Origin of the sequence: Joostella sp., from assembly GCF_048266025.1 — a bacterium.
GTDB lineage: Bacteria > Bacteroidota > Bacteroidia > Flavobacteriales > Flavobacteriaceae > Galbibacter > Galbibacter atrarenae.
Map to the genome: position 1 here is coordinate 115,344 of NZ_JBLXAF010000007.1, position 98,912 is coordinate 214,255.

The following is a 98,912-nucleotide window of genomic DNA, read 5'->3' on the forward strand; positions in this document are numbered from 1 at the left end:
AGAACAGAATGTTACTAGCACTCCCATTAGTTACGCAAAGGGTTTTAGCATAACAAAGCAAGATAAAATTACAATTATCAAAGTAAATGCACCTTGGCCAAGTGCTAATAAAACCTTTACATATGCTTTAGTTCCTGAAAAGGATTTGAAAACTATTAGCCTTGATGATTCTCTTTACGATGCTATTATTAAAACACCCGTAAAACGAATGATTGCAACTTCAACTACGCATATTCCTTCTATTGAAGCATTGGGAATTGAAAATACTCTAATTGGTTTTCCTGGAACAGATTATATCTCTTCTAAGCCAATAAGAGAAAAAATTGAAGCTGGAAAAGTAAAAGAGCTCGGTTTAAATGAATCTATAAATACTGAGGTATTAATAAATTTAGAGCCAGATTTAGTAATGGGTTTTACTGTTGAAGGCGAAAATAAAACTTATCAAAATATCGTAAATTCTGGTACTCCTGTTGTTTACAATGGAGACTGGGTAGAAGCTACCCCCCTTGGAAAGGCAGAGTGGATTAAATTTTTTGGAGCTTTTTTTAATAAAGAAAAACTTGCCGATAGTATTTTTAATAACATCGCTAAATCTTATAATGAAGCAAAAGCATTGGCGGCAAATACTGATATCAAGCCTACTGTTTTTAGCGGCTCTATGTTTAAAGATATTTGGTACGCTCCTGCTGGAGAAAGTTGGGTTGCTCATTTTTTAAATGATGCAAATGCTAATTATATATGGAAAGATACCTTTGGAAATGGGAGCTTATCTTTAAATTTCGAAAGTGTGCTTGAAAAATCAAAATCAGCGGATTTCTGGATTGGTCCTGGGCAATTTACAAGCTATAGTCAGCTGCAAGATAATAATGTACATTATACTCAATTTGATGCTTATGCCAATAAAAAAATATATACTTATAGCCTAACTACAGGCGCAACAGGTGGTATTCTTTATTATGAATTGGCTCCAAACAGACCAGATATCGTTTTAAAAGATATAATTCATATTTTGCACCCTGAAGTATTAACAGATTACGAACCTGTATTTTTTAAGCCATTGCAACCTTGAATTCAATAAAAACATATCGATTTCAGTTTATTATACTCGCTGTCTTATTGATAATATTCTTTCTTATAAATATAAGTTTAGGATCTGTTAATATTCCAATCAAAGAGATTATAAATTCTCTTATTGGAAATGAAATCGAGAAACAATCATGGCAATATATAATTCTAAACTACCGACTCCCAAAAGCATTTACAGCAATTTTAGTAGGTAGCGGACTCTCCGTTAGCGGTTTACTAATGCAGACACTTTTTAGAAATCCTTTGGCAGGACCCTTTGTGCTAGGAATAAGCTCTGGAGCTAGTCTTGGGGTTGCAATTCTTATTATGGGCTCTTCCCTATTTGCTAGTATTTTTAGTTCGTTTTTTTTAAGCGGAATTTCTATTACAATTGCTGCAACCATGGGTAGTTTTTTAGTACTACTTTCCATTTTTGTAGTCGCAAATAAAGTAAAAGACACCATGGCATTACTTATCATTGGACTCATGTTCGGGAGTATCACTACAGCCGTTGTAAGTGTGCTTTCCTATTTTACAAGCAAAGAAAAACTACAACAATATATTTTTTGGTCGTTTGGAAGTCTAGGAAACCTTAGTTGGAGTCAACTGCTACTACTATTCACACTTTTTATTATAGGAATCTTAATTACAATAACCGTACTCAAACCACTTAATGCTTTTCTATTAGGAGAAAATTATGCGCAAAGTATGGGAGTTCAACTAAAAAAATCTAGATATCTTATCATTATAGCAACAAGTATTCTCGCAGGAAGTATAACAGCCTTTGCCGGACCAATTGCTTTTATTGGCCTAGCAGTTCCACATTTAACAAGACAATTATTCAATACACAAAATCATCATATCCTATTACCTGCAACTATTTTATTCGGAGCTATTTTAATGCTGATATGCGATACTATTGCACAATTGCCAACAAGTGAATATTCACTTCCAATTAATGCAATCACTTCTATTATTGGAGCTCCCGTAGTGATATGGCTATTGGTTAGGAAACGTAAAATGGTGTTTTAAAAAACCTAATAAAACCTAACCATACGTTGATATTAAATTCTAGATGTCAATCAATAAAATATTTATACTTTTACCTGATATATTAATAACCATAATAGTTTCAACATCAATTTACAACAGCAAAATATAATACTAAAAACAAAAAACTTAGAAGTAGGATATATTTCTAAAAAAGTTAGTAATTCCATCGCTAAAGAGATTAATTTTGAATTAGTAACTGGAGAACTTACTGCCGTTGTTGGCGCAAATGGTATTGGAAAGTCTACACTTTTAAGAACTCTAGCCAGCGTTCAACCTAAATTAAAAGGAGAAATAGCTATAAAAGACAAAGCACTAGAATCCTTTGAAAACAGCGATTTAGCTAAAGAAATAAGCATTGTTTTAACAGAACATATTCCAGCAAGAAACTTAAGTGTTTTAGAAGTCATCGCATTGGGAAGACAACCTTATACAAACTGGATAGGGACACTTTCCGAGACAGATATTGAAAAAGTAAGGGAAGTTATTAAACTTGTAGGATTAGAGGCTCTAAAAGATAAAAAGTGCTTTGAATTAAGTGATGGTCAGATGCAACGGGTAATGATTGCTAGAGCGCTCGCTCAAGACACTGCTATTATTATTTTAGACGAACCCACTACCCATCTCGATATTTACCACAAGGCTTATATTTTAAAACTGCTAAAAACAATCGCTCAAAAAACAAGAAAAGCCATCCTATTTTCAACGCATGAAATAGATCTGGCTATTCAGTTATGTGATAAAATATTAATCTTAGATACTGAAAAATCAGCATTTGGAGAACCTTGTTCGCTAATCGAAAAAGGAAGCTTTAAAAATCTCTTCCCCGAAGATTTAGTATCTTTTGATCCTGCAACAGGATCTTTTAAGATTAAAAAATAATTATTTAAAGTTAAGATATGCCATTACAGGAAAATGATCTGATGGATATTTTAAATTCTTAGAATCACTAAAAATCCCACTTTTTAATACTTCAAAATCATTATCTGAAATAAACACAAAGTCAATCTTATTGTCTACAGGTTTTTCAAAATGAAACCCATTAAAAGTTCCATCTGGACCAAAAGCATTTTTTCCAGCTTCTAAATGACTATCAAGCATTTCCTTTTTAATAGCCACCACACCTTCAGAATTACTATCCAAATTAAAGTCACCCGTTAAAACTATCGGTAAATTTTTAGGATTCAGTTCTTTCATTTTCTTTAAAATAAGCTTTGAACTTTCCAATCGAGCAACATGACCTACATGATCAAAATGAGTATTAAAAACCATAAATTCTTTGCCAGACTCCTTGTCCTTAAAAGTAGCATAACTACAAATACGATTTAAAGCAGCATCCCAACCTTTAGAAGGTGTATTTGGTGTTGGTGATAACCAAAAAGTGCTCCCATTTTCTACATCATACTTTTTAACATTGTAAAAAATAGCTGAATATTCGCCTTTTGTATCTCCTTCATCTCTTCCTACTCCAATATACTTATAGTCTTTCAAAGCATGCTGAATATCTTCTAATTGACCATGGAGTCCTTCTTGCGTACCAAATATATCTGGAGCATAAAAGTTTAATTGAGAGATAAGAAAATCCTTTCTGCTATCCCAATTATTTTTAGCGTCGGAAGGGTTATTGTATTTAATATTGTAGGTCATTACTTTTAAATCTTGAGCATTTAAAAAGCTGCATGCAAAAAATAATAACAGTAGTGAATATCTTTTCATTTTTATTAAGTTTAGATTGCAACTAAACTACCAAAAATAATCTGGTCGTATAGTTATAAAATCTTTAAATTATTTAATTGGAGTCCCTCGCATTCTATCAAAATTCTTGTAACTATTTTCAATTTTCCTCTTTGGAGCTTGTTCATACTCCTTTTCAGTAACTTTATATACTTTTTGAAGCGTATCTAACTTTGTATGCATTTCTGCAATAACATCTTCATATTCTTCGTCGTTAATAGCATTATGCAACTCTTGCGGATCCTTTTCTAAATCGTAAAACTCCCAAGCATCTATATCATCATAAAAATGCATCAACTTATATCGTTTCGTTTTTACACCATAGTGCTTTTTAACCATATGAAAAGCTGGAAAATCATAATAATGATAATAAATGGCATCTCTAAAATTATCATCTTCAACAGTACCATCTAAAAGCGGTTTTATAGATTGTCCTTGCATTCCATCTGTTAATTCGTTTCCGCCAGCATAATCTAAAAAAGTCTGAGCAAAATCTAAATTTTGAGTAAGCGCATCTACAACAGTTCCTGGTTTTATTGCCTTTGGATATTGAATTAAAAAAGGCATCCTAAACGATTCTTCATACATAAAACGTTTGTCAAAAAAACCTTTTTCTCCTAGATAAAATCCTTGATCAGAAGTATAAACAACAATTGTATTTTCTGATAAACCATTTTCTTCCAAATAATCTAAAACCTCGCCAACTCCATCATCTACAGCCTTTACTGTTGCTAAATAATCATGTAAATAACGTTGCCCTTTCCATTCTGCTAGTTCTTTTCCATGTAAATCAGCCTCCCAGAAAGCATTGTTTTTTGGTAAATAAGCTTCATCCCAAATTTTACGTTGCTCAGGGCTCATTCGATCGAAATCGTTTGTCCAAGGATTATTAGAAAGCTCTGTACTAGCAAACTTCTTGCTCAATTTAAGATCATGTCCCTCATACATATCATCATAAATAGTTTGTATTTGTTCTTGTGCGGCAACTTGATTTTCATGCTTATCAAAATAAGTATCAGGAAGAGGAAATTTAATAGTATCATACACCGTTAAATAACGTAAAGGAGGCATCCAGTTTCTATGCGGAGCTTTATGGTGAAGCATCATAAAAAAAGGTTTGTCATCAGATCTTTTTTTATCTAGCCAATTAATAGCATCTTCAGTAATAATATCTGTTGCATATCCATCAATCTGTATGGAGTCGCCCATCTTCACAAAATCAGGGTTATAATAGTGCCCTTGATCGTCTATTATATTCCAATAATCAAACCCTTGAGGATATCCGTAAAGATGCCATTTACCAACCAATGCAGTTTCATATCCCAGTTTTTTTAATTTTTTAGGTAATGTAGGCTGACTCGCATCAAAACGCTCTCCATTCTGTCTGAAACCATTTATATGACTGTGCTTCCCGGTTAAAATAACAGCCCTACTTGGTCCGCAAATAGAGTTTGTACAATATGTATGATTAAAGATAGCGCCATTTTCTGCTATCCTATCAATATTTGGAGTTGGAGCTAATTTCCCGATCGGATGATTATAAGCACTTATCGCTTGAAATGCATGATCATCTGCCATAATAAATAATATATTAGGCTTCTGAGTAATGGTAGCTACTTCTGGTTTCTGCTCTTTTTTTTCTTTACAACTTGTAAATAAAACTGCTAAGATTAAAAAGGGTATAAATTTAAATATCAATTTCATGAGTATAGGTTTATCATTTTTTTGATGATACTTGTATGTTCGACACTATATGCTTCTTATTAACTATCGTCTCTGATATAAAACCTGCAATTTCATCTGTATAATTGTATGCTAGGTTTGCCCAATCGTGATTCCCTTCAGGATCCGTTGCTAGTAAATAAGAGCCTCCTAATTTATTAAGCTTATCTGTAATAGCTTTAGCTCCAAATAAGGTTATAAAACCTGGACTAGTAGGTTTACAATAATGGTGAGGCGCAATATAATAAGGAACCAAATTATCTTTCTTTCCATGAAAGAATATCGAAGGAATAACATTTTTCTCAGTTATATAATCTGTACTCACAAGCGCTCCAGCAAATGAAACAACTCCAGCATATTTTACAGCTCCAAATGGAATATCCTTCGTTTTAGGGCTTCCTTGCATATAAACGGTATTTAAAACCGCTTCGGCGCCAGCGCTGCTTCCTACCAAAATGATTTTATTAGCGTTGAAATTAAGAGTTGATGCTTTATCAGTTAGGAAACTTGTAGCATTAAGGATATCCTTAGTTACAGAATTAAAAGTTTCCATTTTTCCTGCTGAAGAATAATCGCATCCAAATGACTTCCCTTTTCTTGTAAGGTTATAACTCATTGAAGCTACCGCATAACCTCGTCTTGCCATATCGATACAAAACTTTTTTTCTAAAGGATTATCTCGTTTCCCTGATGAAAAACCTCCTCCATGAACCAAAATAAGCAATGGTCTTTTTGAAGATATATTTTCCTCTGAAGAATAGAAATCTAGATTTAATGTGTCAGAATACGTGAATGTTTCAGATGTAACCTCATCAGAAACATAATCTTTATATTGTTGTGCTTCTATTTGAAGCGATAGAAGAAAAAGAGCTACTAATAAAACTAGTGTATTTGTTTTCATTTTTATTCTTATTATAAACTCGCTTTATACGTTTAATAGAATCTTTACTAAGATCGTTATAAAGTATAAAGCGAGCTAACCATTCTCTATTGCAAAATAAAGGATGCTTTTAAGCTAGCATTAGAGTCTCCTCCAACAAAAACCTCAAAAACTCCAGGTTCAGCAACAAACTCTATGTTTGAATTATAAAATTTCAAATCTTCTGGTTGTAAAGTAATCGTTACTGTTTTACTTTCTCCTTTCTTTAAAAACACTTTCTTAAATCCTTTTAACTGACGATTAGGTGGTGTTATACTTCTTACAACATCATGTAAATACAATTGTACTGTCTCTTCTCCATCATAATTTCCAGTATTTTTTAAAGTTACAGAAACCTCAACTGCATCTCCTTGTGAAATTTTTTCTTTGCTGATTTTTATGTTTGAATACTCAAAAGTTGTATAACTTAATCCATATCCAAAAGGAAGTAAAGGTGAGTTTTTCTCATCTAAATAATTAGACTTAAATTTCTGAAATTCTTCCGAAGTTGGTGCAGGTCTCCCTGTATTTTTCATGCTGTGATATACTGGAATCTGCCCAACAGAACGTGGCCAAGTAGCTGTTAATTTCCCAGATGGATTGTAGTCTCCATAAACGACATCTGCAATAGCATTTCCTGCTTCTACTCCTGGATGCCAAACCTGCAAAATACTAACAGGCATATCAAACTCTTCTGGGATTTCCAACGGACGACCACTCATTAATACCAATACTACAGGCTTCCCAGTAGCAACCAAAGCTCTTATTAATTTCTTCTGAGCTTCTGGTATTGTAATATCTGTTCTACTTGCTGCTTCTCCACTCATTTCTGTAGCTTCTCCAACCACTGCAACTACTACATCAGATTTATTAGCCATCGCTAAAGCCTCTTTTAACAATGCTTCTGGAGATTCTTTACTGATTTCTACACGTGGTCCAAAAACATTAATCTTCTTCGCAAGTTCTTCATCATTTAAAATATTACTTCCTTTTGCATAATTTATAGTTGCATTTGGAGCGACATTTTTAAATCCTTCTAAAATTGTGATTGCATTTTTCACATCCCCTGTTGGCGCCCAAGTTCCTAGCATATTATTTCTACTATCTGCTAAAGGTCCTACTAATGCAATGCTAGAGGCTTTTTTTAGAGGTAAAACATTGTTTTCATTTTTTAACAATACAAAAGAATGTTGTGCAGCCTTTCTTGCTACCTCTCTGTTTTCTTCAGTAAGAATATCTTTTTCAGGACGAGAATCATCAATATAGCGATAAGGATCATCAAATAACCCCAATTTATATTTAGCTTCTAATACTCTTCTACAAGCATTATTTATTTCGGTTTCTGTAACTTTTCCTTCTTCTAAAGATTTTTTAAGTGTAGAAAGAAAACCTTCTCCAACCATATCCATATCCAAACCAGCTTTTAAAGCCAATGCCGATACAGCTTGAAGATCTCCTAAACCATGCGCTATCATTTCATTTAAAGAAGTATAATCTGAAACTACAAAACCTTCAAAACCCCAACAGTCACGTAATAAATCTGTTAACAACCATTTATTTCCAGTTGCTGGAATTCCATCTACATCATTAAAAGATGTCATTACACTAGCTGCACCAGCATCTATAGCCGCTTTATAAGGAGGTAAATATTGATTAAACATTTTTACGCGACTCATATCAACAGAATTGTAATCACGACCACCTTCTACCGCTCCATATAAAGCAAAGTGCTTAACACAAGATAACATTGTATTTGTATCCATAAGATTATCTCCTTGATAACCTGTTACCATCGCTCTAGCAATAGCTGAGCCTAAATAAGTATCTTCTCCTGCTCCTTCAGAAATTCTTCCCCAACGAGGATCACGAGAAATATCTACCATTGGAGAGAAATTCCAATTGATACCATCTGCTGTAGCTTCCTTTGCAGCAATTTGTGCGGTACTTTTTATTAAGTCCATATCCCAACTTGCAGCTAGACCAAGTGGAATTGGAAACGTTGTTTTATATCCGTGGATAATATCGGAACCAAAAAGCAAAGGGATTTGCAATCTTGATTTTTTAACTGCTAAGTCCTGAGCTATTTTCATTTTCTTCGGACTAGCTACTCCAAAAAGTCCACCTACATTACCTGCTTTAATTTTAGCTTCTACATTTTCGCTAACTACTGAACCTGTTGCTACACCGCCACCAGGAGTTAATAAGTTTAATTGACCAATTTTTTCATCAATAGTCATTTTATCCAATAGAGATTCTACTTCTGGAATTCTATCTTTATTTTGTGCCATTACAGTTGTTGTAACACCAAGTATAAAAACTAATATTAAGGCTTTTACTATTTTCATTCTAACATTTTTTGATCCCAAACAAGGGACTATTTTTATTTTTGAGTTTATTTTTCAAACAAACATCTTACTCAAACTCTACATTATAAACTATTGATTGCGTTTATGAGAAAACAACCACGATAAAAAATCAGGCTCACTAAAAGCTGGATCCCAACTATTATGATTAGCATCATCATAAAGGGTGAATCTAGGATGGCCACCTTCATTTAAAAGCGCTTCTACCATTTTAATAGAGTTCATTGGGTTTACCACATTATCTTGCGCGCCATGAAATACCCAAAGCGGTGTGTTTACATATTTGCTAACGGCTTCTGTACTACCTCCTCCACAAATTGGAATTCCAGCAGCAAAAGTTGTTGGCATTCTAGAAAGCAATTCAAAAGTTCCCATTCCACCCATCGAAAGCCCTACAATATAGACTTGATCTTTCTTTACAAAAGATTTACTTAAAAATTGATTTAGTAAACTCATTGTTAGATCTAAAAATTTCGTTGGCTTTTTATCATCATGAAAAACCAATTTCACACCATCACTACCAGAGCGATCTACGTCAGCATTCGACCAATAATCATCTTTTGAACATTGCGGAAAAATTACAATGGCAGGGTAGTCTTCCATATTTTCCTTTTTTGTAAATAAAGAGCTCCCATGTGTAAGCTGACTTACATTATCATTTCCTCGTTCTCCTGCACCATGCAAGAAAAGTACCAATGGATATTCCTTTTGATTTGAAAAATTCTTTGGTAATAAGATTCTATACTTCAAGGTATCCTTACCTACAACAAAATTATCTTTTTGATAAAGTTCATTTTGTGCTATTATTAGCATTGGCAAGGAAAGCAATACTAATAAAACTAATTTGCTGTTATTTTTCATATGTAAATCCTAATTTATTTAGTCCGTTTTGAACATCTCCATTCTTCATAAACAATTTCCAAAACAATCCAGTTCTATAATTTTCAATCATAACAGGAATTGGCCCTTGATCGATTGCTAGATATCTTGGTACAAACCAATCCTCCTCAATACTAAAGGCATCATAGGGTCCATATTTTCCAATTAAAGAATCTTGCTCCTTATACATAAATCTTAAAAACTGCATACTCTCTTTTGGAGTGTAAGGCATAGAAGAAAGTGCAGCTGTAGGAGAAATTACTCCCAAATCACTTTTTCCAGGATGGTGTCCGGCATATCCGTTTACAGAATAACTAGCGGTTAATCCCCAACAATTTTCTCCGTAACCTTTATACCCTTGAGGGTTGTCCACACAGTATTTATAGTTTATAAGCGCATGGTTTTTATTTAGTTCCCAATAATCTCCATATTGATCTTTTAATCCTTTTGGATTCAATCCTAAATATGAATAATGAGCCCAAAATAAAGGACCTACCGTATCACTATTATGCTTTAATACTGTTTTTAAATCATAATATGTAGCATCTGTTGCAATAGCACCACTCTTTGCCCATCCTTTTTCGTAAACTTCTTTAGAAATAGGATGTGTTGGAGATGCAGCAGCCAGAATATACATAATAAGACATTCGTTATACCCCGAAACTGCAAAGTTCATTTTCCAACCGTTGTTTGGCGACCAATGCCAGTATAAAACATCTTCTCCCTTAGTATACCAATCCCATTCTACATCTTCATATAGTTCTTGAATATCTGCAACTAATTGTTTTGATTCTTCAGTAGAATCAGTCTTATAATATTCAGCAACAGTTAAAAGCCCTTGGATTAAAAATGCCGTTTCAACCAAATCTCCACCATCGTCATACTTACTAAATGGCTTTACTTTTCCTGTATTATCATCCATCCAATGCGGCCATGCCCCATGGAAACGGTCTGCCTTTTTAAGGAAATCGACAATCTTAATATAGCGCGTTAAGGCTTGTTGTTTTGTAATGTAACCCCTCTCTACACCAACTAAAATAGCCATTACTCCAAAACCACTTCCTCCAGTTGTAACAATATGTTTATCGTTTGAAGGATAAATATCATCTAGATGAATACGTTCTGCCGCTAACCCAGAGTTAGGCTGAGCTCCATCCCAAAAATATTCGAAGGTTTGCTTCTGAATTTTGTCCATCAACTCCTTATCTGAGGCTGACGGTGTAAAAGTTGAAGTTTCCGTATTAGTAACTTCTGAAGCTTCTTTTTTATCTGTTTTTTTTGAACTGTCACATCCTACCAAAGTGAATGTGACAGCTAAAAATGCTAATATTAATCGCATGAGGGTTTATTGTTTTTTATTAATATCCTGGATTTTGAGTCATCTCTGGAGTTTGAATTAATTGATCATTTGGAATAGGAAATAACTCATGTCTCCCTTCTACAAATGTTTTACCATCTGCTGCCATTGCTTCTTTTGCCTCTCCTATTCTTATTAAATCAAACCAACGATCATGTTCAAAAGCCAATTCCAGCCTTCTTTCATTCCATATTTTTTGACGTAATGAAGCTTGGTCTGTAACTGTTACGTTATCTAGCTCTACTCGAGCTCTAACCATATTCAATGAAGTTAATGCTTCTGAAGATTTCCCTAATTCGTTTGCTGCTTCTGCTTTTAACAAGTAAACTTCAGCAAAACGTAGGATCCTTACATTTTTATCCCCATCACTAGAGCCAGCATTGGCGCTAGAATATGCTTTTTCATTATATCTAGGATTCTGAGATGAAGCACTCACTTCTCTACCGTCCCATAATGTTTCACCAGCAAAAATTATTGTAGCATTCTTTCTTATCTCATCGTTTTCTGCATCATAAGCATCAACTAAATTTTGAGAAGGACTATTAAATCCCCAACCCCAACCATTGCTACCTCCATTGGCGCCTTGAGTTTGAGAGTATTGTTGAACTCCATGTGCTATCGATTCCCCTCTAGCTTGAACTTCAAATATAGATTCTACACCATTTTCGGTATACACACGCCATAAATCCTCATAATTTGGCTCTAAGCTATATTCCCCTGAATTTATTACTTCATTTGAATAATCATAAGCAAGCTGCCACTTTTCTTCGTATAAATATACTTTTGCCAATAATGCTTGTGCAGCTCCTTTTGTTGCTCTTCCAAGATCTTTGCTCGCATAACCACTTTTAACAGGTAAATGTTCGATAGCGTCAAGTAAGTCTTGTTCTATGTATGCATAAACATCATCCTTAGGCGCTCTACTGGTAGGATCTGTAATTCCTTGAATAGTAACATCTCCAAAAGAACGCACTAACCAAAAATAATTTAAAGCTCTTAAGAACTTTGCCTCACCTAACAATCTTGTATTTAATTCATTATCTGTAGCTTCAGAGTCTTCTATAAACTCTATTGCAGAAGTTGCTCTACCTATTGACTTATACCAGTGCTCCCACATAGCTCTAATAGAAGGAGATGAAGAATTGTGTTGTAACTCATCAAGTACGTCTTTATCTGCACCGCTATCCGTTGGTCTTCCCCCTTTATCTGCATTATCAGAAATTATTTCTGTAACCCCTAGATAAGAAAAGGCATAAGGCCACTCTGTTAACATACCATAAGTAGCAGTAACAAAATTCTCTGCTTTCAAAGTAACCCCAGAATCTTCTAAAGAAATATCCTCTCTAGAATCTACATCTAAATAATCTTCACTACAAGCTGCTAAAAAAGCAGTTGCTACAAGAAGATAAAGCCATTTATTTAATTTTATTTTCATAATAATTGCTTTTATATTTTTATAATTCAATATTAACACCTAATAAGAATGTTTTTACATTAGGATATGCTGAAAGCTCTATACCTGCAGTCCCATTTGGAGATCCTGAGGATAATAGTTCTGGAGTAAAGCCGCTGTAATCAGTAAAAAGAAATGGATTCTGAGCGGTCGCATAAATTCTTATTTTGGTAAAAGCTTTCAATACATCTTCTGGAATAGTGTATCCCACAGATATATTATTAATCCTTAAATAATCTCCATCTTCAAGATAATAACTAGAAGCTAAAGCATCTCTATCTGCACCTGGGTTTACATTTGTAGATCCTTCTCCTGTCCATCTCTCATTAAATACGTCTTGAGTAACATTCTCTCCTCCATCTATTCTTACCCCTTTTAACCCATTATACACTTTGTTTCCGCCTACTCCAAAAGCATCTAAATTAAAATCAAATCTCTTATAATTCAAACCTAAGTTAATTCCATAATTAAAAGACGGTAAATAAGATCCGAAGAATTTCTTATCTCTGTCATCAATTACACCATCTTCATTTTGATCTTTATATTTTAAGTATCCTGGCTTAGGAGTACTTGGATAAGCTGTGGTATTATCTATCTCTTCTTGAGTTTGCCACACACCTTCTGCTTCATACATCCACCAAGCATACAGTGGCTGGCCTTCCTCTAATCGCTTAGTTATCTGTCCATTTGACAAACTTCCTCCAGTATTACCATCATATGCTGGTTTTACATTCTCTAAAGTGTTATTATTATATCCATAATTTACACCGATACTATAAGAGAAATCTTCAGAAACATCATCTTTCCATGTTAGAGCAATTTCAAAACCTTCATTTTTCACTTTCCCTCCGTGGTCATAATAAGATTGTTGATAAGCTGAATTTAATAACGGTTTTACATTCATTATTGCATTCTCTGTAGTTCTATCGTAGTAATCAAAATTTGCAGTTAAACGACTATTAAATATACTGATATCCATCCCTGCAAAAATTTCATTCGTTTTCTCCCAAGTAAGCTCAGTCACTGGAGTTCCAAAACTAGAACCAAAAATTAAGTCTTGATTAGGTCCAAACACATAGTTGTTACTACTACTTCCTGTACTTGTAGAGATTGTACTCGTATTTAATTGTGGCACATTTGCATTTCCTAGCTTACCATAACCTCCACGTAACTTAAGAAAATCAATCCAAGAATCACTCATAAATTCTTCACGAGAAATTACCCAACCAGCACTTACTGATGGAAAATTCCCCCAATATTCTTTATTTTCTTTAAAGTAGCTATCACCATCTCTTCTAAAGTTTGCAGTAAGAAAATATTTATTATCATAATTATACTGAAGTCTTGCAAAATAAGAAAGCTTTGTTCTGATATTAGATAAATTCTGTTCTGCAATTTTCGCATATTGAGAAGAAGCTAAATCTACATTCCAATACTGCTCTTGGTCTGGCACATCATAGCCCTTAACATACATTCTAGAATTATCATTTCTTAAGTCTTTTGTTAACCCTAAAAGAACATTTACACTATGCTTATCAAAAGTTTTATCAAAAGTCAAAAAACTATCCCAATTGTAACGGAATTGCTCTATATCTTCATAAGAGATATCATTATTTGCATATTCCAAAGAAGTTGGATTATCTTCTTTTAACTGATCAAATTGTTCAGACGTTCTATTTGGGTTTGCTGCAAGCCATCTTCCTTTTGTATCATTAAAAACTCTCTTGGTATAATAGTATTTTGTAGCTCCAAAACGTGAACTTACTTTCAGCCAATCTGTAATATCAAACTCTGCATTGAATATCCCTTGAATATTAGTTGTTTGAATTTTTTGATTATCAAAATACTCATTCGCGACAGGGTTTCCAATAGAATTTAAACTCCCAATAGACTCTCCTGGAGCAGCTATATATGTAACCTCTCCTGTTGTTTGATTTACATAACTTTGTCCAAATTGTCCTGACTCATAATAAACTGGAACCAAAGGTGACTGTCTGTAAGCATCATTAAAAGGACTTGATCCTTTTGGATTTTCGTTAGTAAAGGATAAATTTAAATTAGGACTTAATCTTAACCTTCCATCAAATAACTTAAAAGTATTATTTGTTCTTACAGTTGTCCTATTGTATTTCTGATCTTTTAATAATCCGTCCTCATTGTAATTGTTTACACTAAAAAAGTAATCTGCTACATCAGATCCTCCAGAAATAGAAACACTATTATTATTTGAAAAAGCAGTTCCAATTAGCTCGTCATACCAATCTGTATCATATTTTTGATTAGTTAGTAATTGATACCCTCCACCTATTGAGCTCTGTTTCTCATTAAAATAAGTGGCATACTGCTCTCCATTAGCCATTTTAACAGGATTTAAAACTGATTTTGCTCCGTAAAATGATTCTACTTTAATTCTAGCTTTTCCAGACTTACCCTTTTTAGTAGTGATGATAATCACACCATTTGCAGCATCACTACCATAAATTGCCGCAGAAGAAGCATCCTTCATAATATCTACACTTTCGATATCACTAGGACTAATATTCTGAATATTACTTACGGTAATTCCATCCACTACATATAAAGGAGAACTACCAGCAGAAGCAGTACCTACTCCTCTAATTACTACTTTAGGATCAGTTCCAGGTGCATCACTATTAATAATATTAACCCCTGATACTTTTCCTTGTAAGGACTGCATTGCATTTAAAGCAGGCTGTTCTGCAATATCTTCAGACTTTGCTGAAACAATAGCACCTGTTAGATCTGACCTTTTTTGCGTACCATAACCCACAACAACTACCTCGTCGAGTTGATTTGTAGATACTACTAAAGTTGTATTAATGGTTGATGAACTTCCTACTACAACTTCTTTAGAATCCATACCCACGTATGAGAAAATGAGGATTTCCCCACTTGAAGCATTCATGGTATAATTACCATCAAAATCTGTTTGGGTTCCATTTGTTGTCCCTTTTACTAAAACTGATGCTCCTGGTAACGGCATATTTTGATCATCCGTTACAACACCAGTTATTGTTTGCTGTTGGGCGAACCCAGAAAAACAGCATAACAATATAAATGTCAATAAATAATTTTTCATTATTCTTAAATATTAAAGTTAGCTTCTTAAAATTATTATAAACTACAACGATGTAGTTGTAAATCACCTCACCTTAAATACATCATTAACTAGAATTGTTCGTATCCCCTATATTTAAAGAGATAAGTAGGTGTTAAAACATTCAATGAAGTATTAAAAACAGTGTTTTGATGTAGTAATGATGTAATTTATTGTTGTCTAATTCGCAATTTGAGACACTAAAAAATAATGAATTTTCGATTAAAACTTAAATTTTTGTGAGTTTAACATTACTATAATTGTTAAAATTTATTACCTAAAGCTCACATATCTCCTGTTTTTAACTGAATAAATTGCAATAAATCGCCCTTAAATACGTGTAAGAATTTAATTTAAAAATAGGTTACGTAATTAGAGCTAATTAAAACTCCTTTTCAAAACAAAATGTAGTACTTAATATTAACTATTAAAATTAGGAATTAGATATTCATTAGATATTCGTTAAGGTTTTGTTCTGAAGAAAGGTTGAGTTTCTTACGAAGTCGGTATCTATGAATTTCAACTCCCCTTACCGAAATACTCATTAATGGAGCTATCTCTTTACTTGATAGATTCATCTTGAGGTAGGCACATAATTTTAGATCTTTTGAAGTTAATTTCTCTGGATGCAGTTTTATTAGATTCTTAAAAAATGAATCGTGTATTTGATTAAAGTTAGACTCAAAAATCTCCCAGTCGTTTGCATTATTAATATTTCGATCTATTTTCTTTAAAAGTTTATTAAAGCGTAATTTATCAATTATTTCAGATTTAAAATAAACCAACTCCTCCCTTAAATCTGAAAGTATCTCATTCTTTTTTGTCATTTCTAGAGCTGTGTTTGCCAACTCTTTGGTTTTACCTTTAAGCTCTTTTTCATGCTGTAATTTTTGAAGCTCATTGAGTTTCTTCTCATGTATTAATGCTTCCTCTTTTCGGTTCAACTCCTTTTGGTGCTCAAATTGATCCTCTAAATACTTTTTATGTCGGATGAGCATATACTTATTAATTGTAAGCACCACTAGACCTATAATCAAGAATATCAAAATTGCTAATAGTATTCCCCAAACACCTAAATACCATGGTTTCTGCGTTTCAATTGATAGTTTTACGCCTGTATCTGAAACTTTAGATTTCACTTTTGTTCGTATATCTACAGTCGTTTCCCCATAAGGCAAATTAGTAATTACGATCTTTCCTTCTTTAGCTTCTCTATAATCAGAATCCATTACATTAGGAAGTGAATAAACAATTGTACTATTAGATAGAAAAGGTAGCGAGGTCTCTATAACAATAGTATCCCGTTGTTTAAAAGTAGGTAGACTATCTAAAATTAAGGGTGTGCCATTTTTTAAAATCCTATGAATAGAAGGAGCTTCAGGCTCTTTCTGACTACTAATTCTATTTGTATTAACAGCTAAAATATCATTATAGAGCGCTATTTGAATAATAGAATCGTTTACAACAATTGCGCGCTCGTCATTTTTTAATAATCGATTTTGATAGTATCGTGTTGGTAAGTAAAATTGAGTTTCTGCATTATTTAATTGCTCTCTAATAAATAAAGTTCCATCTGCCTTCTTAAAAAGAATAGGATTCACCCCTTCATCGGTAATTGGGTAAGCATCACTATCTTTTCCTAAAATAGTATTTAGCGATTCAAAATCTACAATTTTACTTTCTAAAGGATTAAACATAAACCATTTCCCTTCATTATAGAATGAAATCTGACCTTCTATATTAAACAACTTGATCAAATAACTGTTCTGGAAATATTTATTATACTGCTCCTCTACCCTTGTTACTTTAGAATAATCTTCTGAAAAATGAATTCTATACACTCCCTTATAGGTATGTGCAGCCCATGCGATATGGTCTTTTTCGAAAACTAAATTTTTAACTGGAAAATCTATTCCTTCTACATCCTTTACATCCCAACCGTTTCCATTTTTCTTATATAAGGTGAGTCCAGAATAATTCCCTTGCAAATACGTATCTGGAACTCCCTCCAGCTCTTTAAATACATAACCGCCATTCTGATTAGATATACTTGTCCATTTATCATTTTTTATCTCATAAGTTCCAAGATTATGCCCACAGATAATTACATCGTCAACCAAACTAAGGTTCCAAATATGCCCTTGAGAACCCTCTATAAATTTTATTCCATCTTGATTTCCTACATACACACCAGTATTTGTAGCTATATATGTATTATTATTATAGGAAACCATATCGTAGACTCCTCCAATATCTTGTTGAGAAGGATTTAAATAGTACCCATCAAAATCTATAGGAACCGCAGAAATACCATTATCTAAAGAAAGCCACAACGTTCCTCTCTCGTTAAATAAAATTCCTAAAACTGTATTATTCTGAAGTCCGTTCTGAACATTTAAGTTATAAAATTGATTGTTTTTACGGCTATATACGTAAACTCCATTTTTTATGGTTCCTAGAAAAATATACTCTTTTTCTATACTAATTTTGTTAAGCTGATTTTCTTTCATCAGCTCATTTAATGGGTGTTTCCATGGCGCTATCCTGTCATTTTCCCATATAAAACAACCATTTAAAGAAGTTCCTATCATTACTTTACCTTCCTCAAAAGGAACGATAGATTGTACTTTGAAGTCTTTTAAAAGTGCTGTTTCTGACTCCAGAAGTAGCTTATCATCTTTCAGTTTATAAATTCCTTTTTCCCTCCCGAAGACAAAAAACTCATCATTAACCACATTACCTCCTAAAATTGTAGTTCCCGCTTTGATCGTTTTTATCCTTCCATTTTCATATACAAAGATGCCGCTGAAAGACTTAAAAATAATAGCTTCTTTAAGCTTATAAATACTCCAAATAGACTCTGTTTCAATATTTTTCCCTGAAATACGCTCACTAAGACTCACATAGTTATAATCTCCAGTCTTTGTTTTCTCCCAATAACCAAACTCTTCATAAGAACCCGTGTATACTTTTCCATCAAAATAAGCTACAGAGCGAACAATTGTTTTATTAGGTAATTCATAAAACCTCCAGGTGTTTCCATCAAACTCAAGCAGTCCTTCGTTATTTGCAACAAATACATTTTTATCTCCATAGGCGATTCCCCAATTCTGAATTCCTGCTTGATAATCGTGAATGTTAAAGTTATGAATGGGAGGTCTCCGTTGTCCAAATATTTGGCAAACAGAAAAAAATATTATGAAGTACTTTAGTGTATATAACAAGCGCTGGAGCGGCATAGGTTTCTTTATTTTTATTTAAAATACTACTTTACAATGAATTGTCAATTATTAATATGGAAAGCATTTAATTAATGCTAATCTTTTATCTTTACGTCTTAATTAAAAACTTAAAGTTTCAACGAAAATACATATAATGACTGAAAATCTTCTTTTAATAATTGTCGCATTTATTTTTGCTGCTTTCGGAATCTTTATCGGGATCTATATTCAGAAATTAAAAAGTAATAACAATCAAGGTGCTTTTGAAGAACGAGAAAATCAACTGCTTCAACAAATCGCTCAACTTAACAATACTATAGAAAAAGAAATTTCAGCTAAAGAGTCCATCAGACAAGAAAAAGATTCTTTGGCAATTCAATTTTCTAGAAAGGAAGTAGATTTTGACAATCTATTAGAAAAAAACAAAGAACAAAAAGAAGAAGTAGAAAAACTTCAAGAACGTTTTACTAAAGACTTCCAGCTTCTTGCCAATAAAATTTTAGAAGAAAAATCAGAAAAATTTACGCTTCAGAACAAAGTAAATATTAAAAACATTCTAGACCCATTACAAGAAAAAATACAGCATTTTGAGAAGCGAGTTGAAGATAGTAATAAAGAAAGTATTACTCGTCATTCTGCCTTACAACAACAATTAGTAAACCTTAAAGAACTCAATCAGCAAATAACAAAAGAGGCTTCCAACTTAACAAAAGCATTAAAGGGAGACACTAAAATGCAAGGTAATTGGGGTGAATTAGTCTTAGAAAGGGTATTAGAAAAATCTGGATTAGAAAAAGGAAGTGAATATACTGTTCAAAATAGTTTTACTACGGATGAAGGAAAGCGAGTACTTCCAGATGTAATTATCCATTTGCCTGACAATAAGAAAATGATTGTCGATTCGAAGGTTTCTTTAATAGCTTATGAACGTTATGTAAATGAAGAGGATGATGAGCTAAAGCCTGCGTTATTAAAAGAGCATGTAAATTCTATTAAAAAACACGTGGATCAATTGAGTGCAAAGAATTATCATGATTTGTATAAAATTGAAAGTCCTGACTTCGTTTTACTTTTTATTCCAATGGAGCCTGCGTTTGCTATAGCATCACAACAGGAACCACAGCTTTATAATATTGCCTTTGAGAGAAATATTATTATTGTTACACCTTCTACACTTTTAGCTACATTACGTACTATTGATAGTATGTGGCAAAACGACAAGCAGCATAAGAATGCCATGGAAATTGCCATTCAAGCGGGACGTTTATACGATCAGTTTAAAAATCTTCTAGACGATCTTGAAAAGGTAGGTAAACAATTACAAACAGTTCAGAATACCTACAGCAGTTCTATGACCAAACTTACTGGTAAAGGAAACTTATTAGGACGTGTAGAAAAATTAAAAAAATTAGGCGCCAAAGCAAGCAAACAAATAGACCAAAAATGGCTTAATCGTGCTTCTGACGACGACGATATTGAAGAACTACCAGGGACCAACCAAAATAAATTATTATAATTTCACATCCATATCTTTAATTAAAACACCAATTTATACATGACTCCAAAATTTAAACCTGTAAGCGATTCTAGATTAGAAATTTCGGAATTAATGCTTCCCTCCCACTCAAACTTTAGTGGGAAAATACATGGAGGCTTTATATTATCTCTTTTAGATCAAATAGCATTTGCTTGCGCTTCTAAATACAGTGGTTCCTATTGTGTTACCGCCTCTGTAGATACCGTAGATTTCTTAAAACCGATAGAGATTGGAGAGCTCGTAACCATGAAAGCTTCTGTAAACTTTGTAGGAAATACTTCTATCGTAGTTGGAATTCGTGTGGAGGCAGAAAACATTCAAAATGGAACCGTTAAACATTGTAATTCTTCATATTTTACAATGGTCGCTAAAGATGATGAAGGAAATAGTGTCAAAGTTCCTGGTTTAATTTTAGAGTCTGAAAAGGATTTAAAACGTTTCTTTAAAAGTGTAAAAAGAAATCAACTCCGCAAAGAGCGTCATGATTATGCTAATGAACTTGATTATACTGTTAATGAGCTTATCCATGAATTGGAAGGCTATAATGTAAAGATTGATATCTAAAAACTCCTTCTCCTAAAAGAATATTTGTAATTATTGATTAAAAAACCGATATTTGGTATTATTGGGTTAAAAACCAATATTAATTATTATTGGCTAATTACCCGTTATTGTGAATTATTGACGTTTAAAACAATAATTTAAACTATGAACGATTTTTTACATCCTACTTTAACCAAAAGATTATGACAGGTGTTTTAACAGGAGATATTATAAATTCAAGAGGAAGCAAAGACCCTGAGAAATGGTTAACCCCTTTAAAAGAGGTTTTCAGTAAGATTACTACTTCTGATACTTCTTGGGAGGTATATAGAGGTGATAGTTTTCAAGTAGAAATAGAAGACATATATAGCACTTTTTTAATGGCTGTTTTAATAAAGTCTACTATGAGAAGTATAAAAGGGATTGATGTTCGGATTTCAATTGGGATTGGAGAGAAAACCTATGAAGGTAAATCAATTTCTGAATCGAATGGGAGTGCTTTTGTAAATTCGGGACTACAATTTGAGAAATTAAAGCAACAAAAAATAAATCTCGCTATTATGACTGCTAGTGAAACCATAAATAAAGAACTCAATCTTTACTTTAAGCTCGCATTAATAGCAATGGATAACTGGACAACAAACTCTGCGGAGATTATAAAAACCGCTATAGAAAATCCCGGCCTATCACAAGAAGAGTTAGGGGATTTAATAGGAATTAAACAAAGTGCTGTTAGTGAGCGTATAAAAAGAGCTTCTTTTGATGAAATTATGGAGCTCGATTTAATGTACCGACATAAAATAAGCATGTTATAAAAAAAATAGAGATATGGTGTTATTCTTAAAGCTATTCTTAGCACATTTATTGGGAGATTTTACTTTTCAATCTAAAAAATGGGTTGCTGAAAAGGAAAATCAAAAATTAAAATCACCCAAGCTATACCTTCATTCACTTATTCATGTTTTACTGTCATATCTATTTATATGGGATCTTCAACTATGGTATATCCCTCTTATTATAGGAATCACACATTTTTGTATCGATGCTGCTAAACTCATACTTCAGACAAAAGAAAACAGAAGATTATTGTTCTTTATAGACCAGCTTTTACACATTATTGTAATTGTTATTATTTGTATTATATGTAGTCCTTCAGAAATAATAATTACAGACATTATAAATCAGAAAACGCTATTAATAGGAACAGGAATCATCTTTTTAACACAGCCTGCATCCATTTTAATAAAAACAATCATATCTATTTATACCCCTAAAACAGAAATGGACAAGGGAGATTCTTTAGAAAATGCAGGGAAATATATTGGAATGCTGGAACGCCTATTAGTTTTCACGTTTATTCTTACCAACCATTGGGAAGGAGTTGGCTTTTTAATTGCAGCTAAATCAATTTTTAGATTTAGTGATCTTACAGAAGCAAAAGATAGAAAGTTAACAGAATACATCTTAATAGGAACACTTTTAAGCTTCGGAATTGCTATTATAACTTCACTCCTTATTACCTATTATTTATAATAAAATTACAACATAAAAAAGGCTGTTGAGATCTTTCAACAGCCTTTTTTGTATGATATAGTATCTGAATTATTTACTCAAATACATTTTTCTACGTTGATATAGATCGTAAAAAGCATCGTCTTTCAAGCTATCTATAAACAAGATACTCTCTCCAGTACTCTTCATTTCAGGTCCTAATTTCTTATCTACATTAGGGAACTTATTAAAAGAGAAAACAGGTTGCTTAATTGCATATCCTTCTAATTGCGGATTGAAGTTAAAGTCTTTTACCTTCTTCGCTCCTAACATCACTTTTGTAGCATAATTTACGTACGGCTCTTTGTAAGCTTTTGCAATGAAAGGCACTGTTCTAGAAGCTCTAGGATTGGCTTCAATTATATAAACTTTATCATCTTTTATAGCAAACTGTATGTTAATTAAACCTACTGTATTTAGTGCTAAGGCAATCTTTTTAGTATGATCTTTAATTTGCTCAAGTACTAAATCTCCTAAGTTAAACGGTGGTAAAGTAGCATTAGAATCTCCTGAGTGAATACCACAAGGTTCAATATGTTCCATTATACCTATTATATAGACATCTTCTCCGTCGCAAATTGCATCTGCCTCTGCTTCGATAGCTCCATCTAAATAATTATCTAAAAGAAGTTTATTATTAGGAATCTTTCTTAAAAGATCTACTACGTGCTCTTCTAGCTCTTTTTTATTGATAACAATCTTCATTCCTTGTCCTCCTAATACGTAAGAAGGTCTCACCAAGATTGGGAAGTTAAGCTTATCTGCTAAAGCAAGAGCTTCATCTGCTGTTTCTGCCACTCCAAATTCTGGGTAAGGAATATCGTTTTCTTTTAATAAAGTAGAGAAGCTACCACGATCTTCTGCGAGATCTAAAGAGTCGTAACTAGTTCCTATAATCTTGATTCCGTACTTATCAAGCTTTTCAGCTAATTTAAGCGCCGTTTGCCCTCCAAGCTGAACAATTACACCTTCTGGCTTCTCATGACGGATAATATCGTAGATATGCTCCCAGAAAACAGGCTCGAAGTATAATTTATCTGCTGTATCAAAATCTGTAGAAACAGTTTCCGGATTACAGTTAATCATGATCGTTTCATAACCACATTCTGCAGAAGCTAAAACTCCGTGCACACAGCAGTAATCGAACTCAATTCCTTGTCCAATTCTATTTGGTCCAGAACCAAGAACTATAATTTTCTTTTTATCAGTTACAACACTTTCATTCTCAGAATATACTTTTCCGTCTGCTGTTTCGATAACATCTTCGAAAGTTGAATAATAATATGGCGTTTGTGCTTTAAATTCCGCAGCACAAGTATCTACTAATTTGTAGATTCTATTAATATTCATTTCATCACGTTTCGTGTGAACTTCACTTTCCCAACATCCAAGCATATGTGCTATTTGTCTATCTGCAAAACCTTTTTGTTTTGCTTCTAGCAATAAGCTTTTAGAAATAGTTTCTATTTTGAATGTAGAAATCTCTTTTTCTAAGAATGATAACTCTTCATACTGTTTTAAGAACCACATGTCGATTTTAGTAATCTCATGAATGCGACTCAATGGAATTCCCATTTGGATGGCATCATAAATTACAAAAACACGATCCCAACTAGCATGCGTTAATTTATCTATTATTTGGTCGTAATCTTTATATCCTTTTCCATCTGCTCCAAGACCATTTCTTTTGATCTCTAAAGACTGTGTTGCTTTATGTAATGCCTCTTGGAAAGAACGTCCAATTCCCATTACCTCACCAACACTTTTCATTTGTAACCCTAATTCTCTGTCTGATCCTTCAAATTTATCGAAGTTCCAACGAGGTATTTTTACGATCACATAATCTAAACTAGGCTCGAATAAAGCAGAAGTAGATTTTGTAATATGGTTACTAAGTTCGTCTAAGTTATACCCAATAGCTAATTTACTAGCTATTTTTGCGATAGGATATCCTGTAGCTTTAGAAGCCAATGCAGAAGATCTAGATACACGTGGGTTAATTTCTATCGCTATAATATCTTCTTTATCGTCTGGACTTACTGCAAACTGTACATTACATCCTCCTGCAAAATCTCCAATACTACGCATCATATGGATAGCCATATCACGCATTCTTTGGAACGTTCTATCAGAAAGTGTCATTGCTGGTGCAACAGTTATAGAATCTCCTGTATGAATCCCCATTGGGTCCATATTCTCGATTGTACAGATAATAACAACATTATCATTATCATCTCGAAGTAATTCTAGCTCGTATTCTTTCCATCCCATCAGAGCCTTATCAATCATCACCTCATGTATAGGAGAGATTTCAAGACCGCGACTCAACATTTCGTCAAAATCTTCAGGTTTATGAACAATAGATGCTCCAGCTCCTCCTAAAGTATAAGATGCTCTAATTACCAATGGAAATCCAAACTCTTGCGCTATTTCTTTTCCTTTTAGGAAAGATGTAGCGGTAGCTTGTGGCGCCATTGGAATACCTATTTTAAGCATCAATTCACGAAACTGCTCTCTATCTTCCGTAATGTTAATAGCGTCAATATCAACTCCAATAATCTCTACTCCAAAATCTTCCCAAATTCCTTTTTCATCAGCTTCAATACAAAGATTAAGTGCAGTTTGTCCTCCCATTGTAGGTAAAACTGCATCAATATTTGGATGCTTTTTAAGGATTTCAATAATAGATTTTGTAGTTAATGGCTTTAAGTAGACATGGTCTGCCATTGATGGATCTGTCATGATTGTAGCTGGATTGCTATTAATCAGAATAGTTTCTATTCCATCTTCTCTTAGTGATCGTAATGCTTGCGAACCAGAATAATCGAATTCACATGCTTGCCCGATAATAATAGGACCTGAACCTATTAACAATATACTCTTTAAGTTTTCTCTTTTTGGCATTTTTTAATAACGTATTGTATAAATATAAGATGTTGTTGGGTATAAAAAAAGGCGTTACTCATAAAAGTAACACCTTATATTTTAATAATCAAAATAGACCATTATTTCTTGTGTCTAGGTTCTGAAGAAACTGATATCTTTTTTCTACCTTTTGCTCTTCTGCTAGCAAGCACCTTTCTACCGTTAACAGAGGCCATTCTTTCTCTGAAACCGTGCTTATTTCTTCTTTTTCTCTTCGAGGGTTGAAATGTTCTTTTACTCATTGTAATATCTTTATCTCTTTGGTAATTCTATCTCTTTCGGCTTGCAATATACTTCACAAAAGCGCGGCGCAAATATACAAAGACTTTTTACTTTTACAAATACCTTTTTAAAAATATTTTTATTTATTTTCTTACCTTTGCACTTCAATTGAAAATACCCAATATGTTCAACAAAAATATAAAATTAGTTATTGCAGCGTTAATCATTGCTTACGCGATTTATCAATTCATTGAAGGCCAAATAGGTAATGGGATTTTTTTAATTCTACTTTCACTTATTTTTATCTTCCTTTACTTTAGAAACGAGATGATTTTGCTTGCTTTTTTAAGAATGAGAAAGCAAGATATGGCAGGAACTGAAAAATGGCTTAACAAAATTAAGAACCCAGAAACTGCATTAATTACAAAACAACAAGGGTATTATAACTACCTAAAAGGGATTATATCTTCTCAAACTAATCTTACTGCTGCTGAAAAATACTTCAAAAAAGCTATAAAATTAGGATTGAGTATGGATTATGATTTGGCAATGGCAAAATTAAGTCTTGCTGGTATTGCAATGCAAAAACGTAGAAAAAGAGAGGCTACAATGCTTTTAAATGAAGCGAAAAAACTCGACAAACAAAATATGCTGAAAGATCAAATCAAAATGATGCAACAGCAAATGAAGAAAATCTAATTCTTTTCAATAGAAAGCACTACTTCTTCTATATTAACGACTTAAACAAAAAAACCTAGAAAAGAGCTTTTTTAAAAAAGCTCTTTTCTAGGTTTTTTTTTCGATCCATACCTTTTATAATAAAGGAGCCCATAATCTACAGAAAGATTCTTTTAATCGCTGTGAAAGTCCACGATCCATCCACCTCTCTGCATCTACTTGTTCGCTATACTGAAGGTCATCTATAAAAATCTCTAACAACTCTTTCGTTATCTTTTCATCATAAATCAGAGCATTTATTTCAAAATTTATATGAAAACTACGGTAATCCATATTAGAAGTTCCAACTGTAGTAAAAACATCATCTACAATCATAGTTTTAGCATGAATATTCCCTTTGTCATATAAATAAACCTTAACTCCTGCCTTCAATAAAGTCTCTAAATAAGAATAGGTAGCATATTTTGCAGCCCAAGAATCACAACTCTTAGGAATAATCAAACGGACATCTACACCACTTCTCGATGCAGTAGACATCGCTAAAGTCATTTCATCATTAGGAATAAAATATGGCGTTGTAATATAAACATATCTACTAGCAGAATTAATGGCCGTAAACATTGCTTCCATAATATTAGCCCATTCTGTATCTGGACCACTTGCAGCGATCTGCATTGGTGTTTTATGAGTAATCTCCGTATCTGGAAACCAAGTTTCGTCAATCTCGATATCGTTATCCGTAACAAAGTCCCAATCTAAAGAAAAATGAAACTGAAGAATTCCTACAGCCTGACCTTCTATCCTCAGATGTGTATCCCTCCAATAGCGTCTTCCCTCTTTATTTACATATTCATCGGCTATGTTAATGCCTCCAACATAACCAATCTTACCATCTATAACCGCTATTTTCCTATGATTCCTATAATTTACTTTACTAGCAAACTTTGGGAAATACACAGGCATAAAAGGATACATTTTCACTCCACTTTCTTTTAAACAGCGAATTGATTTCTGCGTAAAAGAACTCGCAACAGAATCGTAGTTAATTCTAACCAGAATTCCATCCTTTGCTCTTTTGCAAAGTAAATCAATCAACTCTCCACCAATTTCATCATCATTAATAATATAATATTCTAAATGAATACTAGACGTAGCTTTTTTTATATCTTCAAAGAGCCTTTTAAACTTCTCTTCTCCATTAATTATTATCTCTACTTTATTATTAACAGTTAGCGGTGAACGTTTTTCGCTATCTACAAGCTCTATTATTTTGGTATTTCCATGTAAAGCTTCCGCACTTATATCGTAAGCTTCTTTTTTATTTAAAATAAGCTGTTGTGCCCAATCTTTTATATTCTTCTGATTTAAAACATTCTTTTTCTTGAATATTTTAAACTTCCGATAATCTTGTCCGAAAAAATAATATACTATAAGACCTACAAAAGGAAAGGCTAAAAGCGCTATTAAATAAGAGAGGGTCTTTGTGGGATTAATATTTTTTAACAAAATTGTTACCGCAGCAATTAATGCCAAGATATAGTTCAGCAATAATAAAAACTCCCAAAGATGTTCCTTTATATAATACCACATTAGTTAACAGCTGGGTAATACCCATCCTTAGGGATTTCTATAAAGTATTTCTTTCTTGAAGCATTATTAAGGTGTGCATCTCTTAACCAAGGATTATGAACTTTTAAAATCTTATAATTGATTCCAAATTTCTTTGCAAACGCAGGGAAATCTGTAACCACAGTATCTACTTCCACCTTATTTACAGGAATATTTGTATATAAATCTTCTTCTTCAAAGTTAAAACCGTACTCTTTAGGGTGTGATAATATTTCTTTTATTGCTAAAATTCTAAATACATAACGCCCAGTCTCTTCCCCCAATAAAACATCATAATAATCTTCTACATCTTGTCTCTCCAACTGTTTTGCCATTCCAAACTGACCTGCATTGTATGCTGCGGCTGCCATTGTCCAGTTACCAAATCTAGCTTTCGCTTTTTTAAGATACTCACACGCAACTTCCGTAGCTTTCGCAATGTGATAACGCTCATCTACATTATCATTTACCTCTAAACCATATTCACGTGCAGTTCCTTTCATTAGCTGCCAGAATCCCGTTGCTCCAGCTGGAGAAACAGCCTGCGTAAGTCCACTTTCTATAACTGCTATATATTTTAAATCGTCTGGAACGCCATGCTTTTTTAAAATCGGCTCTATAATCGGAAAGTATTTATTGGCTCTCTTTATAAGCAACAAACCGTTAGACTGCCAATAAGTATTCACCATTAACTCACGATCCATTCTCTCTTTTACGTCTGGATCTTCAATAGGAGCGCGCTCACCAGCAAAATTTATTCCATCAGGAATTTTTAATGCATATACATTATAATCATTAACAAAACTCGTGCTATCCACAACTTTTGTTACCTCTTTATCATATGTCTGCCCAGTGTTTGTACTTTGGACTGCATTGATAAAAACTGCAGAAACAGCAACTACACCTCCTAAAATGATTATATTTTTTAAACGTTTCATTATTTTCTCTTTTTTTTATAAATATACAAAATTAGATTTTTTCTTTTCCTAAGATTAGCAAAGGTAAATTCTCATTAAACCACTTATATTTATTGATGATCATTATATGAGTTCCGCCTTTAATATTAATAGCATTTTTTATTCTTCCGATAGGAAAAACAGGGTCTTTATCTCCATGAATATGAATCACTTCTAATGGAGCATCACACTGCTGCCAATTTACAATATTATCAATAGACCAATCTATATAAAATTTGTCTCTAACGGAAAGATATTTCTCATACAAATGCAACCTCTTTTTAGAAACATCACCAAATGCATACTTAGCAAGCAATTCGATATTACTAACCAATCCTGTAGGCAATAATTTATGAAGCTTCGTATACTTTGCAAGAAGCATTCTCTTAGGAAGTTCCTTATTACTTTTAACGCTGGATATAATTATTATTTTTCTTGCTGAAATATATTTAGCCATTTCCTGAACAAGAATCCCTCCAAAGGAAACCCCTATTAACACAGGCGATTCATAAGGAATGGTCTTTGCCATTCTTTCAGCATACTCCTCCAAAGTTTCTTTTAGCTTAGGAACTTCCCACTCTAAATAGTGAATTTTAAAAACATCTTCAGGCAACTTAATATTTTCAAAGATTGAAGAACTCGCGGCCATGCCTGGCATCAAATAAACATGTATTAACTCTGCTTTCATCGATATTAATAATTGAAAAATAGAAGGTTAGCTATTTTTTTCGTACCTTTGCGCTGCTAAAGGTATATAATTCTCCTTCAATAAGACTACCGACCTTAAATTAATTATATCGAATCCGATGGAACTTACTTTGCGAAATATACGTTTCGTAATAGCAAATAGGATTCTGAGCACTAATTATTAATGATTTTTAAACCTCATAATAATGAATGAAGTAGTAATTAATGACAATGAGTTTTTGCGCCAATTTGAAACAAAAATTGATGATAAGCTAGCTAAAATAGAGTATGCTTCTCAAGAACGAAAAATCTTCTTAACAAAACTTGTTATCCCAGAAGAGGTAACAGATCCAGACTTCAAAGATGCATTCATTACAACTGTTTTGAAGCATATTGAAGAGAAAAATTTAAGTGTAGTTCCTACAAGTCCCCAAATCGCTGGTTTTCTTAGAAAACACAAAGAATTTAAAGATTTATTACCAGTAGGAATTAGAATTTAAAAATTGTCTAGAACGACAATTACTGTCTTTTCGAGCAGCATCGAAATATCTTATTTTATAATAAAAATATTTCGAAACTGCTCTAATTGGCAGCGATTAAACTACCCCCTTAAGAAAGACTTCCTTTATTAATTTACAGCTACTTGCTCTTCTGCAAATGCTATTCTCACCATACCATCTTCATCGATTTTAGTAAGAGTTACTTCTTGCAACGTATTTACCAAACCAGGATTCCAAGGTGCTTTTACTTTCACATAATTCTCTGTAAATCCGTGTATATATCCTTCTTTATTTTCACTTTCAAAAAGAACTGTTCTTGTTGTTCCTATTTGATTTTCATAAAAAGCTCTTCTTTTCTTAACAGATAACCCTCTCAGCATTTTACTACGCTTAGCACGAACTTTATTAGAAACAACACCATCCATTTCAGCAGCTACAGTATTATCTCTTTCTGAATAAGTAAATACATGTAAATATGAAATGTCTAATTCATTTAAGAAATTATAAGTCTCAAGAAAATGTTCTTCCGTCTCCCCAGGGAAACCTACAATAACATCCACTCCAATACACGCATGCGGCATCACCTCTTTAATTTGGCTTACACGGTCTACATATAATTCTTTTTTATAACGTCTTCTCATCAATCCGAGAATATGGTTACTTCCACTTTGCAATGGAATATGAAAATGAGGAACAAACGTTCTACTTTTAGAAACGAAATCTATCGTTTCATTTTTAAGAAGATTCGGTTCAATAGAAGAAATTCTGAGTCTCTCTATTCCTTCCACTTCATCTAAAGCAGTTACCAATTCATAAAAAGTATGCTCATGCCTTTTGTTCCCAAACTCACCTTTACCGTAGTCACCAATATTAACTCCAGTAAGTACAATTTCCTTTATTCCTTGCTCAGAGATTTCTTTAGCGTTCTTTAAAACACTCTCCAAAGTATCACTTCTAGAAATTCCTCTTGCAAGTGGAATCGTACAGTAAGTACATTTATAATCACACCCATCTTGAACTTTTAAAAATGCACGTGTCCTATCTCCAATAGAGTAACTTCCAACATAGAAATCTGCATCTTCAATCTCACAACTATGAACCTCTCCAAAATCATTTTTAGAAAGATCGTTTAAGTAATCTGTAATTTTAAACTTCTCGGTTGCTCCAAGCACCAAATCTACTCCATTAACATCTGCTAACTCTTCTGGCTTTAATTGAGCATAACATCCAATTGCAGCTACAAAAGCATTTTCGTTTACCTTTTGTGCTTGCTTTACTATTGTTTTAAAACGCTTATCTGCATTTTCCGTTACAGAACAAGTATTAATAACATAAATATCTGCCTTTTCAGAAAAATCAACCCTATCAAATCCCTCTTCAGTAAAATTACGAGCAATAGTAGATGTTTCTGAAAAATTCAGCTTACAACCTAAAGTATAAAATGCAACTTTCTTTCTTTCCATTTTGGACAAATTTTAAACCTTTCTGAAACACATATAGAGCCACAGAAAAAAGCGTACAAATATACCAACTTATTTGGAGGTATTAAAGTACTAGCCTTTTGGTTTTTAATATTTTAATTATTTGAAAGTAAATGATCTCGAATAAGATAAGCTCGAGAAACATTAATAAATTTTAAAAAAGTGACTGAAATTAGATTTACTCCTTACGCCACCTTTTACTAGTTTCAAAAACATGATCTAGCACAGCTTTATCAGTCTCTGTAAACGCAACCCCTCTTCTCTTCATCATTGCTTCAGCAGCTGCATAAGCTTTTTTAGGTTGGTATGTAGTTAAACCATTAGCACCACCCCAGCTAAAGCTAGGTATAAAATTACGCTGATAACCGCTTCCAAAAATGTTAGCGTTTACACCAATAACAGTCCCAGTATTAAACATTGTATTGATTCCGCACTTACTATGATCTCCCATCATCATTCCACAAAACTGTAATCCTGTTTTAGCAAAATTTTCAGTTTCATAATTCCATAAACGAACTGGAGAATAATCATTCTTTAAGTTTGAACTATTGGTATCTGCTCCGATATTACACCACTCTCCTAAGACTGAATTCCCTAAAAATCCTTCATGCCCCTTATTTGAGTTTTCAAAAAGAACAGAATTATTAACCTCTCCTCCTATTTTACAACCTGGCCCAATAGTAGTTGGACCATATATTTTAGCTCCCATTTTAACAATAGAGTTCTCCCCAAGAGAAAAACCCCCTCTAATAATACTCCCTTCCATAACTAAAGAGTCCTTCCCTAAATAAATAGGTCCGTTTGTAGCATTTAGCGTACAGAACTCTATCGTTACTCCTTCTTCTAAGAAAATATTATTTGGAGCAATCACATTATTACTACTCGGGATCGGCTCACTTCTCCTTCCTGAAGTCAACAGTTTAAAATCGGCCTCCATAGCCTCTCCATTCTTCGAAAAAATATCCCAAGTGTTTTGCAACTGAAAACATTCTCCTTCATACTCAAGAGCCTCATAGGTGCTCAGATCTACATCTTCTTGCCCCTCTTTTGTATAAAATGCAATTACCTCTTCTCCAAAAAATATAGCCTGATTCTCTTTTAGATCTTTCACCAACTCTACAATACCTCCATTTGGTAAAAAAGAAGAGTTTATAAGAACATTCTCCTCCATTTCTACCATCGGATAGCTCTCTTCTAGATATTCTTCAGTAACTGTAGTGGTCGTGTATCCTAAATATTTTTCCCATTTTTCTCTAATCGTCAGAATCCCAATACGGATATCTGCAACAGGACGCGTATATGTAAAAGGCAATAAAGCATTGCGAACAGGACCATCAAAAAGAATATAGTTCATAGCTATAAATTTTTAAGATAAAGATAGTTTAATGATCATTATAATAATGCTAAAAAAAGATCAAAAAACATCAGAATATGAAGGTTAGATTTTGGAAAACAAAAAAACCTCTGAAAATATCAGAGGTTAGTATTTCTATAAATAGAAATCTATTATTTTTTGAATTTTGCGTATTTGTTTTTGAACTTATCGATACGTCCAGCAGTATCTATAAGTTTTGACTTTCCAGTATAGAAAGGGTGAGATGATCTAGAAATCTCTAATTTGATCACAGGATATTCAACACCATCAACTTCAATTGTTTCCTTCGTATCTGCTGTAGATTTTGTAATAAAGACATCATCGTTAGACATATCTTTAAATGCTACTAATCTATAATTTTCTGGATGTATACCTTTTCTCATCGCTATATATTTTTTAAACTTCAGATTTTTTTCGAGGTGCAAATTTATCAATTTATTTTATATAAACCATATTTTTATATGGAAATTTGCAAGTATTTTTTTTTATTCTAATATTCTGTAACAAATATACAAGAATATCTACTAATTTTATATAAAACTATTCAACTATTAAAAATGGAAAACAAACAACCAACAACAGGGAAATTCGCGCTTAGATACGGGCTATTACTAGGTGCGGTGAGCGTTACCTTCGGAATAATGCTTTACTTAACAGATATGCATTACCAACAAGAAATTAGCACCTTAGTAATAAGTATTGCTATTATGCTTGCTGTAATTCTTATTGCTCTATTCCAATTTAAAAAAGCAAATGATGGATATATGACCTTTGGAGAGGCTTTAAAAATCGGAATTGGATTGTGTCTTATTGGAGGTGTAATAAGTATGCTTTTTCAATTACTATTATCTAACGTAATCGACCCAGGTATGGTAGATAAACAAATGGAAATTGCTAAAGCCAAAATGGTAGACTATGGAATGACACAAGAACAAATTGAGAGTCAGCTTGAAATTTCTAAAAAAATGTCAGGTCCTTTCATTCAAGCTGCATTTGGATTAATATTCAGTATATTTTTAGGGTTTGTTCTAACCCTTATTCCTGCTTTAGTAATGAAAAAAACTAAAAGTGAATTGTAATTTATATCTTTGAATTTATTTTAGATAAAAGGAATTCATGGATATATCAGTAGTAATACCACTACTCAACGAACAAGAGTCTTTAAAAGAATTACACGATTGGATTGTAAAGGTTATGCAATCCAATCGTTTTTCTTATGAAATCATCTTTATAGATGACGGAAGTACAGACGATTCTTGGAATACCATACAAACACTTTCTGCCAATAATAGCGCTGTAAAAGGAATCCGTTTCCTAAAAAACTTCGGAAAATCTCAAGCCCTGCATGCTGGATTTGAAATGGCACAAGGAGATGTTGTTATAACCATGGATGCAGACCTCCAAGATAACCCTGAGGAAATCCCAGAATTATTCCACCTTATAAAAGATAATAACATTGACTTAGTTTCTGGTTGGAAAAAAGTGCGTTACGACTCCGTAATTTCTAAAAACTTACCTTCTAAACTATTTAATTGGGCTGCTAGAAAAACTTCTGGTGTTAAGCTAAACGATTTTAACTGCGGATTAAAAGCATACCGTAAAGCGGTTATAAAAACTATAGATGTACACGGCGAAATGCATCGCTATATTCCTGTTCTTGCAAAAAATGCTGGTTTTACAAATATTCAAGAGAAAGTTGTAAAACATCAAGCGAGAAAATACGGTACTACAAAATTTGGAATGGAACGCTTTCTAAATGGCTTCCTAGACCTTATTACTATATGGTTTATCTCTAAATTTGGAAGACAACCCATGCATTTATTTGGAGCTTTAGGGGTTCTTATGTTTATAATTGGGTGCTGCTTTGCTATATATTTAGGAATCGATAAACTGTTTTTTAGTCCCTATGGCCGACTTATCACGCAAAGACCACAGTTCTATATTTCTTTAACAGCTATGATTATTGGTACACAATTATTTATTGCTGGTTTTTTAGGGGAACTCGTTTTAAGATCAAAAAATCAAGAGAAAAGATATAAAATACAACAAACCATTAATTTAGATAATTTTAAAGTAGAAATAACCTCATAATTTCTTACCTTAAAATCCTATTGAAAAATTAACCGAAAAAGATGATATCAGAAGAGAATTTAAAAAATGCAAAGACTTGGTTAACAGATTTTTTTGATGCCGACACAAAAAAAGAAGTCCAACAACTTATAGACTCCAATTCAGAAGAATTAAATGAAAGTTTCTATAAGAACTTAGAGTTTGGAACTGGAGGAATGCGTGGAACAATGGGCGTTGGAACCAATCGTATTAATAAATATACTTTAGGAAAGAACACACAGGGAATTAGCAATTACCTAAAGAAATCCTTCCCAAATGAAGAGCTTAAAGTAGTTATTGCATACGATTGTCGTCATAATAGCGATACCCTCGCTAAAGTAGTTGCAGATGTTTTCTCCGCTAACGGAATCAAAGTTTATTTGTTTTCTGAATTACGAACTACTCCTGAGTTATCTTTTGCAGTAAAACATTTAGATTGCCAATGCGGTATTGTTCTTACTGCTTCTCACAACCCACCTGAATATAACGGCTACAAAGTATATTGGAAAGATGGCGGACAAATAGTGCCTCCTCAAGACAACGAAATTATAAAGGAAATTGAAAGTCTTTCTTTTGATGCGATTAATTTTAACGCAGACAACAGTAAGATTAATTATATAGATAAAGAGGTTGATGAGGCGTTTATAAATGCTTCCGTAGAAAATGGAAGTTTTGGCGCAAAAGGAAAAAATGATTTCTCTATTGTTTTCACTTCTTTACATGGAACATCAATTACCGTTTTACCAGAAGTTTTAAAGCGCGCTGGTTACAATAATGTGCACGTTGTAGAAGAACAACGTAAGCCAGACGGAAACTTCCCTACTGTTAAATCTCCAAATCCAGAAGAACCTGAAGCACTTGCTATGGCTATAAAAAAGGCCGACGAGATTAATGCTGATATGGTTATTGGTACCGATCCTGATAGTGATAGATTAGGAATCGCAGTAAGAGATAACGAAGGTAAAATGGTGCTCCTTAACGGAAACCAAACCATGCTTTTAATGACGCGTTTCTTATTGGATAAATGGAAGAAATCTGATCGTATCAATGGAAATCAGTTTATAGCTTCTACTATTGTTTCTACTCCAATGATGAACGTTTTAGCTAAAAGTTATAAAGTTGAATATAAAGAAACACTCACTGGTTTTAAATGGATCGCTAAGCTGATAAAAGACTTCCCGATGCAAGAATTTATTGGTGGTGGTGAAGAAAGTTTCGGATTCATGGTCGGCGATTTTGTTAGAGATAAAGATGCTGTTACCTCTTCCCTACTTGCTTGCGAGATTGCTTCGGATGCTAAAGCTAAAGGAAGCTCTTTCTATAAAGACCTTTTGAAATGCTACGAAGAGTTTGGACTTTACCGAGAAAAACTTATCTCTATCACAAAAAAAGGTATCTCTGGAGCCGAAGAAATCAAACAAATGATGATCGATTTAAGAGAGAATCCTATTAAAGTTATAGACGGTTCTAAAGTTAGCTATGTAGAAGATTATTTAAGTTCTACTAGAATCAACTTATTAACTGGAGATAAAGAAGGTATTGATATCCCTTCTTCAAATGTATTAATCTATTATACGGAAGACGGAACTAAAATTGCCGCTAGACCGAGTGGTACAGAACCAAAAATAAAATTCTATTTCAGCGTTAAAGGAAACTTAGATGAAGTTGCTCATTATAATGAAGAAACAGAAAAACTAGATGAAAAAATAAGTCGTATTATCGAAGAATTAAAGCTGAATTAATAATATTTTTCATCTATAATTATAAAATTCCTTAAGCCTGCCTTTTAATATAGGCAGGCTTAATTTCATAATAAAACGTACATTTGCAACTGTTTTATTTTAGCATAAATAAATATTTTATTTAAAAATATTAAATGAATTACTTCAAGAAAATACTACGTTTTGCTGAGCCATATAAAAAGTATGGTTACCTAAACATCTTTTTTAATATTCTATACGCTCTATTTAGCACACTGTCTTTTGTAGCGCTAATTCCTGTGCTTCAAGTTATTTTTGGTGACAATAAGTTAATTACTAAAAAACCTGTATTCGAAGGAATAAATCACATAAAAGATTTCGCTCAAGATTACCTTAATTATTTCCTATCAGATTTAATTAGTGAAAAAGGAAGCTTTTATGCACTTATGGTCATGGTTTCCGTAATCATCACCTTATTTTTACTTAAAAACCTCTCCAATTATATGGCGATGTTTTACATTACCTTTTTAAGGAATGGGGTCTTAAAAGATATTCGATCTAGCATGTATAAAAAGATCGTTTCCCTTCCTCTTTCTTTCTATTCTGAAAAGAAAAAAGGAGACACTATTTCTCGTGTAAGTGGTGATGTTGAAGAAGTAAGAAACTCCATTCTTTCCGTATTAGAAATGATTGTGAGAGAACCTTTAACAATCCTATTTTCTTTAATATTCATGTTTTTCTTCAGCATGAAATTAACTCTTTTCGTTTTTGTTTTCATTCCTATTGCAGGTTTCGCTATTTCAAAAATCGGAAAGTCATTAAAGAAAAAATCTATAAAAGTTCAACAAGAACAAGGCTTCTTCCTTTCTATTTTAGAAGAAACAATGTCGGGACTCCGCGTTATAAAAGCTTTTACTGCGGAAGATTCTTTTAACAAACGTTTTTCAGAATCTAACGAACGTTTTTATAAGTATTCCAATTCGGTATTAAACAGACAGAATTTAGCTTCTCCAATGAGTGAGCTATTAGGTATTATCGTTATAGCTATTTTATTAGTTTACGGCGGATACCTTGTCTTTATCGATCAAAGTATGCAGGCTAGTTTCTTTTTAGGATACATTATGCTTGCTTACAATATCCTAACACCAGCCAAAGCAATATCTAAAGCTAGTTATAGTTTAAAAAGAGGAAACGGTGCTGCAGAGCGTATTTTAGAACTTCTTGAAACAGAGAACACCATAATAGACGCACCAAATGCTATTGAAAAAACAAGCTTCGATAAAGAAATAGACATCAAAAATATTTCCTTTAAATACGAAGATGAATTAGTCTTAAAAGATTTCAGCCTCGCTATTCCTAAAGGTAAAACAGTTGCTTTAGTGGGACAATCGGGAAGCGGGAAAAGTACGATTGCCAATTTAGTAACTCGTTTTTACGATGTTAATAAAGGAAGTATAGAAATTGATGGGACTGATATTAAAGACATCTCTATTAAAAGCTTACGTACTTTAATGGGAATCGTAACTCAAGATTCTATTCTCTTTAACGATACTGTTGCCAATAACATCCGCATCGGTAAGCCAGACGCTACACAAAAAGAGATTGAAGAGGCTGCTAAAATTGCTAACGCTTACGATTTTATAAAAGAACTCCCAGATGGCTTCGAATCTAATATTGGTGATGCCGGTGGGAAACTAAGTGGCGGACAAAAGCAACGTCTTTCTATTGCTCGTGCCGTACTTAAAAACCCTCCTATTATGATTTTAGATGAGGCCACTTCTGCACTCGATACAGAAAGCGAGAAGCTAGTACAAACTGCCTTAGAAAATATGATGAAAAATAGAACCTCTATTGTCATCGCTCACCGTCTTTCTACAATCCAGAATGCAGATACCATTGCCGTGATGCAAAAAGGAATCATTGTAGAACAAGGAACACATCAAGAGTTATTAGACCAAAAAGGTGTTTATCAGAAATTAGTAGAAATGCAATCTTTCGAATAAACAAAACTCCTATATAGCATACAAAGCAAGAAACCTCGAGAATCAACACTCGAGGTTTTTTTAATTTACTTATTTCCCAATACCGACTATTATTAAAAAACATAATTATAGCTCCATATAAGCTATTAAGTCTTTTGGAAAAGAATAACTTTATATACTATTTTAAACCTTTTTATTAATTTAGAGTCAAAGAATAAATAAACGCTATTGCAAGAAGAAATTTTAATTAAAAACCTAAAGGATGATGCCACACAAGAAGCAGCATTCAAAGATCTTGTGTCTTTTTACAAGGAGCGTTTATATTGGCATATTCGAAGAATAGTGCTAGATCATGATGATACTGATGATGTTTTACAAAATACCTTTATAAAGGTCTACAGAAACATCCATTCTTTTAAAGAAGACAGTACATTATACACTTGGATGTACCGCATAGCAACCAATGAGTCGCTTAGCTTTATAAAAAAGAAAGCTAATGAATACAAAACAACAAGTGAAGAAATACAAACACAATTAGTAAATAACTTAAAAGCAGATACCTATTTTGATGGAGATGAGATACAACTAAAATTGCAACAAGCCATAGCCACATTACCAGAAAAACAGCGATTGGTTTTTAATATGAAATATTTTCAAGAAATGAAATACGAAGAAATTTCAGCAATTTTAGATACTTCCGTTGGAGGATTAAAAGCATCATACCATCATGCAGTAAAAAAGATTGAAACATTTTTAAAGGATTAAATGAAAAACGATAAGCTACATATAGAAAAAGATGGTTTTAAGGTTCCAGAGAATTATTTCTCGGAATTTGAAAATCATTTATCAGAAAGGTTAGCTTCTGAAGCAATTCTTCCTGAAAAATCTGGTTTTAAAGTTCCGGAGACTTATTTTGATACTTTAGAAGATTCTATTTTATCTAAAGTGAAGCCAAAAGATAAATCTCGTGTTATCAAACTATCATGGTTTTATAATGCCGCAGGAATAGCCGCTATTTTTATCATAGGTTTTTTTATCAGTAAATTCATCCCTCAGCAATCGGATGCAGATTTCGACGGACTAGCAATTTCAGAGATTGATGCCTATATAGAAGATGGTTATTTCCCTTTAAATACCTTTGAAATAACAGATACATTTAGCGATATATCGCTTACAGATATAGACATCGCCTCCAATTTAAGTGAAGATGATATCTTTGATTATCTGGATGAGAATATGAGCACCTACGGGGCAACAATTACAGACGATAACTAATAAAGTCATAGTTTTAATTATATAAAAACATGAAAAAATACCTGCTAATAATATTATTAAGCATCTTTTCGTTCCAGTTACAGGCACAAAAAGACAGCAAGAGAGATCATATAAAGTCTCTTAAAATCGGGTTTCTAACCGAGCACTTAGAACTTACTCCACAAGAGGCAGAAAAGTTCTGGCCTATCTACAATGCTTATGATGAAGCTATGTATAAGGCAAAGTATTTAGCATATAAAAACATAAAGCATCAATTAAAGCATGAAGGTTTCGAAAAACTCACAGAGAGCGAAGCTAAAGTATTGCTAAAAAAACTCGAAGAGATAGAAAGAAATGAATTCGAGCTTAATAAAAAGTTTGTGAGCGACTTAGACCAAGTGCTTTCAGCAAAAAAAATCATCTATCTAAAAAAATTAGAAGATGATTTTAATAGAAAACTTTTAGATAAACTCCGTAGCGAACATCGCAACAGGAACAAAAATTGACACACTTTGATTTTAGTAAGTCTACTTACGTAGATTTACATTGGCCATTCTTCTTTTTAGCTTATGCCTATTAAACGTTAGGTTTTTAGAGGTATCATTCCTCTTAGCTAAAAAGAAGGCCAATAATATTACTACAAAAGAAATCACTATTCCTCCCATAGCTCCTACCAAGTATATCCCTAAAACTAAAGTAGCAACATACACCACTCCAAAAATTAGTAGTTTGTTTATTAGCAGTTCGCTAAAAGAATAATCTACAGCTCGGATTTCATCTACATGATAAGTTGTTGTCTCACCACAAGAAACACATTTAACAGAGAAATTATCACCGTATTTCATGGCATAATCAATTCTATTATCCATTGTGTGGGGTGCTTTATTCTCTGTATTACAATTAGGGCACTTTACAATTAATTTCATTTTAAAGGTTAGTTTTGGGGTTTTATGAGGCAACTTTTGCCTCTATATGGTATTATTTAAAGCGTAATTTAGCAATTCTATTACTTCCTGCGGCATAAGCTGTACTATCATCTACAAAGCGAATGGTATAAAAAGATTCATCTGAAATCTGTTTCCATGTTTCTCCGCTGTTATTAGAAAAAGAAATTCCTTTAAAGCCAACGGCAACAAGCTCTTTTGCCTCTCCTCCAGGAACATACTGTACACAAGAACGATATCCAGGGTCTTGCCCTTCTCCTACTAACTTCCAAGTCTTCCCACCATCAATAGTAACGGCTTTGTTTGCTTTATTATCAGTTGGATCGGTATAATCACCACCAATTACAAAACCATTCATTTCATCATAAAAATCGATGGAATAAATCCCTTGTGTTGATTTCCCTTGTACTATTGGAGTCTTATAAACTTGCCATGTTTTCCCTTTATCAGGAGAATAAAAAACGTTTGCTTTTGTTCCTCCTGTTGCAATCCACGTATGATCCCCTACAACAGTAATATTGGTATTACTAGCTGCAAAAGCTGCTTCGCCATCATTCCCGGCAGGCAATGCATTACAAGAAAGTTTATTCCAACTCTTACCGCCATCTCTTGTTACAATAACAGATAAACATCCATCGGTTGGGTCTCCCATGGCGATTCCTTCTTGGTCGTTCCAGAATTTCATAGCATCATAAAATACATTTTCATGGTCTTCACGATACACTAATTCCATTTTTCCTGTATCTCCTGTTTTATATAAAAGCGCAGGATTCCCAATACTGAGCATATAAAAATCGCTATTGGTACTGGCTACGGCACGAAATTCTATTGATAGCGAATCTTGATTCATCTTTTGAGTTATTACTTTATCATCAGCAATATTATAAATCCCAAAAGTATTATTCGATCCTGCAAAACCAACGCTCCCCTGCATCAATGTGATGGCACGGATACTTATAGAATCATTAAAAACTTCCTCCACAGAAACATCTGTATAATTATGAGGCACATACTTTTCCTTTCCACAGGAAACGACTATAAATAAACAAAAGGCAAATATTTTCTTCAAACTAGTATAATTTGCTTTAAAAATAAGTTTTATCGCTTACAAAGCAATACCTTTGCAAACAATTATTTTTTGACAGATTCGAACTGGTTTTATAATCCATTTCCCGTGTGTTAAAAAAAAGATAATATCATTATAACATTCGCTTGTATAAACTCTTGCGAATTACTTTTTAAAAATAGAATTATATGCGTCTTCACAGAAATCTTGTATTTGCCGTTATTGATGGGCTACACCTTATTTTTAATGAAAATAAATATGCCGATAAAGTTGTAGAACAACTTCTTAAGCGCGACAAGAGATGGGGCGCTAGAGATAGAGGTTTTGTTGCTGAAACCACCTACGATATTGTTAGATGGAAACGTCTGTATGCCGAGATTGCAGAAGTAAAAGAACCTTTTACAAGAGACAACTTATGGCGTATTTTTGCTGTTTGGGCTACTTTAAAAGGTATAAAACTTCCAGATTGGAAACAATTAGAGGGGACTCCATCCAGAAAAATTAAAGGTCGTTTTGATGAGCTATCAAGAGTTAGAAAATACCGTGAGTCGGTTCCAGATTGGTTAGATGCTATCGGAGAGAAAGAACTTGGAGAAGAGCTTTGGACAAAAGAATTACACGCTCTTAATGAGCAAGCCAGTGTTATTTTACGTGTAAACACACTTAAAACTAATAAAAGAACATTGCAAGACCTTTTAATGGAAGAAGGTATAGATACCTTATCTATTGAAGGATATCCAGATGCGATTCAGCTAAAAGAACGTGGTAATATCTTTAGAACGGAGGCTTTTAAAAACGGATTTTTTGAAGTTCAAGATGCTTCTTCTCAATTGGTAGCAGAGTATCTAGATGTACAACCAGGAATGCGCGTTGCAGATGCTTGCGCTGGTGCTGGTGGGAAATCGCTTCACTTGGCTGCTAAAATGGAAAACAAAGGGCAAATTATTGCGCTTGATATCTACGGAAATAAACTAAAAGAACTGAAACGTAGAGCACGAAGAAATGATGTTCATAATATCGAAACTCGAGAAATCGATTCTACAAAAGTGATTAAGAAGCTACACAATACAATGGATCGTGTGCTAATTGATGCGCCTTGTAGCGGATTGGGAGTGTTGCGTAGAAATCCAGATGCTAAATGGAAATTACAACCTGAGTTTATTGATAAAATTAAAACTACACAACAAGAAATTTTAAACGACTACTCTAAAATGGTGAAGTCTGGTGGGAAATTAGTTTATGCTACGTGTTCGGTACTTCCATCGGAAAACCAAGATCAGGTGACGGCGTTTTTAAAGTCTGAAAATGGAAAGGAATTTGAACTTATAAAAGACAAAAAAGTACTGGCTTCTAATGCTGGATTTGATGGATTTTATATGGCGTTACTTCAGAAAAAGTAAACTCCCCTTTTATGTTTTTTAGATCTATACTAGCTTTATTTTTAGTTTTATCGGTTGCTTGTAAAACAAAGACAAATGAATCTGCGGCTACGGCTTTATTCAATCCGAAGCAAGATGCTACTACTTTTACACTTCCGAAGGAACTAAAAAACTACTATAAAGACATAGATTTTTCTTTAAGAACAATCCCACTATACGAGGCGTTGGCTGTTACCACTATTGCCAAACACACCAATATTTTAAGCTACAGAAAGCGCCATAAATACCTTTATAAAGTAGATGCTAGCACTACCAATACTGATAGTGTGATACTAATGTATTCTGGCGAAGAACGCTATTGGAAAGAGTATGTATCTGGGAACAACCCATACAAAAAGCAGACATTTAATACCGAGCACGTTTACCCACAATCGCTTATTGAAAACACCGCTAAAGGAGATTTACACCACCTAAGAGTTTGCGACGAGAGAACCAATACCCGAAGAAGCAATAATAAGTTTGTAGAAGGGAGTGGCGACTACGAATTGAAATATAAAAGTTGGTTTCCAGGTGATGAATGGAAAGGTGATGTTGCACGAATGATTATGTATTTGAATCTCCGCTATAACGAATCTTTTAAAGACATAGGAAGCATTGCACTCTTTTTAAAATGGAATGCAGAAGATCCTGTTTCTGAATTTGAAATACAACGTAATAATAGAATCGCTAAGGTTCAAGGAAACAGAAATCCTTTTATTGATAATCCGTATCTAGCAACGCTCATTTGGGGCGGAAAAAAAGCAGAGAATCGCTGGTAATAGCTTTATCTAGTCCTCCTACTCCCACACTTTAACACCTTCAGAAATAATTCATTTACAAGACTTTATATTTTATATAGAAAATATACATATATTTATAGTAAATATAATTTTTTGCTCGCTTTGGTATAAAAGATTCACATCGTAACAACCTCACAACAACACACACCAGAGCTATAAGCACAATCTTACAACATCACACATCAATAAAAAGGAAGGCAATACCATTAATTAAATAGCAAATGGGCGGTTGTCTTTTACGGTATCACTTTTACACCATTACCCCGCATATAAATAGCATTCTTAAAAAACCCGCTATTTAAAGGCGTTACATACGTAACCAAAACATCTTATATATATGAGCAAAGAAAACTATGATGCCAAACTAGCGCTGTTGCAAGCCATACCGCAAGAGGCGGTAAAAACCCCAAACATGCCTGTAGATATTTTTTTACAAGAAGCAGAAGACCTTTATGTTTGGTTGCAAAAAGATAGTAAAGAATTAAAAAGTGTGGGACTTAATTGGCAGACTTTTGTTAACGATCTCCCCGTTCGTGCTGGCGCATTACGGCATGCACAGTCGCTTTGGGTAGCAGAACGTTACGGCCGAGAGGAGGCTCGCAAAGAATGGGATCTTGTATCTCCGCAGGCATACGAGCTTAGAGACGATTTGCTTAATGCTTTTAGATTTGCCTATAGAGACAGACAGGATTTAATAAACCGTGTAAGCGAAATTTCTGATGGCTATGGACATCCAGATATGATTCAAGATTTAAGCGATTTGGAAACCTTTGGAAAGAAAAACAAGAAGGAGCTTCAGGCGATAAAATTCGATTTAACATTACTAGACATTGCCGCAGATACTTCAGATGAGATGGCAGATTTACTAGCGAAAGCCAATGAGTCTACTGAAGATAACAGCGAGCAGAAACATATCCGAGATCAAGCATATACACACCTCTATGAGGCGGTAAATGAAATAAGAGATACTGGAAAATATGTATTCAGAAAGAATCCAGAACGCTTTAAAGGATACATTAGTAAGCACAAAAAAAGAAATAGAAGTTCTTAAAGTTCTCCCCACATACAGTCTGCTCTTCCCCACGGTGGGGAGCAGTAGACTAACTGTGGGGAAGGCTTTACACCCCGTGGGGAAGCACCCAAACTGCGTGGGGAACACTTTTATACCTGTGGGGGAGCCCACTCATAGCGTGGGGAAGCGTTTATATACTGTAATGCATTGCTACCACTGGGCGGAGGATAGCCTTAAAAGGTAGATTGCTACTATTTTTACTGAATTGGGATCCAAATTTCTTCTTCGGAAGTAGGGTCGTCGTTCTTATACTTCGCTCCCATAATCGCAAAATGAGGACGGTGGTCCAATACATTCTTAGTAGAAGAAAGCCACTCTCCAAAAATATACTGATACGCCTTAAATGCTTCAGATGATTTGCCTTTGTAGGTAAAGACAGCATATTTACCCTTAGGAACAATAAGTGTTGCAAACTCTTGCGGAACTTCTTCAGCAATACTAACACGTACAGTCGCCCATTTTTTAAAATTCTTTGTAGGTACAAACTCCTTAAAATAGTCTTCGTCATATTCTTCCACAGAAAAATAGTCTGCTCCTACTCTATTTTTAATCTTAAAAGCTTCAGGCATAAAACTTCCCCATAAAGTTCCTGTTTTATTTTCAGCAATAGACATTTCTAAATACTTACCCACTAATACGATCTTATCAATAGTTTCTATTCTATGTTCCATCGGTTGGTTTTAGATTCTTATAAGTTGTAAACTTAAAAAATTAAAAAAGAGTATGCGTATATTTGGTACATAAAGCAAAACCAAAACCCTTATAATAATGAAAAAACACTTTTTAATGATCTGCCTATTTTCTGCTGTATATTCTTTTGGACAACAAACGGCAGTAGAATTTGCAAACTTTGCAAAATATGAAGCTGAAAATAAAGCCCTACCAGCTCCAAAGACTTCGGAAGACCGCGTAGTTTTTATGGGGAATTCTATAACGGAAGGTTGGAAAAACAATCACCCTGAGTTTTTTGAAAACAACCCTTATATAGACCGTGGTATTAGTGGGCAAACGACTTCGCAGATGTTACTTCGTTTCCGTAGAGATGTAATCGACCTAAAACCTAAGGCGGTTACCTTTTTAGCTGGGATTAATGATATTGCAGAAAACACGGGACCTATTGAAATTAAAGATGTCTACGGAAATATTATTTCTATGGTAGAATTGGCTCAGCAAAACAACATCGTTCCGATAATTTGCGCTACCCTTCCTGCAAATCATTTTCCGTGGAGAGAAAGAATACAACCTGCAACCAAGGTAATTGAGCTTAATGAAATGCTTAAAGCTTATGCCAAGAAAAATAATATTGTCTATGTAGATTATTACAAGGCGATGGTAGATGATAAAATGGGATTGAGTGAAGAATTGGCTTCCGATGGCGTACACCCAACCTCTAAAGGCTATGATATTATGGAGCCTTTGGTAAAGAAAGGTATTGAAGAAGCCTTAAAAAATTAGGACACAAAATAGAGTTGTTCTTTAGCAAACGGCGGCATGGCAACTCCTATGTCGCCGTAATATTTTTCTGGAATTCCTAAATCGGCAATATAGATTTGTGTATCGGTTTCTAGCAACGGAATTAATAATTTCTTGGGAGCTGCCAAGGTAATAATATAGTCTGCATTAAAACGTGGACTGTTATCACCCTCAGAAATCCCCATGGGTAAATCCAATGAAATGCGAATGGTATTTGCATTATTTGCCTTAGCTATGATGGTTTCGAATAGGTTTCCTAGCGGGAGCTTTTGTGAAAACCCTAAATAGGCATCCACCCAAACATCTGGATTTTTTATCGCTTCTCTTTTTGCTCCATATAACATGGCTCGTTTTAATTGTTGCAAAGGCAATTCTTTGGTAATTTCTATCGGAAGGTCTAAATACACGTTATATCCCCATGCCGCAAGTCTCCTCGCAGCTACGAGTCCGCCACCACCATTATTCCCGTTTCCTGCTCCTATTAATATGGTGCTTTTTGGGCTTGCTTTACCAGCAATAACACGTGCTAAATGGAGGCCAGCATTTTCCATCATAAGTTCTATGGGAAGCGCGAGTTCTGCAATTGCTTTATAATCCATCTCTTTAAAAGCCTCTAAAGACAAGGCATTGGCTATAAAATCGTATTTCATTTAAAAGCTATTTTGTAAAACAATTTTTGTCATTATTAGGGATCTATACCTATAAATGTATATTTTCTACAAGGTAGCCATATCTATATTTAATACAATTAAAAAAGTGTAAGAAATGCTTAAAATTAACGACTTAAAATAAGAAGTAATTGCTTAAATTTGCGCTTTAATACAAACTAGACGTCTGTTATAATTAAGACACAAACACAATATAGTATGATCCTTTTCTTCGGAAACCCAGAAATCAAGGTCTTTGCCGTTCAAACGAACGACGAAATTTCACAAGAAAATATAACTAAGTTATCATGGTTATTTGGCGATCAGCCACAAATCGAATCGGCGTCTGTAGACGCTTTTTTTATTGGGCCGCGTGCAGCAATGATTACTCCTTGGAGTACCAATGCTGTTGAAATTACTCAGAATATGTGTATCCCTGCGATTATCAGAATTGAGGAGTTTCATGCTTGTAAAGAAAATTCGGAAGATTTTGACCCGATGCTTACTCAGAAATATAATGGTTTAGATCAGGATATTTTTAAGATTGATATTGAGCCAGCTGCTATAAAAGATATTGATGATGTTGCGTTATTTAATCAGCAAGAAGGATTGGCTTTAAATGATGAAGAGATTGATTATTTAAATGAACTTTCTGAGAAACTAGGAAGGAAATTAACCGATTCTGAAGTTTTTGGTTTTTCTCAAGTGAATTCTGAACACTGTCGTCATAAGATTTTCAACGGAAGCTTTGTGATTGATGGAGAAGAGAAACCGATGTCTTTATTTAAAATGATTAGAAAGACTTCTGAAGAGAATCCAAATGGAATTGTATCTGCTTATAAAGATAACGTTGCATTTATAAAAGGACCAAAAGCGGTACAGTTTGCTCCTAAAACAGCAGACAAACCAGACTTCTATCAGGAGAAAGATTTTAATTCTGTTTTATCATTAAAAGCAGAAACACATAATTTCCCAACTACAGTAGAACCGTTTAATGGTGCTGCAACTGGTGCCGGAGGAGAGATTCGTGACCGTTTGGCTGGAGGTAGAGGTTCTTTACCATTGGCTGGAACTGCGGTTTACATGACATCTTACTCTCGTTTGGAAGAAAATAGACCTTGGGAAAAAAATATGGAGGAGCGTAAATGGTTATACCAAACGCCAATCGATATTCTTATAAAAGCCTCTAATGGAGCTTCTGATTTTGGTAACAAATTTGGACAACCGCTTATTGCTGGTTCTGTCCTTACTTTTGAACACCAAGAGGAAGCTAGAAAATTAGGGTTCGACAAAGTAATTATGCTTGCCGGAGGAATTGGATATGGAAAAGAAGAGCAAGCCCTAAAAGCATCGCCAAAAGCGAGCGATAAGATTGTAGTTTTAGGAGGTGAGAATTATAGAATCGGTATGGGTGGTGCCGCTGTTTCTTCTGCTGATACAGGAGAATTTAGTAGTGGTATTGAACTTAATGCTGTACAACGTTCTAATCCTGAAATGCAAAAGCGTGTTGCCAATGCAGTACGAGGAATGGTAGAAAGCGATGAGAATGAAATCGTTTCTATTCATGACCACGGTGCTGGTGGACACTTAAATTGTCTTTCTGAACTTGTTGAAGATACAGGAGGAAAAATAGATCTTGATAAGTTACCTGTTGGAGATCCTACCCTTTCTGCTAAAGAGATTATTGGGAATGAGAGTCAAGAACGTATGGGACTTGTAATCGGGAAAGAGCATACAGAAAAGTTAAGAAATATTGCCGAGCGTGAGCGTTCTCCAATGTATGAAGTTGGAGAGGTTACAGGAGATGATGTTTTCTGTTTTGAGTCTAGTACCAAAGGTGATAAACCAATGGATCTGGCTATGGAGGATATGTTTGGAAGCTCTCCAAAAACCATCATGACCGATAAAACTGTTAAAAGAAATTATCCAGATGCAGCCTATAGCATCGATAAAGTACAAACCTATTTGGAGCAAGTATTGCAGCTAGAAGCTGTTGCTTGTAAAGATTGGTTAACAAATAAAGTTGACCGTTGTGTTGGTGGACGTGTGGCGAAACAGCAATGTGCTGGTCCGCTTCAATTACCACTTAACAACTGCGGGGTAATGGCGCTAGATTTTAAAGGAAAAGAGGGAATTGCAACTTCTATTGGGCACTCCCCTGTTTCTGCGCTTGTAGATCCTGTGGCGGGAAGTAAAAACTCCATCGCAGAATCGCTTACCAATATTGTTTGGGCACCGCTAGAAGAAGGTTTAAAATCGGTTTCACTTTCTGCAAACTGGATGTGGCCTTGTAAAAATGAAGGAGAAGATGCTCGTTTATATGAAGCTGTAAAAGGATGTTCTGATTTTGCTATTGAATTGGGAATTAATATCCCAACAGGGAAAGATTCTCTTTCTATGAAGCAGAAATATCCTAACGAAGAAGTGATTTCTCCAGGTACAGTTATTATCTCTGCTGGTGCACATTGTAGCGATATTACAAAGGTTGTAGAACCTGTATTGCAGAGAAATGGCGGAAGTATTTATTACATCAACCTATCTGAAGATACTCTTAAATTAGGAGGTTCTTCTTTCGGACAGATATTAAATGCGATAGGAAAAGAAGTTCCTACTATTAAAAGTGCTAAGAATTTAAAAACAGCTTTTAATACTATTCAAACTTTAATAAAAGACAATCAGATTCTTGCTGGTCACGATGTTGCTAGCGGTGGATTGATTACTACTTTATTAGAAATGTGTTTTGCTGATATTAATTTAGGAGCGCAATTAGATCTTTCTTCTATTGGAGAGGCAGATTCTATAAAATTACTCTTTAATGAGAATACAGGAATCGTTTTCCAAGCGAAAGATGATGCTACTGTAGAGAAAACTCTTGCAGATGCGGGAGTAACATTCCATAAAGTAGGGAAACCACTTGAAGGAGATCGCTTACAATTGATAAACAATGCAGACAGTTTCTCTTTTAGTGTGAGTCAGTTAAGAGATGTTTGGTATAAAACATCATTCTTATTAGATCAAAAGCAAACTTTAAACAATGTAGCAGAAGATCGCTACAACAATTATAAAAACCAGCCGCTTACTTATAATTTCCCAGCTAATTTCACAGGAAAACTTCCTGCATTTAATGGGAAACGACCAAAAGCAGCTATTTTAAGAGAGAAAGGAAGTAACTCTGAGCGTGAAATGGCAAATGCTATGTATTTAGCAGGTTTCGATGTTAAAGATGTCCATATGACTGACTTAATATCTGGTCGTGAAACGCTAGAAGATATTCAGTTTATTGGTGCTGTTGGAGGTTTCTCTAACTCAGATGTATTAGGATCTGCAAAAGGATGGGCTGGTGCATTTATGTATAACGATAAGGCTAAGAAAGCTATTGAAGACTTCTTTAAGAGAGAAGACACACTTTCTATTGGAATCTGTAATGGTTGTCAGCTTTTCGTTGAACTAGGACTTATAAATCCAGATCATTCTGAGAAGCCTAAAATGTTACATAATAAGAGTGGAAAACACGAAAGTATCTTTACTTCCGTAGAAATCCAAGCTAATAAATCGGTGATGCTTTCTTCTTTAGAAGGTAGTAAACTTGGTATTTGGGTATCTCATGGAGAAGGTAAATTCAACTTCCCTTACCAAGAAGATAAATATAATATTGTTGCTAAATATGGTTACGAAGGGTATCCTGCAAATCCAAACGGATCAGATTTTAATACTGCTATGTTGGTTTCAGATAACGGTCGTCATTTAGTTACAATGCCACACTTTGAGCGTTCTATCTTCCAATGGAACTGGGCTAATTACCCAGAAGGAAGAGAAGACGAAGTTTCTCCATGGATAGAAGCTTTTGTAAACGCTAGAAAATGGTTAGAAAATAAATAAGCACTCACTTTAGTGCCAAGTAAAACCGTAGTTGTTTTCACTGTTTTAACGTAATCGGATTCATAAACCAAGTCCTTTTATATGAAACAAGAAAACAACTACGGTTTTTTATGCTTGAATGTTTTTCACCTGAATCACAACATAGTAACATTTGTAAGGAAACTGTTGTTTAACCGACCAACTCTTTAGTAGAAATCTATATGTGATTCACTTTATTTTGAGGAGCGACTTCTAAATTTATTGCTGAATATAGATCCTTAGTTTTAGAAACTTTAAAACAATAATTAGACTAACCGCTGAAGGATCTTGTTTAAAAACAATCTTCAGTTAGGAGTTTAGAGCATTAAAAATTGACATTCAGCAGTGATAATTTATGATAATAAGTCATTATTCATTAAATAAAATAGGAATATCATCATATATAGGAATAAAAAGTCTTAAACTTACAAGAGGAATCTATAATTAGATTTCGAAATTGAGTTTTATTATTAATCACTCACATAATCAAGAACTTCGATGTGAATTTGAGTTCTTAAAAAGAATAAAAGACACCAGAAAACTAATTCTCAAAATCAAAAATGATTATGCATTTCTTAAAATTTAACTTCATTTTTTAAAAGTTACTTTGAAAATGCTGTTCAAATTTCATAATTTGCAATTCTGTAATAACATTTATACACGCTATGAGTAAAGTAACCCGTTTGTTTGATTTTCCTTATCATCAGTTGGAAAAATATAATTTAGACATTGCCTTTTCTACAAAACATGGAGACGAATGGGTACATACATCCTCGCAAGAATATGTAGATAAAGCGAATCAATTTAGTAGAGGGCTATTACGTTTAGGAGTTCAGCCAAACGAAAAAATAGCCGTTATTACGCATACAAATAGAACAGAATGGCATATTGCCGATATAGGGATATTACAAACTGGAGCACAGAACGTTCCTATCTACCCTACTATTTCTGAAGAAGATTATGAGTATATATTGAATCACGCTGGTGCTTCTTATTGCTTTGTTTCTGATAATGAGATTTTAGAGAAGCTAAATGCTATCAAGCAGAATGTACCTACACTAAAAGATGTGTATTCTTTTGAGGATTTACCAAATACTAAGAATTGGGAAGAAATATTAACCTTAGGAGAAGATAAAAGCAACCAAAATGAGGTAGAAGCTAGAAAAGATGCAGTAACTACAGAAGATTTAGCTACCATTATATATACGTCTGGAACTACAGGAAGACCAAAAGGTGTGATGCTATCCCATAAAAACATTGTTTCTGATGTTTTAGCGAGTGAAGAGCGCGTACCATTAGATTCCAACGATGTTGCATTGAGCTTCCTTCCTATTTGCCATATTTTTGAACGTATGGTGGTGTATTTATATCAGCATTGTGGAATACAAATTTACTTTGCTGAGTCTATTGATAAGATGAGTGATAACCTTAAAGAAGTAAAACCACATGTTATGACAGTGGTTCCTAGACTTCTTGAAAAGGTTTACGATAAGATATATGCAAAAGGTGCAGATTTAACAGGAATTAAAAAGAAACTTTTCTTCTGGGCTATAGAATTAGGGCACAAGTTTGAGCCTTATGGTGCGAATGGTGCTTGGTATGAGTTCCAATTGAGTATTGCTAGAAAGTTAATATTTAGCAAGTGGCAAGAAGGATTGGGAGGTAACCTAAAAGTAATGGTTTCAGGAAGTGCTGCTTTACAACCAAGATTATCTAGAGTATTTGGTGCTGCCGGAATCCCAGTAATGGAAGGATACGGACTTACAGAAACATCTCCAGTAATCTCTGTAAACGATCAGAATAATAGAGGTTGGAAAATAGGAACTGTTGGGCGTATGCTTCCTGGAGTAGAAGTAAAAATTGCTGAAGACGGTGAAATTCTTTGTAAAGGTCCTAATGTAATGATGGGATACTATAAAGATGAGGAGAAAACAAAAGAAGTTATGGAAGATGGATACTTCCATACTGGAGATATTGGAGAAGTAGATGATGATGGCTTCTTAAAAATTACCGACCGTAAGAAAGAAATCTTTAAAACTTCTGGTGGTAAATATGTAGCACCGCAATTAATCGAGAATTTAATGAAGCAGTCTCGCTTTATAGAACAGATAATGGTAGTTGGAGAGGGAGAGAAAATGCCATGTGCGTTTATCCAACCTAACTTCGATTTCGTTGAAGAGTGGGCAAAGCGACATAATATAGATGTTAGTGGAGATCGCAATGCGCTTGTTAATAATGAAAAGATTAAAGAGAGAATCCAAGAAGAGGTTGATCTTTATAATGAGAAGTTTGGACGTTGGGAGCGAATTAAGAAATTCGAACTTACTCCAGATGAGTGGAGTGTTGAAGACGGACAGCTTACTCCTACTCTTAAATTAAAGCGTAGAATTATTAAAGAAAAGTATGCTGATTTATACAATAAGTTATACGATCACAAATAACAGTATCTTAACATAATTTTTTATCAAACTCCTCATTTATGGGGAGTTTTTTTATTACCTTAATACTTTAAGTCCCTACATTTTGAGATTTAACAAATTTTAGATTATTTTACTATGCGTGCATAATAAAATATTTGTATATTTGAGCTCACCACTACATAAAAATGAAGGATTTAACTATAGATTACGCTTTACGAGCAACTTGGCAAGCAGTTGCCAAAATGTATAACGAAGAAGCAGGTAAAGAAGACAGTACGATGGCGACTGGATTTACACTTCTTAGTATAGACCCCGAGAAAGGATCTCCCTCTACAGCATTAGGCCCAAAAATGGGCATGGAAGGCACTAGTTTATCTAGAACATTAAAAACAATGGAAGATAAAGGTCTTATCACCAGAAAACCGAACCCCAAAGATGGAAGAGGTGTATTGATATGCCTAACAGAGTTTGGAAAGGAGAAAAGAGAATATTCTAAAGAAGTTGTACTAAAGTTTAATGAAACCGTAAAGAAGAATATCGACGAAAAAGATTTAAAAGGTTTCTATAATGTCATTGATGTGATTAACGAATTGATTACAGAAAAGAAAATATATACCGAAAACGTTTCAATAAAATAATTTCAAAACAGAAAAATGAAAAGAATAATTAAGAAGATTGCAGTTATTGGTTCCGGAATCATGGGAAGTGGTATCGCATGCCACTTTGCAAATATCGGCGTTGAAGTTTTGCTGCTTGATATTGTACCCCGCGAATTAACAGATAAAGAAAAGGCTAAAGGTCTTACCCTTGAAGATAAGGTTGTAAGAAATAGGATGGTTAACGATCACCTTACGGCTTCGTTAAAATCTAAGCCCTCTCCTATTTATAGTCAGAAATTTGCTAGTAGAATAACTACTGGAAATCTTGAAGATGATATTTCTAAAATTAAAGATGTAGATTGGATTATTGAGGTTGTTGTTGAACGATTAGATATTAAAAAATCTGTTTTCGAGAAAATTGAAGAGCATAGAACTCCAGGAACACTAATTACTTCTAATACTTCTGGGATTCCTATTCAGTTTATGAATGAAGGAAGAAGTAAAGACTTCCAAGAGCATTTTGCTGTAAGTCACTTTTTTAATCCGCCACGTTATTTAAAACTTTTTGAAGTTGTACCAGGGCCAGATTGTAAAAAAGAAGTAGTAGATTTCTTAATGATGTACGGTGAGAAATTCTTAGGTAAAACTTCTGTTTTAGCTAAAGATACTCCTGCCTTTATTGGTAACCGTATCGGTATTTTCGGAATTCAGAGTTTATTCCACCAAGTAAAAGAACTTGGAATGACTGTTGAAGAAGTTGATAAACTTACAGGTCCCGTTATCGGAAGACCAAAATCGGCTACATTTAGAACTGTAGATGTTGTTGGTTTAGATACGCTTGTTCATGTGGCAAACGGAATTCATGAGAATTGTCCAGATGATGAAGCACATGATCTATTTAAACTCCCAGACTTTATCCAAACAATGATGGATAATAAATGGTTAGGGAGTAAAACAGGTCAAGGATTTTACAAAAAGGTAAAAGGAGATGATGGTAAGAGTGAAATTCTTTCTTTAGACCTTGACACCCTAGAATACACAGAAAGTAAAAAAGCAAAGTTTGCCACGTTAGAGCTTACTAAAACTGTAGATAATGTTGCAGATAGGTTCCCAATTTTAGTAGATGGGAAAGATAAAGCTGGAGAATTCTATAGAAAGAATTTCGCTTCACTTTTTGCATATGTACAACATAGAATTCCAGAGATTTCAGATGAACTTTACCGTCTTGATGATGCGATGAAAGCAGGTTTTGGATGGCAACACGGTCCGTTTGAAATTTGGGACGCTATTGGAGTAGAAAAAGGAATTGAGCTAATGAAAGCTGAAGGAAAAGAGCCTGCTAAATGGGTTACTGAAATGGTAGCTAGTGGAAGCAAGTCTTTCTATTCTGTAAAAGACGGAGCTACATATTATTATGATATCCCTTCTAAGAAACAGACTAAGAAACCTGGTCAAGATGCTTTTATTATTCTAGATAATATTAGAAAATCTAATGAAGTTTGGAAAAATAGCGGTGTTGTTGTTGAAGATCTAGGAGATGGAATTCTAAATGTAGAGTTTCAATCTAAGATGAATACCATTGGTGGAGATGTTCTTGCAGGAATCAATAAAGCAATTGATTTAGCTGAAAAAGATTTCCAAGGACTTGTAGTTGGAAACCAAGCGGCAAACTTCTCTGTTGGAGCAAACATCGGAATGATTTTTATGATGGCTGTGGAGCAAGAATATGATGAATTGAATATGGCTATCAAAATGTTCCAAGATACTATGATGCGTATGCGTTACTCTGGTATTCCTACTATTTCTGCACCACACGGTATGGCTTTAGGAGGTGGTTGTGAGCTTTCACTTCACGCTGATAAGGTTGTAGCTGCCGCAGAAACTTACATGGGACTTGTAGAGTTTGGAGTTGGTGTTATCCCTGGTGGAGGTGGTTCTAAAGAAATGACTTTAAGAGCATCCGATTTATTTAGAAAAGATGATGTAGAAACGAATGTTCTTCGTGAGCATTTCTTAACAATAGGAACTGCGAAAGTATCAACCTCAGCATATGAAGCTTTTGATTTGAATTTACTTCAGAAAGGAAAAGATGTTGTCGTTGTAAATAAAGACAGACAAGTTGCAGAAGCTAAGAAACATGCTGTATTAATGGCAGAAGCTGGTTATACGCAACCTCCTAAGAGAAAAGACATAAAAGTATTAGGTAAGCAGGCATTAGGAATGTTCTTAGTAGGAACAGATTCGATGAATGCGGGACGTTATATTTCTGAGCACGATAAGAAGATAGCAAATAAACTAGCATATGTAATGGCTGGTGGAGATCTTTCTGAAGCTACGAAAGTAACCGAGCAATACTTATTAGACCTAGAAAGAGAAGCATTCTTATCGTTATGTACAGAACGCAAAACTCTAGAGCGTATTCAGCATATGTTGAAAACAGGAAAACCATTGAGAAACTAATTATAAATTTTGAATTATAAATTTTAAATGACGCCTAAAAAAGAAAATATAATTGCTGATAAGTCATTCAAATTCGCTTTAAGCATTATTCATCTTTTTAAGCAACTCATAAAAGAAGAAAATGAGTTTATTCTTTCAAAACAATTAATAAGATCTGGAACTAGTATTGGAGCTAATATTCAAGAAGCCACAGCGGCACAATCAAAGAAAGACTTTATTCATAAAATGTCTATAGCATCAAAAGAAGCCAGAGAAACTAAATATTGGTTACGACTTATAAATGAAAGTAATGTCACTAAAATAGATGTTAGCAGTTATTTAATTGAGATAGAGCATATAATTAACATAATCACAAAAATTATTATAACCTCAAATAAAAGTCGTTAACACATTCAAAATTCAACATTTAAAATTCAAAAAACATGAAGACAGCATATATAGTAAAAGCATACAGAACAGCCGTGGGGAAAGCACCTCGCGGTGTATTCAGATTTAAAAGACCAGATGAGCTGGCAGCAGAGACCATTCAGCATATGCTGGATGAAATTCCGCAATTAGATAAAACCCGTATCGACGATGTTATGGTTGGAAATGCTATGCCAGAAGCAGAACAAGGACTTAATGTTGGACGTTTAATCTCTTTAATGGGATTAAAAATAGACGATGTTCCTGGAGTTACTGTGAATAGATATTGTGCATCTGGGATTGAAACTATTGGAATGGCTTCTGCAAAAATTCAAGCAGGAATGGCAGATTGTATCATCGCTGGGGGTGCAGAAAGCATGAGTTATATTCCTATGGGTGGATATAAACCAGTTCCAGATTATGAAGTTGCCAAGAATGGTAATGAAGATTATTACTGGGGAATGGGATTAACAGCAGAAGCAGTTGCTAATCAATACAACGTTTCTCGTCAAGATCAAGATGAGTTTGCTTTTAATTCTCATCAAAAGGCTTTAAAGGCGATTAAAGAAGGAAAGTTTAAAGATCAGATTGTTCCTATAAAAATCGATGAGACTTATGTTGATGGAAACGGAAAGAAAGCTACAAAATCTTACACTGTAGATACAGATGAAGGACCACGTGCAGATACATCTAAAGAAGTTTTAGGAAAACTAAGACCTGTTTTTGCTGATGGAGGAAGTGTTACCGCTGGAAACTCTTCACAAATGAGTGATGGTGCTGCTTTTACTCTAGTGATGAGTGAGGAGATGGTAAAAGAATTAAATCTAGAGCCTATCGCAAGATTGGTTTCTTATACTGCTGCTGGTGTTCCGCCAAAAATTATGGGGATAGGACCTATTAAAGCAATTCCAAAAGCATTGGATCAAGCGGGATTAAAATTAGATCAGATAGATCTTATAGAATTAAACGAAGCATTTGCATCACAATCGCTAGCCGTAATTAGAGAATTAGGACTTAATCCAGATATCGTGAATGTAAATGGAGGAGCAATTGCATTAGGACACCCATTAGGATGTACTGGAGCAAAACTTTCTGTTCAGTTATTCGATGAGATGAGAAGAAGAAAAAGCAAATATGGTATCGTAACCATGTGTGTTGGTACAGGGCAAGGAGCTGCTGGTGTTTATGAGTTTTTAAATTAGAAGTAAAATCTCAGTATTGAGTAATAAGTATTCAGTATTGAGAAGCAAAAAAATGATAAAAAGAGAATTAGATTATAGATTCTCACTACTAAATACTTAATACTATAAAAAAAATAAAATGAGTACAGAAATAAATAAAAATATGACAAGAGGTGGACAGTTTTTAGTAAAAGAAACTAAAGCTGAAGATGTATTTACACCTGAGGATTTTTCTGAAGAGCAGAAAATGATGCGCGATTCTGTAAAGGAATTTGTAGATCGTGAAATTTGGCCTCACAAAGATCGCTTTGAGAAGAAAGATTATGCACTTACTGAAGAAGTAATGCGTAAAGCTGGAGAACTTGGTCTTTTAGGAGTTGCCGTTCCTGAGGAGTATGACGGATTAGGAATGGGATTTGTAACTACCATGCTTGTTTGTGATTATATTTCTGGTGCAACAGGATCTGTAGCTACTGCTTTTGGTGCACATACCGGAATTGGAACTATGCCTATTACGCTATACGGTACAGAAGAACAGAAGAAAAAATACGTTCCTAAATTAGCCACAGGAGAATGGTTTGGTGCTTATTGCCTTACAGAGCCTGGAGCAGGATCGGATGCAAATAGTGGAAAAACAAAAGCTGTACTTTCTGATGATGGGAAACATTACCTAATCAGCGGTCAGAAAATGTGGATCTCTAATGCTGGATTTGCTAGTGTATTTATTGTTTTCGCTCGTATTGAAGATGATAAAAACATCACAGGATTTATTGTTGAAAACGATCCTGAGAATGGAATTTCTCTTGGTGAGGAAGAACATAAATTAGGAATCCACTCTTCCTCTACTCGTCAGGTTTTCTTTAGCGATACTAAAGTTCCTGTTGAAAATATGCTTTCAGAAAGAGGAAATGGATTTAAAATAGCGATGAATGCTCTTAATGTGGGTCGTATTAAATTATCGGCTGCATGTTTAGATGCGCAGAGAAGAGTTATTACAGAAGCTGTAAAATATGCAAATGAGCGTATTCAGTTTAAAACTCCTATTTCTCAATTTGGAGCTATAAAATCTAAGATTGCTGAAATGGCAACTTCTTGTTATGTTGATGAATCGGCTGCATATCGTGCTGCAAAAGATGTAGAAGATAGAATTGCTATCCGTCAAGAAGAAGGAAATTCTCATCAAGAAGCAGAATTAAAAGGTGTTGAAGAGTATGCTATCGAATGTTCTATCTTAAAAGTTGCTGTTTCAGAACACTGTCAAAATACAACCGATGAAGGGATTCAGATATTTGGAGGAATGGGATTCTCTGCCGATACTCCAATGGAGTCTGCATGGCGTGATGCTCGTATCTCTAGAATCTATGAAGGTACCAACGAAATTAACCGTATGCTTTCTGTTGGAATGCTTATTAAAAAGGCAATGAAAGGTCAAGTAGATCTTTTAGGACCTGCTACAGCTGTAAAAGATGAGTTAATGGGGATTCCTTCTTTTGATACACCAGATTATTCTGTATTATTTTCAGAAGAAAAAGAAATGGTTGAGAAGCTTAAAAAGGCATTCTTAATGGTTGCTGGTTCTGGGGTTCAAAAATATGGTGCTGCATTAGAAGAGCATCAGCAATTACTAATGGCGGCTTCAGATATTCTTATTCAGATCTATATGGCAGAATCTGCTATTCTAAGAACAGAAAAGAATGCAAAACGTTTTGGAGAGGATACTCAGAAAGAACAAATTGCAATGGCGAAATTAAATCTTTTCCATGCTGTAGAAAAAATACAAACTAAAGGGAAAGAGGCTATTTCTTCTTTTGCTGAAGGAGATGAGCAACGTATGATGCTTATGGGTCTTAAACGTTTCACTAAATATGCAAACCTTCCTAATGTAATTGAATTAAGAAACACAATTGCAGATAAGGTTATTGCAGAAAACAAATATAGTTTCTAAAGAGGATACTAAAATCAAAAGGTTTTAGGATTTAGTTGTTTATCCAAAAACGCTCCGAAGGCATCGGAGCGTTTTTTTTTATTATGATTATCAAATCGCCTAAATATTAAGTCATCCGCTTACTCACTTATCTAAGCAAAATCTACTTTCCAGTTAAGGCATCTGTAGCTATATAAGCATTATCTTTATTATAATACCAAGCTCTATTTTTAGGCATTTTAATCCCTTCTATCTCCTCCTCTTCTGTTAATATTATATATTCTCCATCGTTTTTAGTCTCATCATGATAAAACTGATATACCTCCATTGCATAGGTAGAAGGATCAAAATAAAAATACCAAGTATCTTTCCCTACACTTTCCTCATAGTTTACTTTTAGCACCAAGTATTCTTTTCCATTGAATTCTTTAGAAGTCACTTTTTCATTTATAATCGTACCCTCATCTTTTAATTTCATTGGAAGTCCATACAAATAAGTGTAATAATCCTTCATGAGCTTGGCTCTCTTAAAGGTAAGTTTATGTTTCTTTAATTCTTCTTTAGCAGTAATAGCTTTTTCATCTACTGAAAAAAAACATTCGTTATTGATTACTTTACTTGTAATTAGAGAATCATTCTTGTGGGTAGACAACACAAAACTACTTGCAGGTATATCGATATGAATTTCAGAAACTCTTTTATCTTTATTTGGTCTTGTCATAGAAACCACCAAATCTCCTTTAAAGCTATTCCAATTACCATTAGGATCGTGATATTTTATAGCTTTTTCAAGCAACTCACTTCCAGTTAGCTCTTGGGAATTTCCTATGGAAACGAGCATAAAACAGAAAAAAAGAATTTATTCATCATGGTATTTATTTTTCTACAAATTACAATAAGTATTCATTTTTCATAATCTAGTTTTTATTATTTACCAATTTCTGAATCGGTTTGTTACATTTCTAACATTGATAATAGAAAATCTATTTTATTGTGGCTGTACGAAGGATCATCTTAATTTGAATTTTTATATTTGACATTCGCGTAATACAATATTATGCGAATCAACTAACCTCCACACCTAAACAGAAATGAGCGAAACAGCTTTAAAGAAAATTCCCAGAGTTGATATTGTTGATGCCCTTCGTGGTTTTGCAGTCATGGCAATCGTAATAATCCATAGCGTTGAACATTTTATTTACCCTATATACCCTGACACCTTACAACCAGATTGGTTGGTCGCTCTCGATTCTGTAGTTTTCAATGTAGTATTCTCACTTATTGCAGGAAAGGGCTATTCTATATTTGCTCTTTTATTTGGATTTACTTTTTACGTACAATTCATAAATCAGAAAAATAAGGGAGCAGATTTCAGTTGGCGTTTTATATGGAGGCTTATGCTTCTTACTGTATTTGCGACGTTAAATGCAGCATTCTTCCCAGGGGGAGATGTACTATTACTATTTGCAATTACAGGTTTATCTTTGGTTTTTGTTCGTAATTTAAGCAACAAAGCTGTATTTATCATAGCTGTAATTTGCTTACTTCAACCCATAGAATTATTCCATTTTATAAGCAGTCGTTTTAATCACGCTTATACTTTACCAGATTTATCCGTTGGAAGATTATATCTAATCGTTCAAGAGGCAGTAAAAAGTGGAAACTTAAGTACTTTTTTTATTGAAAACATTACCACTGGGCAAAAGGCAAGTTTATTATGGGCTATTAATGGTGGTCGTTTTGTACAAACAATAGGACTGTTTTTATTAGGCTTTCTATTAAGTAGAAATAGTTTATTTGTCAACACTAAAGAAAACACAAGATTTTGGATTAAAACTCTTGTTATAGCATCGCTATTATTTGGAATCCTTTATCCGCTAAGAGTAGAATGGTATGATAATGCTACAAGCGGAATCATAAAAAATAGTATTGGTACAGCTTTAGATATGTGGCAAAAACTTTCATTTACATTTGTAATCGTATCATCATTTGTAATTGTTTACTACCATAGTACTGCTAGAATATGGATGGAAAAATTAAGAGTTTATGGTAGAATGAGCCTCACAAATTATGTTTCGCAATCTATAATAGGTGCATTTATATTTTTCCCTATCGGATTAAATTTAGCTCCCCATTTAGGATATACAGCCAGCTTTATTGTAGGGATTGTAATTTTTGTACTTCAGTTGAATTTCAGCAAACTATGGTTTAAGTATTACAAGCAAGGCCCTTTAGAGAGAATATGGCATAAAACTACTTGGATCGGAAAGAAATAGAATTATTTTTTTGCTGAATTATTGAAGGATAAATGCATGAATAGATACAAGTTAATAAGATAAAGTAAATAACAGCTAATCATTAATTAATACCCACCTCTACAAAACACTCTCACCCCTATTACACCAAAAAAAACCTAGAAATATAGATGTAACATCTATCCAGATACGTTGCCATACGTATATGTTGGGTTGAAAGACGTGTCGAGATACGTTACCATACGTATCTGTTGGGGTAAAAGACGTGTCCAGATACGTTGCCATACGTATACGTCGGGGTGAAAGACGTGTCCAGATACGTTACCATACGTATCTGTTGGGATAAAAGACGTATCCAGATACGTTACCACACGTATCCGTTGGGGTAAAAGACGTATCCAGATACGTTGCCACACGTATCCGTCGGGGTAAAAGACGTATCCAGATACGTTACCACACGTATCCGTCGGGGTGAAAGACGTATCCATTAGGACTATAAACCTATATTTATCTATAAATGACCTCGGAAAATGGATTACAGTAGGCTTTACATATAGTTACCATGGTAAAACACCTAAAACACATACCTTCATATAGCTCTTACTACTTTTGAATACTACTTTCATAGAAAAAATTACTATAACCAAATTTTAATTTTTGCTAACTTGCACCACAACCACCAAACATTACTGCGTCCCCTATTTTTAATTGATTAAAAAGTAAAATCACATTGAAATAATTTAGTTTTTCCTGATATGAAAAAACGATTTTTTATTAAACTCATAAAGATATCCGCGCTATTAGGGGTTATTGCGCTGCTATTAGTATTGATCTCTAATAATGCTATTGAAAAAAGTGTTAAAGGGAAAACTACAACCAATACGGAAGCTATAAAACATAATAAAGTGGGGCTTGTATTGGGAACTGCTAAGAAACTTAACAGCGGACAAATAAATCCATATTTTAAATATCGTATTGATGCTGCTGTAGAATTATTCATTGCTAAGAAGGTAGACTTTCTTTTAATAAGTGGGGATAATGGCGACACGGATTATAATGAGCCGAACGATTTTAAAAATGAACTTATAAAGCGAGGGATTCCTGAGGATAAAATATTTTTAGATTTTGCAGGCTTTAGAACTTTAGATTCTGTTGTAAGGGCTAAGAAAATCTTCGGACAAACAAGTATTACCATCATATCACAGCAGTTTCACAATGAAAGAGCTAATTACCTAGCTGAAAAATTTAATATTGATGCTGTAGGTTTTAATGCTGAAAATGTGGAAGGTAGCGGTGGTATAAAAACAAATTTAAGAGAGTATTTAGCGCGAACCAAGGTCTTTCTAGACCTACTTTTTAAAGTGGAGCCTAAATATTTAGGAAAGAAAATAGACATAAAATAAGTATAATGTTTAAAACATCTATCGCTCTTCTTAATGAAGATGCTATCGAAAAAATTGTAACACTTACACAACAATTAAACCCTACGAAATCTAAGGAGTCTCTATTGGAGATGCATCGTTCTATGTTTACATTTAATGGGTATAAATGCTTCGGACTGTTCTATGAAGAGGAGCTTGTTGGGATTTGTAGTGGTTGGATTACTGTGAAATTATATTCTGGTAAGCAACTAGAGTTAGATAACGTTATTATTAATAGCGATCATCAATCAAAAGGTTTTGGAAAGATTCTTATTTCTAAAATTGGAGAATGGGCAGCAGAAAATGATTTCGAAACGATGGAACTAAATACCTATGTTGGGAATGGAAGGTCTCATAAATTCTATTTTAATCAAGGGTTTGAAATTATTGGATATCACTTTCAGAAAAAAATATAAAACAATCATTACCTTTGCAGCATGGCATTAACAAACAACGACATATTTAAAAAGCTTCGTGTAGCTCACAAATTAAGAGACGAACAAATTGTAGAAATCTTAGCTCTTGTTGATTTTAGAATCACTAAAAGTGAATTAGGAGCGCTCTTTAGAAGCGAAGATCATCCTAAATACATGGAATGTGGGGATCAAATTTTACGTAATTTTTTAAATGGTCTGATTATCCATCTCCGTGGCCCACTGCCTAAAAAGAAGCCTGTAGAAAAGAAGTAAGTTTTAGGCACTACTAGGCTTTAGGCTTTATGCACTAGGCTCTAGGCTCTAGGCTGCTTAGATTCTACATTAGAAATCGGTTTACTTTTTAAATCAGCCTCCAAATTATAGCATCAAATAGCGAGTGTTTTCTTTTTTGCTGCTTCAAATTCAGCAATCATATTATTTACGATTGTAGCTACGGGGAGAATATCGTTTATTAGTCCACTTATTTGTCCAATTTCGAGTTCTCCTTCCTCCAAATCACCTTCAAACATACCTTTCTTAGCACGTGCTCTGCCAAGTAAAGTTGCCAATTCTTCTTTGGTAGTTCCTTTAGCATAGAGTGCATTAACATCGTTAAAAAACTTATTTTTAATTAGTCGCACTGGAGCTAGTTCTTTTAAAGTAAGTTGGGTATCCCCCTCTTTACTAGCAACCACCAATTCTTTAAAATTTATGTGAGAAGAAGCTTCTATACTAGCCACAAATCTACTCCCAACTTGCACTGCATCTGCGCCAAGCACCATTGCAGCAAGCATTCCGCTACCGGTAGCTATTCCACCAGCAGCAATAATCGGAATAGTAATTTGCTCTTTCACCATCGGAATAAGAGTAAATGTGGTAGTTTCATCGCGCCCATTATGACCGCCAGCTTCAAAACCTTCAGCAACAATAGCATCTACCCCAGCCTCTTGTGCCTTAAGGGCAAACTTAACGCTACTCACTACATGCACCACCGTAATACCATGAGCTTGCAAATGAGAGGTCCATGTTTTAGGATTTCCTGCGGAAGTGAATACTATTTTCACTCCTTCAGAAATAATAATATCCATCAGCTTATCAATATCTGGATATAGCAAAGGCACATTGACTCCAAAAGGATTATTGGTAGCTTTTTTACATTTCTGAATATGTTCTTGTAACACTTCAGGATACATAGACCCAGCTCCAATTAGCCCTAAAATTCCGCTATTAGAAGCTGCAGCTGCTAACTTCCATCCGCTTGCCCAAACCATTCCCGCTTGAATAATGGGATACTTAATATTAAATAGTGTAGTGATTCTATTTTCCATACTCAAATATAAGAAGATTTGGAGTAGCTAAGAAAATGAGTATCGAGATAAAAAAAGGGAATCTATAAATTATAGACTCCCAATTATATATGATGTAAAAAGTGATTATTTGAGTTTCATACTATCCGATTACTCCAGACCCTACAAGCTCTTCCCCTTGGTAGAAAGCTACAAACTGCCCCTCTGTAATAGCACTTTGAGGGTTCTCGAAATCTACATAAAGTCCGCCATCCACTTTATAAAGTGTTGCTTTTTGGAGTGGTTGTCTGTAACGAATACGAGCCATCACTTCCATATTTTCATCTATATCTAAAGCTAAATCTTCTCGTACCCAATGCAATTCATCATTAGTAACAAAAAGCGCTTTTCTAAAAAGTCCAGGATGATTTTTACCCTGTCCGGTATATATAATGTTCTCCTCTACATCTGTTTCTATAATAAACAACGGCTCTGGAGTACCACCAACATTTAAACCTTTACGCTGACCTTTTGTAAAATAATGCGCCCCTTGATGTTTTCCGACTACCTTCCCATCTTTAGCATTGTAAACTACTTTTTGAGCATTAAATGCTAACTCTTCACTTTTATTATTGAAAGTTGGAGTAACTCTTTTTTGAAGGACTTCTTCCGCAGCAATCTCTATAATCTGACCTTCTTTTGGTTTTAATTTCTGCTGAAGAAACTCAGGAAGTCTTACCTTACCGATAAAGCAAAGCCCTTGTGAGTCTTTCTTTTCGGCAGTAATTAAATTATTCTCCGCAGCGATTTTTCGTACTTCAGGTTTTGTAAGCTCCCCAATAGGAAACAATGTTCTACTTAACTGCTCCTGTGAAAGCTGACATAAAAAATAAGATTGATCTTTATTTCCATCTACCCCAGCCAAAAGTCTATGCACAGGATTTCCATCTACGGTAATAGTATCTTTACGGCAATAATGACCTGTAGCAACATAATCTGCACCGAGGTCTAATGCTATTTTCATAAACACATCAAACTTAATTTCTCGGTTACAAAGCACATCTGGATTTGGTGTACGACCGCGCTCATACTCATTAAACATATAGTCCACTATACGCTCTTTATATTGCTCGCTTAAATCTACAGTTTGAAAAGGGATTCCTAGTTTATCTGCCACCATCAAAGCATCATTACTATCTTCCAACCAAGGACATTCATTAGATATCGTTACAGAATCATCGTGCCAATTCTTCATAAACAATCCTATTACATCATACCCCTGTTCCTTCAACAGATAGGCTGTAACACTAGAATCTACTCCCCCCGATAAACCAACTATAACTCTCTTCATGCTAACTTAATTGAAAATAATATGCAAAATTACAAAATTCATTTAGAAGAGATTAGTCGAACCATCAACAGAATTCTTTCAATTTATACAACATAAAAAACAGTATAATTTACGTTTAACATAAATATAAAATAGTTAAACAGAATTTATACCACGAAAATATAGTATAAAAACTAAAATACTGAGTAACAATTATATAATATAGATATTATTATGTTAAAAAAAGTTAACGCTTAATTAATGTTTAACTTTTATTGTAATTTAGTTAAACAATATTACAGATACAGTAATAACATAAAACTTAAAAAACAATCAAAATGAAAACAATCATCCATTTATCAAAGTATTTTATTGTTGCATTTTTGTTAGTAGGATTGGCATCCTGTTCTGATGATGACGACAATAACCAAACGCCTCCAGAAGAAGAGTTAACAATCACAGAAACAGCTGCTTCAGATGCTGAGTTGAGCATTTTAGTAGCAGCATTAGTTAAAACAGGTTTAGATGACACCTTAAATGAAGAAGGTACATTTACAGTTTTAGCTCCAACCAATCAAGCATTTCAAGATGCTGGAATTACAGATGTAGATGCAGTATCTAACGATGTGCTAACAAACATTTTGTTAAACCATGTGTTTAGCGAAGAGCTAGCTTCAAGTGAACTTAGTACAATGTATAAGAATACACTTGCTACTGGTCCGGATGATAATCAAATCAGCATGTTTATTAACACTGATGGAGGTGTAACTTTTAACGGTACATCAATGCCAACTACTGTAGATATTATGGCCTCAAATGGAATTATCCATAAAGTAAATGGTGTATTAAATATTCCTACTATTGTAGATCATGCCGCAGCAAATCCAAATTTCTCCATATTAGTAGAAGCATTAGGAAGATTTGGGGATCAATATCTAGACCTACTTTCTGGAACAGAAGGTTCTCCATTTACAGTATTTGCTCCAACTAATGAGGCTTTTACAAACTTATTAAGCATGTTAGGAGTTTCTTCTTTAGATGAAATAGATGATGCTACATTAGAAACAGTATTAACATATCATGTAGTTGCTGGTGCTAATGCTACGTCTGGAACTTTATCTGACGGACAGATGATTACTACAGCTCAAGGAAACGACGTTACTATTATGACATCTGATGGAGTACAGGTTATGGACGCCACAGAAACACCCGCAAATGTTATTACTGCAGATGTACAGGCAGGAAATGGTGTTATCCACGCTATCGACAAAGTATTATTACCACAAGCTATTGTAGATGCAATGAATCCAACTATTGCAGGTTTTGTATCTATGAACGATGATTACTCTTCTTTATTAGCTGCTGTACAGAAAGCTGGTTTAGTAGAAACATTAAGTGCAGAAGATGCTGGATTAACAGTATTTGCTCCTAATAATGAGGCTTTTACTACATTCCTATCGGACAATGGATTTGCTTCTTTAGATGATGTTCCTACTGATGTATTAACACAATTATTACTAAACCATGTTATTTCTGGAGAGGTAATGTCTGGAGATTTATCAACCATGTATGGAAATACAATGGCAACAAATGGAGATGGAGACAATTTAAGTATCTATATAAACACAGAATCTGGAGTGACGTTAAACGGCGTATCTACTGTAACAACTGCAGATGTAGAAGTAAGTAATGGAGTAATTCATGCTGTAGATGCTGTTATTGGATTGCCTACTATAGTTACTTTTGCTACTGCTGATGCTAATTTTAGTTCTTTAGTAGGAGCACTTACTGCGGATGATCAACCAGATTTTGTAAGCATCCTTTCTGGAACAACAGATGCTCCATTTACAGTATTCGCACCTATAAATTCAGCTTTCGAAGCATTAGATGCGGTTCCATCTGGAGCTACGTTAACAGCAGTTTTACAACACCATGTTGTAGCTGGGGCTAATGCAAGATCTGAAGATTTATCAAATGGAATGATGGTAGAAAGTCTTGAGGGGGACAACATTACCGTTACATTACCAGGTACTGGAGATAATATTGCTGACTTAACAGATGGGGCCGGAAACACAGGTATCGGAGTAGTTGCTGTAGATGTGCAAGCTACTAACGGTGTTATTCATGCAGTGAATCAAGTATTAATTCCAGATACTACAAACTAGAAACCACTTTAATTTTTTATCATTGCTTTTGAAGAGAGTCATCATTTGGTGACTCTTTTTTTTATATAAAAAAGCAAATATTTGTCAAAAAAGAATATATTTACTCCACCAAATTTTACACATTATGAACACACAGAAAAAAAGCTTAAAAGCAGTATTGCTTTTACTTATTTCTGCCTGCAATCTTGTTGCATGCAGCGAATCTTCCAACGATGAAGGTTCAGAACCAGAAACCATTAACGAACCAGTAGCTCTTTACAGCTACCTAAGTAACAATGAAGATTATAGTATTCTTGTAGAAGCTATCAATCAAATTGGTTACCAAGACGCTTTAAATGTTGATAAAGCAGGGTCTTATACTTTTTTTGCTCCTAATAATGAAGCTTTTAAAAGGTATTTGGATGATAATGGAGTTAGTAGCATACAAAATGTACCTACAAGCCTACTTACTCAAATCATTCTTAATCACATGCTTAATGGACCAGAAAAAAAATTAAAAGAAATTCCTGAAGGTTATAATAAAACACAAGCTAAAGAGTATCCTTCATTAGCAAATATCGACGTATTTGTTTCTAAGAATAACGATACTGTTACTTTAAATGACGGGATTTTAGTAACAAAAGAAGATATTGATGTAACCAATGGTGTAATCCATCAAATAGACGATGTGATCGTACCTGCTACATTAGCAACTTTTATAAAAGTAGATCCAGCATTTTCTAATCTTTATGATGCTTCAGAGCAAATCAACAGTGAAATCTCTGATAAACTACATGATGCTGCAGCAGAAATCACTCTTTTTGTGCCTTCTGAAGATGCTTTTTTAACTATGGGAACTGTAACCTTCGAGAAATTAGAGAAGACTTTAAAGTATCATATTATCGATGGGAAATCATATCCTTCCACTAAGCTTGTAAATGACATGACTCTTGATACATGGCAAGGAAGCTCTATTAAAATTTCAGTAAAAGATGCTATTACAATTACTGATATCTCTACTGAAAATGCCACTGTTATTAGCAAAGATATTGTTGCTTGGAATGGTATTGCCCATGTTATAGATAAAGTTCTTAAATACGAATAAGATCTCCTAAGTCCTATAATTTATTTAAAGACTCTTGTACCAACCTACTATAAGAATTCTTAAATAAATTATAGGACTTTTTTAATACAAGCCCTCCTCTCCTACTTCTTTATTATAACCTTCTCAATAAAATTTCCTCACTATTAGTTTTATATCTTAAAACCCTCATATTTAAGGATATAAAAATATAACAAGCTAGTTATTGTCATAATGACTTTATTTAAGTATATTTATTGCCGATAAATCAACAAAACACCCAAAATAATGAAAGAAAAACCACAATATGATGCTATTGTTATCGGTACAGGAATAAGTGGCGGATGGGCTGCAAAAGAGCTTTGCGAAAAAGGCTTAAAAACGTTAGTACTCGAAAGGGGTAGAATGGTAGAGCACATTAAAGATTATCCTACCATGCACAAAGACCCTTGGGATTACGAGCTAAAAGGAGCACTTACTCCTGAAGAAAAAGCTACGCAACATAAGCAACATCGTGTAGGTTGGGCTCCAGATAAATCGAATAAACATTTTTTTGTAGATGATGTGAAGCATCCTTACAATGAAATTAAACGTTTCGATTGGATTCGAGGATACCACGTTGGAGGAAGATCTATTACATGGGGAAGACAAAGTTATAGATGGAGTGATATTGATTTTGAAGCTAATAAAAAGGATGGAATAGGCGTTGATTGGCCTGTACGTTATAAAGACATTGCTCCTTGGTATGATAAGGTAGAAACTTATATTGGAGTGAGCGGAAGAAACTTAGGTTTAAAGCAATTACCAGATGGGAAATTTCTTCCTCCAATGGATTTAAATTGCGTTGAAGAGCATTTAAAAGATAAAATATCTGAAAATTACAATGATAGAATTTTAACTATCGGTAGAGTTGCTCATATTACTGGAAACAAAAGTTTTGAAGGCAGAGGAACTTGTCAATCTCGAAATAGATGTTCTAGAGGTTGTCCCTATGGTGGATATTTTAGTAGTAATTCATCTACCCTACCAGCTGCAGATAGAACAGGCAATATGACATTAAGACCTAATTCTATAGCCTATGAAATCATGTATGATGAAGGTTCCGAAAAAGCTACAGGAGTTAAAATAATAGACGCAGAGACTAATGAGAAACACGAATTCTCTGCTTCTATTATATTTTTATGTGCTTCGGCAATGGCTACCAACTCAATACTTCTACAATCCAAATCCAACAGATTCCCTAACGGAATGGGGAACGATTCTGGTTCTTTAGGTACTAATATTATGGATCATCATTACCGACTAGGAGCTAATGGAAAAATGGATGGATTTGAGGATAAGTATTTTAAAGGACGTAGACCTAACGGAATCTATATTCCTAGATTTAGAAACCTTAGTAAGGAAACAACTGCCAAAGATTTTATAAGAGGCTACGGATATCAAGGGGGAGCAAATCGAGGGGATTGGACTACTTCTGTTGCTGAAATGGGATACGGAAAAAAACTTAAAGATAATATTCTTGATATTGGAGGTTGGAATTTTGGAATGACTGGTTTTGGAGAAATGCTTCCTTATGATGAAAATAAAGTTACTTTAAATTACGAAAAGCTTGATAGTTGGGGATTACCAACATTAGATTTTGATGTAGAATTTAAGGAAAACGAATATAATATGAGAAAGGATATATTAAAACAAGGCGCAGAAATGCTTGAAAAAGCAGGGTTTAAAGATGTATCTACTTATGATGATCCAGGAGGACCTGGCTTAGGAATTCATGAAATGGGAGGAGCTCGAATGGGATATGATGCCAAAACATCTGTTGTTAATAAAAACAATCAATTACACGCTGTACCAAATGTTTATGTAACTGATGGTGCTTTTATGACCTCTGCAGCATGTCAGAATCCGTCACTAACATATATGGCATTCACAGCAAGAGCAGCGGATCATGCTGCGAAACAATTTAAAAAAATCAGCTAATATGGAAAGAAGAAAAGCATTATCAAGAATTGGTTTATCGCTAGGATATGCAGCTGCTGCTCCTACACTATTTTCCATTCTACAAAGCTGTCAAACAGAGGAAAATAAAACTACATGGAATCCTATTTTCTTCGATGAAAAACAAGCTGTTGTTATAGATAAAATTACAGAATTAATTCTCCCTAAAACAGATCTTCCTGGAGCTGCAGAACTTAATATTCCTAAGTTCATAGATCTTAGTTTTGCAGAATTACTTTCTGATGAAGAAAAAGCTACCATTCGTAAAGGATGTGTAGAAGCTACTTCTATTTTAGAAAAAGATAGTTTCACAACTGAAGCTTGCGACAAACTTCTAAACACCTATTTTAATGCACCTAAAGAAAAGCAAGAAGATTATCTCAATAGCATTAACAAAGGAACGTTTAACAATCCAGAAGTATTGGTATATAATTTTCTGAATAAAGTAAGAGGAAATACAATATGGGCTTATAAAAATAGTGAGTACATTGGAGAGAAAGTACTTGTATACGACCCTGTTCCTGGACCTTTCCAAGGATGTATTAATTGGGATAATAAGTTAGGTTATTCATTGTAACCTAAAAATAGCTAAAGTAAAAAGGGTGATTTGAACATTTTCAAATCACCCTTTTTTATATCAGGATAATACTAATTATTATTTCTTTTTCTGAGCTTCCGCCTGATCCATCATCTCTCTCATTTTCTTCTGAAAACGACTCTCTTTCTTAGGTTTCTTCTTGTTTTCTTGAATCTTAGCATGAATCTTCTCATCGTCGATAATGTAATTTTTAATTACCAACATGATAAGAATTGTAATCAAGTTCGATACAAAATAATACAAACTCAATCCACTTGCATAGTTATTAAAGAAGAAAAGCATCATTATTGGAGAAATGTAAATCATCACTTTCATAATGCTTCCCATATCTGGCATTCCCTCTTGTGCTGGTTGCTGCATTGCTTGCTGCTGTCCAGTAGTCATTTTCATATAAAAGAAAATAGCAACAGAAGCTAAGATTGGGAACAAACTCACGTGATCTCCATAGAAAGGAATACTAAACCCATCAGGGAATTTGTATACGATATCATAAGAAGAAAGATCATCTGCCCATAAGAATGGTTTCTGACGCAACATTATTGCTGTTGGGAAAAACATAAATAAGGCGTAGAATACAGGAATCTGTAGTAAACCAGGCACACAACCACTCATTGGGCTGACTCCAGCTTTACTATAAAGTTTCATAGTTTCCTGCTGACGCTTCATTGGATTATCCTTGTACTTTTGAGCTATCTCAGTTACCTCAGGCTTAATAACTTTCATCTTCGCTTGAGATAGATAAGACTTATATGTAACTGGAGATAAAGCCAACCTTACAATAATTGTCATCACAATAATTGCAATTCCATAAGGAAAAACAGAGCTTAGGTAATCATATAAAGGAGTAAAAACATGTTTGTTAATAAACCCAAAGATTCCCCATCCAAATGGAATAGACTCAACAAGCTCTATGTCTTTATATTTTTTAAATACTCTTGCATCTGTTGGTCCGTAATACCAATGCATATTATAATTAAGCTCTCCACCTTTAATTTCTAACGGTGTAGATGCTGTGTATAATTTCACATATTGCTCCTCTGGACTCTCATCTTCGAACATCTGCTCCGAAGTCATAGATACATTAGAAAAAGAATCTGGATTGATAAGCATTGAACTAAAGAAATGCTGTCTATATGAAATCCAACTTACATTAGTATCTGCCTCATCATCTTCTCCAGAAGGCGACAATTTACTAACACTTCCTTCATGGAAGTATGTTAATCTAGTATAACGATTTTCATATTTTATACTTCTACTATGACGAATTCCTTTAAGTTTCCAATCTAATTGTGCAGGTTGAGAACTATTAAGAACACCATTTAATCCTTGAGATCTTACCGTGAAGTCTACAAGATACTCATCTGGTTTAAGTTCATAACGATATTCTAAAAACTTGTTATTAGAAGTCTTTAGCTTCATTGAAAGCACTTGATTCTCCCCATTCTTTGTAATAGAAGGCTCAAAGAAAAGATCTTTTGTATTTAGCGTACGATTATCTGTAGTTGCGAAAGTTAAATTAAATGATGCATTCCCATCTTTTACAAGATATACAGGAATAGAATCGAATGTTTTAAAGTTTTTTAATTTGGCTTCTACAATTTGCCCTCCTTTATTACTAACTTCAAAACGTACCAATTCGTTTTCAAAAACGGTAGTATTTTCTTTAGCAGAAGGTAAGCTTGCAGAATATGCAAAAGCACCTAAAGAACCTTTATACTGTTCTAAAGCCGTAGAATCTTGTAGGTTAACCTCTGAAACAGTTTCTACTACAGCAGCATTTTTTTCTTGCTCTTTTGCTTTCTCTACCTGCTCTTGCTTCGCTTTTTCAGCTTGAATTTCTTCTTCCGTTGGCTGATTGTTATATATAACCCACATTAAAATTGCACCTATAAGTACAAATCCTAAGATCGAGTTAATATCAAATTTCTTTTCTTCCATTTAATTTTTATTAAAATAAATTTTCCCTCTCAATAAATAAGGGCAATAATCATTGCTAAATTTTAGTTTGCAAAGATATGCCCAAATCTTATATTCATGTCAAACTGACACTATTTATTAACCTTATGCTGAAGTGCTGCCTTAACAAAACCTACAAATAATGGGTGTGGATTTGCTACGGTACTCTTATATTCTGGATGGTATTGAACCCCAACAAACCAAGGGTGTGTAGGTAATTCTACAACTTCCACAAGCCCTGTTTCTGGATTAAGCCCTGTAGCTTTTAATCCAGCAGCTTCAATTTGATCTTTATATTTATTATTAAACTCATAGCGATGTCTGTGTCGCTCAGAAATAGTATCGGCTGCATAGATCTTATTTACTAAGCTTCCTGCTTCCAAATTACAATCCCATGCTCCCAAACGCATAGTACCACCCATATGAGTAATATCTTTTTGCTCTTCCATTAAATCTATCACAGGATTTGCAGTATCTGGATTCATTTCTGTAGAATTAGCATCTTTAATAGCCAATACATTTCTAGCAAACTCTATAACCGCCATCTGCATTCCTAAGCAAATTCCTAAGAATGGAATATTCTGCTCACGAACATATTTTATTACATCTATTTTTCCTTCTATCCCACGTTCTCCAAAACCTGGAGCTACTAAAACACCATCTAAACTTGCAATTTTATCTTGAAGTACTTTAGTATCGATATGTTCTGAATGGATATATTCTACTTTTACTTTAACTTCATTCTCTGCTCCCGCATGAATAAAAGCCTCTAAAATCGATTTATAGCTATCTTGAAGCTCTACATATTTACCTACTAAACCAATATGAACTTCATCTTTAGGGTTTTTATGGCGATCTAAAAACTGATTCCAACGTGTTAAATCTGGCTGTGAATCATCTTTTAGAGCTAATTTTTTAAGGACTACATTATCCAAACCTTCTTCTAACATTAGGTTAGGAACATCGTATATTGTAGAAGCATCAATAGATTGTATAACTGCCTCTCTTTTTACATTACAAAATAAAGCCAACTTCTCTCTAAGATCATCAGAAAGTTCATGCTCTGTTCTACACACAAGGATATCTGCTTTAATACCACTTTCCATCAATGTTTTTACAGAATGCTGTGTTGGTTTTGTTTTAAGCTCACCTGCAGCAGAAAGGTAAGGTACAAGTGTAAGATGAATTACGAGTCCGTTGTTATCTCCTAATTCCCACATTAATTGTCTTACAGATTCTATATATGGCAAAGACTCAATATCTCCTACTGTTCCTCCAATTTCTGTGATAACGATGTCGTACTCACCACTTTTTCCAAGCACCTGAATACGTTCTTTAATTTCGTTGGTAATATGAGGAACTACTTGTACTGTTTTCCCTAAGAATTCTCCTCTACGTTCTTTTTCGATTACGCTTTGGTAGATTCTTCCAGTAGTTACATTATTAGCTTGAGAAGTGTTTACGTTTAGAAAACGCTCATAATGACCTAAATCCAAATCTGTTTCTGCCCCGTCATCTGTAACATAGCATTCTCCATGCTCGTATGGATTAAGCGTTCCCGGATCTACATTTATATATGGGTCAAGTTTCTGAATTGTAGTTTTATAACCTCTTGCCTGTAAAAGTTTCGCCAATGATGCCGCTATGATTCCTTTTCCCAATGAAGAGGTAACACCACCCGTAACAAAAATGTATTTGGTATCTGCCATTATCTTTACTTAAATGAATTTGCCTGCCTAAACAGCTTGTTGAAAATATCGCGGCAAAAATACAAATAAGAATTAAAAAAACACTTTTCTTATAGGGGGATTTTATGATTGTTTTTGAGAGAATTAAAAGTAATCCTTATCTTACTTTACGGATTTTATAAATAAGTTCTTCCAATCCGTTTACTTTTATTTCGTACATAGCCTCCAATTGCATCCCTAATTTCCCGCTTGGAAATCCTTTTTGCCGGAACCAAACATAGTAAGGCTCTGGAATATCTATTAAATAACGGTCTTTATATTTCCCAAAAGGCATTTTAGCATGTGCCAATTTAACTAAGAACTCTCTGTTTTGATCTAAATCCATGCTTTTCTTGTTGGGTTTATGCTAGGCTGTATGCTGTAAAAATAATTATTCTGTAAACAATTCCTTTTAAACTCTCAACTCATTTTTCGCATTAGGGATTGAGCGGTATGTTTGAGCTCTTCCAATTTTTTTATTGGAAAGCGAGTAGTGAAAGCGCGACCACGTTTTTTACGTGGGAATGCCCAGAATAAAAACTAATTTTAAGCAATTAAACTACTGCCAATTAAAAGTAATATCTTTTTCTATATCGGGATGTAAGCTGTAGTGAACTGGACAAGTATTTGCAGTTTTTTCTAAGATCCTACGCTCCTTTTCTGTAACCGCTGTTGGGATATCAAAAACAACTTCTATCTTAGAAATTCTACGTGGTTCTGCTGCCATAGTTTTGGTAACCGTAGCCGTTGCATTGGTAAGATCAACCTCCATATCGCGGGCTTTTATCCCCATAACGGTAAGCATGCAGCTCGCTAAAGCTGTAGCCAAAGTATCGGTTGGAGAAAACGCTTCTCCCTTCCCATTATTGTCGGTTGGAGCATCGGTGATAAAAGAATTGTTACTTTTTAGGTGTACACACTTAGTTCGAAGTGCTCCCAAGTATGTTACTATCGAGGTTGGCATCGTTTTTAGCTTCTTTAATTTCTAAATTATCGTATTTTACTATATAAACCGCTTGGTTGGAATATCCTCCAGAAAGTTTTTTTCTATAATCGAATTTGTTCTCGATATATTCTGTTTCACTTACTTTGGAAGCTACAAAATCTAAATCTTTATTATATCCTAAACGCAAAAGTACATCCATTGTAATATCGAAACCTCTAGTGGCATATCTATTTGGTGTCGTTCCATACTTTTTGCTATAACTTTTAGTAAAAGGTGTGTTTAAACTTGAAAGTTTATCTACAGTTGGAAAATGAAAGTTTAAGTTTGATAAATGCATATTAGAAATATTATCACTGTCGTAAGCGCTACCTTTTAAAGTAGTTAATAATGTAATATTGTATTCTTCTGTTTTTGCTGAATTTACTACTCCTGTGATATTAGTAAGCAAAGGAATACTATTTGTTTCTACAATCACCCAATTCTCTTGATCTTTTGATAGGAAAGGGTTTATCTCATCTAAACGAATAAACTTATCTTCTATTGGATTGATTATTTTAGCTCCAGGAAAAGCTGCTTGCAACTGACTCTTTACTGCAACACTTTTCTTATCTGCTATGACGATTACATTTTTATTAACTGCATTAATTTTTAAGTAATCTATCATTTTCTGTCTAAGCAAATCGTCTGATGGTAATGTTTGAAATACATTTGGATTAGCAGTAATCCCTTTATTAGAGAAAGGTGCAAAAACAGGCGTGTTTGTTGCTCTAACTGAGCCCGAAACACGATTAAAAGTAGTTGGTAAAATAGGTCCTACAATAGCATCTACATTGTTTAATTTTCCGCTGGAAGCAAGTTGCCCTACTTTAGCATCGTTTGCTCCACTATCGAAAACCTTAACATCTACAGAGAGTCCGAGTTTTTTAACTGAATCTATCGCCATAAGTGCTCCAGTATAAAAATCTAAGGAAACACTTAGTAGTTTATCTCGCTTTATTTTTTCTTTATTGGTATCTAAATTATCAAAATCTAGCTCGTCTAATTTAAAAGGTAGGATTATTGCTAGCGTAGATTTCTGATCATAATTAAGGCTATCTAAAAGAGAGAATTTCTCTATTAGCTGTCCGTTATTTACAGTAAGATCTCCCATCTTATTCTTAGGGAGTTTAAGCACCATTCCTACTTTTAACCCATCGGCTTTTACTTCTGGATTTAGCGCTTCTATTTCTTGTTGTGTTACTCCTAATTTAACTTTAAGCCTATAAAAACCTTCTTTAGGAAGCACTGTATAGTAGTTGTAAGCATCTACTTCTACTGGTTTTTTATTATTTCCAGCCACAAAAGGAACCCATAAAACATCACCTTCCTTTAAAACTTCTTTCATATTTGGGTTCAGCGTTTTTAAAGAATCTACTGTGATTCCATGCTCGTAAGCAATTCGCCAAGGCCCTTCTTTTGGTGCCACTGTATGCGCAACTAACCCCTCTCTTTCCATAGATTCTGAACCAGCACTTACGGCTGTTCCAAAAACTGGAATTTGAATTTTCTCGTTTCTTTTTAGCTGTCTGCTATATAATTCTTTGTTATAACGCTTTATATCGTCTACAGAAACATTGTATTCTTTAGCGATACTATAAAGTGTTTCTTTTCTTTTTGCTTTGTGTTCTATAAAACGCTCTACTTCGTCTGTTTGTGTAGTTGTTGGTGTTGTCTGAGAAGTAGCACTTGCTTCTGAAATCGGTATAACAACAATGGTATTCGCTTTTACTCCATTTTTTACTTCTGGGTTTAACTTTAGAATCGAGTATGGTGTAACTTGGTATTTCTTAGCGATACTCTCTAAGGTCTCCCCTGCTTTAACGGCATGGGTCTCGAACTTTTGTGCGTGTAAGGTTACGCAAAAAAGAAATGCGAGTATAAAAATGACTTTACTATTGCTCATACAGTTTATTTTGATTTCAGGTCTGAGGTTTTAATTAATATTTCTAGCTCTCGAGAACTTTTTGAACCCGAAAGCTAGAAATTTATAATGATTTCACCCTTTTATTCATGCAAATAAGAATAAGAGAATGTATAAATCTTCAAACTTTATTTATTCCCACTCAATTGTAGCTGGTGGTTTTGAACTAATATCGTACACTACTCTATTAACGCCTTTTACTTTGTTTATTATATCATTAGACGTTTTTTGTAGAAATTCGTACGGTAAATTCACCCAGTCTGCAGTCATACCATCGGTACTTTCTACAGCACGTAAAGCTACACATTTTTCGTAAGTACGTTCATCTCCCATTACTCCTACTGAGTTTACAGGTAATAACATAGCTCCTGCTTGCCATACTTTATCATATAATCCCCAATCTTTTAGGCCATTTATAAAAATAGCATCTACTTCTTGAAGGATACGAACTTTCTCTGCAGTAATATCTCCTAAGATACGAATTGCCAATCCAGGTCCTGGAAAAGGATGTCTCCCTAATAATTCTGGATCTATTCCCATAGAAGCACCTACACGGCGAACTTCATCTTTAAACAACATCTTTAATGGCTCTACCACTTTCAGCTTCATAAAATCTGGAAGTCCCCCTACATTGTGGTGACTTTTTATTGTTGCTGAAGGACCATTTACAGAAATCGACTCGATTACATCTGGATAAATAGTTCCTTGACCTAGCCATTTTACATCATTAATTTCGTGTGCCTCATCATCAAAAACCTCTATAAACACACGACCAATAGCTTTACGCTTTAACTCAGGATCTTCAATTCCCGCTAAAGCATCTAAGAATCTAGCTGAAGAATCTACACCTTTAACATTAAGCCCCATTCCTTCGTATTGATCTAATACACTTTGGAACTCATCTTTACGCAATAAACCATTGTTTACGAAAATACAATATAGATTATCACCGATAGCTTTATTAAGTAATACTGCAGCCACTGTAGAATCTACTCCTCCAGAAAGTCCTAAAACTACGCGATCGTTTCCAATCTTTTCCTTAAGTTCGGCAACGGTCATATCTACAAAATTATCTGGAGTCCATGTTTGTTCAACACCAGCAATTTTAACTAAGAAATTCTCTAGTAATTGCTTTCCATCAGTAGAATGATATACTTCTGGGTGGAATTGTATTGCATATGTTTCTTCTCCTTCTATTTTATAGGATGCATTTTTAACATCGTTTGTACTTGCTAAAATAACTCCCCCTTCAGGTAATTTTTTGATAGTATCACTATGACTCATCCACACTTGGCTTCCTACAGAAATATCTTCGAAGAAAAGTTGATCTTCAGCTATAAAAGAAAGGTTAGCGCGACCAAATTCTCGTGTATTTGAAGGCGCCACTTCTCCACCGCCAAAATGAGCCAAGTATTGTGCTCCATAACAAACTGCTAACATAGGCACTTTACCACGAATCTGTGATAAATCTGGATGTGGAGCATCTTCTGCTCTTACTGAAAATGGACTTCCAGATAGAATTACTGCTTTATAAACAGAAAGGTCTTCTGGTGGATTGTTGTAAGGGTATATTTCGCAGAATATATTAAGCTCTCTAACGCGTCTTGCGATCAGTTGAGTGTACTGCGAACCGAAATCTAAAATGAGTACGTTGTTTTGCATGCGCAAAAATACTATTTATAAAGAAAATGAAAAGGGTTGAAGGAAGTATTTTTTTGATGAAAATTAGATGTTTATTAATCCACCTAACTCTTTGCTCCATTTTTAAACATAATTATAGCCATCAAAATGTTCTATTTAAAAGCATCAATCCTTTTTTTACAGAAAAAAACAGCTTCTTTATCTTCTCCAAAAGCTACAATACTATCTAAAATTTTATAATCAATATTCCTTTCATTTAAAACAAAAACTGTTCTCGTACTGTCTATCGTCCCCTTTGGTAATGTAAAGTCATCAGCAGCAAATACAGTATTTTCTGGAACTTCATACCTAATACTTCCAGCATAGGTTACGTTAGGGAGATTCCATTGTAGATCAGGGTAATCATCTTTCAGAATCGTAGCTATTGGTTCAAAAGAATGATGCACCGAGGAGTCTATTTTTAACAATTTTTCTATTGGAGTTCTAATAAGTTGAACAAACACAACAATTAAAAAGACACGCATACTCCATCGCTTCCATAGTGCTATGTTTTTGTACTCAAAACTATTCAGCAGTAGAACAAAAAATGGTAAAAATAATGGTAACAACCAGCGATCAGATATTTTAGCTGAATTTATAAATATGAATATCGCCACCACCACTAGCAACTGGAGAAAGAAAAGTTTCTTAAACCAATTATTCCCAGTATGGTTTTTAATTACTTTTCTCTTATAATATGCAATTGAAAATATAAGTATCGTTGGAAATATTATATTAAAGAAACTCTTTAAAAATGCTAACACAGGTGTTATTAAAAAGATTCCGTGAGATGCCGAAGCCCCCGTTTTACGATCCATACTTTCTCGTAACAAAAGAATGTAATCTGAATTATCAAACAACCAATAAAAATGTGGCGAAATCAATATTAAAACAATTAAAATCGTAACAATTAACTTCTTATCCCATAAGACTCTCTTAGATTCTGAGTCTATAAATGGTAAGATAATAAATGCAGGAATTTGTAGTAAAAAATTATATTTCGTCAGTATTCCGCAGGCTATAATCAACCCTAAAAACACATAATTTCTTATTGTTTTTGCCTCTAAAAGCAACGAATAGATATAATAAAGGGATACCGATAAAAAACACATCATAGAAGTGTGTGAAAGTCTTCGGAAGTTAAAATCTATAAATACTGGAATTAAAAAAAGTAAAAAGACAGTCACTTCTGCTAATTTTCTGCTTTTCTGAATATTAATAGCGAGTTTATACATTACTATTAAAGTTCCTGAAAATAAAATTGCTCTTAAGCCTGCTAATGAAAAACGATTGACACCTAATAGCTTATTAAAAAGAATTTGTATCCATGTATATAATGGAGGCTGATCGTCGTACCCTAATCGAAACCATTGCGAATAATACGCCTGTTCTGCATCTTCCCATTCTAAAGCTACTTTAAAAAATGGAATTATTAGTATTGCTAAAAAAGATATAATAGCAACGAGTAATACATGCCTAGAGATAGTTTTATCCTCCAAAGTATCTAATCATTTAGTTCTATAACAAATGTAATAGTTTTTTAAAGGATGAACATATTTACTAAAAAATCTTCAAATATCTTCAAATATCTACTAACTCAGCCAATCTTTAAAATCTTTTACTCGCTCGCGACTAACTATTATTTCTTGATCATTATAATTATGAAGCTTTAACTGCAAACGCGCATTCGTATAACTTACTATATCTTTTACGGATTCTATATTTATACAAAACTTACGATTTACTCTAAAGAAAAGTTCTGGATGTAACTCCTCTTGTAGCGCTTCTAAACTCTGATCTAATAAATAACTTCTGTTGTCTGTAGTATGAATATAGGTTCCTTTATTTTCACTGTAAAAACAAACCACATCGTTTACTGATATCAATTTTAAGTGCTGCCCTACTTTCACTGTAAAACGTTTTTTATAATCTCGTTCTAGCGGATTTACAAGCAACTTTTTAATATCAGAAAAGTTAAGTTGGACTTCTTCATTAACTGGTTTAAAGTTTTTATATTTTTCTACAGCCTGCGTTAATTCATCTTCATCAATGGGCTTTAAAAGATAATCAATACTATTCAGTTTAAAAGCTTGTAAAGCATATTCATCATAAGCGGTAGTGAATATAACAGCACTTTTAATAGTCACGGCATCAAAAATCTCAAAAGAGAGTCCGTCTGAAAGCTGAATATCAAGAAAAATAAGTTCAGGATGTTTATTAGCTGAAAACCAATTTATAGATTCTTCAACAGAATGAAGGATCTTATCTACATTTACATTCAAACCCTCTAACATTCTACCCAACCTCCTTGCCGATGGTGCTTCGTCTTCTATTATAATTACATTCATAATCTTATATTATTCCCATTGTTTACGTTCGGCATCTTCTTTCGCCAAATATTTCTCGATTTGTTTTTCCTCCCATTTTTTTGAAAATAAAAATCGCGGTCCGAATACGCCCCAAGCATGAAACAAGAGTCCAATTCCCCAGAAAAATAATGTTATAAAACTCGTCCAATGCCAAAAACCTTCTCCAGTATATCCTTTTGAAATATAAATATTCGTAAGAATATAAGAGTTGATAACAATATAAATTGCTAGATGCCAATAAAAGCCCTTTAATTTATTTACACGTTCTTTTGCTATTCTATATTTTTCTTCTTCAGATATTTTCATTGTGTAATTATTATTCCCAACGGGTAAATTGATTATCATTCTCTTTATCCATATATTCTTTAATCTTACGCTCTTCCCAATCTTTAGAAAAGGTAGGGTTCCATCCAAAAACTTTAGCTGCATGAAATAGAAGTCCTATTCCCCACGGCCCAACAGACCACAGGAACCAAGGGTAATTCCATTCATCAATCCAATAATTAAGTATAGCCAAAAAAGTATTCACAATAATATAGGATGTTAGGCTATTATAGAATTTTTTAAGTTCCTCAACGCGCTCTTTTGCACGTAGATATCGATTTTGTCTATCTTTACTTTCCATCTCCATTATATTAAATATCCTTTTCCATAAATTCTCTAATCTTACGCTCTTCCCAACGTTTTCCCCACAATGGATTATACCCAAAAGCTTCCATACCGTGTGCTAAAATTCCAAATCCCCAGCCCAATGTAGGGAAGACTACCCATGGAAAGTCTGTTGTTTGATAATTAAGCCATGCCAAGCATGGAATCACAATTAAATAAGCTGTTAGGTTACCATAAAATCCTTTTATCGCATTTACGCGCTCTTTTGCACGCTTATATCTTTTATCTTGTATATATGTTTCTTGTACTGCCATTTTCGAAATTTGTTTTGTTAACATTGGAATGCTAACGTTAAAATATTTTTTCTCCTTATTTATTAACACATCTCTAGAAGTTAATAAATGATAGCGCTGCTGAATATTTAAAAGTCCAACTCCGTTACTAGTTTTTACTACTGATTTTGGTTGTGAATTATTCGTAACTACTAAATAATTATCAGCTTTTGTAATTGTAATCTCCAGTGGTTTATTTGGACTCACTTGATTATGCTTTACTGCATTTTCTAAAAGTAATTGTAATGACAAGGGCACAACTTTAGCTTCTTCGGTTAATAATTCTTCAGAAACATAAAATATTATACTTTCTTCAAAACGCATTCTAAGTAAATCTATATACGTCTGGGCGAAAGTTATTTCTTCTGCTACAGTAACTAATTCTTTACTTTTCTGCTCTAAAACGTAGCGATAAACTTTAGACAAAGAAGTCGTAAACTTTTGTGCTCCTTTTGGGTTTTCTTCTATTAAACTAGTAAGGACATTAAGGCTATTAAACAGAAAATGTGGATCCAATTGATTCTTAAGTGCGTCAAATTGAGCTGTCGCCCTTCCTGCAATCACCTTCTGTTCTTTTACCTTTGACTCTTGCTTTGTTTTGTAAAAAAAGAAAGCAGAGAGAAGTATCGACACTATAAGTGCTATTACCATATATCCAACGTAATCTGCCCAATGTTGGTTTTGGATAGACTCATTAAAAGTAACTCCTCTAATAACCGTCCAGATAAAGGTATTTAAAATGAAAATACTGATAAAAGTGACCAACAAAGAGCCTAAAACAAAGCGCCAAATAATACTAAATGAACGTATCTTTTTTCCATAAGTTTTAAATAGATATCTAATAAAAAAAGAATTGGACAAATAAATAACTATGGTATAAAGTTGGTTGTATATAAACGCAGTAATGAGACTTTGATTAAATACAATAGCATCTCCATTTACATAATTTATAATGTTAATCACTATAAATATAAACACTCCCAAAAAGAACGCCCTTCCAAACTCTTTAATTACATTAATCATTATTATAGGTTGCTTACTTTATTATTCTTAACCAATTATACCTTAATTCGCCTTTCACTTAAAAGCTTAAAGTTAATAAAATCAAGAAAAGAATGTTATATCTTTATTCTGAATAGCATCTTTTATAAAACTATAATTGCTTTTCTCTTTTTCTTTAAGTGAATTAAAAATAATGAAGCATTGCTTAGAATTATGTTCCATTATAATTTCTCTCTGTGCTAACGTATGTTCCGAGGTCGGCTCTTCTTTTATCAAACTTAAAACAAGTAACAATAAATAATAAACAATTCGTATCATAGTTATCGGTTTAGTTATACTGCTGTAAAATTGTAACATTTAGAGTCCTTTTAAAAAAAGAGTATACTGAATTGTCGGTTTTTATGGATGAATTGTAGAAAGTGATTATGATGCGAAAAAAAATAAGTAGTTTTGAAAATAATAAATCCTTTTTTAAAAAATGAATCGTAGAAAATTTATAGCTCGTAGTGTACAGGCATCTGCACTTTCGGCAATTCCAATAGGCTCTGTATTTGCTCAACAAACAACTACAAATCAAGTTGAAAGTGAAATCGTTCTTCCGAAGAAATTAAAAAAAGGAGATACCGTTGGTTTAATTGCTCCTGGATATTCTCTCTCGGACAGAGCGTTACAAAATGCCATTACCAATGTAAAAGCAATGGGTTTTATTCCGTATCATACTTCTAGAATCTCAGGAAGTTTTGGATACTTTAGTAATACCGATATTGCTAGAGTTGAAGATATTCATGAGATGTTTTTAAACCCAAAGATCGATGCTATATTTTGTGCTCGTGGAGGATATGGATGTACTAGAATTCTAAAAGATATAAATTTTGATTATATCCAACAGAATCCTAAAATCCTTTTAGGGTTTAGTGATATCACTGCTTTAGTGAATAGTATTTATCAGAAAACGGGAATTGTAACTTTTCATGGTCCCGTTGGGACTACTTTAGATAATGAGTTTAACCGAGATCAATTATCGGCAATTATCGAAAATGCAAATAATAGCATTGAAGTAGCTACAGAAACTTTTTCAGCAGCAAAAACAACTTCCGACTCTACTTTCCAGAACTATGTAATAAATCCTGGTACTGCAACTGGTAGATTGGTAGGAGGAAATCTTTCTTTATTATCTGCGATGACAGGAACTGATTTCGATGTAGATTACACAGATAAAATTGTTTTTATTGAAGAGATAGATGAAGACCCATATCGTGTGGATAGAATGCTAACCCAATTATTAGACTCTAAAACATTTAAGCATGCTAGAGGTATTGTTTTAGGCGTTTTTAAAGGTTGTGACGACCCAAAACGCTCCACTTCCTTCAGTCTTAAAGAGGTAATATTAGACCGATTAAAGCCTACAAACATACCAGCTGTTTATGGTTTCCCAATAGGACATGTAGACCACAATATTACACTTCCTGTGGGTATAAATGCCACTCTAAACACCGAAGATTATAGCTTGAAACTAATAGAAAATAGTGTTTCTTAATAGTTTCAACTTATTTATAGTACGCTTATCGTCTTAATACATTACGGAAGTTAACTGTTAGTTTTTTATTATACCTTTATAGTATGATATTCAACACTCAAAGATTATCTATACGAGCACTAACTACAGAAGACCTCGATTTGTTTCATAAAATGCAAAACGATCAAGAGGTGATGAAGTATGTAGGTGGTAAAGTTTTTACTTTTGAAGAGAATAAAAAAGACTTAGAGAATATTTTAAAATTCTATAAAGACCCAAAAAATGTTTTCTGGGTTTGGGCTATAACATTATCTGAAAATAATAATTTTATTGGCACTGTAGCTTTAGTGAAAAATGAAAAAAATGAACATGAAATTGGCTACAGACTTTTAAAGAAATACTGGAAAAAGGGATATGGTAAAGAAGTTACAAACGGACTTATTAAATATGCTTTTGAAGAGAAAAAAATAAAGGAGATTGTTGCTTATGTGGATAAAAACAATGTTACTTCCGTACGTATTTTAGATTCTACCTTTAATTTTATCAAAGAATTCTATAACGAAGCAGATAATTGTATTGATCGTTATTACAAAATATCCAATTAACAAATATATGTATGTTTTTGTCTACGGAACTTTAATGAGTGGGTTTCATAATTCTATTGCTGAATTTTTACGAAAAAACAGTCTATTTATTGGGAAAGGAAAAACTAAAGGCGAGATCTATGATTTAGGAAGTTTTCCAGGAGCTGTTTTTAATGAAAACGCGACGAATTTCATTTATGGTGAAGTATATCAAATAAATTCCAACACGAACGCGGTTATAAAAGCCTTAGATAATTACGAAGGGATTTACGACTCTTCTTTTGACTATTATGAAAAGAGAGAGGCTTTCATCCAAGTAGATAATACTCAAATAAAAGCCTCTGTTTATCATTTTAAAAAATCCCCTGATAATTTTGTTCTTATAAGTCACGGAGATTATTCAAGCTATTTAAAAAATTAATTCGCTACGTCACTAATAAATTTAATTCGGTACAAACGAATCTCGTCATCTTCATATTCCCCATCAAACTCTTCCATTGCTAATGATATTTTATCATCTTCAGCTTCTAGGAAATAATCATATAACTCCTCTTGTTGATCTTCGTCTAAAATCTCATTGATCCAATAATTAAGATTTAGCTTAGTTCCCATAAAAACAATCTGCTCCATTTCTTTAATAAGGTCATCCATTTTTAAACCTTTAGAAGCTGCAATATCATCTAATGGTAACTTTCTATCTATATTCTGAATTAAGAAAAGTTTTAAAGCCGAATTTGCACCTGTAGATTTTACAACCATATCATCTGGTCGTATTACATCATTTTCTTCTACATATTTTTTGATGAATGCTACAAATGGCTTTCCATATTTTTTTGCTTTCCCTTCTCCTACTCCATGAATATTAATTAATTCTTCAAGTGAAATAGGATATTTTAAAGCCATATCTTCTAATGAAGGATCTTGAAAAACAACAAACGGAGGCACCTCCAATTTTTTAGCTTGTTGCTTTCTTAAATCTCTTAGCATTTTAAGTAATTTCTCATCTGCAACGGCGCCACCACTTTTCCCTAAGGTTACAATGGTATCATCATTGGCTTCCGTATAAGAGTGATCTTCTGTCATTAAAAAGGAAGTTGGATTTGCAATATATTCCTTTCCTCTGGCCGCAATATGTAAAACACCATATTGCTCGATCTCTTTACGTAACATTCCTGAAACCAAAACCTGACGAATTAAAGCCATCCAATAAGAAGCATCGTGATCTTTTCCTATTCCAAAGAAAGGACGTTCATCTGTTTTATGAGACTTTATTACCGCATTTACCTTTCCTACTAAAGTATTTACAATCTCTTTTGCTTTATACTTCTCTTTAGTTTCCTTAATTACATGCAGCAATTTAACTACATCTTCCTTAGCTTCATGTTTTTTCTTAGGATGTCTAATATTGTCATCCATTTCTGCACCTTCTCCATTCACTTCGTCAAATTCTTCTCCAAAGTAATGAAGTATGTACTTTCTTCTAGACATAGAAGTTTCTGCATAAGCCACCATATCTTGCAATAAAGCATGACCAATTTCTTGTTCTGCAACAGGCTTGCCGCTCATAAACTTCTCTAGCTTTTCAATATCCTTGTAAGAATAAAAAGCCAAGCAATGTCCTTCTCCTCCATCCCTTCCTGCACGCCCAGTTTCTTGATAGTAACTTTCAATACTTTTAGGAATATCATGATGTATTACAAAACGCACATCGGGTTTATCTATCCCCATACCAAAAGCAATAGTAGCGACTACAATATCGGCATCTTCCATCAAAAACATATCTTGATGTTTAGCCCTTGTTTTCGCATCTAATCCTGCATGATATGGAACTGCATTTAAACCGTTTACCTGAAGTGTTTGTGCTAATTCTTCAACACGCTTTCTACTCAAGCAATAGATGATTCCAGATTTACCTTCGTTTTGCTTTACAAATCGGATAATATCTGCATCTACATTTTTAGTCTTCGGACGCACTTCGTAGTACAAATTCGGCCTGTTAAATGAAGCCATAAAAACCTTTGCACTACTCATCCCAAGATTCTTTAAGATATCCTCTCGAACTTTAGGAGTTGCCGTTGCAGTAAGTGCAATGATAGGAATATCATCACCCAAACGCTGTATTATTGTTTTTATATTTCTGTATTCTGGCCTAAAGTCATGCCCCCATTCTGATATACAGTGGGCCTCATCTACGGCAACGAACGATATTTTTACCGTCCTAAAAAATTCTACATACTCTTCTTTCGTTAATGATTCTGGCGCTACATAAAGTAATTTTGTAACTCCATTGGTAATGTCTTCTTTTACTTGTCGAACTTCCGTTTTATTTAGCGAAGAATTTAAAACATGTGCAATACCTTTATTCGAAGAAATTCCACGAATAGCATCCACCTGGTTTTTCATCAGTGCAATTAAGGGGGAAATTACGATGGCAGTACCATCTTTAACTAGCGCTGGTAATTGGTAACAGAGAGATTTCCCTCCGCCAGTAGGCATTAAAACAAACGTATTATGATCATTAACAATATTCTTAATAACCTTTTCTTGCAAACCTTTAAACTGACTAAATCCAAAATACTGTTTAAGCGCTGCTTGTAAGTCAATTTCAGCTGAACTCATCCTTTCGTTTTACTATTTTATATACATTTGCACTACTAAAGATACTATTAATCTTTAGTTATTACAAATTCTAAAAAATTTAAATTTGAATACTAAAAGTGTCATCAAAGCCAATGCATTAAAGGCGATCGATAACGAGAGTAATGCCATCAAAAACCTTGCCTCTTTTATAGATGATGAATTCGCTGACGCAGTAGAGTATATATACAACTCCAAGGGGAGAGTAATTGTTACGGGCGTGGGAAAAAGTGCCATTATAGCAAATAAAATCGTCGCTACTTTTAATTCTACTGGCACTCCGTCTGTATTTATGCATGCAGCAGATGCAATACATGGTGATTTAGGTACCATTCTTAAGGATGATGTTGTGATTTGCATTTCTAAAAGTGGAAATACAGCAGAAATTAAAGTTTTAGTGCCATTTATTAAAGAAGGTCCTAATAAACTTATTGCCATTACTTCCAATAAACAATCATTTTTGGCACAACAGGCAGACTATGTAATTAATGCTCATGTTGAGAATGAAGCTTGCCCTCATAACCTTGCGCCAACTACTAGTACTACTGCTCAATTGGTTATGGGAGATGCACTTGCCATTTGTTTATTAGAACTTAAAGGTTTCAGTAGTCAAGATTTTGCAAAATATCATCCTGGAGGAGCACTTGGAAAAAAACTTTACCTACGTGTTAAAGATATTGCCGCAGTTAATTTTAAGCCTGAAGTCACTGAGGATGCAGATGTAAGAGAAGTCATCGTCGAAATTTCAGAAAAATTAATGGGTGTTACCGCCGTAATTAACAAAAATAAAATTGTAGGAATCGTTACAGATGGTGATATTCGTAGAATGTTAAGTAAATACGATAGCATAAATGGATTAAAGGCAGAAGACATTATGTCAGTTAATCCTAAAACTGTCAACCATGATATGCTAGCAGTTGACGCATTGGATATTATGGATCAATTTGGTATTTCTCAACTACTAGTCGAAAAAAACAATGAATATTTTGGAGTAATACATCTTCATGATTTAATTAAAGAAGGAATTTTATAATGACAAAACAAATTGGAACTGGTGAGAATGAAGAGATGTCATTCCTAGATCACCTGGAAGAATTAAGATGGCACTTAATAAGAGCTGTTCTGGCGGTAATGATTATTGGAATTGTTGCTTTTATTGCTAAAGATTTCATTTTTGATACAATCCTTTTTGGTCCCAAAAAAGCAGATTTCCCCACCTATAAATTCTTTTGTTGCATTTCTAAGTCTTTAGGGATGGATGAGTCCTTTTGTGAAGGCCCACAATTTAGAATTCAAAGTAGACAAATGGCAGGACAGTTTTCTGCACATATTTGGACTTCAATTTGGGCGGGTTTCATAATTGGATTTCCATATATTTTATGGGAATTATGGCGTTTTATAAGTCCTGGACTTTATGAAAAAGAACGTAATAATTCACGTGGATTTATATTAATTGCCTCTCTTCTATTCTTTATGGGAGTATTGTTTGGATACTATGTAATTTCACCACTTTCTATAAACTTCTTAGCAAATTACCAAGTCAGTAAAGAGGTATTTAATGATATCGATTTGGCATCATATATTTCTACAATTAGGGCTTCTGTTATTTCGTGTGGTCTAATTTTCGAGCTTCCTATTTTAATGTATTTCCTAACAAAAATAGGTATCGTTACTCCAGAATTCCTCAGAAAATATAGAAAAATTGCTATTGTAATCGTGCTTATTCTATCTGCGGTTATTACACCTCCAGATGTAGCAAGTCAGATTGTAGTTTCTATTCCTATTATTATATTATATGAATTAAGTATTTATATTTCCAAAATTGTACTTAAAAGAGAAGCACGTAAATTAAGAAAAGAAAAATCTAAGAAATAATGGCTGATATCGTAGACGAATTTAATGACTATCGTTCTAAGATGAACGACCGTATTTTACAAGACAATAATAAACTAATTAAGAGGATTTTTAATTTAGACACCAATGCGTATATGGCTGGTGCTCTAGATGTAAAAACTAAGGAATTATTAGGTTTAGTTGCCTCTGCAGTATTGCGTTGTGATGATTGTATAAAATATCATCTTGAAACGAGTTATAAAGAAGGACTTACTAAAGATGAAGTTGTAGAAGCTTTAGGAATTGCAACACTAGTTGGTGGTACAATTGTAGTTCCTCATTTAAGGAAAGCTTACGAATTTTGGGATGCTTTAGAGAATAAAGAATCCTAAACCTATATTAAACTGTAGGCTATTTATAATGAAAATGCATATTTTTGGAATTATAGATACTATACAGCAATTAAAGTACTAAAAGCAAGCAACATTATATGAAGCTAAGAGCTGAAAATATCATGAAGTCCTACAAAGGACGAAAAGTAGTTAAAGGAATTTCTCTTGAAGTAAATCGTGGAGAGATTGTTGGACTCTTAGGCCCTAATGGAGCTGGAAAGACTACTTCTTTTTATATGATTGTTGGTCTAATAAAACCAAATGGAGGTAAAATATTTTTAGACAATCAGGAGATTACCAATTATCCTATGTATAAGCGTGCCCAAAATGGAATTGGGTATTTAGCGCAAGAAGCTTCGGTTTTTAGAAAATTAAGTATTGAGGATAATATTATGAGTGTCCTACAGCTTACTAAACTTTCTAAAAAAGAGCAACAGATGAAAATGGAAGCGCTTATTGATGAGTTTAGTTTGGGACATATCAGAAAAAATAGAGGAGATTTACTTTCTGGTGGTGAGCGTAGAAGAACAGAAATCGCACGTGCACTAGCAACAGATCCAAGCTTTATTTTATTAGATGAGCCATTTGCAGGAGTAGATCCAGTTGCGGTAGAAGATATCCAACGTATTGTAGCTCAGCTAAAAAATAAAAACATAGGAATTTTAATTACCGATCATAACGTTCAAGAAACATTAGCAATTACCGAACGTTCTTATTTAATGTTTGAAGGTAATATTTTAAAAGCTGGAATTCCAGAAGAATTGGCAGCTGATGAAATGGTGAGGAAAGTCTATTTAGGTCAAAACTTTGAGCTAAGAAAAAAGAAATTAGACTTTGATGCTGAAGTATAAAAATTAATTTAAAATAATAAAAAGAATGATGAGTTTAAAAGTAATAACTATAAGTATGCTTTCCATGGTATTATTAGCCACTGGATGTAACGAAAAGGCTAAGAAAGAAGAAGATAAAACTACTTCTGCTACAGAAGAAACAATGGTAGACTCTCATAATAGTGAAAATTCTTTAGACTGGAATGGAACTTACTCTGGAGTTTTACCATGTGCCGACTGCGAAGGAATAGAAACAACTATTCAACTAAATGATGATAAAACATATAGTATTGTTAGTTCCTATATGGGGAAGGAAGGAGAACCACATACTTCAACGGGATCTTTCGCATGGAATGAAAAAGGAAATCAAATTACTTTAGATAAAGATGCTAATCAACAATATTTTGTTGGCGAAAACACAATTACCAAATTAGATAATAGCGGTAATAAAATAGAAGGCGATTTGGCTGATAAATACGTTCTTAACAAAGAAGTTATGGTGAAAAATGAAGCGCTTACAGATAAAAAATGGAAGCTTGTATCTCTGATGGGAAAACCTGTTGCTGAGAGTAAGAAACCAGCTCCTGAAGCATTTATAATGTTTTCTTCTGAAGAAAATAGAGTAAGTGGAAATTCTGGATGTAATAATTTCTCAGGAACATATACTCTAAAAGAGGGAAATAGATTTTCTACTTCTGAAATGGCAAGTACAAGAAAAGCTTGTATCGATATGAAAATCGAAAGTCAATTTTTAGGAATTCTAGCTAAGGCAGACACTTACACTATTAAAGATGGAGTTCTTAGTATTACAAAATCTCGTATGGCTCCATTGGCTGTTTTCGAATTAGCTGAATAAAATATATAGTTCTTTTATATAATAAATAATTAAGAACTTCTAAAAAAGCTGAACAATAAATTTATTGTTCAGCTTTTTTAATTTATCGCGTTTTCATTTCTGAATATTTATACATCTTTTAAGCCACAAGAGCTTTTAGAGTATTAAGCATAAACTTACTTTCAAACCTAAGTTAAGCCTTTAGCGGACGTCTAAAGGAATTAGATTAAGATATTTATACTGTTCTGGTTTGTAAGGTCCTTGATGTACTTGTTTTAGATTGTTATATAAAAACACTCATCCCCGAAGAAACCTCCGAGGATGAATACACATTTATAATCCTAACATCTATTATTTTACGATTCTAAATACAGAACGTCTATTCAGTTGATGTTCTTCTTTAGAACAACGTACTCCATTACTACAACCATTTAATAACTGCGATTCTCCATAGCCAATTGCACTTTGGATACGCTCTTTAGCGAGTCCTCTACTGTAGAGGTAATCCCGAGTAGACTTTGCTCTTCTATCTGATAACAATCTATTGTACTCATCTGGACCTCTAGAATCGGTATGCGACTCGATTGTAATCACCATCGCTGGATGATTGGTCATTACTGTTATAATATTCTCCAGTTCATAAGCAGCATCTGGACGGATATCTGATTTATCAAAATCAAAGTAAATAGGCTTTAAAACAATCTGATCGTCTACTATTAAATTGGTTAAATATAAATCTTGTGTGGTTAGTGCTTCTGCTAGAGTCACATCTACTTTTGCTGGGCGATAATCTTGTTTATCTCCAGTAACAACAATAGACGGAAAACAATCAATATTCTCAAAACTATACGAACCATCGCTTCCACTAGTTATTGTAGCGTATTGCTCTCCATTGGTATCTATCAGTCGGATGGTAGCATCAGGTAATGGTTCTTTAGTCCGCTCATCATAAACAATTCCTTGAAGTGTCTTTGCACATTTATTAAAATCAAAACGGTAAATATCATCATCTCCAATACCATTTTCACGATTCGATCCCATAAAACCAAAGCCGTCTTTAGCTATAAAACCAAAGTCATCACGATTACTATTTATAGACCTTCCCATATTTTCTACTGTATCGTAACGATCTCCAACAGGTGAAGCTACAAATACATCTAAAAGCCCATATCCTGGGTGTCCGTTTGAAGAAAAATATAAGTTATTATCAGCATCAATAAAAGGAAACATTTCATCTCCTTCTGTATTTATATGATCCCCTAAACTCTTTACTGTTTGCTCTGAAACATTGCCGTTAACAATATTTACTTGATATAAATCTGTATTCCCTAAACTCCCAGGCATATCTGATACAAAGTATAGTTTCGATTCATCTGCATTCAACGCTGGATGTCCTACCGAATAAGCATCGCTATTTATTGGGAGCTCTGTAATATCTTCCCATCTACCATCTACATAACTAGCCTTATACAATTTTAAATGCGTTGTCTTCTCCTTGTCTTTACCAAGCTTTCTACCGTCATAATTATCACGTGTAAAAAACATTGTCTTTCCATCCTTTGTAATACATAGAGTCGCCTCGTGATACTTTGTATTAATATCAGTTAAAAAATTAGCTTCTAACGCAGGGTTTATGGTTCCCTCGGGACTTATTTTAGAAGCAAAGACATCCAAATAAGGCTGAGAATTCCATTGATAGGTTTTGCTCCCTGTAGTATTTCTTGTAGAAAACCAATACAGCGTGTCTTTTTGAATAAACCCTGTAAAGTCCGAATATTCGGTGTTGATATTTGACAACTTAATATTTTCTGCAACAGGAATCTTAGATTTATTTACTGTAGTAATTCCTTCTAAAAAACGTTGAGCTCGCTGATCATTCTCAATAGCATTAAAAAACTTTTCAAACCAAGTAGTCGCCAAAGCATCCTCCCCATTAGATTTTAAACTCTGTGCATATTTAAAATAATACGTAGGAGCTACTTGCTTTTCATAATCTTTTAAAAGCGCTGCATATACAGGAGCACTCGCTTGGGTGTTTCTAATATTATAATAACTATCTCCCAAACGTTCTAAATTGACCTGCGAAGAATCCTTTTTTACAATCTCTTCATACATCGATGAAGCCTTTACATAGGCATATTCATTAAAGTATCGATTTGCCACCGAAGAACTTTGTCCGATCATAAAAATTGGATACATCAGTAACAGTAGCGTATAGTGTAGTTTTATTTTCATAATTAAAAGAATCTAGGTGATTTAATTCTACGGTTATTAAAGATATCAAAACGAACCATAATTTCATGAGTTCCACTATTATAATTATTTAGTTCGCTTGTGGTATAATCATATGCATAGCCTGCAAATACTCCTGGAGTAAGCTGAAAACCTATAAGCCCACTTACAGAATCATCCCAACGGTAACCGAGTCCCAATGTTAGCTTCTCCTGAATTAAAAAGTTTGCAGAAAGATCCAATGAAAAAGGAGCTCCTTCCACTGCTTTTGCTAAAAAGGCAGGCTTAAACTTCACGGAAGCACCTAAATCAAACACATATCCTCCAATAAGGAAGTAATGCATTCGCTCAGCAGCAATATTCCCTTGTACTTCATCATAATGATCTGAAGTGAAAAAATTAGGAACAGAAAACCCTATGTACCATTTATTAGTATGATAATAAATACCAGCACCAACTGTAGGAAGTACTTCTGAATTGATATTTTGAAGATTATTATCAGTTGGATCCTCTATATTTCCTTCTGTAAAATCAACATTTAAAAAACGTACCCCGGCTTTAAGTCCAAAGGATAGTTTATGATCCACCCCTGTATTTACTGTATATGAAAAATTTCCATCAACATAAGTCTCTTGGGAAGGTCCTAATTCATCATTAATAATAGAAAGTCCCCCTCCTACATTTTTTCCTAATGGCGTATCAATTCCTAATGTTTGAGTAGTAGGTGCTCCATCTACTCCAACCCATTGATTGCGATAAAGTCCTGTTATACTGAACACTTCACGACTCCCTGCATAACCTGGGTTTACGCTCATTGTATTATACATATACTGTGTAAACTGCGGGTCTTGTTGAGCCCAAGATGTGAATGCACACAATCCTAATAAAATCCCTAATGTATATTTATGTACTATTTTCATCTATTTTAATATTCTAAAATTAAACAGCTCCTTTTTCTTAGTTGATATACAACCAACCAACGAGTGGTTTATCCCCTTCATTTAAGTCAATCACATAATAATAAGTTCCCGTTGGAAGCTTCGCTCCTTTGTCTATCGTAGCACGACCATCAGAGGTTCCATCCCAATTATTTTGATAATCTTTAGCACTGTAAACTTTTATACCCCATCGGTTATAAATATCTACCGTATTTCCTGGATAGTTTTCAATACATTGGATTTTAAAGTAATCGTTCTTACCATCATTATTAGGAGTCATCTCATTAAAGATTTCAAAACAATTTGAAAGTACGACTCCAGAACCAGCGCTCGCCTCATTATTTGTATCATCTAAATCCTCTTGATCTAAAAATTCTAATCGAGCTGTGTTCATATAATCATTAATATTAAGAACAGCCACACGCATTAATAGCGTTACGCTTTCACCAGGAGCTAAACTATTTATACTAAGTATTCCTGTAATTTCATTATAGTTACTACCAACATCTGAGGTTGCTCCCACAAAGCGATATCCGCTAGGGAGTTTATCACTAACTTCAATATTTGTAGCTTCGATAGTTCCTAAATTAGTAACCGTTACTGTAAACACAATTTCTTCATTTAATACTGCAGACAACTTACTTATCTCTTTAGTGATTGCTATATCAGTCGCATCTGATGGTGGTGGTGGCGATACTTCATCAGGGAAATCTGTAATCGTACAATCAGGACACGTTGGATCTACTGCTGGTGCTGTTGGATCCGATGGATCTACAGGTGTTGGATCTGTAGAAGTCTCTGTTATAGGATCTCCTCCTGGATCAGTTCCTGTTACTGTCGCCAAGTTATAAGCTCCACCTGCATCAATATCTGCTTGTGTGATCATATAAGAAGCCGTAAAACTCGTAGCATCTGTTTCACCAGTAGCTAAGTCTATTGGACCGCCAACTACGGTAACCTTTGGATCAGTTACAGTGATATTAGTAAGGTCTGTTTCACCAGTATTCCTAACCTCAAAAGTATATAATACAGTATCTCCAATATTGACAATGCCATCGTTATTACTGTCTTCATAAATACCATCTTTAAAAATAGCAATACCAGTTTCTTTTGGAATCACTGTAATCGTACAATCAGGACACGCTGGGTCTACTGGTGGCGCTGTTGGATCCGATGGATCTACAGGCGTTGGATCTGTAGAAGTCTCCGTTATAGGATCTCCTCCTGGATCAGTTCCTGTTACTGTCGCCAAGTTATAAGCTCCACCTGCGTCAATATCTGCTTGTGTGATCATATAAGAAGCCGTAAAACTCGTAGCATCTGTTTCGCCAGTAGCTAAGTCTATTGGACCGCCAACTACGGTAACCTTTGGATCAGTTACAGTGATATTAGTAAGGTCTGTGTCACCAGTATTACTAACTTCAAAAGTATATAATACAGTATCTCCAATATTTACAATACCATCGTTATTACTGTCTTCGTAAACACCATCTTTTAAAATAGCAATACCAGAGGATAAACATAAAGGAGCTGTTACAGTAACTACTCTATCTTCTGTACAACCAGTATAACTAGTCGTAATAATAACATTTGTTCCTGTTGGAATGCCTGTGATTGTCCCGATAGCTTGATCTACCGTTCCTTGATCTGCTGTAACAGTAACCCCTGGAACCGCTGTAAACAACACGCTATAAGTTGTTAAATCCTCTG

General features: G+C 34.0%; 83 protein-coding genes (1 of these 83 only partly in view). 43 read left to right on the forward strand and 40 right to left on the reverse strand.

Translation table 11 applies throughout. The features are described 5' to 3' along the window. The 3 genes from ACN0TY_RS12615 to ACN0TY_RS12625 form a co-directional block, all read left to right on the forward strand. A protein-coding gene (locus ACN0TY_RS12615; RefSeq protein WP_417444790.1) for an ABC transporter substrate-binding protein crosses the window boundary here: on the forward strand, window positions 1–1,069 show its 3' portion. Its footprint begins 95 nt before the window's first position; the window shows 1,069 of its 1,164 coding nt (coding positions 96–1,164); its start codon lies beyond the left edge, outside the window; the stop codon is at window positions 1,067–1,069. Continuing rightward, the gene (locus ACN0TY_RS12620) at window positions 1,066–2,097 is read left to right on the forward strand and encodes a FecCD family ABC transporter permease (protein WP_417444791.1); all 1,032 of its coding nucleotides are present in this window, start codon (window positions 1,066–1,068) and stop codon (window positions 2,095–2,097) included. The genes ACN0TY_RS12615 and ACN0TY_RS12620 overlap by 4 nt, the downstream gene beginning before the upstream one ends. Before the next feature lie 198 nt (window positions 2,098–2,295). Further along, window positions 2,296–2,997 carry an ABC transporter ATP-binding protein gene (locus tag ACN0TY_RS12625; RefSeq protein WP_417444844.1) on the forward strand — a complete coding sequence of 234 codons (702 nt, stop codon included), beginning with the start codon at window positions 2,296–2,298 and terminating at the stop codon, window positions 2,995–2,997. Here ACN0TY_RS12625 and ACN0TY_RS12630 read toward each other — a convergent pair whose 3' ends face one another. From ACN0TY_RS12630 to ACN0TY_RS12670, 9 genes are all read right to left on the reverse strand, one after another. Continuing rightward, window positions 2,998–3,831, reverse strand: coding sequence for an endonuclease/exonuclease/phosphatase family protein (locus ACN0TY_RS12630; protein ID WP_417444792.1), 834 nt, complete (start codon window positions 3,829–3,831; stop codon window positions 2,998–3,000). A gap of 69 nt (window positions 3,832–3,900) precedes the next feature. Next, window positions 3,901–5,553 (reverse strand): sulfatase, encoded by a 1,653-nt coding sequence (locus ACN0TY_RS12635; RefSeq protein WP_417444793.1) that lies wholly within the window; start codon window positions 5,551–5,553, stop codon window positions 3,901–3,903. A 13-nt stretch (window positions 5,554–5,566) separates the two neighbouring features. Further along, window positions 5,567–6,472: a carboxylesterase family protein gene (locus tag ACN0TY_RS12640; RefSeq protein ID WP_417444794.1), complete on the reverse strand. Its 906-nt coding sequence runs from the start codon at window positions 6,470–6,472 to the stop codon at window positions 5,567–5,569. A gap of 86 nt (window positions 6,473–6,558) precedes the next feature. Then, complete coding sequence (gene bglX, locus ACN0TY_RS12645) at window positions 6,559–8,835, reverse strand: beta-glucosidase BglX (RefSeq protein ID WP_417444795.1); 2,277 nt, start codon at window positions 8,833–8,835, stop codon at window positions 6,559–6,561. A 90-nt stretch (window positions 8,836–8,925) separates the two neighbouring features. Next, window positions 8,926–9,714, reverse strand: coding sequence for an alpha/beta hydrolase-fold protein (locus ACN0TY_RS12650; RefSeq protein WP_417444796.1), 789 nt, complete (start codon window positions 9,712–9,714; stop codon window positions 8,926–8,928). Beyond that, the gene (locus tag ACN0TY_RS12655) at window positions 9,704–11,071 is read right to left on the reverse strand and encodes a glucoamylase family protein (RefSeq protein ID WP_417444797.1); all 1,368 of its coding nucleotides are present in this window, start codon (window positions 11,069–11,071) and stop codon (window positions 9,704–9,706) included. Before ACN0TY_RS12655 ends, ACN0TY_RS12650 begins: the two co-directional genes overlap by 11 nt. A gap of 19 nt (window positions 11,072–11,090) precedes the next feature. Continuing rightward, complete coding sequence (locus ACN0TY_RS12660; RefSeq protein ID WP_417444798.1) at window positions 11,091–12,524, reverse strand: RagB/SusD family nutrient uptake outer membrane protein; 1,434 nt, start codon at window positions 12,522–12,524, stop codon at window positions 11,091–11,093. A gap of 19 nt (window positions 12,525–12,543) precedes the next feature. Then, a complete protein-coding gene (locus ACN0TY_RS12665) occupies window positions 12,544–15,642 on the reverse strand; it encodes a SusC/RagA family TonB-linked outer membrane protein (RefSeq protein WP_417444799.1) in 3,099 nt (1,032 codons plus the stop codon). A gap of 458 nt (window positions 15,643–16,100) precedes the next feature. Further along, window positions 16,101–18,899, reverse strand: a complete 2,799-nt coding sequence (locus tag ACN0TY_RS12670; protein WP_417444800.1) for a LuxR C-terminal-related transcriptional regulator — start codon at window positions 18,897–18,899, stop codon at window positions 16,101–16,103. A gap of 136 nt (window positions 18,900–19,035) precedes the next feature. On the opposite strand from ACN0TY_RS12670, the gene rmuC reads away from it, so the two are divergent. The 4 genes from rmuC to ACN0TY_RS12690 all read left to right on the forward strand — a co-directional run bounded on the left by rmuC (window position 19,036) and on the right by ACN0TY_RS12690 (window position 22,494). Next, entirely contained in the window at window positions 19,036–20,397 is a 1,362-nt protein-coding gene (gene rmuC / locus ACN0TY_RS12675; protein WP_417444801.1) for a DNA recombination protein RmuC, read from the forward strand. A 39-nt stretch (window positions 20,398–20,436) separates the two neighbouring features. Further along, complete coding sequence (locus tag ACN0TY_RS12680) at window positions 20,437–20,982, forward strand: acyl-CoA thioesterase (protein WP_236959196.1); 546 nt, start codon at window positions 20,437–20,439, stop codon at window positions 20,980–20,982. Between the two features lie 182 nt (window positions 20,983–21,164). Then, window positions 21,165–21,776, forward strand: a complete 612-nt coding sequence (locus ACN0TY_RS12685) for a SatD family protein (protein WP_236959195.1) — start codon at window positions 21,165–21,167, stop codon at window positions 21,774–21,776. A gap of 13 nt (window positions 21,777–21,789) precedes the next feature. Next, window positions 21,790–22,494: a DUF3307 domain-containing protein gene (locus ACN0TY_RS12690; protein ID WP_417444802.1), complete on the forward strand. Its 705-nt coding sequence runs from the start codon at window positions 21,790–21,792 to the stop codon at window positions 22,492–22,494. Between the two features lie 69 nt (window positions 22,495–22,563). On the opposite strand, the gene carB is transcribed toward ACN0TY_RS12690, so the two are convergent. After that, window positions 22,564–25,416 (reverse strand): carbamoyl-phosphate synthase large subunit, encoded by a 2,853-nt coding sequence (carB, locus tag ACN0TY_RS12695; protein WP_236959193.1) that lies wholly within the window; start codon window positions 25,414–25,416, stop codon window positions 22,564–22,566. A 101-nt stretch (window positions 25,417–25,517) separates the two neighbouring features. Continuing rightward, window positions 25,518–25,679 carry a 50S ribosomal protein L34 gene (rpmH, locus tag ACN0TY_RS12700; RefSeq protein WP_236959192.1) on the reverse strand — a complete coding sequence of 54 codons (162 nt, stop codon included), beginning with the start codon at window positions 25,677–25,679 and terminating at the stop codon, window positions 25,518–25,520. 163 nt (window positions 25,680–25,842) lie between these two features. Between rpmH and ACN0TY_RS12705 the strand changes: the two genes are divergently transcribed. Then, window positions 25,843–26,358 carry a DUF2892 domain-containing protein gene (locus ACN0TY_RS12705; RefSeq protein ID WP_236959191.1) on the forward strand — a complete coding sequence of 172 codons (516 nt, stop codon included), beginning with the start codon at window positions 25,843–25,845 and terminating at the stop codon, window positions 26,356–26,358. A 114-nt stretch (window positions 26,359–26,472) separates the two neighbouring features. Here ACN0TY_RS12705 and cls read toward each other — a convergent pair whose 3' ends face one another. From cls to ACN0TY_RS12720, 3 genes are read right to left on the reverse strand one after another with little or no spacing between them, the layout of a single operon-like run. Next, window positions 26,473–27,927 carry a cardiolipin synthase gene (gene cls, locus ACN0TY_RS12710; protein WP_417444803.1) on the reverse strand — a complete coding sequence of 485 codons (1,455 nt, stop codon included), beginning with the start codon at window positions 27,925–27,927 and terminating at the stop codon, window positions 26,473–26,475. Further along, window positions 27,927–28,883 carry a transglycosylase SLT domain-containing protein gene (locus ACN0TY_RS12715; RefSeq protein ID WP_417444804.1) on the reverse strand — a complete coding sequence of 319 codons (957 nt, stop codon included), beginning with the start codon at window positions 28,881–28,883 and terminating at the stop codon, window positions 27,927–27,929. Before ACN0TY_RS12715 ends, cls begins: the two co-directional genes overlap by 1 nt. A 31-nt stretch (window positions 28,884–28,914) precedes the next feature. Then, window positions 28,915–29,589 (reverse strand): alpha/beta hydrolase, encoded by a 675-nt coding sequence (locus tag ACN0TY_RS12720; protein WP_417444805.1) that lies wholly within the window; start codon window positions 29,587–29,589, stop codon window positions 28,915–28,917. A 205-nt stretch (window positions 29,590–29,794) separates the two neighbouring features. Between ACN0TY_RS12720 and ACN0TY_RS12725 the strand changes: the two genes are divergently transcribed. Further along, window positions 29,795–30,088, forward strand: a complete 294-nt coding sequence (locus tag ACN0TY_RS12725) for a GNAT family N-acetyltransferase (RefSeq protein ID WP_236959187.1) — start codon at window positions 29,795–29,797, stop codon at window positions 30,086–30,088. A 128-nt stretch (window positions 30,089–30,216) separates the two neighbouring features. Here the strand turns inward: ACN0TY_RS12725 and mtaB are convergent, their stop codons facing one another. From mtaB to ACN0TY_RS12740, 3 genes are all read right to left on the reverse strand, one after another. Then, a complete protein-coding gene (gene mtaB / locus ACN0TY_RS12730) occupies window positions 30,217–31,551 on the reverse strand; it encodes a tRNA (N(6)-L-threonylcarbamoyladenosine(37)-C(2))-methylthiotransferase MtaB (protein ID WP_417444806.1) in 1,335 nt (444 codons plus the stop codon). Window positions 31,552–31,747: 196 nt separating this feature from the next. Further along, window positions 31,748–32,923 carry a GlmU family protein gene (locus ACN0TY_RS12735; protein ID WP_417444807.1) on the reverse strand — a complete coding sequence of 392 codons (1,176 nt, stop codon included), beginning with the start codon at window positions 32,921–32,923 and terminating at the stop codon, window positions 31,748–31,750. A gap of 152 nt (window positions 32,924–33,075) precedes the next feature. Next, a complete protein-coding gene (locus ACN0TY_RS12740; protein WP_236959184.1) occupies window positions 33,076–33,327 on the reverse strand; it encodes a type B 50S ribosomal protein L31 in 252 nt (83 codons plus the stop codon). A 174-nt stretch (window positions 33,328–33,501) separates the two neighbouring features. On the opposite strand from ACN0TY_RS12740, the gene ACN0TY_RS12745 reads away from it, so the two are divergent. The 7 genes from ACN0TY_RS12745 to ACN0TY_RS12775 all read left to right on the forward strand — a co-directional run bounded on the left by ACN0TY_RS12745 (window position 33,502) and on the right by ACN0TY_RS12775 (window position 40,495). Next, window positions 33,502–34,023, forward strand: a complete 522-nt coding sequence (locus ACN0TY_RS12745; RefSeq protein WP_236959183.1) for a DUF4199 domain-containing protein — start codon at window positions 33,502–33,504, stop codon at window positions 34,021–34,023. Between the two features lie 37 nt (window positions 34,024–34,060). After that, complete coding sequence (locus tag ACN0TY_RS12750) at window positions 34,061–35,035, forward strand: glycosyltransferase family 2 protein (protein ID WP_417444808.1); 975 nt, start codon at window positions 34,061–34,063, stop codon at window positions 35,033–35,035. Between the two features lie 41 nt (window positions 35,036–35,076). Beyond that, a complete protein-coding gene (locus ACN0TY_RS12755) occupies window positions 35,077–36,795 on the forward strand; it encodes a phospho-sugar mutase (RefSeq protein ID WP_417444809.1) in 1,719 nt (572 codons plus the stop codon). Between the two features lie 134 nt (window positions 36,796–36,929). Continuing rightward, window positions 36,930–38,756: an ABC transporter ATP-binding protein gene (locus tag ACN0TY_RS12760; protein ID WP_236959180.1), complete on the forward strand. Its 1,827-nt coding sequence runs from the start codon at window positions 36,930–36,932 to the stop codon at window positions 38,754–38,756. 207 nt (window positions 38,757–38,963) lie between these two features. Further along, on the forward strand, window positions 38,964–39,500 hold the full coding sequence (locus tag ACN0TY_RS12765; protein ID WP_236959179.1) for an RNA polymerase sigma factor: 537 nt from the start codon (window positions 38,964–38,966) through the stop codon (window positions 39,498–39,500). Further along, window positions 39,501–40,010, forward strand: a complete 510-nt coding sequence (locus tag ACN0TY_RS12770; RefSeq protein ID WP_236959178.1) for a hypothetical protein — start codon at window positions 39,501–39,503, stop codon at window positions 40,008–40,010. A 29-nt stretch (window positions 40,011–40,039) separates the two neighbouring features. After that, window positions 40,040–40,495 carry a hypothetical protein gene (locus ACN0TY_RS12775; RefSeq protein WP_236959177.1) on the forward strand — a complete coding sequence of 152 codons (456 nt, stop codon included), beginning with the start codon at window positions 40,040–40,042 and terminating at the stop codon, window positions 40,493–40,495. A gap of 21 nt (window positions 40,496–40,516) precedes the next feature. Here ACN0TY_RS12775 and ACN0TY_RS12780 read toward each other — a convergent pair whose 3' ends face one another. Both ACN0TY_RS12780 and ACN0TY_RS12785 read right to left on the reverse strand, forming a co-directional pair. Beyond that, window positions 40,517–40,915, reverse strand: coding sequence for a hypothetical protein (locus ACN0TY_RS12780; RefSeq protein WP_417444810.1), 399 nt, complete (start codon window positions 40,913–40,915; stop codon window positions 40,517–40,519). Between the two features lie 52 nt (window positions 40,916–40,967). After that, a complete protein-coding gene (locus ACN0TY_RS12785; RefSeq protein WP_417444811.1) occupies window positions 40,968–42,002 on the reverse strand; it encodes a WD40/YVTN/BNR-like repeat-containing protein in 1,035 nt (344 codons plus the stop codon). Window positions 42,003–42,187: 185 nt separating this feature from the next. Between ACN0TY_RS12785 and ACN0TY_RS12790 the strand changes: the two genes are divergently transcribed. From ACN0TY_RS12790 to ACN0TY_RS12800, 3 genes are all read left to right on the forward strand, one after another. Then, complete coding sequence (locus ACN0TY_RS12790) at window positions 42,188–43,399, forward strand: RsmB/NOP family class I SAM-dependent RNA methyltransferase (protein WP_236959174.1); 1,212 nt, start codon at window positions 42,188–42,190, stop codon at window positions 43,397–43,399. 11 nt (window positions 43,400–43,410) lie between these two features. Further along, window positions 43,411–44,196 (forward strand): endonuclease I family protein, encoded by a 786-nt coding sequence (locus ACN0TY_RS12795; RefSeq protein WP_417444812.1) that lies wholly within the window; start codon window positions 43,411–43,413, stop codon window positions 44,194–44,196. A gap of 358 nt (window positions 44,197–44,554) precedes the next feature. Then, on the forward strand, window positions 44,555–45,268 hold the full coding sequence (locus tag ACN0TY_RS12800) for a hypothetical protein (protein WP_417444813.1): 714 nt from the start codon (window positions 44,555–44,557) through the stop codon (window positions 45,266–45,268). Between the two features lie 218 nt (window positions 45,269–45,486). On the opposite strand, the gene ACN0TY_RS12805 is transcribed toward ACN0TY_RS12800, so the two are convergent. Further along, a complete protein-coding gene (locus ACN0TY_RS12805; RefSeq protein WP_417444814.1) occupies window positions 45,487–45,960 on the reverse strand; it encodes a GyrI-like domain-containing protein in 474 nt (157 codons plus the stop codon). A 97-nt stretch (window positions 45,961–46,057) separates the two neighbouring features. Between ACN0TY_RS12805 and ACN0TY_RS12810 the strand changes: the two genes are divergently transcribed. After that, entirely contained in the window at window positions 46,058–46,744 is a 687-nt protein-coding gene (locus ACN0TY_RS12810) for an SGNH/GDSL hydrolase family protein (protein WP_417444815.1), read from the forward strand. On the opposite strand, the gene ACN0TY_RS12815 is transcribed toward ACN0TY_RS12810, so the two are convergent. Continuing rightward, window positions 46,741–47,412, reverse strand: coding sequence for an NAD(P)H-hydrate epimerase (locus ACN0TY_RS12815; protein ID WP_417444816.1), 672 nt, complete (start codon window positions 47,410–47,412; stop codon window positions 46,741–46,743). The genes ACN0TY_RS12810 and ACN0TY_RS12815 overlap by 4 nt on opposite strands. Before the next feature lie 216 nt (window positions 47,413–47,628). Between ACN0TY_RS12815 and purL the strand changes: the two genes are divergently transcribed. From purL to ACN0TY_RS12850, 7 genes are all read left to right on the forward strand, one after another. Further along, the gene (gene purL / locus ACN0TY_RS12820) at window positions 47,629–51,288 is read left to right on the forward strand and encodes a phosphoribosylformylglycinamidine synthase (RefSeq protein WP_417444817.1); all 3,660 of its coding nucleotides are present in this window, start codon (window positions 47,629–47,631) and stop codon (window positions 51,286–51,288) included. A 683-nt stretch (window positions 51,289–51,971) separates the two neighbouring features. Further along, complete coding sequence (locus ACN0TY_RS12825) at window positions 51,972–53,747, forward strand: AMP-dependent synthetase/ligase (RefSeq protein ID WP_236959167.1); 1,776 nt, start codon at window positions 51,972–51,974, stop codon at window positions 53,745–53,747. A 164-nt stretch (window positions 53,748–53,911) separates the two neighbouring features. Continuing rightward, window positions 53,912–54,364: a MarR family winged helix-turn-helix transcriptional regulator gene (locus ACN0TY_RS12830; protein WP_236959166.1), complete on the forward strand. Its 453-nt coding sequence runs from the start codon at window positions 53,912–53,914 to the stop codon at window positions 54,362–54,364. Between the two features lie 15 nt (window positions 54,365–54,379). Further along, complete coding sequence (locus ACN0TY_RS12835; protein ID WP_417444818.1) at window positions 54,380–56,785, forward strand: 3-hydroxyacyl-CoA dehydrogenase NAD-binding domain-containing protein; 2,406 nt, start codon at window positions 54,380–54,382, stop codon at window positions 56,783–56,785. 27 nt (window positions 56,786–56,812) lie between these two features. Next, a complete protein-coding gene (locus ACN0TY_RS12840) occupies window positions 56,813–57,172 on the forward strand; it encodes a four helix bundle protein (RefSeq protein ID WP_417444819.1) in 360 nt (119 codons plus the stop codon). A gap of 35 nt (window positions 57,173–57,207) precedes the next feature. After that, a complete protein-coding gene (locus ACN0TY_RS12845) occupies window positions 57,208–58,392 on the forward strand; it encodes an acetyl-CoA C-acyltransferase (RefSeq protein ID WP_236959163.1) in 1,185 nt (394 codons plus the stop codon). A gap of 118 nt (window positions 58,393–58,510) precedes the next feature. Beyond that, entirely contained in the window at window positions 58,511–60,316 is a 1,806-nt protein-coding gene (locus tag ACN0TY_RS12850; RefSeq protein WP_236959162.1) for an acyl-CoA dehydrogenase family protein, read from the forward strand. A gap of 142 nt (window positions 60,317–60,458) precedes the next feature. Here ACN0TY_RS12850 and ACN0TY_RS12855 read toward each other — a convergent pair whose 3' ends face one another. Continuing rightward, entirely contained in the window at window positions 60,459–61,154 is a 696-nt protein-coding gene (locus tag ACN0TY_RS12855; RefSeq protein ID WP_417444845.1) for a DUF6503 family protein, read from the reverse strand. Between the two features lie 232 nt (window positions 61,155–61,386). On the opposite strand from ACN0TY_RS12855, the gene ACN0TY_RS12860 reads away from it, so the two are divergent. The 4 genes from ACN0TY_RS12860 to ACN0TY_RS12875 all read left to right on the forward strand — a co-directional run bounded on the left by ACN0TY_RS12860 (window position 61,387) and on the right by ACN0TY_RS12875 (window position 64,660). Next, window positions 61,387–62,571: a DUF418 domain-containing protein gene (locus tag ACN0TY_RS12860; protein WP_417444820.1), complete on the forward strand. Its 1,185-nt coding sequence runs from the start codon at window positions 61,387–61,389 to the stop codon at window positions 62,569–62,571. 734 nt (window positions 62,572–63,305) lie between these two features. After that, complete coding sequence (locus ACN0TY_RS12865; RefSeq protein ID WP_417444821.1) at window positions 63,306–63,953, forward strand: SanA/YdcF family protein; 648 nt, start codon at window positions 63,306–63,308, stop codon at window positions 63,951–63,953. A gap of 5 nt (window positions 63,954–63,958) precedes the next feature. Beyond that, window positions 63,959–64,387: a GNAT family N-acetyltransferase gene (locus ACN0TY_RS12870; protein WP_236959158.1), complete on the forward strand. Its 429-nt coding sequence runs from the start codon at window positions 63,959–63,961 to the stop codon at window positions 64,385–64,387. A 21-nt stretch (window positions 64,388–64,408) separates the two neighbouring features. Next, window positions 64,409–64,660 carry a DUF1456 family protein gene (locus ACN0TY_RS12875; RefSeq protein ID WP_236959157.1) on the forward strand — a complete coding sequence of 84 codons (252 nt, stop codon included), beginning with the start codon at window positions 64,409–64,411 and terminating at the stop codon, window positions 64,658–64,660. Window positions 64,661–64,773: 113 nt separating this feature from the next. On the opposite strand, the gene ACN0TY_RS12880 is transcribed toward ACN0TY_RS12875, so the two are convergent. Together ACN0TY_RS12880 and mnmA are read right to left on the reverse strand one after the other, a co-directional pair. After that, entirely contained in the window at window positions 64,774–65,715 is a 942-nt protein-coding gene (locus tag ACN0TY_RS12880) for an NAD(P)H-dependent flavin oxidoreductase (RefSeq protein WP_417444822.1), read from the reverse strand. Window positions 65,716–65,836: 121 nt separating this feature from the next. Further along, window positions 65,837–67,024: a tRNA 2-thiouridine(34) synthase MnmA gene (mnmA, locus tag ACN0TY_RS12885; protein WP_417444823.1), complete on the reverse strand. Its 1,188-nt coding sequence runs from the start codon at window positions 67,022–67,024 to the stop codon at window positions 65,837–65,839. A 317-nt stretch (window positions 67,025–67,341) separates the two neighbouring features. On the opposite strand from mnmA, the gene ACN0TY_RS12890 reads away from it, so the two are divergent. The 4 genes from ACN0TY_RS12890 to ACN0TY_RS12905 all read left to right on the forward strand — a co-directional run bounded on the left by ACN0TY_RS12890 (window position 67,342) and on the right by ACN0TY_RS12905 (window position 72,803). Further along, window positions 67,342–69,168 (forward strand): fasciclin domain-containing protein, encoded by a 1,827-nt coding sequence (locus tag ACN0TY_RS12890; RefSeq protein ID WP_417444824.1) that lies wholly within the window; start codon window positions 67,342–67,344, stop codon window positions 69,166–69,168. A 124-nt stretch (window positions 69,169–69,292) separates the two neighbouring features. Next, on the forward strand, window positions 69,293–70,252 hold the full coding sequence (locus tag ACN0TY_RS12895; protein ID WP_417444825.1) for a fasciclin domain-containing protein: 960 nt from the start codon (window positions 69,293–69,295) through the stop codon (window positions 70,250–70,252). A gap of 264 nt (window positions 70,253–70,516) precedes the next feature. Then, window positions 70,517–72,208, forward strand: a complete 1,692-nt coding sequence (locus ACN0TY_RS12900; protein WP_417444826.1) for a GMC oxidoreductase — start codon at window positions 70,517–70,519, stop codon at window positions 72,206–72,208. A 1-nt stretch (window position 72,209) separates the two neighbouring features. Beyond that, the gene (locus ACN0TY_RS12905; protein WP_417444827.1) at window positions 72,210–72,803 is read left to right on the forward strand and encodes a gluconate 2-dehydrogenase subunit 3 family protein; all 594 of its coding nucleotides are present in this window, start codon (window positions 72,210–72,212) and stop codon (window positions 72,801–72,803) included. Between the two features lie 78 nt (window positions 72,804–72,881). On the opposite strand, the gene yidC is transcribed toward ACN0TY_RS12905, so the two are convergent. The 12 genes from yidC to ACN0TY_RS12965 all read right to left on the reverse strand — a co-directional run bounded on the left by yidC (window position 72,882) and on the right by ACN0TY_RS12965 (window position 85,723). Further along, window positions 72,882–74,762, reverse strand: a complete 1,881-nt coding sequence (gene yidC, locus ACN0TY_RS12910) for a membrane protein insertase YidC (protein ID WP_417444828.1) — start codon at window positions 74,760–74,762, stop codon at window positions 72,882–72,884. A gap of 110 nt (window positions 74,763–74,872) precedes the next feature. Beyond that, on the reverse strand, window positions 74,873–76,489 hold the full coding sequence (locus tag ACN0TY_RS12915; protein WP_236959149.1) for a CTP synthase: 1,617 nt from the start codon (window positions 76,487–76,489) through the stop codon (window positions 74,873–74,875). Between the two features lie 136 nt (window positions 76,490–76,625). Further along, window positions 76,626–76,853, reverse strand: coding sequence for a DUF3820 family protein (locus ACN0TY_RS12920; protein WP_417444829.1), 228 nt, complete (start codon window positions 76,851–76,853; stop codon window positions 76,626–76,628). 213 nt (window positions 76,854–77,066) lie between these two features. Next, entirely contained in the window at window positions 77,067–77,471 is a 405-nt protein-coding gene (locus ACN0TY_RS12925) for an OsmC family protein (RefSeq protein WP_417444830.1), read from the reverse strand. After that, a complete protein-coding gene (locus tag ACN0TY_RS12930) occupies window positions 77,428–79,395 on the reverse strand; it encodes a LysM peptidoglycan-binding domain-containing protein (RefSeq protein WP_417444831.1) in 1,968 nt (655 codons plus the stop codon). Before ACN0TY_RS12930 ends, ACN0TY_RS12925 begins: the two co-directional genes overlap by 44 nt. 150 nt (window positions 79,396–79,545) lie before the next feature. Further along, window positions 79,546–81,075 carry a glutamine-hydrolyzing GMP synthase gene (guaA, locus tag ACN0TY_RS12935; RefSeq protein ID WP_236959145.1) on the reverse strand — a complete coding sequence of 510 codons (1,530 nt, stop codon included), beginning with the start codon at window positions 81,073–81,075 and terminating at the stop codon, window positions 79,546–79,548. Between the two features lie 131 nt (window positions 81,076–81,206). Continuing rightward, window positions 81,207–82,592, reverse strand: coding sequence for an ArnT family glycosyltransferase (locus ACN0TY_RS12940; RefSeq protein ID WP_417444832.1), 1,386 nt, complete (start codon window positions 82,590–82,592; stop codon window positions 81,207–81,209). Window positions 82,593–82,685: 93 nt separating this feature from the next. Further along, on the reverse strand, window positions 82,686–83,441 hold the full coding sequence (locus ACN0TY_RS12945; protein ID WP_236959143.1) for a LytR/AlgR family response regulator transcription factor: 756 nt from the start codon (window positions 83,439–83,441) through the stop codon (window positions 82,686–82,688). 9 nt (window positions 83,442–83,450) lie between these two features. Then, window positions 83,451–83,768 carry a 2TM domain-containing protein gene (locus ACN0TY_RS12950; RefSeq protein ID WP_236959142.1) on the reverse strand — a complete coding sequence of 106 codons (318 nt, stop codon included), beginning with the start codon at window positions 83,766–83,768 and terminating at the stop codon, window positions 83,451–83,453. A 10-nt stretch (window positions 83,769–83,778) separates the two neighbouring features. Further along, the gene (locus ACN0TY_RS12955) at window positions 83,779–84,087 is read right to left on the reverse strand and encodes a 2TM domain-containing protein (RefSeq protein WP_236959141.1); all 309 of its coding nucleotides are present in this window, start codon (window positions 84,085–84,087) and stop codon (window positions 83,779–83,781) included. A gap of 10 nt (window positions 84,088–84,097) precedes the next feature. Further along, complete coding sequence (locus ACN0TY_RS12960) at window positions 84,098–85,426, reverse strand: 2TM domain-containing protein (protein WP_417444833.1); 1,329 nt, start codon at window positions 85,424–85,426, stop codon at window positions 84,098–84,100. A gap of 81 nt (window positions 85,427–85,507) precedes the next feature. Then, window positions 85,508–85,723 (reverse strand): hypothetical protein, encoded by a 216-nt coding sequence (locus ACN0TY_RS12965; RefSeq protein ID WP_417444834.1) that lies wholly within the window; start codon window positions 85,721–85,723, stop codon window positions 85,508–85,510. Window positions 85,724–85,883: 160 nt separating this feature from the next. On the opposite strand from ACN0TY_RS12965, the gene ACN0TY_RS12970 reads away from it, so the two are divergent. The 3 genes from ACN0TY_RS12970 to ACN0TY_RS12980 all read left to right on the forward strand — a co-directional run bounded on the left by ACN0TY_RS12970 (window position 85,884) and on the right by ACN0TY_RS12980 (window position 87,926). Next, entirely contained in the window at window positions 85,884–86,942 is a 1,059-nt protein-coding gene (locus ACN0TY_RS12970; protein WP_236959138.1) for a S66 peptidase family protein, read from the forward strand. Between the two features lie 83 nt (window positions 86,943–87,025). After that, window positions 87,026–87,526 (forward strand): GNAT family N-acetyltransferase, encoded by a 501-nt coding sequence (locus ACN0TY_RS12975; RefSeq protein ID WP_417444835.1) that lies wholly within the window; start codon window positions 87,026–87,028, stop codon window positions 87,524–87,526. Window positions 87,527–87,533: 7 nt separating this feature from the next. Beyond that, the gene (locus ACN0TY_RS12980) at window positions 87,534–87,926 is read left to right on the forward strand and encodes a gamma-glutamylcyclotransferase family protein (RefSeq protein WP_417444836.1); all 393 of its coding nucleotides are present in this window, start codon (window positions 87,534–87,536) and stop codon (window positions 87,924–87,926) included. On the opposite strand, the gene recQ is transcribed toward ACN0TY_RS12980, so the two are convergent. Beyond that, window positions 87,923–90,124, reverse strand: a complete 2,202-nt coding sequence (gene recQ, locus ACN0TY_RS12985; RefSeq protein ID WP_236959135.1) for a DNA helicase RecQ — start codon at window positions 90,122–90,124, stop codon at window positions 87,923–87,925. The genes ACN0TY_RS12980 and recQ overlap by 4 nt on opposite strands. 85 nt (window positions 90,125–90,209) lie before the next feature. Here recQ and ACN0TY_RS12990 point away from each other — a divergent pair, with 85 nt between their 5' ends. From ACN0TY_RS12990 to ACN0TY_RS13010, 5 genes are all read left to right on the forward strand, one after another. Then, entirely contained in the window at window positions 90,210–91,175 is a 966-nt protein-coding gene (locus ACN0TY_RS12990; RefSeq protein ID WP_236959134.1) for a KpsF/GutQ family sugar-phosphate isomerase, read from the forward strand. Continuing rightward, window positions 91,175–92,017, forward strand: a complete 843-nt coding sequence (gene tatC / locus ACN0TY_RS12995) for a twin-arginine translocase subunit TatC (protein ID WP_417444837.1) — start codon at window positions 91,175–91,177, stop codon at window positions 92,015–92,017. Before ACN0TY_RS12990 ends, tatC begins: the two co-directional genes overlap by 1 nt. Beyond that, the gene (locus ACN0TY_RS13000) at window positions 92,017–92,367 is read left to right on the forward strand and encodes a carboxymuconolactone decarboxylase family protein (RefSeq protein WP_236959132.1); all 351 of its coding nucleotides are present in this window, start codon (window positions 92,017–92,019) and stop codon (window positions 92,365–92,367) included. Before tatC ends, ACN0TY_RS13000 begins: the two co-directional genes overlap by 1 nt. Window positions 92,368–92,465: 98 nt before the next feature. Then, window positions 92,466–93,218, forward strand: coding sequence for an LPS export ABC transporter ATP-binding protein (gene lptB / locus ACN0TY_RS13005; RefSeq protein ID WP_236959131.1), 753 nt, complete (start codon window positions 92,466–92,468; stop codon window positions 93,216–93,218). A 25-nt stretch (window positions 93,219–93,243) separates the two neighbouring features. After that, window positions 93,244–94,053, forward strand: a complete 810-nt coding sequence (locus ACN0TY_RS13010) for a copper resistance protein NlpE N-terminal domain-containing protein (RefSeq protein ID WP_417444838.1) — start codon at window positions 93,244–93,246, stop codon at window positions 94,051–94,053. A gap of 330 nt (window positions 94,054–94,383) precedes the next feature. Here the strand turns inward: ACN0TY_RS13010 and ACN0TY_RS13015 are convergent, their stop codons facing one another. The 3 genes from ACN0TY_RS13015 to ACN0TY_RS13025 all read right to left on the reverse strand — a co-directional run. Further along, window positions 94,384–96,267 carry an OmpA family protein gene (locus tag ACN0TY_RS13015; RefSeq protein ID WP_417444839.1) on the reverse strand — a complete coding sequence of 628 codons (1,884 nt, stop codon included), beginning with the start codon at window positions 96,265–96,267 and terminating at the stop codon, window positions 94,384–94,386. A gap of 2 nt (window positions 96,268–96,269) precedes the next feature. After that, entirely contained in the window at window positions 96,270–97,184 is a 915-nt protein-coding gene (locus ACN0TY_RS13020) for a type IX secretion system membrane protein PorP/SprF (protein ID WP_417444840.1), read from the reverse strand. A gap of 37 nt (window positions 97,185–97,221) precedes the next feature. Continuing rightward, window positions 97,222–98,912, reverse strand: a 1,691-nt coding sequence (locus ACN0TY_RS13025) for a gliding motility-associated C-terminal domain-containing protein (RefSeq protein ID WP_417444841.1), incomplete at its 5' end; no start/stop codon positions are given.

Bases quoted from the DNA above. Each gene is read 5' to 3' on its own strand.
- ACN0TY_RS12630 (WP_417444792.1), bottom strand. From the start codon at position 3,831: ATGAAAAGATATTCACTACTGTTATTATTTTTTGCATGCAGCTTTTTA.
- ACN0TY_RS12635 (WP_417444793.1), bottom strand. From the start codon at position 5,553: ATGAAATTGATATTTAAATTTATACCCTTTTTAATCTTAGCAGTTTTA.
- ACN0TY_RS12640 (WP_417444794.1), bottom strand. From the start codon at position 6,472: ATGAAAACAAATACACTAGTTTTATTAGTAGCTCTTTTTCTTCTATCG.
- bglX (WP_417444795.1), bottom strand. From the start codon at position 8,835: ATGAAAATAGTAAAAGCCTTAATATTAGTTTTTATACTTGGTGTTACA.
- ACN0TY_RS12650 (WP_417444796.1), bottom strand. From the start codon at position 9,714: ATGAAAAATAACAGCAAATTAGTTTTATTAGTATTGCTTTCCTTGCCA.
- ACN0TY_RS12655 (WP_417444797.1), bottom strand. From the start codon at position 11,071: ATGCGATTAATATTAGCATTTTTAGCTGTCACATTCACTTTGGTAGGA.
- ACN0TY_RS12660 (WP_417444798.1), bottom strand. From the start codon at position 12,524: ATGAAAATAAAATTAAATAAATGGCTTTATCTTCTTGTAGCAACTGCT.
- ACN0TY_RS12665 (WP_417444799.1), bottom strand. From the start codon at position 15,642: ATGAAAAATTATTTATTGACATTTATATTGTTATGCTGTTTTTCTGGG.
- ACN0TY_RS12670 (WP_417444800.1), bottom strand. From the start codon at position 18,899: ATGCCGCTCCAGCGCTTGTTATATACACTAAAGTACTTCATAATATTT.
- rmuC (WP_417444801.1), top strand. From the start codon at position 19,036: ATGACTGAAAATCTTCTTTTAATAATTGTCGCATTTATTTTTGCTGCT.
- ACN0TY_RS12680 (WP_236959196.1), top strand. From the start codon at position 20,437: ATGACTCCAAAATTTAAACCTGTAAGCGATTCTAGATTAGAAATTTCG.
- ACN0TY_RS12685 (WP_236959195.1), top strand. From the start codon at position 21,165: ATGACAGGTGTTTTAACAGGAGATATTATAAATTCAAGAGGAAGCAAA.
- ACN0TY_RS12690 (WP_417444802.1), top strand. From the start codon at position 21,790: ATGGTGTTATTCTTAAAGCTATTCTTAGCACATTTATTGGGAGATTTT.
- carB (WP_236959193.1), bottom strand. From the start codon at position 25,416: ATGCCAAAAAGAGAAAACTTAAAGAGTATATTGTTAATAGGTTCAGGT.
- rpmH (WP_236959192.1), bottom strand. From the start codon at position 25,679: ATGAGTAAAAGAACATTTCAACCCTCGAAGAGAAAAAGAAGAAATAAG.
- ACN0TY_RS12705 (WP_236959191.1), top strand. From the start codon at position 25,843: ATGTTCAACAAAAATATAAAATTAGTTATTGCAGCGTTAATCATTGCT.
- cls (WP_417444803.1), bottom strand. From the start codon at position 27,927: ATGTGGTATTATATAAAGGAACATCTTTGGGAGTTTTTATTATTGCTG.
- ACN0TY_RS12715 (WP_417444804.1), bottom strand. From the start codon at position 28,883: ATGAAACGTTTAAAAAATATAATCATTTTAGGAGGTGTAGTTGCTGTT.
- ACN0TY_RS12720 (WP_417444805.1), bottom strand. From the start codon at position 29,589: ATGAAAGCAGAGTTAATACATGTTTATTTGATGCCAGGCATGGCCGCG.
- ACN0TY_RS12725 (WP_236959187.1), top strand. From the start codon at position 29,795: ATGAATGAAGTAGTAATTAATGACAATGAGTTTTTGCGCCAATTTGAA.
- mtaB (WP_417444806.1), bottom strand. From the start codon at position 31,551: ATGGAAAGAAAGAAAGTTGCATTTTATACTTTAGGTTGTAAGCTGAAT.
- ACN0TY_RS12735 (WP_417444807.1), bottom strand. From the start codon at position 32,923: ATGAACTATATTCTTTTTGATGGTCCTGTTCGCAATGCTTTATTGCCT.
- ACN0TY_RS12740 (WP_236959184.1), bottom strand. From the start codon at position 33,327: ATGAGAAAAGGTATACATCCAGAAAATTATAGATTAGTAGCATTTAAA.
- ACN0TY_RS12745 (WP_236959183.1), top strand. From the start codon at position 33,502: ATGGAAAACAAACAACCAACAACAGGGAAATTCGCGCTTAGATACGGG.
- ACN0TY_RS12750 (WP_417444808.1), top strand. From the start codon at position 34,061: ATGGATATATCAGTAGTAATACCACTACTCAACGAACAAGAGTCTTTA.
- ACN0TY_RS12755 (WP_417444809.1), top strand. From the start codon at position 35,077: ATGATATCAGAAGAGAATTTAAAAAATGCAAAGACTTGGTTAACAGAT.
- ACN0TY_RS12760 (WP_236959180.1), top strand. From the start codon at position 36,930: ATGAATTACTTCAAGAAAATACTACGTTTTGCTGAGCCATATAAAAAG.
- ACN0TY_RS12770 (WP_236959178.1), top strand. From the start codon at position 39,501: ATGAAAAACGATAAGCTACATATAGAAAAAGATGGTTTTAAGGTTCCA.
- ACN0TY_RS12775 (WP_236959177.1), top strand. From the start codon at position 40,040: ATGAAAAAATACCTGCTAATAATATTATTAAGCATCTTTTCGTTCCAG.
- ACN0TY_RS12780 (WP_417444810.1), bottom strand. From the start codon at position 40,915: ATGAAATTAATTGTAAAGTGCCCTAATTGTAATACAGAGAATAAAGCA.
- ACN0TY_RS12790 (WP_236959174.1), top strand. From the start codon at position 42,188: ATGCGTCTTCACAGAAATCTTGTATTTGCCGTTATTGATGGGCTACAC.
- ACN0TY_RS12795 (WP_417444812.1), top strand. From the start codon at position 43,411: ATGTTTTTTAGATCTATACTAGCTTTATTTTTAGTTTTATCGGTTGCT.
- ACN0TY_RS12800 (WP_417444813.1), top strand. From the start codon at position 44,555: ATGAGCAAAGAAAACTATGATGCCAAACTAGCGCTGTTGCAAGCCATA.
- ACN0TY_RS12805 (WP_417444814.1), bottom strand. From the start codon at position 45,960: ATGGAACATAGAATAGAAACTATTGATAAGATCGTATTAGTGGGTAAG.
- ACN0TY_RS12810 (WP_417444815.1), top strand. From the start codon at position 46,058: ATGAAAAAACACTTTTTAATGATCTGCCTATTTTCTGCTGTATATTCT.
- ACN0TY_RS12815 (WP_417444816.1), bottom strand. From the start codon at position 47,412: ATGAAATACGATTTTATAGCCAATGCCTTGTCTTTAGAGGCTTTTAAA.
- purL (WP_417444817.1), top strand. From the start codon at position 47,629: ATGATCCTTTTCTTCGGAAACCCAGAAATCAAGGTCTTTGCCGTTCAA.
- ACN0TY_RS12825 (WP_236959167.1), top strand. From the start codon at position 51,972: ATGAGTAAAGTAACCCGTTTGTTTGATTTTCCTTATCATCAGTTGGAA.
- ACN0TY_RS12830 (WP_236959166.1), top strand. From the start codon at position 53,912: ATGAAGGATTTAACTATAGATTACGCTTTACGAGCAACTTGGCAAGCA.
- ACN0TY_RS12835 (WP_417444818.1), top strand. From the start codon at position 54,380: ATGAAAAGAATAATTAAGAAGATTGCAGTTATTGGTTCCGGAATCATG.
- ACN0TY_RS12840 (WP_417444819.1), top strand. From the start codon at position 56,813: ATGACGCCTAAAAAAGAAAATATAATTGCTGATAAGTCATTCAAATTC.
- ACN0TY_RS12845 (WP_236959163.1), top strand. From the start codon at position 57,208: ATGAAGACAGCATATATAGTAAAAGCATACAGAACAGCCGTGGGGAAA.
- ACN0TY_RS12850 (WP_236959162.1), top strand. From the start codon at position 58,511: ATGAGTACAGAAATAAATAAAAATATGACAAGAGGTGGACAGTTTTTA.
- ACN0TY_RS12860 (WP_417444820.1), top strand. From the start codon at position 61,387: ATGAGCGAAACAGCTTTAAAGAAAATTCCCAGAGTTGATATTGTTGAT.
- ACN0TY_RS12865 (WP_417444821.1), top strand. From the start codon at position 63,306: ATGAAAAAACGATTTTTTATTAAACTCATAAAGATATCCGCGCTATTA.
- ACN0TY_RS12870 (WP_236959158.1), top strand. From the start codon at position 63,959: ATGTTTAAAACATCTATCGCTCTTCTTAATGAAGATGCTATCGAAAAA.
- ACN0TY_RS12875 (WP_236959157.1), top strand. From the start codon at position 64,409: ATGGCATTAACAAACAACGACATATTTAAAAAGCTTCGTGTAGCTCAC.
- ACN0TY_RS12880 (WP_417444822.1), bottom strand. From the start codon at position 65,715: ATGGAAAATAGAATCACTACACTATTTAATATTAAGTATCCCATTATT.
- mnmA (WP_417444823.1), bottom strand. From the start codon at position 67,024: ATGAAGAGAGTTATAGTTGGTTTATCGGGGGGAGTAGATTCTAGTGTT.
- ACN0TY_RS12890 (WP_417444824.1), top strand. From the start codon at position 67,342: ATGAAAACAATCATCCATTTATCAAAGTATTTTATTGTTGCATTTTTG.
- ACN0TY_RS12895 (WP_417444825.1), top strand. From the start codon at position 69,293: ATGAACACACAGAAAAAAAGCTTAAAAGCAGTATTGCTTTTACTTATT.
- ACN0TY_RS12900 (WP_417444826.1), top strand. From the start codon at position 70,517: ATGAAAGAAAAACCACAATATGATGCTATTGTTATCGGTACAGGAATA.
- ACN0TY_RS12905 (WP_417444827.1), top strand. From the start codon at position 72,210: ATGGAAAGAAGAAAAGCATTATCAAGAATTGGTTTATCGCTAGGATAT.
- yidC (WP_417444828.1), bottom strand. From the start codon at position 74,762: ATGGAAGAAAAGAAATTTGATATTAACTCGATCTTAGGATTTGTACTT.
- ACN0TY_RS12915 (WP_236959149.1), bottom strand. From the start codon at position 76,489: ATGGCAGATACCAAATACATTTTTGTTACGGGTGGTGTTACCTCTTCA.
- ACN0TY_RS12920 (WP_417444829.1), bottom strand. From the start codon at position 76,853: ATGGATTTAGATCAAAACAGAGAGTTCTTAGTTAAATTGGCACATGCT.
- ACN0TY_RS12925 (WP_417444830.1), bottom strand. From the start codon at position 77,471: ATGCCAACCTCGATAGTAACATACTTGGGAGCACTTCGAACTAAGTGT.
- ACN0TY_RS12930 (WP_417444831.1), bottom strand. From the start codon at position 79,395: ATGAGCAATAGTAAAGTCATTTTTATACTCGCATTTCTTTTTTGCGTA.
- guaA (WP_236959145.1), bottom strand. From the start codon at position 81,075: ATGCAAAACAACGTACTCATTTTAGATTTCGGTTCGCAGTACACTCAA.
- ACN0TY_RS12945 (WP_236959143.1), bottom strand. From the start codon at position 83,441: ATGAATGTAATTATAATAGAAGACGAAGCACCATCGGCAAGGAGGTTG.
- ACN0TY_RS12950 (WP_236959142.1), bottom strand. From the start codon at position 83,768: ATGAAAATATCTGAAGAAGAAAAATATAGAATAGCAAAAGAACGTGTA.
- ACN0TY_RS12955 (WP_236959141.1), bottom strand. From the start codon at position 84,087: ATGGAAAGTAAAGATAGACAAAATCGATATCTACGTGCAAAAGAGCGC.
- ACN0TY_RS12960 (WP_417444833.1), bottom strand. From the start codon at position 85,426: ATGATTAATGTAATTAAAGAGTTTGGAAGGGCGTTCTTTTTGGGAGTG.
- ACN0TY_RS12965 (WP_417444834.1), bottom strand. From the start codon at position 85,723: ATGATACGAATTGTTTATTATTTATTGTTACTTGTTTTAAGTTTGATA.
- ACN0TY_RS12970 (WP_236959138.1), top strand. From the start codon at position 85,884: ATGAATCGTAGAAAATTTATAGCTCGTAGTGTACAGGCATCTGCACTT.
- ACN0TY_RS12975 (WP_417444835.1), top strand. From the start codon at position 87,026: ATGATATTCAACACTCAAAGATTATCTATACGAGCACTAACTACAGAA.
- ACN0TY_RS12980 (WP_417444836.1), top strand. From the start codon at position 87,534: ATGTATGTTTTTGTCTACGGAACTTTAATGAGTGGGTTTCATAATTCT.
- recQ (WP_236959135.1), bottom strand. From the start codon at position 90,124: ATGAGTTCAGCTGAAATTGACTTACAAGCAGCGCTTAAACAGTATTTT.
- tatC (WP_417444837.1), top strand. From the start codon at position 91,175: ATGACAAAACAAATTGGAACTGGTGAGAATGAAGAGATGTCATTCCTA.
- ACN0TY_RS13000 (WP_236959132.1), top strand. From the start codon at position 92,017: ATGGCTGATATCGTAGACGAATTTAATGACTATCGTTCTAAGATGAAC.
- lptB (WP_236959131.1), top strand. From the start codon at position 92,466: ATGAAGCTAAGAGCTGAAAATATCATGAAGTCCTACAAAGGACGAAAA.
- ACN0TY_RS13010 (WP_417444838.1), top strand. From the start codon at position 93,244: ATGATGAGTTTAAAAGTAATAACTATAAGTATGCTTTCCATGGTATTA.
- ACN0TY_RS13015 (WP_417444839.1), bottom strand. From the start codon at position 96,267: ATGAAAATAAAACTACACTATACGCTACTGTTACTGATGTATCCAATT.
- ACN0TY_RS13020 (WP_417444840.1), bottom strand. From the start codon at position 97,184: ATGAAAATAGTACATAAATATACATTAGGGATTTTATTAGGATTGTGT.